The sequence below is a fragment of the Pseudomonas sp. McL0111 genome, assembly GCF_052567255.1.
In genome coordinates, this window is sequence record NZ_CP199585.1 from 4,921,426 (window position 1) to 5,036,768 (window position 115,343).

Sequence of the window (115,343 nt, forward strand, 5' to 3'; positions counted from 1 at the left end):
AGGACTTGCTGGGCAGGGTTGGGGCGCATGGTCGTCTCCTGACGTTTGAATCGAAACCCCGGAGACAGAAAGTAAAAACCCGCCACTAGGGCGGGTTGGGTGCTGCAGTCGTGAGCTAGCCCGCCAAATGAGGAATGGCGGTAATAATGCTTGGCTGGCAGCGCAATACTGTGGAAGTCATGCGCTGAAATTAGCGCGGGCGCCGCAGGTTAGTCAATGGCGTTTTTTGCGGCGCGGCGGTAGGCTGGTGATTCTGCTCATCACACCAAGGAAGGACTGCATGATGTCTATCGCCCTGCCCCTCACCGCTTTGATTGCCTTCACCGGGTATACGGTTTCGGTGATGCTCCAGGCCGAACAATCATTGATCGACTTTGGCATCAGCCTGATGTCGCGGCCGGATACCGCGCAGGTGGTGATTGATCTGTATCTGCTGGCGATATTGGCCGGGGTCTGGATGGTCAAGGATGCCCGGTCTCGAGGGCAGACTGGCTGGTCGGTGGTGCCTTATTTGCTGCTGACAGCGGTTTTTGTGTCGATTGGGCCGTTGTTGTATCTGGTGGTTCGTGGCGTTCAAGACAGGAAGAAGTCTGTTGATGCACCTCAGGTGAACTGATCAGGCTTTTTCAGTGTATTCAAAATAGCTTTCGCGAGCAGGCTCGCTCCCACAGTTTGAAACGCATTCCCCCTGTGGGAGCGAGCCTGCTCGCGAAGGCGGCAGAATGTTCAGAACAAATCACTTGGCCAACCGCCGCAGCCCAAACAGCATCCCGCCCGCCCCCAGCAACATCACCACCAGAAACACCGGGTACGACACCCACCACGGCGTCCCGGCGGTCATCATGCTGAACTCGGACATGCCGCCAATACTCGCGATCAGGTTGAGCGGCAGAAACACCACGTTGATCAGCGTCAGCTTGCGCAGCAGGTTGTTCATGCTGTTGTTCATCAGGTTGCCGCGTGCGTCGATCAACCCGGAGAACACGTTGGAGTAGATTTCTGCCTGCTTGTAGCACTGGTTGTTTTCGATGATCAGATCGTCGATCAGACCAATCGCCTCGCTGCCGAAATGCTGCTTGTCCGCATGATTGCGCAACCGCGTCAGCACCGCGCCGTTACTGTGCAGCGCGTTGATGTAATAGATCAGGCTTTCGCTGAGGTTGAACATCTGCACCAGATGCTGGTTTTCCATCGATGCGTTAAATTTCTGCTGCAATTCACGGGCGACCAGTTTGATCACCTTCAGGTGCCCGAGGTAGTGATGGATATTGCTGAACAGCAAGTCGAGCAGCACATCCAAGGGTGAATTCAACGGTTGCCGAGTGCCGAGACCGTGCAGCGGCGTGTCATCGGTCGCAATCACTAACAGTTGCCCCGGTGAAAACAGCAAACCGCAGGACGACACTTCGAACGCGAGGCTACCGCCACCGGAATAGTTTTCCGGACGTTTCCAGATCAGGAACAAATGGTCGGGATGAAACTCGATCCGCGACACTTCGTCCGGGTCCAGCGCCGATGCCAGCGCATGCTCATCGACCTTGTAGTGACTGTGGAGCAAATCGCGCTCGGCGGCATCGGGATTGCTGAACAGCATCACCTCGGCGTCCAGTCGTTCAACCCGCTGCAAGGCGCCGTGACTCAACGCAAAACTGCTGATCATCGGCTGATCACCATGCCTGTCCGCGACGCTTGAGTTCCAGCCGTCGCACGAACTCTTCCAGCACCAGTGAATACAGATCGTCCTGCAAATACGCGTCTTCAATGCCGGCGTCGAGGTTCGGGTTGTCGTTGACCTCGATTACCACCACTTTGTCGCCGGCCTGTTTCAAATCGACGCCGTAGAGACCATCACCGATCAGGTTGGCGGTTTTAACTGCGAGCTCCACCACCGCTCGCGGCGCTTCATGGATCGCCATGGTCCGGCACTCGCCGTTGACGTCCTGGCCCTTGGCCTTGTGGTTGTAGATCTGCCAGTGGCCCTTGGACATGAAGTATTGGCAGGCAAAAATCGGTTTGCGGTTCAGCACGCCGATGCGCCAGTCGTACTCGGTGTAGAAAAACTCCTGCGCCAGCAACAGCACCGAATGTTCGAACAGTTCGGCGGTGGCTTCGAGCAACGCCTGCTGGCTTTCGACCTTGATCACCCCGCGCGAGAAGCAACCGTCGGGGATTTTCAGCACCAGAGGAAAACCGAGACGTTCGCCAACCCGTTCGAAGTCTTCGGGTCGTTCCTTGTAGAGGATTTCAGTGGCCGGCATGCCCAACTGGTGGCTGTTGAGCAGGTCGGTCAGATAGACCTTGTTGGTGCAGCGCAGGATCGACGTCGGGTCATCCATCACCACCAGGCCTTCACTTTCGGCCTTCTTGGCAAATCTATAAGTGTGATTGTCGACACTGGTGGTTTCGCGGATCAGCAGGCCGTCGTACTCGGCCAGACGTGCGTAGTCCTTGCGTTCAATCAACTCGACGTCGATGCCCATGTTTTTGCCAACCCGGACAAAATTATCCAGAGCGCGAGCATTCGATGGCGGCAGCGCTTCCTGTGGATCGTGCAGGATGGCCAGGTCGTAACGGGCCACTTGGCGGGAACGCGGCATGCGCCAGATTTTTCGGCTGAAACCGTCCAGCGCGTTGGCAAACTGATCCTCCTGATCATCTCGCAACTTATGTAACGCCCCGGACTTTATACCCTCGATATGCCAGCCGTTAGTCCGGCGAAACTCAACTAGCAGAATCGGACATGGAAACACTTCAAACAACTGACGTGCCAGATCCTGCAGCGGCTCAATATGTGTTCTGCCGAAATAAAGTGTCAGGGTGAAGCCTTCAGTATCGCTGTAGAGATGATGACTGAGGGCTTTTTCCAGGGTTTTATCCAGATCATCAAGCGCTAGGCCGTAGAGTGATTTGCGGGTCAGTTCGCTGATGGTGCGCACCGACGGAATCACCTTGTGCCCACGGGCTTCGGCCAGCAACGAGCAGTAATAGCCGTGCCCAAGATACTTGTAGCTGCGGCACAGGTTGATCACCTGCACCCGCTTGCCGGGCTCGCTATCCGGCGGTTGCTCCAGATATTCCTGCGCGGTGATGATGTCCTCACTGGGAAAGTACGAAGCCCAGTCTTCCTTGCGTTCGACAATGATCAGCACTTGACTTGAAGTTCTCGCCGCTGAGTTTAAATAAGTTGCCGCTGGCAAACTTTGCCCGGATACTTCGCGCCAATGACCCTGTACCGCTGACATAGAGATTGATCCGTTGGAGAACAAGACCTTTTCTATTAAGCACGAAGTTTTTCGAAAGTCTCGTTTCGTTACGCAACTTTTACGGTGGTCATATGAGTGCTGTTTTTCGTTTGGCAGTAGTTGAAGATTTGCCGGCGCTGCTGGCATTGGAAATGCAATGTTTCACCACCGACCGGCTGACCAGTCGCAGCTTTCAATGGATGATCACCCGCGCCCATGCGCAACTGCTGGTAGCCGAGCGCCATGACCAGTTGCTGGGTTACGCGTTGGTGCTTTTTCACCGAGGCACCTCACTGGCACGCCTGTATTCCATTGCGACTGCCAGTGACGCCCGTGGTACGGGACTTGGCAAACAATTGCTGCAGCGCATCGAGTCGTGTGCACTTGAGCATGACTGTGCTTACTTACGACTCGAAGTGCGCACAGATAATCCCGCCGCCATTGCCTTGTACGAACGCAACGGCTATCGGCGCTTCGCCTTGATCCACGACTACTACGAAGATCATGCAGACGCATTGCGCCTGGAGAAACGCATCCTTCAACACCGTGATTCACGCAGCATCCGGGTGCCGTTCTATTCGCAAACCACTGACTTCACTTGTGGCCCTGCCTGCTTGTTGATGGCCATTGGCGCGTTGCAATCCGAGCGTTTGCTGGAGCGGCGCGAAGAGTTGCAAATCTGGCGTGAGGCAACCACGGTGTTCATGACTTCGGGCCACGGTGGTTGCAGCCCGCAAGGTTTGGCGTTGGCGGCGTGGCGTCGAGGTTTTGCTGTGACGTTACAGTTAAGTCTGGCCGGGCCGTTGTTCCTCGACGGTGTGCGTGATGAGCATAAAAAAGACGTCATGCGCCTGGTGCATGACGAGTTCATCGCGCAGTTGCACGAGACCGATGTCGAGAAGTTGATCGGCGCGCAACTGGACTTGCCGGCGGTGCTGGCCGCCGGTGGCCAGCCATTGGTGTTGATCAGCAGCTATCGACTGACCCGCTCCAAGTCGCCGCATTGGGTGATGGTGACCGATTGCGACGAGGACTTCGTGTATCTGCACGACCCGGATGTAGATCACAGCCAGCATCGACAACCGATGGACTGCCAGCATGTACCGGTCAGTCATGACGAATTCGAGAAGATGTGCCGGTTTGGTCGAGGCAAGTTGAGGGCTGCGGTGGTGATCCATGCCCGAAAATGAATCCAGTATTCGCAATCTTTTGTGGCGAGGGAGCTTGCTCCCGTTGGGTTGCGAAGCAGCCCCAAAATCTGTGAGCGCTGCGCACTCAAGCGGGAGCAAGCTCCCTCGCCACAAAAACATATGAATGCCGGAGATCGGTTATTTCAGGCCGATCTTGTAAAGCGAACCATCGGCCTCATCTGTCAGCACATACAAATACCCATCAGGCCCCTGTCGAACATCACGGATGCGCTGCTTGAGTTCACCCAGCAATCGCTCCTCGTGCACAACCTTGTCGCCGTCAAACTGCAACCGGATCAACTCTTGAGTGACCAGCGCACCGATAAACACATTGTGCTGCCACGGTTTGAAGCGATCCGCATCATAGAAAGCCATGCCAGTGACGCCGGGCGATTTCTCCCAGACATGATGCGGCGGGACAGTGCCTTCGGCGGTTTTGCCCTGCGCTTCCGGAATCGGTTGCATGGAATAGTTGATGCCATGGGTCGCCAGCGGCCAGCCGTAGTTCTTCCCGCGCTCGATGATGTTCACTTCATCACCGCCGCGCGGCCCATGTTCGTTTTCCCACAGAGTGCCGGTCCAAGGGTTGAGCGCTGCGCCTTGTGGATTGCGATGGCCGTAAGACCAGATTTCCGGACGCACACCGGACTGGCCGACAAACGGATTGTCGTCCGGCACCTTGCCATCAGGGTAGATGCGCACGACTTTGCCTTGCAGCTTGTCGAGGTCCTGCGCAGTCGGCCGGTCGTTGTTTTCACCCAAGGTGATGAACAGATAGCCGTCGCGATCAAACACCAGGCGTGAGCCGAAATGATTGCCGACCGACAGCTTCGGCTCCTGGCGGAAGATCACCTTGAAATCCTTCAGCGTCGTCAAATCATCCGACAGCCGTCCACGCCCCACCGCCGTCCCGGCCTTGTCGCCTGCACCGCCACCCTCGGCGTAGGACAGATACACCAGCCGATCCTCTTTGAAATCCGGAGAAAGCACCACGTCGAGCAGACCGCCCTGCCCCTTGGCCCACACCTTCGGCACGCCGTTGATTGGAGCCGATAACTTGCCATCAGTCCCCACCACCCGCAGGTTGCCCGGTCGTTCGGTCACCAGCATGCCTTGGCGATCCGGCAGGAATGCCAGCGCCCAGGGATGTTCCAGACCTTGGCTGATCGTGGTGACTTCGAGTGTGCCCTGCTCGCTTTTCAACTCTTTGGGCGCTATTGCAGCAAAGACAGGGAGACTGACAAGTGCGCCCGCGCACAGACTGGCTAGAAGGGTTTTACGCAACATGCACGATTCCTTTTGTTCAATTGAAAGGCTGACAGAACCCGGTTCTGCCATTCAACGGTTGTCGTCTCCATCTCGCGGCGGTGGATTGGGGATGAATTTTGGTGGAGTGCTCGGCACCGAACGCTGTGACTGACCATTGCCGATGCCACGATTTTCAACGGTTGGCTGTCTTGGTACGGGCACCGTGTTCGGCCCGCGAATGATCGGGGCGCTGGGCTGGGTGCCCTGCATGCTGTTTGGATTGGCCCGGCGAATCGGGCTGTTGTAAGGGTTGTTGCTGGTACCCGTCGGACTTTGCGCGAGCAACAGCGACGATGTCGGCGACGTGACGTCGGCATGCGCCAGACCTGCGCTGAGCAGCAGCACAAAGACGCCAGACAAAACTCGGTTCATGGGACGGCCTCTCGATTCGCTGGTGATAGAGCCTTCGAGTCCACGCTACGCCGAGCGTTCGGATTTATTAACCCATCACCGCTAAACAAGATGTAACACGGCTTGACCGCGATAAACGCCGGAAACTTTCGCGCCGGGTCACTGGTCACCTGATCATCACTTGGAGGACGGCACCATGGCTCGGGCAATCTGGAAAGGCGCGATCAGCTTCGGACTGGTGCACATCCCTGTGGCGCTGGTTTCCGCGACCTCATCAAAAGGGGTCGACTTCGACTGGCTCGACAGCCGCAACATGGACCCGGTGGGCTATAAACGGGTAAACAAGGTCACGGGCAAAGAAGTCACCAAGGAACACATCGTCAAAGGCGTGCAATACGAAAAGGGTCGCTATGTAGTGCTTAGCGAGGAAGAAATTCGCTCGGCACACCCGGTTTCAACCCAGACAATAGATATCTTTTCCTTCGTCGATGCCGAGCAGATCCCTTTGCAGAACATCGAGACCCCTTATTACCTGGCACCGGACAAACGCGGCGGCAAGGTCTACGCATTACTGCGCGAAACCCTGACCAAGACCAACAAGGTCGCCCTTGCCCGCGTGGTTCTGCATACGCGCCAGTATCTGGCGGCGTTGATGCCGCTGGAATCAGCGCTGGTGCTGGTAAAGCTGCGTTGGCCGCAAGAGGTACGCGGTCTCGACGAACTGGAACTTGGCAGCGAGGTGACCAAACCGCAATTGGCCAAGGGTGAACTGGATATGGCTAAACGGCTGGTGGAGGACATGAGCGGCGACTGGAGTCCAGACGACTACAAAGATGAGTTTGAAGACAAGATCATGGCGCTGGTGGAGAAAAAAGCCCATGAAGGCAAGATTGAGGATGTCGAGACGGTGGGTGGCGAGGAAGAGCGCAAGACTGCCGATGTTATCGATTTGACCGAGCTGCTTAAACGCAGTTTGGGAGGCAAAGCGGCAGCCAGGCCCAAGGCTAAAGCAGAGAAAGCATCTAAGGCTGCGCCAGCGAAGAAGGCTAAAAAGGCTTCTTGAAATGTTCGCTTGAATCAGGTGTTGATGGGATGAATGTCAGCGCCTTATCGCTGGCAGGCCAGCTCCCACAGGGTCCGGGGTGTGCAACGATCATTGCTACACCGCGACCAATGTGGGAGAGGACTAAAAAGGCTTCTTGAGATATTTGACTGGGTCAGATGTTGGTGGGGGGAATGTCAGGGCCTCTTCGCTGGTAAGCCAGCTCCCACAGGGTCCGGGGTGTGCAACGATCATTGCTACACCGTGACCAATGTGGGAGAGGACTAAAAAGGCTTCTTGAGATATTTGACTGGGTCAGATGTTGGTGGGGGGGAATGTCAGGGCCTCTTCGCTGGCAAGCCAGCTCCCACAGGGTCCGGGGTGTGCAACGATCATTGCTACACCGCGACCAATGTGGGAGAGGACTAAAAAGGCTTCTTGAGATATTTGACTGGGTCAGATGTTGGTGGGGGGAATGTCAGGGCCTCTTCGCTGGCAAGCCAGCTCCCACAGGGTCCGGGGTGTGCAACGATCATTGCTACACCGCGACCAATGTGGGAGCTGGCTTGCCAGCGATGGCGTCAGCCCGGACACCGGGCCAATCAGATCAGAATGAATATCGCGAGCAAACCACCGAAGATCGCCCACTTTTCCATGTAGTAGCGCTTTCGATTACGCTTTTTCAGTTCTTTGCCGCGCAAACGAATCTTGTAGATTCGGGTAAACAAACGGTTGATACCACCCGTCCGGTCGCCGACATCGTTTGGCGCGCCGGCAGCAGACATCACCGTCCGGCTGAACCAGCGATTGAACGCTGCCGCCCAGCGATACTTAAGCGGCCGCTCGACGTCGCAAAACAGAATGATGCGGTTCTTGTCGGTGCTGTTTTCCGCGTAATGAATGAACGTTTCGTCAAACATCACCGCCTCGCCGTCGCGCCAGTGATAACTCTCGCCGTCGACATTGATGTAGCAGCCAGCATCGTTCGGCGTTTCCAGACCGAGGTGGTAACGGTACGAACCGGCATACGGGTCGCGGTGGCGTACCAGTTTCGAGCCCGGCGGCAGTTCGGCGAACATGGCAGCCTTGATCGAACCGATACTCTGCACCAGTTCAGTGGTGCGCGGGCACAACTTCATCGCTGACGGATGGCTCTCGCCGTACCACTTCAGATAGAAACGCTTCCAGCCGGATTTGAAGAACGAGTTGAAACCGACATCGTCGTATTGATTCGAGCGCTTGATCTCGCCTGCACGCAGCAGGTTCTGCCCTTCTTCGCGGATTTCTTCCCAATGCGCCTGTAACGGGCTCAAATCAGGAAACTCGGCCGGATCAAGATAGGGCTGGCTCGGTTTCTTCGAGAACAGATAAAGGAAGCAATTGATCGGCGCCAGAAACGTCGAGTGGTCGCTCAGTTGGCGACCCAGCTTGTGCCGCACACGCCCACGCAAGTGAACGTATGCAATGGAAATGACATAAATAGCAGCAATGATGAGTTTCAAGGAAATCGTCACACGTCAAAAGTGAACACACTGCGCGCTTGGCCGGCCTGCGGCGAAGGGGCTGTTGCAGTGGCATAAATACCGGTGAGCCCATGCCGTTAGCGGTCATTGGACGAATGGATGGCATTTTAGCCGCAGTTTGTAACCAATGGTGAACCTCATCTGTGAAAATCTGTCCCGCGTTTGTGCCAAACGTCCTCTGCGGCGTATTCGCCCTATCGTTTAGGCAGCCAGACCAGTACAATCGCCGCCAAACTTTACGTGCCTCCCCTGGTTGATGACGGGAATGTCCCCCGCCTCGGCGCACTTCGACTCGGGCCCAGCGCCCCGGCCGCACCCTCGCTACTCTGAATGCTTCGCAGGAAAAACCTTTGATTTCTACAGCTAACATTACGATGCAGTTCGGCGCCAAGCCGCTGTTCGAGAACGTTTCGGTCAAATTCGGCGCGGGCAACCGCTACGGCCTGATCGGCGCCAACGGTTGCGGCAAGTCGACCTTCATGAAAATCCTCGGTGGTGATCTTGATCCGTCCGGTGGACAAGTGATGCTCGAGCCGAACGTGCGCCTGGGTAAATTGCGCCAGGATCAGTTCGCCTACGAAGAATTCACCGTGATCGATACCGTGATCATGGGTCACGAAGAGCTGTGGAAGGTCAAGGCCGAGCGCGATCGCATCTACTCGCTGCCGGAAATGTCCGAAGAAGACGGCATGGCCGTGGCCGAACTGGAAACCGAATTCGCCGAGATGGACGGCTACACCGCCGAATCTCGCGCCGGTGAGCTGTTGCTGGGTCTGGGTATCGGCATCGAGCAACACTTCGGCCCGATGAGCGAAGTGTCGCCGGGCTGGAAACTGCGCGTGTTGCTGGCGCAGGCACTGTTCTCCGATCCTGAAGTGCTGTTGCTCGACGAACCGACCAACCACTTGGACATCAACACTATTCGCTGGCTGGAAAACATCCTGACCCAGCGTAACAGCCTGATGATCATCATCTCTCACGACCGTCACTTCCTGAACAGCGTGTGCACCCACATGGCTGACCTGGACTACGGCGAGCTGCGCCTGTTCCCGGGCAACTACGACGAGTACATGACCGTGGCGACCCAGTCCCGCGAGCAACTGCTGTCGGACAACGCCAAGAAGAAAGCGCAGATTACCGAGCTGCAATCGTTCGTCAGCCGCTTCTCGGCCAACGCCTCGAAAGCCAAGCAGGCCACTTCCCGCGCCAAGGCGATCGACAAGATCCAGCTGGCCGAGGTCAAGCCTTCGAGCCGTGTGAGCCCGTTCATCCGCTTCGATCAGAACAAGAAGCTGCACCGCCAGGCTGTCATGGTCGAAAAAATGGCCAAAGGTTTCGACGGCAAGCCGTTGTTCAAGGACTTCAGCTTCCAGGTTGAAGCCGGCGAGCGCGTGGCGATCATTGGCCCGAACGGTATCGGTAAAACCACTCTGCTGCGCACCCTGGTCAACGAACTGACCCCGGACGCCGGCACCATCAAGTGGACCGATGCGGCCGAGCTGGGCTACTACGCTCAGGACCACGCGCACGACTTCGAAGATGACGTCACCCTGTTCGACTGGATGGGTCAGTGGACTCAGGGCGAGCAGATGATTCGCGGCACTCTGGGCCGGATGCTGTTCTCCAACGACGACATCCTCAAGTCGGTCAAGGTCATTTCCGGTGGTGAGCAAGGTCGCATGCTGTTCGGCAAGCTGATCCTGCAAAAGCCGAACGTGCTGATCATGGACGAACCGACCAACCACTTGGACATGGAATCCATCGAAGCGCTGAACCTGGCGCTGGAAAACTACCCGGGCACGCTGATCTTCGTCAGCCATGACCGTGAGTTCGTATCGTCCCTGGCTACTCGTATCATCGAGCTGACTCCGGATGGCGTGACTGACTTCAGCGGCACCTACGATGATTACCTGCGTAGTCAGGGCGTGGTGTTCTAAGTAGCAGTTTGCGGTAATTGAAAGCCCCGTCCTTTGTGACGGGGCTTTTTTTTTCAAAGTCAAAAGATCGCAGCCTTCGGCAGCTCCTTGTATGTTGCTCCCACACCAGTCGAGTGAGTCTAAGCTCGCTGGTGCGGACATACGAAGATGTGTTTCTGGGGGAGACCGATCGCTCCTGAAGGCAGGACTTGCTCCTGACCTTGTCTGTAGAGAGGTCCCCCCGCCTCATTGCCCACCACGAAGAGTATCGAGAAGCCGACAAGTCGGACTTCGCATTACAAGGTTGCAGTGGCATGAAGTTCGAGGTCAGGGGAACCAGGAAGCATTTTTAACCCAGTTCACTCGGAGTTGAAAGCATGAGCATGCATGTCGGTTTGGATGTGGGATCTCGCACAACGGCCATGGGCTGGCGCAACGACGGTCGTTTTGCAGGTGCATGCAACATCGACCAAACGCCCGCCGGGCGCAAGGCAGCGGTCAACAAGTTGCTCCAGCTCAAGCCTTTATCCGTGGTGATGGAAGCCACCGGCATCTATTACCTGGATTTGGCCATGGAGCTCGCTGCTGCGGGTTTGCCCGTTTCGGTGATCAACCCCAAGAGCTTTCATAACTTTGCCAAACTGATGCTTAAAAACAGTAAAACCGATGCAATCGATGCCCAGTTACTGGCCGAATACGGCGAACGCATGAGCCCAAGATTGTGGACGCCACCCACTGCCATACAGTTGGAGTTGCGGGCTATCGGAAGGCATATCAATCGTTTGACGTGTCACCGCACCCGCGCCAAGAACGAGTTGCATGCGCTGAAGGCTACTCAAACAACGCTCACAATGTTGATTGAAGACGAAGAAGAAGCGATCGCCGCGTTTGACAAACGAATTGAGCGTTTCAGGCTCGCAGGTCGGGCGCTGATCGACAACTGCCCGACACTAAGCGCTCAGTTCGGACACATGATCGCCGCGCCGGGCATGGGCGAAATTTCAGTATTTTCGGCACTGGCGGAATTGACGACCTTGCCTGTGACGCTTAAGTCCGCACAAGTCAGCCGACATGCGGGACTCGATGTTCGACTGACGCAATCAGGTACCAGCATCGATAAACCTGGACGGATAAGTAAGGGAGGAAACGCCTACCTACGCTCGGCGATGTACATGCCTGCACTGAGCGCCATACGTTGCGACAGTAACGTGAAGGCGTTTTACGAGGCGCTGATCGGGCGAGGAAAAAGAAAGATGCAGGCCATCGTCGCGGTCATGCGCAAGTACCTGACCGGACTGTGGGCCTGCATGCAAGCGGGTGAAGATTTTGATACGGCCAAGCTTTTTAGCGACAAACACCTCGCAAAAGCTTGACCGTGAACAGAGTATCTACAAGGGCAGCGCGAGATACCTGTAGGAGCTCACGAGTGAAACGAGGCAGCGATCTTTTGATCTTCAGGTTTTAATCGTTAGCCTGCTTCCTTTTATTTCTCGCCCAAGCCATGATGCCGACTCTCCTACCGCCGCCCGCGAACGAGTCCTCATGTCTGCGCAGCAACTGCCCCCGCAAAGCTCCATGGCGATCACCCTGCAGATCGTCTCCATCGTTTTCTATACGTTTATCGCCTTCCTCTGCATCGGTTTGCCGATTGCGGTGTTGCCGGGCTATGTCCATGAACAACTGGGCTTCAGTGCGGTGATTGCCGGGCTGACCATCGGCTCGCAATACCTCGCTACCCTGCTCAGTCGGCCAATGGCCGGGCGCATGTCGGACAACGTCGGCACCAAGCGGGCGATTGTCTATGGCTTGTCGGGGATTGTGCTCAGTGGGTTGCTGACGCTGATTTCGACGTTGCTGCAAGAATATCCGTTGCTGAGTCTGTCGATCCTGATTGCTGGCCGGTTGTTGTTGGGCATTGCGCAGGGGCTGATCGGGGTCGGCACCATCAGTTGGTGCATGGGCCAGGTCGGCGCCGAGCATACCGCGCGCTCCATCGGCTGGAATGGCATCGCCTCCTATGGCGCCATCGCGATTGGCGCGCCGCTGGGCGTGGTGATGGTCGCGGACTACGGCTTCGCCAGTCTCGGCATTGCCTTGTCGGTGCTGGCTGCCGCTGCGCTGTTGTTGATCCGCAATAAGCCTTCGGTACCGGTTGTGCGCGGCGAGCGGCTGCCATTCTGGGCGGTGTTTGGGCGGATTGCGCCGTTCGGTGCGAGCCTGAGCCTGGCGTCTATCGGCTACGGCACGCTGACCACGTTCATCACTCTTTATTACCTGAATCGTGGCTGGACCGGTGCGGCGTATTGCCTGACGGTGTTTGGCGTGTGTTTCATTCTGTCGCGCCTGCTGTTTATCTCCGCCATTGCGCGGTTTGGCGGGTTCACCTCGGCGATCGCTTGCATGACCATCGAAACCGCGGGGTTGGCGCTGCTGTGGCTGGCGCCTACTACCGCGTTTGCGCTGATCGGCGCGGGACTGGCCGGATTCGGGCTGTCGCTGGTGTATCCGGCGCTGGGCGTTGAAGCGATCAAGCAGGTGCCAAGTTCCAGCCGAGGCGCCGGATTGAGTGCTTATGCGGTGTTCTTCGATCTGGCGCTGGCGATTGCCGGGCCATTGATGGGCGCGGTGGCGTTGAATCTGGGGTATTCGTGGATATTCTTCTGTGCCGCGTTGCTGTCGGTTACGGGGCTGGGATTAACCCTGCTGCTCAAACGCCGGGCGATGGCTTAAAAGATTGACACAAAACCTGTGGGAGCGGGCCTGCTCGCGATAGCGGTCTGTCATTCAACAAAGATTGTGAATGTGGAACCGTCATCGCGAGCAGGCTCGCTCCCACAGGGTTTTGTAGCGACTTGAAGATTATTGATCGGCGGTCTGCATGCCTGCACGCGTCGGCTTGCCCAGCGCATGGGAGAAGAACCGTCCCGCTTCGGAGATCAAGTTGCGATGGATGTCTTCCCGATCCACACCATCAGCATCGGTACACAGCGCCGGCATCGCGCGGATCTGTTCCTCGTTGCACGGTGCCATGAACACAAAGTGCCCTGCCCCAGCCAATAATTTGAAGTCCGGTGCGGTCGGCAGCTTGCGCGCCAGTGCCGCAGCGTTTTTGTCGAAGGCCACCAACTTGTCGCCATCACCGCTATACAGCAGCACTGGCACATGTACATCGGCCAAAGTGTGGCGGCCGAACTTCAAGCTCAGCGGCGCCATCAGTAACAAGGCATGCACACGCGGGTCGGCAACGGGTTGCAAGTCGTCGCGGTCGACGATCAACTCGCCCTGAGTGTTACAGGCGTCGCGGTCGTCGGGACGTTCCTGGCAATAGCGGCGCAGGCGATCCAGATCCGGTTGCGCACCCGAGAGGATCAACGCCGTCTCACCGCCCGCCGAATAGCCGATCACGCCGACCTGATCGGCATTCACAAAAGGTGAAAGCATGCGGTCGCCGAGCGTCGCGGTGATCGCTTCGGAAATCTGGATTGGCCGTCCATAAAGATTGCTCAGCGTACCGAGGCGGCTGTGGTCTTTGGAGTTGTCGCCGGGATGGATCACCGCGACCACCACAAAGCCCTTGCGAGCCAGTGAAGTGGCGAGATCGTGCAGCGCCAAAGGCGTGCCGGTGTTGCCGTGGGAGAGCATCAGCATCGGAAAGCGGCCGATGGCGACTTTGGTGTCTTCGCCAGCGGCAACCGTGTAGCCCTCAAGCAGGCTGGAGTGCTCGCGGTCGCTGGAGGGATAGAACGCAATGGCACGCATCGGTTGCAGATCCAGCGGATCGAGGAACGTCATCTCGTGATAGCCGACGCTCCAGACAGGGTGCTGCCCTGGAGCGGCGTGCACTGAATTCAGGCTGCCGAGCAGGCAAATCAGTAACGTTGCACAAAGACGCATCATGGGATGCTCCACCCTGGTGTTACTCAATCGAATGATCCTTTGTGTTCCGACGCCCGAAACCCCGTGGTTCGGTGATCCGGCGCGGCGGTGCACTCAGACGTTGATCGTTTGACTGCATAACCCGGGCCAGATTATGCAACAGTCAGAAACAAAAAACTCCGCATCTGGCCCTTGCGGAACCAGAATACAGAGTTTTTTGAGGTGTTACCTGAACGAGAGCTGGTCTTTACGCAAGTCTTACGCTGCGGCGAACAGTTCTTCGCTGATGCGGGTGTGCGCGGCGCCCATGGCGTTGTTGCGCACTTCGTCACCGTAAGCCAGACCTTCGGCGCGAACGATTTCGATATCGGTGATGCCGAGGAAGCCCAATACCAGCTTCAGATACTCTTCATGGGCGATACCGCTCGCTTGACCGGCGTGGATGCCACCGGAAGTGGACACGATCACCACTTTTTTGCCACCGCACAGTCCTTCTGGACCGGCTTCGGTGTAACGGAAAGTCTGGCCGGCAACGGCAACGCGGTCGATCCACGCCTTGAGTTGGGTCGGTACGGTGAAGTTGTACATCGGTGCGGCGATCACCACGGCGTCGGCGGCGATGAACTCGGCCAGGGTCGAAGCGCTCAGCTCGGCTTCGTGCTGTTGCGCGGCGTTGCGCAGCTCAGCGGTGGTGCCGGCGGCAACCAGAGTGGTAGACGAGAAGTGGCTGATGGCGTCAGCGGCCAGGTCGCGGTAAGTCACGACGGCGGTTGGTTCGGCCACTTGCCAGGCTTTGACGACTTCGCTGCTCAACTGACGGGAAGCCGAGTTGTCGCCCAGAATGCTCGAATCGATGTGCAGTAGTTTCATTTGGAATCTCCTGGAAAGAATCGCCGGTGGCGACGGAATGGAGACAATCCTACCTACGAAACCAATAGCTGATTAGTCGCCGACAATGCGATAGTTCGTCCCACTGATAGAACAACGGTTGATTCCATGCAAGATCTCAACGATCTCTACTATTTCGCCAAAGTGGTCGAGGCCGGCGGATTCGCCGCTGCCGGCCGCTTGCTGGGCATTCCCAAGTCACGCTTGTCTCGGCGTATCGCCGAACTGGAAGAGCGCCTCGGCGCACGCCTGCTGCAACGCACCACTCGCCAATTGAAACTGACGGCGGTCGGCGAACGTTATCTACGTCACTGCCAAGCCATGCTGCTCGAAGCGGAAATGGCCGACGAAGCAGTCGCCAGTATGTCGAGCGAGCCGCGAGGCCGCCTGCGGGTGTCATGCCCGACCGGGCTGGCCCATGAAATGCTGCCGTGGGTCATCAGCGAGTTTCTCGGCAAATTTCCGCAGGTGCAGCTAGAGATGGTGCTGGTCAATCGGCGGGTGGATCTGGTCGCTGAAGGTTTCGACGTCGCCCTGCGTGTGCGTGAACTGGGAGATGAAGATCCATTACTGGTGACTCGGCGCCTGCGTCAGGCGCAAATGGTCGTGGTGGCGAGCCCGGCGTTCATGCAGGGCCAATCCATAAGCCATCCGCAGGATCTGAAAAATTTCCCGGTATTGGGTGCGCTGGAACCTGATCGTCTGGTGCATCTGCGCTTGCTGGATCAACAGGGCGAAAGCTTCGAACTGAGCATGGAAGCGCGGCTGGGCATCGACGACTTTATCGTGCGCAAGGCCTGCGTGCTGGCCGGTCAGGGCTTCACCCTGCTACCGATGATGTATTGCGAAGCGGAACTGGCGAACGGCACGCTGGTGCAATTGCTCCCGGAGTGGTCGCTGCCCGGTGGCTGGCTGCAAGCGGTGTATCCGCATCGACGCGGTGTGATGCCGGCGGTGCGCGCCTGGATCGATCATCTGGTCGAATCGTTCAATGCCTGTGGGGAGCGGCTGTTATGAAAAAGGGAAAAATCAACGAAGCGGAAGTCGCCGAATTTTGCCTGGGATTGCCCGGGGCCCGGGAAGATTACAAATGGGGTGGCGTTCGGGTGTTTTCGATTGCCGGCAACAAGATGTTTGCCTTGCAGGGACTGCGCGGGGACTCGCTGGCGTTCAAGGTCGACAAGGACCTGTTTCTCGGGCATTGCGACCGTCCCGGCATTCATCCGGCGCCGTATCTGGCCCGGGCGCAATGGATCATCATGCACCCGCCCTACCCGCTGGGCGCCGAGGAGTTGCAGGGTTTGCTACAGCGCTCGCATCAACTGGTGGTCAGCAAACTCCCCAAGAAAACCCAGATCGGCCTGCTGCTCTAAATCCCCGCAGGAGCTGCGGCACGCTGCGATTTTTTGAATTTGGCTTTTAAAAAACAAGATCAAAAGATCGCAGCGTTCCGCAGCTCCTACAAGGGGTGTTTTAGAACAGGGTCAGCAGGTTCGAGCCGAGGAATAGCTGGTCGATCCAGAACACTTGATGCAAACCCAGAACAGGATCTGATACGAAACCTTGCGCGTCTTGTGCCGGAATACCTGCTGGGCAATCAGCGCACCGGGCCAGCCGCCGGCCAGTTCCACCGCGTGCAGGACGTTCTCCGGCGTACGCCAGGCATCGGCGCGGGCCTTGCGCTTGTCGGCCCAATATAGAAAGAACGCCAGCACGCTGACGATGCCGTAAGCCGACAGCGGCACCAGCGAGATCCCGCGCAGCCACATCGACAGCGAACCGGACAAGGGCAACGCACAGACCAGTACCAACACCAGCAACTTGAGTTTCAGATGCTGAATGTTGCCGCCAGACGGGCGTCCATCAGGGCGACGTGCGCGGGAGTCACTCATGGTTTGGCCGCCGACCAGTCAACCCAGCCGAACTGCCACGTCGCCAGGATCACCAGACCAAAGACAATCCGGTACCAGGCAAACGCTGCGTAACTGTGGCTGGCGATGAACTTGAGCAAGCCACGCACGGCGATCATCGCGAAGATAAATGCCGTGACGAAGCCGATGGCGAACACCGGGAAGTCCGCAGGGACGAAAATGTGCCGGTATTTATAGCCCGAGTACACCGCTGCACCGACCATGGTAGGCATGGCCAGGAAGAACGAGAACTCGGTCGCGGTCTTGCGCGACAGGCCGAACAGCAGCCCGCCAATGATCGTCGAGCCGGAACGCGAAGTACCGGGGATCATTGCCAGGCACTGAGCGAAGCCGACTTTCAGCGCATCCTTCCAGGTGATCTCGTCAACTGTTTCGGCATGCACTTCATGCTGCCGACGCTCGGCCCACAACATGATCACGCCACCCACCACCAGTGCCGTGGCCACGACAATCGGGTTGAACAGGTATTGGTGAATCAGATCGGCAAAAATCACTCCCAATACCACCGCTGGCAAAAACGCGATCAGCAGATTGGCGGTGAAGCGCCGCGCACTTGGCTGGGTCGGCAGGCCAATGACCACGTCAAGAATCTTGCGACGAAACTCCCAGACCACCGCGAGAATCGCGCCGAGCTGGATGATGATGTTGAACGCCATGGCCCGCTCGCCACCAAACCCGAGCAAGTCGGCAACAATGATCTGGTGTCCGGTACTGGAAATGGGCAAAAACTCCGTAAGCCCTTCTACAACTCCTAGAATCACTGCCTGCAAGGCGGTCCAAAGATCCATCAATCCCCCAAAGAGCGATGCGCACCGGCATGCCCCGATAGTATTTTTTAGCGTTCACGGCGATCAATGTAGCTGACATTCCGCGCGCACAGGATCTACACGAAACAGTCAAAATTCCGTGAAATATCAACTTGGATTCAGGTTTTCACGCGCGGGGCCGAAATCCTATCAGACAAGCCGTAATAGCGCTGCCGCGTTCTACGACTTGCGTCGCGTATGCCCGACCAGCGAAACGTGGTTGGATGCTGGCGATGATTTATTACAAGAAAAAGAATCCGGAGTGACAGCGTTATGAACAGCTTGCGCAGTGTGTCGATTAGCCGACGCTTGTGGCTCATCTTGATTGTGGCGGTGGTCATGTTGTTGACCTTGGGCGTGTTGATGCTCAAGCAGATCCACGACGATCTCTACCACGCCAAGGCCCAGAAAACCCAGCATGTGGTGCAGACTGCCAGCGGCCTGCTGACCTATTACCATGACCTGGAAACTGCGGGAACATTGAGCAAAGAGGCAGCGCAGAAACAGGCCCTGACCGCCATTCGCGGCTTGCGCTATGACCAGAGCGATTACTTCTGGATCAACGACCTCACGCCCGTGATGGTCATGCACCCGACCAATCCCAAGCTTGAGGGCCAGAACCTCTCGGCGATTCGTGACCCGGACGGTTTCGCGGTGTTCAACGAGATGGTTGCCATCGCCAAGGCCACGGGCGCCGGCATGGTCGATTACCGCTGGCCGAAACCCGGCGCAAGCGAGCCGGTGGCGAAGACTTCCTACGTCAAACTGTTCGAGCCATGGGGCTGGGTGCTCGGTTCGGGCGTCTATATAGACGACGTGCAGAACGAGTTTCAGGGCCAAGTGATCAAGGCTTCGGTGATCGGCCTGGTGATTGCCGTGATCATGGCGTTGCTGGTGATTCTGATTGCCCGCAGCATCGTGCGCCCGTTGCAGGAAAGCGTGAACGCCATGGCCAATATCGCCAGCGGCGAAAGCGATCTGACCCGCAGCCTCGACACCCATGGTCAGGATGAAGTTACGCAACTGGCTCATCACTTCAACGCCTTCACTGCAAAATTGCGCCGGGTCATCGGCGAGTTGCAGGTATCGGCCAGCGCGCTCGGTCAGTCGTCCAGCGAACTGGGTAACGATGCCGCCCAGGCGCAACTGCGCAGCCAGCAGCAATCGCAGCAAATGGAACTGGTGGCCACCGCAATCAACGAGGTGACCTACGGCGTGCAGGACGTGGCGAAAAACGCTGAACACGCTGCCAACGAAATGCGTGATGCCGAAGCGCAGGCACAACAGGGCCAGATCAATATCGACGGCAGCCTGCAACAGATCGACAAACTCTCCGGCACCATCGATCAGGCTGTGGAAGTGATTCGCACCCTGGCCTCTGAAAGCACGCAGATCGGCAGCGTGCTGGAAGTGATCCGCTCAATTGCCGAGCAGACCAACCTGCTTGCGCTCAATGCCGCCATCGAGGCGGCGCGTGCCGGTGAACAGGGTCGTGGTTTTGCTGTGGTGGCTGATGAAGTGCGCTTGCTTGCGCAACGCACACAGAAGTCGACAGCAGAGATCCAGTCGATGATCGAGCGCCTGCAAAATCATTCCGAGGCCGCAGTGAAGGTCATCGGCGACAGCAGCAAGGCTTCGCAACTGACCATCGAACAGGCCGGGCTGGCCGGTGCCAGCCTGAATGCCATTGGCCAGGCGTTGCGTAATCTCAACGGGCTAAATGCCTCGATTGCCAGCGCCACGTTGCAACAGGCGCATGTGGTCGAGGACATCAACCAGAACGTCACCCAGGCAGCGGGCCTGTCGCACAGCACCGCGATTGCTGCCGAACAGTCGAGCGCGGCGAGCGTGCGCCTTGGCCAACTGAGCGAACAACTGAACGGCCTGCTTCGCCAGTTCCGCGTTTAACCGTAAATTCCCGGAAGCGGGCTTGCCCGCGATCCGATTGCTCAGCAAGCGGCTATTAAAGCGCTTGCTTTGGAATCAGCGCGCCCGGCACCTGAATCACTTGACTCGCCAACCGATGCCCCGCCTCTGCCGCCTGCTCCGGGCTGCCACCGAGCAATCGACTCGCCAGATACGCCGCGCTGAACGAATCCCCCGCCGCCGTGGTATCCACGACTTTCTCGACCTTCTGCGCCGGCACTTCGAATGTCTCGCCGTCACACCGAATCAAACAAGCCTCGGCCCCGCGCTTGAGCACCACTTCCGGCGTGCCGATCTGCGCATAGGCGTCGAACACCGCCGCATCATCGGCAAACTGAAACAGCGCCTGCTCGTCATCGACGGTCAACAGTGCCAGATCAACATGCGGCAACACGCTGCGATAGGCCGCCCGCGCCTCTTCCACTGAAGCCCACAGGCGAGGCCGATAATTGTTGTCGAAGACGATTCGCGCATCGCGCTGACGGGCTTCGATCAGGGTCTGGATGAGTCTTTCACGTCCTTTTGCACCCAGTACCGCCAGGGTAATTCCGCTGAAATACAAAACGTCGTAGTCCGGAAGTGCCGCCAGAATCGGCTCGGCCGCAGGCGTGGTAAAGCAGTCGCGCACTGCGGCTTCGTTGCGCCAATACAGAAAGCGTCGTTCGCCGGCGGCATCGGTTTGAATGCAGTACAAGCCTGGCAAGCGGCCCGGCAGGCGCTGCACCAGATCCAGGCCAATGCCTTCGTCGGCCCAGATGCGGCACATGGCGTCGCTGAAGCTGTCGTCGCCCAGCGCGGTGACGTAATCGACCTGCGCCTGCTCGCCCATGGCGCGGGACAGATAGACCGCCGTGTTGAGCGTGTCGCCGCCGAAGCTTTGTTGCAGGCTGCCGTCGGAGCGCTGCTGGAGTTCGATCATGCACTCGCCGATCAGGGCGATACGCGGGGTGTTGGGGCCCAGCGGGCTTAGGGTGTTCATGAGTACAGGGTCTCTGTTGAAAGCTGTGGCGTCTGGGCAGGCCTCATCGCTGGCAAGCCAGCTCCCACAGGGGCGGTGTTGAAATAGAACATTTGTACACAACACAAACCTTGTAGGGCTGGCTTGCCAACTTCCTCAAATCCAGTGTTGAAATACTAAATCTGTAAACAACACAAACCTTGTGGGAGCTGGCTTGCCAGCGATGGCCGCAACGCGGTCTGAACCTTAGAAACAGGTTTCCATGTTCTCGATCACCATCAGTTGCTCATCCACCAACAACCCCACTCGCCATTTATCAAACGTCAGGCACGGGTGCGAAGTGCCGAAGGACACGATGTCGCCCACCCGCAAATCAACACCCGGCGCCACGGTCATGAACGCATGCTGGTCCATCACCGCCGTTACCTTGCACGCGCCGACATCTTCGCCAACCGCCGGCAGCACACCGGCCTTGTAACGCAGCAACGGCACCGGTAGACCCGCGTCAAACGCCACGTCACGCTTACCGAGGGCGATCACTGCAAAACCCGGCTCCGGCATCGACTGCATGTGCGCCCAGACTTCCAGCGCCGGACGTAAACCTTCGTGCAAATCGCTGCGACGATCCAGCACGCAGCATTGCGCTTCTTTATAGATGCCATGGTCGTGCGCCACATAGCTGCCCGGGCGCAACACGCTGAGGAAACGTCCGGCGGCATTCTGCGTTTCGAACGATTCGGCGATCAGGTCATACCAGGCCGAACCCGATGCCGTAACGATTGGTTTGGCAATAGCGAACGCGCCGCTGTCCTGTAACTGCACCGCCAGCCGCACCAGCGAAGCAGCGAACTCGCGAATGCCGCTGACCGCGTGATCGCCGTGAATCACGCCTTCATAACCTTCGATCCCGGTCAGCGCCAGCGCCGGTTGGGCGTTGATGGCTTTGGCCAGTACGATGACTTCCTGCTCGCTGCGGCAACCGCAGCGGCCGCCAACCACGCCGTACTCGATCATCACATTGAGCCGCACACCACGCGAGGCGAAGTAGGCGCCCAGATCGGCGATGTTGTCCGGGTGATCGACCATGCAATAGAAGTCGAAGGTCGGATCAGCCAGCAAATCGGCGATCAACGACATGTTCGGCGTGCCGACCAGTTGGTTGGCCATCAGCACCCGACGCACACCGTGGGTGTAAGCGGCGCGGGTCTGGGTTGCGCTGGCGAGGGTGATGCCCCAGGCACCGGCATCGAGCTGACGCTGAAACAGCGCAGGCGTCATGCTGGTCTTGCCGTGTGGCGCCAGTTCGGCACCACTGTCGCTGACGAACTTCTGCATCCAGCGGATGTTGTGTTCCAGCGCCTCGCGGTGCAGCACCAGCGCCGGCAGGCTGACGTCACGCGCCAGATGCGCGCCGATGGCGGCGGCGCCTTTTTCCACAGCAGTATTGATGGCAGTCGTCATGGTCGAACTCCTCACAGTCGCGGTTGCAGGCAGCCGCGTTTATTCGTTGATTCGCCGGGCGAGGCTGTTGGCGCTCTCGATCAGAACCCGGCGATAGTCGTCGTAATTGGTTTTGGCGTCGGCGCGCGGGGCGACGATGCACAGCGTACAAATAGCCACACCGCTGGGGTCTTTGACCGGGGCGGCGAAGCAATGGGTAAAGGTGTCGGCAACGCTGTCGAACGAGAAGAAACCGTCGATCCCGGCCTGACGGATTTCCGCGAGAAAACGCTCCATCGGCAGGCGTTCGCCGCCCGGCAGAATGTAATCATCGGCGTCGATCAGGTCGCTGATCTGTTGATCGCTCAAGTGCGCGAGCAGCAAACGACCGGAAGCAGTCCATGGAATCGGCGCGTTTTCGCCAATGTCTGAGGAAATACGGAAATGCCGCTCCCCCTCTTTCATCAGCGCCACCGTGTATTTGCGACCGTTGAGCAGGCACATTTGCGCGGTTTCGCGGGTCTGGCTGACGATCTCCTGCAAAGCATGATCGGCTTCACGGCTAAGGTCGAAATGACGCAGATGCGCCCGACCGAGAAAGTACAGCTGGCGACCAAGATAGACGTGACCGTCCTTGCCCACCGGCTCCAGAATCCGTCGTTCCAGCAGGGACGCGACCAGTTCATAGACCGTGGATTTCGGGCTGCCGATGCCATTGGCAATGTCGTTCGGACGCAGCGGCTGGCCGATCTCCTTGAGGAAATCGAGAATATCGAACGCCCGGTCCAGACCGCGGGCCCGGCGTTTGATGGTGTCTTCGGTCATTTCAGTGGTTCCCATAAAAGTACCGGGAGTTTACCGAGAGTGCTGCGTCGACCGTTAGGCCGCCATCGCGGGCAAGCCACGCTCCCACAGGATCTGTGCACAGCCAAAGAATGCATGTACACCAACAATCCTGTGGGAGCGTGGCTTGCCCGCGATGGGCGCAACTCGGTTCAGGCCTTTTTCTTGTAAGCGATGCAGTCGATCTCAACCTTGCAATCGACCATCATGCTCGCCTGCACGCAGGCCCGGGCCGGTGCATGCTCAGGTTTGAAGTACTCGCCAAAGACCTTGTTGAAACTGGAGAAGTCCCGCGGATCATCCAGCCAAACCCCGGCACGCACCACGTCTTCCAGGCCATAACCCGCCTCTTCGAGAATCGCGATCAGGTTCTTCATGGTCTGGTGGGTCTGCTCGACGATGCCGCCAACAATGATCTCGCCATCCACCGCCGGCACCTGACCGGAAACGTGCAACCAGCCATCGGCTTCAACGGCGCGCGCGAATGGACGCGGCTGGCCGCCAGCGGCGGTGCTGCCGGTACCGTAACGAGTAATGCTCATGGGTGTTTCTCCTGATTACAAAAGTGAAAAGTCAGAACCGCGTGCTTTTGAGAAACTCTGCCAGCCGCGGTGATTGCGGGCGTTCGAACAGCTCCTTGGGAGGGCCCTGCTCTTCGATCCGCCCCTGATTCATGAAAACGATTTTGTCCGAGACCTCGAAGGCGAAACGCATTTCGTGGGTCACCAGCAGCATGGTCATGCCTTCGTCGGCCAGACCCTTGATCACGTTGAGCACTTCGCCAACCAATTCCGGATCGAGGGCTGAAGTGACTTCGTCGAACAGCATCAGGCTCGGGTTCATCGCAATCGCCCGGGCAATCGCCACGCGCTGTTGCTGACCGCCGGACAACTGACCGGGAAAGTGATTGCGCCGTTCCAGCAGGCCGACGCGCTCCAGCCATTTCTCCGCCAGCACCACGGCTTCGTCCTTGTGCATTTTCTTCACCTTGAGCAAGCCCAGGGTGACGTTCTGCAAAGCGCTCAGATGCGGGAACAGGTTGAATTGCTGGAACGCCATGCCAGTCATCGCGCGATGGCGGGCGATGGTTTTTTCCGCATGACGTACGCGCTTGCCGTTGACCTCGTCATAGCCAATAGACTCGCCGTCGAGCAGGATCTGCCCGCCCTGGAATTCTTCGAGCATGTTCACACAGCGCAGCAGCGTGGTTTTACCCGATCCGCTGGAGCCGATCAGCGTCACGACATTGCCGCGCTGCATGCTCAGATCCACGCCCTTGAGGACTTCGACCGCGCCGTATTGCTTGTGCAGGCCACGAATATCCAGCAGCGGCTGGCCGTTGTTAACGTTCGAAACTGGTGCTTGAGTCATGGCAGGGCCACCCGCTTTTCAATGTGCCGGCCGAGTAACTCGATGCCGTAGTTGATGACGAAGAACAGAAAACCGGCGAACAGATAAAACTCCAGCGTCATGAAGGTCCGGGCGATGATCTGTTGAGTGCTGAGGAGCAGTTCGGCCACGCCGATCACCGAGAGCAAGGTCGAAGCCTTGACGATTTCGGTGGACGAGTTGACCCACGTCGGCAGGATCTGCCGCAACGCCTGCGGCAGCAGCACATAGCCGAGGGACTGATAGAACGTCAGACCAATCGCCTTGCCCGCTTCCATCTGTCCGCGAGGCAAGGCTTGTAATGCTCCGCGCACGATCTCGGCGACATGCGAGCCGCAGAACAGCGTCAGGCCCAATGCACCGGCCTGAAACGCGCTGATCTGCCAACCCAGCGCCGGCGCCATATAAAAGCAGGCCAGCACCAGCACAAACACCGGCGTACCGCGAATCAGGTCAACGTATAAACGGAACGGTGCGCGCATCCAGAACTTGCCGTAAGTCAGCACCAGCCCGGTTACCACACCCAACATCGTGCCGAACAGAATCGCCAGCGCCGAGACCTGAACACTGGTCAGGAATCCTTGCCACAACACGTCCCGCGCTATCCACAATTCATGTAACCAACTGGGAGATTCGTACATCGCAGCCTCCTATCGGCGGATCGCCAGACGCTGCTCGAGGTAACGCAGCAGCATGGCAATGAGGTAACAGGCCGCAACATAGAGCGCCGTGGTGACCATCCAGGTTTCAATCACCCGGTAGCTCTCCACGTTGATCTTGCGCGCGTAATAGGTCAGCTCCGGCACCGCAATTGCGGCGGCCAGCGAGGTGTCCTTGAACAGCGAAATAAAGTTGTTCGACAGCGCTGGCAGAACGTTGCGCAGCATCACCGGCACCGTGACATAGGCTTTCACCTGCCACTCGCCGAGACCGATGGCCAGCCCGGCTTCGCGCTGCCCTTTGGGGATGCTCAACAAGCCACCGCGAAACACTTCGGTCAGGTACGCCCCGGCATACAGCGACAGCGTGATGATGAACGAGGGAATCTTGTCCAGACGGATTCCCAGGCTCGGCAACGCAAAGTAGATCAAAAGAATCAACACCAGAATCGGCGTGTTACGGATCACCGTCACATACACCGATGCCAGCACCCGCAAGACGCGATGCTTGGACAACAAGGCAAACGCCATCAGCAGGCCGATCACGCAGCCGATGGCGATCGACACCAGAGCCAGCTCAAGACCCAGACCGAGCCCCGCCAGCAAGGTGTCGAAATCGCGCCACACGGCGGCAAAGTTCAACTGATAGTTCATGGTCAGCAGTACCTTGAGCGGGGCGACTTGTATCGCCCCACTCTCACGGGATCATTTGAATTCGACTGGGAAACCGATCGCGGGCGATGGCAGGTCAACACCGAACCACTGCTTGAACGAGGCTTGATACGTCGGGAATTCAACACCGGTCATGGCTTCATGCAGTGCGGTGTTGACGAAGTTCAGCCAGTCCTGATCGCCGCGTTTGACGGCGCACGCGTAGGTCTGCGGGCTCCACGCATAGCTCGGGCTGCGATAGCGGCCAGGGTTTTGCACCATCAGGTATTTGACCGAGGACTGGTCAGTAGCAGCGGCATCGGCGCGACCGGAGTTCACCGCCTGATACATCAGATCAACGCTGTCGTACTGATCGACCTTGGCCTTGGGCAGCGCCTGATGCACCAGTTCTTCGGCGTACACGTTTTGCAGCACGGCCACCGTCACACTGTCGCCGGCCGCTTGCAGGTCTTCGATTTCCTTGTACTTGCTGTTGATCGGCAACAACAGGCCAACACCTTCACGGTAGTACGGCAGGGTAAACGCCACTTGCTGCGCACGGCTGGCGGTGACAGTGATGAACTGACAGCTCATGTCGACCTTGTCGGTCAGCAGATTGGGAATCCGCGCATCGGACGACTGCACGACAAACTCAACCTTGCTCGGATCGTTGAACAACCCTTTGGCCACCATCCTGGCGATGTCGATATCAAACCCCTGCAACTTGCCGTCCGCGCCCTGGAAATGCCAAGGAGCGTTGGTGCTGCCAGTGCCCACGATCAATTTGCCGCGAGCCAGAACACTGTCGAGCTTGCTGTCGGCGGCCTGCGCCATACCCATGACAGCGGACGAAGCCGCAAGAACAAAAACACACGCTTTGAACAAGGAAGGTCGGCGATGCATGGCAAGCACTCCAGGATGGTGTTTATTCCGCTATACCGGAACTCGGTTTGTTACTACGGAATAGACAGCAGAAAGTGTGCCACAGGTCTCAGTGACCGTCTCATATAAAAAAACGTGTTTTGAATCAGCGAGTTACAGTTTAGAGGTAACGGTGGTACGCAGACGCAGGAAAATCCAGCGCTACGATTAGCTACAAAGTTGGGCATTGGTGACACGTTTGGTGAGCACTCAGCACCCTTTCAGGGTTGTCGGGATCGGATTGGATTGAATCCGATTCCCGACAAGATCTTTTCTGTGAGAATCAGCTTCTTACTCTGCGCTTCAGTCGTTAAGGGTCAAGAAATCTGAACGAGCTTGATCTTGCGAAACTTCCCGCCGGCCTGGTGCCCATTCAGCCCCAATGAAAACCAATCCTTTTCATCATCTGCAACTTTAGTAACCTCGAACTCGATTGCGTTGTGTGAGTAATCACTCCCAGGCCAAATTTTTAGTTCTTGCCGGTAACCCGTCATCTCCAGAGCCAGATTTACATAGCTCTCGGAAGCCTCGCGAAAAAGAGATTCAAAGCTCAGACGGTACTTGCCGATTTCCAGTTTCACTGTTTGGCTCACCATGACACCCCACTCGACATGACAATAACCGTCACGGAACTCGGCCTTCGCTCTTGGATTGTGAATTGGCTTATAAATTTCCCAGTGCTTTTCGCCTTGAGAAAAATCACCATTGAGAATCAGATTTTCTGCACTCATGTTTGAAGGTCCTGTCTTTGAGTCGAACACCTCCATGCGTCATTGGGAATCAATGTGCTCAGGAAGCAGCCCATTCATTCAGCGCTCAAAAAAGTATTCGCACACCTGTCAGGTCTGACAGTAGACACGCTTTGGTTTCTGCTCTTAACTTTCGAATCGTTCTCGGATGGTCACTGAAAAGGAGATAACAGTGAGCACGATGACCTCTTCTTCCCTCTTGGCCCCGGTTTACCGCAAAGCCCTGAAAACCTGGCGCCCGGTGATCCTGTATTTCGCCAATGAGCACTGCCCTGCCTGCGAGTTCGCCGGGCCGGTATTTCGTCAGGTCGCCGAACCGTACCGGCATCGCGCCAATATCTACATGCTTAACACCCGTGAGTCGCCGCGCCATCCATTGGTCACCGGCACGCCGACCGTGCTGTTCTACAAGAACGGCAAACTGTTGAAAAAACTCAAAGGCATTGGCACCGAAGAGACACTGGCCAAAAACTTCGCCAACCACATCGGCAAGACCAAAGCACCGACCGACAAGCGTAAACCGCAGCATGATCTGGCCTGGCTCCGCCGCGCCTTGCGCACCCTCTGCACGATCCAGCGTGCACGCCGATGGAACTTTTCCTGAAAGTGCCGGCTAAGAGCCATCAACCGATGGCACTTTTGTTCCACATGATCGGTATCAATCAAGCGTCTTGCCGGATTGGACAAGCTCCCATCCGGCTGCTTTCATTTATTTCTCAGTAAGAGAACACACGCTGATGGCCACCTGGCCACCGCGCTGCCATGTCTCAGGAGGGGTCAATGTCTTTTAAAGTCATGATGGTTTTCGGTACTCGCCCGGAGGCCATAAAAATGGCCCCTTTGGCTCGGGTTCTGCGTCACTGGCCTGACATCCAACTGAACATCTGCTCTACCGGCCAGCATCGAGAGATGCTCACTCAGGTGCTCGACGCCTTTGAGCTGACAGTCGACGAAGACCTGCAAGTGATGACCCAGGGCCAGACCCTCAACGGTCTCTCGCAGAATTTGCTCGCCCAACTTGATCAAGCCTACGAACGGGTCAAGCCGGACATCGTGCTGGTCCACGGCGACACCACAACCAGCTTCATCGCCGCCCTCGCCGCGTTCAATCGGCAACTGCCCATCGGCCACGTCGAAGCGGGCTTACGTACCGGTAACCTGCGTGCGCCATGGCCGGAAGAAGCCAACCGGCGTTTGACCGGGGTGATTGCCGACCTGCATTTCCCGCCGACCTCGAAATCCGCCGCCAATCTGCTGCGCGAAGGTGTGCCCCAGGACAACATCGAAATCACCGGTAACACAGTGATCGATGCGCTGCTGTGGATGCGCGCGCACCAGGAGCAAATTAATTGGCACCCGGCCGCCGACTCGCCGCTGGCGGTACTCGACGACCAGCGCCGGATGGTCCTGGTCACCAGCCATCGACGGGAGAATCTCGGCGGCGGGTTCGACAATATATGTCAGGCGCTGGCTGAACTGGCCGAGCGCTACCCGGATGTGCAATTCGTTTATCCGGTGCATCTCAATCCACTGGTGCAGCAAGTGGTGTACGGCACGCTAGCCAACAAACCCAACATCTATCTGGTCGCCCCGCAGGACTACCCGAACTTCGTCTGGCTGATGGGCCGTGCGCATTTCATCCTGACCGACTCCGGCGGCGTGCAGGAAGAAGCCCCGGCCATCGGCAAACCGTTGTTGGTGCTGCGTGACGTAACGGAGCGGCCGTCAGTGCTGGAAAGCGGCACCATGCTGCTGGTCGGTACCGACAAGGCACGCATCGTCAAGGAAGCCAGCCAGTTACTGGATGACGCAGACACCTATAGCCGCATGAGTCGCATCCATTTCCCTTATGGCGACGGCCACGCCAGCGAGTTGATCGCCACCCGCCTCCACGCCTGGCTGAGCGCGCGCTCGGCGGGGAACGGGGTATGAGTCTGGGTTGGGTCGACTTTTTTACGTATGTGCTGTTTGGTCTTAAATATCTGGCAATCACCCTTGCCCTGTTGATGTTCATCCTCGGCCTGGATGACCTGTTCATCGATCTTGTTTATTGGGGCCGAAAACTGATCCGGCGCTGGCGGATCTACGAAAAATTCGAGCGCGCCGATGAAGAGCGCCTGTATGCGATCCCGGAAAAACCTCTGGCGATCATGGTGCCGGCCTGGAATGAAGTCGGCGTGGTCGGCGAAATGGCGCGCCTGGCCGCCTCGACCATCGATTACGAGAATTATCAGATTTTCGTCGGTACTTATCCCAACGACGCCGAGACTCAGTCGGACGTCGATGCGGTCTGCCAGCACTATCCCAACGTGCATAAAGTGGTGTGCGCCCGCCCCGGCCCGACCAGCAAGGCTGACTGCCTGAACAACATCATCGACGCGATCCTGCGTTTTGAAAGCGAAGCGAAAATCCAGTTTTCCGGGTTCATCCTGCATGACGCCGAAGACGTGATTTCGCCGATGGAACTGCGCCTCTACAACTACCTTTTGCCGAACAAGGACCTGATCCAGATCCCGGTTTACCCGTATGCACCTGAATGGAAAGGCTTTACCGCCGGCCACTATGTCGATGAGTTCGCCGAGAATCACGGCAAGGACGTCATCGTTCGCGAGGCCTTGACCGGTCAGGTGCCAAGCGCGGGTGTCGGCACCTGTTTCAGCCGCAAGGCCATCAGCGCCCTGCTCGAAGACGGTGACGGCATCGCTTTCGATGTGCAAAGTCTCACCGAAGACTACGACATCGGTTTCCGCCTCAAGCAAAAAGGCATGAAGTGTATTTTCGCCCGTTACTCGGTCACCGATCCGAAGCTGGCGCTGGAGCAACCCTGGGCGTTCGGCATGAACCGCGAGTTCTCCCAGGTGATCTGCGTTCGCGAGCATTTCCCTCGAGACCTGCAACACGCGATCCGGCAGAAATCGCGCTGGATCGTCGGCATCGTATTCCAGGGCACCAAAAACCTCGGCTGGAGCAGCAAAGGCCTGCTCAATTACTTCCTGTGGCGCGACCGTCGCGGCCTGATCGCTTACATGCTGAGTTTCCTGGTCAATCTGCTGTTCGTGGTGTTGATCGTGATGTGGCTGGTGACGGTGATTTCACCTGACTCATGGCGTTTTCAATCGATTCTGTCGGACAGCGCGCTGCTTTCGGTGCTGCTGTGGCTCAACGGTTTCATGTTACTTAACCGGCTATTCCAGCGCTGCTGGTTCGTCACCCGTTACTACGGACTGATCGAAGGCCTGCTGTCAGCGCCACGGATGATGTGGAGCAACTTCGTCAATTTCTTCGCCAACCTGCGCGCACTCAAACAGGTCATGGAAATGGGCGACTCGCGGCGCGTGGCGTGGGACAAGACCACTCACGAATTCCCGGCACTGACCAAGGCGCAACGCACTCCACTCGGCCATCGTCTGGTGGAAAAAGGCCTGCTCACCGAAGAACAACTGGAAGCCGCGATTACCAGCCCGGTACGTCGCCGCCTCGGTCGCGAATTGTTGCTGCGTGAGTACATCGACAGCACCCAGCTTGTGCAGACGTTGGCCGAACAGCTTGATCTGGAATGGGCCCCGCTCAACCCATTCAAACTCGATAAACGTCTGATCGAGGCGGTTCCGCGCCGCGTCGCCTCGCACTACGGCGTGCTGCCGGTCGCCGAAGAAGGCGACACGCTGGTGCTGGCCGCCGAAGGTCCGGTCAGTCAGGTCTCGCTGGGCGCCATCAGCCGTCAATTGAAGCGCCCGGTGCGATGCCGTCTGGCGCCGCAGGGCCGTGTGACATTGGGGATTCGTTACTGGTACGCCAGCCCCCGCCAAAGTGAGGAAGTGCGTTATATGCTGCAAGTGCTTGAGCGACATCAGGACGATGAAGCCCTGATGGAGCGCGTTGGTCGCCATCAAGTGCTGCTCGGCAATCTGCTGCAAGTACGCGGCATGGTGCCGCCGACCTTGTTCAATCAGGCATTGATCGACTTCGATGCCGAGCAGATGTCTCTCGGCGAGCACCTGATATCCCGGGGCATGATCACTCAAGAAGTGCTCGAACAAGCGCTCGCCGATCAGGCCAGCGAGCAACAAGCCGCCTACCGCATCGTTCGGGAGGTTGCCGCATGAAAATCGCCCACCGTAAAACCCTGTTGACCAGCAGCCTGCTGCTCGCGATGAGTGTGGCGCACCCGATACAGGCCGCACCGTTGAGCGACTTCGAACAGTTCCGTAGCTATCCATATATGGATCGCAGCTACCGTGAGGCCAAGAAAGGCAACTGGAAAGAAGTCGAACGCCTGGTGCGTCACTTGCTGGAAAAAGTCCCGAAAAACGATGAGGCCCGCGCATTGCTGGTGCAATCGCTGGCCAAGCAACGCCGCTACAAGGACGCTGTGCAAGCACTGCCCGACGACAGCGAAGCACTGCTCGATCTGCGCCTGACCTGGATCGAGCAAGACCCGCCAAGCAGCACGCAAGTCGAACAGTGGATGGCCACCAGCAACCTGAATGATCGCATCCAACTGTGGCAGGCCTACAGCCTGAGCCTGGCCAAATTCGGTGGTGCAGCCAAGGCCCACGACTGGCTCGCACAGTTGTCGCCCAAGGGCGACGACAACATCCTGCGTCTGGCCCGTGCCAACTGGTCGGAACAACTGCGCGACTGGAGCGGCACCATCGATCAACTGGCGCCACTTGCCGCACGCAAACAACTGGATGCCGAAGGCTGGCAACGGTTGGCCAATGCCTACGTGCAGCGTCTCGACGAGAAACCGTTGCAGCAATTGTTGCTACAGGCACCAAGCCCCGAAGCAGCGCGCAAAACCCGATTGGCTATGGTCGACCGCGCCATCGCCATGGGTCACGATCAACAGGCGCAACGCTGGCTGCAATCGTTGCCGGCCGCCGATCTGGCCGATCCCGCGCAACGTCAGCGTCTGTGGGAACTGGCGCGGCAGACGGAAGATGCAGCAACCGTGCAGCGTCTTAGCAGCGACTTGCAGCGGCCGTGCCTGGAGACCGTCGAATGGCTGTCGCGACATGATCCGGAAGCCGCCGCTGCGCAGTTCCGCAGTTGCCAGCCGAATGACGATCCGCAAACCTGGCTGGTGCTCGCCCAGCGCCTGCAAGCCACAGAGCTACTGCAATCGACTCGCCTGCCTGAGCCGTGGGACAGTCGCCGCCGTCAGCAACTGCTCGATGTCTGGCAGGAACAGGGTCAAAGCGACAAAGTCATGGCCTGGCTCGCCAGTCAGCCGCAAACCGCCGATGTGATCAAGCGCCGCGCCGAACTGGTGCAAAGCCTCGGTCGCAACAACGAAGCTGCTGAACTGTGGGAGCGTCATTATCGGCAGACCGGTAACCTCGCTTCACTGAATCAGGCGAGCTATCTGGCACTCAATGCTGGCCGTCGTGACCACGCGCAACAATTGCTGGAAGACGCCTACGATCGTCACGGTTCACGTTTGCCGGCCACTGCGCTGCAACGTCTGGCCGGGCTGTACGCTTCGTCAAACAGCACAACCCCCGCGCAACAGCAGCGCATGGCCGCCCTGCTCGGCCATGTCGACGGCGCTACCCGAGGGCAATTGCTCGCCCAACTGGCCGAAACCGGTCAGTGCGATGCAGTACAGCAAGCCATCGGCAACCATCCGCAAGCTGCCGGGGATTATCGAGCCCTCGGACGCTGTGCAATGCCTGATCGGCCCGGTGAAGCCGTGGTCTATTACCAGCAAGCGGAAAAACTCGGTGACCGTGGCAGCCGTTTACCACTGGCCTACGCCCTTGAGGCGGCGGGTGATTCCGCTGGCGCACTGGCGATCTGGCGCAGCATCCCCGCCGCTGACCTCAGCGAAAATGCTCGACTGACCGCCAGTCGCAGCGCACTTAACGCCGGTGACAGTCAGAGCGCAGAACGTTACTGGCAGCAAAGCACGACGCGCAGTGCCAACGAATGGGCGCTCGGCGCGGCGATTGCCGACGCCCGTGGCGATCATGTTAAGGCTCTTGAACGGCAACGTCAGGCGCTGCAAAAAGCTCCGGATGCCGGGCACTTCTATGCGGCATCGGTCACGGCGCAAAAGGCTGGGGATCTGCCGCAAAGCACCGCATGGCTGGCCGAAGCCGTACGCCGCGACCCGAACAATCCGCGTTATCGGGCCGATTACGGCATGCGCCTGTCCGGTGCCAAGGATCGTAAGGAGCGCGCCACCGCCATCCCGTATCTGCAACAGGCCACCCGTGATTTCCCTGAGGATTATCGCCTCGGTGAGACCCTCGCCTGGCGTTATGACGAAGTTGAAGACAGTGCCTCGGCGCGCAAGGAACTGCGCCGCGTGATCGATCTGGAACAGAATCCGGTGGCTGCCGATGATGAAGACGGCAGCATGGAAGCCCGGCGTTACCGTCAGCGGCGCGCCCATGAAGCGCTTTCGCGGCGTGACAACTTCACGATTGCCAGCACCTGGTCGCCGGCCGGGGTGTCGACCAACGACTTCTTGCGCCCGGATGAATCCAACGGATCTCGCCGCAGTGCAAATTCGCAGAACGTGCAAATGGCCATGTGGGATCACGCCCTGGGTGAAGAACCCAGCCGCGCCGGCAGTACGCTCTCGGTTTATGGCCGGGTGCTGCTCGGTGGTCAGGGCCGCTCCACCTATGCGGAGTCACTCGCCACTGGCGTGGGCCTGCGCTACAAACCGTGGGGCACGACCAATATCAATTTCTATGCGGAGATCTACAAACAAAGCCAGTTCGATGATCAGGACAATCATGGTTTGAGCCTCGGTGAACTGATCAATCCAAGCAAGTTGTGGGATCAACTCGACGACCATCGCAAGGACGGCCACACCACCACCGATTACTTGCTGCGCTCTACTGCCTCGTTCCTCGACCAAGGCAAATACCGCAACGACTGGCGAGTTGATGAAAGCGACTGGGACGAACGTTTCCTCTACCTCGATGCCGCATGGTGGACCAAGGCAGGCGATCACCAGTGGCTGTCACGCTTCCAGCAAGGTCACACCTGGAAACTGCCGTTCAATGGCGCACAGACCCTGATGCCTTATGGATTCCTTGAGTTTGCCAGTCAGGACCCGAGCAACGACTGGCGCCAGGATCTACGCACCGGTGTCGGTCTGCGCTGGCAGTGGTGGTACGACGATGACCGCTACAACGCCTACCGCTCGAAGCTGACGGTGCGCACCGAATATCAACAGTCGCTGGGCGGCAATCTGTATGAAGGCGGCAATGGTGTGCTGCTGGGCGTGGAGTGGAATTTCTGATGGCTCGATGGATGTTGTTCTTCTGCCTGATGCTCGACGCGGTGGTTGCGCGAGCCGATGAGCGAGTGTTCTATCAGCCGCTGAATGTCGATGCCGGCCTGAGTCAGGCGCAATGGCAAAAGATCTGGCAGGACACGGCGAAACAAGGCACGCGAACCGTGATCGTGCAATGGACCGCGTACGGTGATTCGGACTTCGGCGGCGCCACTGGCTGGCTCGCCAACAGCCTGAAACTCGCTCAACAGCAGAGATTGCAGCTGGTACTGGGTTTGGCGATGGACCCGGCCTACTACCAACGCATCGACGAACTGGACAGCGCGGGGCTCGCCGGTTATTGGCAGGCTCAGCTTGGTCAGTCACTGGCACAACAACAGAAATTGCGCAAAGGCTGGAAGCTGCCGGTCACTGGCTGGTATCTGCCACTGGAGCTGGATGACTACCACTTTCTGGCGGTGGATCGCCGGGTCACCCTGCAACGACAGTTGAAGGATTTCGCCGGAAAACTTGATGCGCCGCTGCACATCAGTGCATTCAGCGCCGGTAAGCTCGCGCCGACAGTCAACGCCAAGTGGCTTGCAGATATGAGTCAGGTCGGTATGCAAGTCTGGTGGCAGGACGGTGCCGGTACTGGTCGCTTGGCGCCGCTGGTGCGTAACGGTTATGCCAGTGCTCTGCCCTGTTCCGTGGGCATCGTGCGTGAGGCGTTCCGTCAGGTCAGCCGCGATGGCCAGGCGTTTCGCGCTGAACCGGCAGCTCCCGACGCAGCCTCGACCGGCTGTCATCAGAGCGCGGTATTTTCCTTGCGCTACCGGCCATGGGGCCGTGTGATTCTCGACAACCAACTCAAGCATCAGAGCAGCGATGTTCAAACCCATTGAAGACAAAGTCCTGAAAAAGCCGCTCCCGCCGAATTGAGGAAAGAGTTCATCCAGCATGAATTCGAGCGGCTGCACCCGTTTTGCCTGTTGATCTACATTACAAGCATCAGCGTCTGGGTGGTGTTCGACCTGATTGTCAGTTTCGTTGCCGGCCAGGGCTACACCTGGCTGTCGATGCTGTTTTGCGATTTATCTGGCCAGCGTGCGCCGCGAGGATCTCGAGGTGCTGGCTGGGGAGTTGAGCCGGTAGTCCGTGAACAGCAGACCCTGTATCCGGTGACCATCAGTATCGGTCTGGCCCGGGTTGAGGACGCGGACATCCTGAATCAGGCACTGATCAAGGCCGATGAAGCGTTATATGAGTCAAAGCATAGCGGGAAAGACAGACTTACCTTTCACTGATGACTCCTGGGAAGTCCAACTAGACGCCATCGCCAGCAGGCTGGCTCCCACAGGAGTTGCGTATCACACAAATCAAATGTGGGAGCTAGCCTGCTAGCGATGCGGCCGCCAAAGTCGATGAAAATCCCGGGGATTTACCCAGGCTCACGCACCAGCAACACCCGCGTCACCCGCCGCTCCTCTACCGTCACCACCGTCATCTGCCAGCCCTCGTACTCCAGACGATCACCCACCACAGGCAATCGATCCAGCAGGCTCATCACCAGCCCGGCCAGGGTTTGGTAGTCCTCGGTCGGCTGCGCACCAAACCCGGTGCGCTCACGAACGCGCATCAGATTCAGTGCACCGTTGACGATAAAACCACCCTGCTCCTCAACCACATCAGGGCCTTCGATTTCACTGGCGTCCGGTAGCTCGCCGGCAATCGACTCAAGAATGTCGGTCATGGTCAGCACGCCGACAAAGTCGCCGAATTCGTTGACCACAAACGCAATGTGGGTCGACGCCTGACGCATCTGCTCCAGCGCGTTGAGGATCGAATAGCTGTCGAGCAGATTGATCGTCTTGCGCGCCAGATGCTCCAGGTTCGGTTCTTCGCCAGCCAGGTAAACCTTGAGCAACTCCTTCTTGTGGACGAAGCCCAGCGGTTCATCCACCACACCGTGACGAATCAACGGCAAGCGCGAGTAGGACGAATGCATCAGGCGTGTGCGAATGGTTTCGGCGTCGTCGGCCAGATCAATCGTGTCGACATCGGCACGCACGGTCATCAGGGCACGGATCGGCCGCTCGGCCAGTTGCAGCACGCCACTGATCATCACTCGTTCACGACGGTCGAACAGCTCTGTGCTCGGTGCTTCGCCATTATCGAGCAGGTCGGAAATCTCCTCGCCAACCTCCTCCTCCTGCAGTTTGCGGCCACCCAGCAAACGCAACACCGCATGCGCCGTACGCTCACGCATCGGTTTCAAACCCTGCATCGAACGCTTGCGACGGGCCCGGGCGATCTGGTTGAACACCTCGATCAGGATCGAGAAACCGATGGCCGCGTACAGATAGCCTTTCGGAATGTGGAAACCCAGGCCTTCAGCGGTCAGCGCGAAGCCAATCATCATCAGGAAGCCCAGACACAGCATGATCACTGTCGGGTGCGCATTGACGAAACGGGTCAACGGCTTGCTCGCAACGATCATCAGGCCAATGGAAATGATCACGGCGATCATCATCACCGCCAGTTCATCAACCATACCCACAGCGGTAATTACTGCGTCGAGCGAGAACACCGCGTCCAGTACCACGATTTGCGCGACGATTGGCCAGAACAGCGCATAAGCGGTGTTGGTCGAGCGTTCACCGACATGGCCTTCGAGCCTTTCGTGCAGTTCCATGGTTGCCTTGAACAACAGGAACACACCACCGAACAACATGATCAGGTCGCGACCGGAGAAGCTCTTGTCGAACACTTCAAACAGCGGCTGCGTGAGAGTAACCAGCCAGGAAATACTCGCCAGCAGGCCCAGACGCATGATCAGCGCCAGCGACAGGCCGATGATTCGTGCCCGGTCACGCTGATGCGGCGGCAGTTTGTCCGCGAGAATCGCGATGAACACCAGGTTGTCGATACCCAGCACCAGCTCAAGCACGATCAGGGTCAACAGGCCAAGCCAGGCCGTGGGGTCAGCTATCCATTCCATAAAATGTCTTGATCTCTAATCAGTGAATTCAGGCTGCCAGACACGGCAAAACACAACGCGAAAGCTCTGGGGCTGCGTTGAGTACGATAGTCGGAAGTCGAAAGACTGGATGTTGCGAGTGCGTCAAGACCGCGCCGTGGCGCGAGGGAGTCAGATAACCGGGAGGCTCCGAGAGGGTGTTCATGCAAATCCTGAATCAAAATTGGCCTTGGAGAGTACAGGCTGTAGTGCCTGAATCCCCAGCGCGAAATCATTTCAAAATCTGTATGAACTACACCTCGCTCGTCCTTATCGTTGGCAAGCCAGCCCTCAAAGATCGCGTTTCCCCATCACTCGCTCCGCATTCGCGCCACAACCCATACCCTCCGGCCGGGTGCGAATGTCGTCGATCACGCCGAGAAGTCGCGCCTTGTTTTGCGCAAGTTGCAACTGCATCGCTTCGATCTGCTCGACTTTGCGCGTCAGACCGGCAATCAGTTCGTCTTCCTTGAACTCACCGGTCGCCGCGTCAGGCAGTAATACCTTGAGTTCCTCAAGGCTGAACCCGGCCTGCTGCGCCAGCCGAATGATATTCAACGATTGCAGGACTTGCGGCGGATAACGCCGATAACCGTTGCCACCACGCTCGACCTTGGGGATCAGCCCTTGCGCCTCATAGAAACGAATGCGCGAAGCACTCAAGCCGCTCATTTGCGCCAATTCACCGATCTTCATTGCGGCCTCGTTCTCTACGCTTGACATTAAAGTTAACTTTAAGCTTAGCCTCACTGCATTACCGACGAGGAGTCAAGCATGTCACCCTTCCAAACCCTGCAACTGCCCAACGGCCAGACCATCGGCAATCGCATCGCCAAAGCCGCCATGGAAGAAAACCTCGCCGACATAGCACAGGCACCCGGCGCCGCGCTGTATCGCTTGTATCAAGCCTGGGCCGAGGGTGGCGCGGGATTGTTGCTGACCGGCAACGTGATGATTGACCGCCGGGCCATGACCGGCCCGGGTGGCGTAGTGCTGGAGGACGAACGTCATCTGCAACGCTTTCGGCAATGGGCAACCATTGGCCGCGCCGGCGGTGCGCAATTCTGGATGCAACTCAATCATCCCGGACGCCAGACCCAGGCCAATCTGGGCCAACAAGCCTGGGCACCTTCCGCGGTGGCAATGGATTTGGGATCGTTCTCGAAGATGTTCGCCGAACCCAAACCCATGACCGAAAACGACATCGAAGAAGTCATTCAGCGCTTTGCCACCAGCGCCGTACTCGCGGAAAAGGCCGGTTTCACTGGCGTGCAGATTCATGCGGCGCACGGCTATCTGCTCAGCCAGTTTCTCTCGCCACTGACCAATCGCCGCACAGACCAATGGGGCGGCTCGCTGGAAAATCGCGCACGCCTGTTGCTGTCTGTCATCGAGGCCGTTCGCCAGGCTGTTTCGCCAGACTTCTGCGTGGCGGTCAAACTCAACTCGGCGGATTTTCAGCGTGGTGGCTTCGACACCGATGATGCGCGGCAGGTGATCGAATGGCTCAATGAGCAAGCCATCGACTTGCTCGAACTCTCGGGTGGCAGCTACGAAGCGCCGGCCATGCAAGGTGAAGCCCGCGACGGCCGGACACTCGCGCGTGAGGCATACTTTCTGGACATGGCCAGCGAACTGGCAGGCGTGGCGCGCATGCCGGTCATGGTGACTGGCGGCATCAGGCGCCGCGCGGTCGTCGAGCAAGTGCTGGATAGCGGCGTCGCCATGGCCGGTATCGCTACAGCACTGGCCGTTGAACCGGGGCTGGTTAAACAGTGGCGTGAAGGCACTGACAGCCACCCGCAGTTGCCGCCGATTCGCTGGAAACGCAAACCGCTGGCGGCACTGGCGAGCATGGCCGTGGTGCGCTTTCAGATCCAGCGGCTCAGTCGCGGCCGCAAACCGCATCCCAAGGTCTCGGCAGTCTGGGCGTTGATTCTCGATCAGTTGTACATAGGTCGACGGACTCGGCAGTATCGGCGGGCGATGGACGCATAACGAATCGCGCGCTTAACGTCCGGCGAAGCGCAATCGCGCCACCTGTCGCAGATCACCTTCCACGTAATAGTCGTTGGTCCACGTATCATCCACCGCCAACGGCTGCACCTGTTTCAATGCCAGCTTCTTCGCGAAATAGCGAAACCGGTAATGCTCGTAGAACCGCAGTAATTCCAGGCCATAACGATCCGCCAGATCAGTATCACCACGGATAATCAGGTAGTTTTCGTCATTGCCGTTACTGGCCGAGGCGCTGAGATTATGGCTGCCGCTGATGATGGTTGGCGCATCGCTGGTGAAGTCGGTGACCACCGCTTTGGTGTGTACCAGCAGGTTGCCCTTCTGGCCCTTCATGTTTTCCTTGAGCCAGCCTTCCAGCCCGGTGTTGAGCAATGCCGTGGCGGCAAATTCGGCAGTACGGTCGGCGTGGAATCCGGTGATGCGGCTGGCGGTATTTTGCAGGCCGAAACGCAAAATGTCGTCGTGAGGTTCGCCGAGCAAAGCGTTGAGGATCGCGTCGGGCAAGGTGAACGCGGTGACGAACAGCACATCCTTTTTCGCTGCCTGGATGATCTTGACGAACTCGCGCAGATCAGCACCGCCAGTGCGTGGCGAGAATCCGGCGAACAGTGGCTGCGTCGGGTCCATCGGATTGTGTTCGGTGATCCAGGTACGGGTTGCGCCGACATCAGCCGGAGTCGCCCAGACTTCTTCGAACGCTTGCAGATAACGTGCGCCAATCGCCGCGTCGTCGAGTACATGCACCACGTTGGCCTGGCGATAGACGCCATTGGCGGTGAAATTGGTGCTGCCACACAACACCGCTTGCGGTTGGCGCTGACCATCGGCGGCGAGGCGGCTGAGGACGATGTATTTGTTGTGGAAGATGTTGTGCGTGACGCGCGCGCATTTGTTCGCCGCCGGAATTTTCGCCAGATTCGTTTCGTTGAGCGTGGTGTCCTCGTCATCCGGGCGCGCGTGATAAATCACGCGCACCTGCACGCCACGGGCGAATGCCGCGTTGACCGCGTCGACAATCGCTTGCAACTGGTACTCGTAGATCGCGATATCGAGCGACCATTGACTGTCCGTTGCGCGCGCGATGAAACCCAACAAACGCTCCAGCAAACCGTTTTCCAGCCATAAGCGTGCCGCATCCGGCCACGCTTCTATAGGCATGTTTTTGTTGGCGCTGATCTGCGCATCGAGATCGGGAAACTTGCGCTGGAACGCCTGACTGGCAGCCACCGCGCGGTTGAATATCACGCTCTGATTGGCCGGGTGTCCATCGTCGGAAGTGATGCTCAGCGCCAGCGATTCGCCTAAAACCGGCGCATCGGCAGTGCCATACGCCAGATGCACGCGATAGTGCATGGTCGTCCCGGGATTGACCGCGTAATCGGCCCAGCGAAATTTTTGCAACGGTGCTTTGTCGCTCGGTGTGGCGTGGTATTGGGGGAACGTATGGGTTTTGCCGGGAAAAGTCAGGCTGTTGAACAGGAACAACCAGGGTTTGTCGCCCTGCTGCTTTTCAATCGCAAACCCGAGCAAGCCTTTGCGCCGGGGCTCGGCCAGGTCCATGGCCAGCAGCACACCGTTGGTGCCGGCGTAGGCCTTGACCCGAAAATCGTCCTGAGGGTTCGCGACCAGTACGCGCATGGGTTCACTCCTTGTGAATGGCTGCGCTGGAGCATAGAGCGTCGATGCTGAATTACCAGATCATTCCGAAACAGAGTCGACGCCATCGCGAGCAGGCTCACTCCTACAGGGGAACGCATTTCAAATGTGGGAGCGAGCTTGCTCGCGAAGAGGCCCTTTCAGGCGCCGAAGATATCAGAGGTCATCGATATGCCGATAATCCGCTTCCAGCGCCTTCGCCAACTGCTTCGCCCGCCCCAACCGAATCGGCCCGCGCTCGATGTCGATCAACAGCCCCGGACACTCCAGCGCCGTCAGGCCCGACCATTCCTTCAAGCGCCCGTCCGTGATCACCAGCAAACGCTGCTGCTCCGCCGCAAACCGCTTGCGCCGTAGCGTCAACCATTGCTGCGCCTGATCCAGCGCCGACAGCAACGGCGTGCCGCCACCCGCGCCCAGATTCTCCAGCCAGACACACAATCCGCTGGACGCCTTCAAACCTTGCACCTGCCATTTCGGCGTGGCACCGCTGGCGGTCAATAACGCCAACCGCGCACGCTGCCGATAGGCATCATCGAACAATTGCGCGAGCAACCCCTTGGCATCGCTCAGCGCTTGATGACGGCGAGTGGATGCCGACGCATCGACAATCACCAGCCACAATTGATGAGCCGAACGGGTGCGCAACTGAAAGCGCAGATCGGCTCGTGTCTGCGGACGTCCGTTGAGCAGCGTTTCCGGCCAGTTCACCGCCCCGCTGCGTGCAGCATGACGCTTGCCCTGGCGGCCGTCATCGAGTTTTCCGGCACGGGGTCTGGCATTCGCCCCCACGTCGGATCGGGGGCGAATGCCTAAGGCTTTTTTGGCCAGCTCGGCACTTCGCGGCGGGCGCCGGTGGCCAACGCAGGCGCGGGCATTTCACCCCACTGGCCCTGGCCGTCGCTTGGATTGCTTTGACTGTTTGGCGAGGATTGCGCAGGTGATTGCGGTGCGGACGGTGATTGCTCGCGACGACGATGACGCAGAGCGAATTCGGCAACCGCGTCGATATCCTGCTCGGCAATTGCCTGAGCCCCACGCCAGGCCGCATGCGCGCGGGCCGCTCGCAGCCACACCAGATCGGCACGCAAGCCATCGACGCCGGCAGCGAAACAACGCTCGGTGATTTGCGCCAGCGCGGCATCGTCGAGAGGAATATTGTTCAGGGTTTTTCGCGCATTCTCGCAACGTTCACGCAAGGCTTGTTGCTCGGTTTCCCACTGCGCGCAGAAAGCCTGCTGGTCGCTGTCGAAATCCAGACGACGGCGAATGATCTGCCCACGCTCGCTCGGTACGGTATGGCCACCGAGGGCGACGTTGAGGCCGAAACGGTCGAGCAATTGCGGGCGCAACTCGCCCTCTTCCGGGTTCATGGTGCCGATCAGGACAAACTTCGCCGAATGCCGATGGGAAATACCGTCGCGCTCGATCAGGTTGGTACCGCTGGCCGCGACATCGAGCAGCAGATCCACCAGATGATCGGGCAGCAGATTCACTTCATCAACGTACAACACGCCGCCGTCAGCCTTGGCCAGAACCCCGGGGGAAAACTGCGCGCGTCCCTCGCTCAGGGCGGCGTCGAGATCGAGGGTGCCGACCAGACGTTCCTCGGTGGCGCCCAGTGGCAAGGTGACGAATTGGCCGCTGGCAAGCAGATCCGCGAGGCCGCGAGCCAGCGTGGACTTGGCCATGCCGCGTGGGCCTTCGATCAGCACGCCGCCGATTTTTGGATCGATGGCGGTGAGGTACAGCGCGAGTTTCAGATCATCGGCGCCGACCACGGCGGACAGCGGAAAGTGCGGGGTGTCGTTCATTTTCGGTACTCGGTCATGGTCGGTGAAAGGCGTTCAACTGTAGGAGTGAGCCTGCTCGCGATAGCGTTTCATCAGTCACATTTCTATTAACTGAACCGACGTTATCGCGAGCAGGCTCGCTCCCACAGGGGCTGCGGTGTGTCAGCCATCTTCTTCTATATCCAGCAGCAGGTTTTCCAGTGCCTCTTTATACAGCCCCGGTTCCTGCCACATCCCGCGTTGCTGAGCTTCAAGCATCCGTTCGGTCATATCGCGCAGCGCATGCGGATTATGCTCACGGACAAAATCCCGGGTCGCCGGATCGAGCAAATATGCATCCGCCAGCAAGGCGTACTGGTGATCGTCGATCAACTGCGTGGTGGCGTCGAAGGCAAACAGGTTATCGACTGTCGCCGCCAGTTCAAACGCCCCTTTGTAGCCGTGACGTTTGACCCCGTCGATCCACTTGGGATTGGCTGCTCGCGAGCGAATCACCCGGTTCAGCTCTTCCTTCAGGGTACGGATTTTCGGCAGATCCGGTTGGCTGTGATCGCCGTGATAACTGGCCGCTGCTTCGCCGCGCAAGGTTTCCACCGCCGCCAGCATGCCGCCCTGAAACTGGTAATAGTCGTTGGAGTCGAGCAAGTCATGCTCGCGGTTGTCCTGATTCTGCAGTACGGCTTGTACCTGGCTCAGACGCTGGACGAATTGTTCCCGGGCGGCAGTGCCTTCATCCGAGCCGCCGTAAGCGTAGGCGCCCCAGTTCAGATACACCTCGGCCAGATCCTCGCGGCTTTGCCACAAACGACCGTCGATGGCGCCCTGTACGCCTGCGCCATAGGCACCAGGCTTGGCGCCGAAGATCCGCCAACCGGCCTGACGCCGTGCAGTCTCTTCGTCCAGACCCGATACCAGCAATGCTTCCCGCTCGGCGCGCACCTTGGCGGCCAGTGGGTTGAGATCGTCAGGTTCATCCAGCGCCGCCACCGCTTGCACCGCTGCGTCGAACAGGCGGATCAGATTGGCGAAGGCGTCGCGGAAGAATCCCGAGACCCGCAACGTGACATCGACCCGTGGCCGATCGAGCAAGCTCAGCGGCAGGATTTCGAAGTCATCGACGCGCTGACTGCCGGTGGCCCACACCGGGCGCACGCCCATCAACGCCATGGCCTGTGCGATGTCATCGCCGCCGGTGCGCATGGTCGCCGTGCCCCAGACCGACAGGCCGAGCTGGCGCAAGTGGTCGCCGTGATCCTGCAAATGCCGTTCGAGAATCAGCGTGGCGGACTGGAAACCGATGCGCCACGCGGTGGTGGTCGGCAGGTTGCGCACGTCCACCGAGTAGAAATTACGTCCGGTCGGCAGCACGTCGAGACGACCGCGACTCGGCGCGCCGCTTGGCCCGGCGGGGACGAAACGACCGCTGAGGGCGTCGAGCAGGCCGCGCATTTCTGCCGGGCCGCAAGCGTCGAGGCGTGGGGCGACGACTTCACGCAGATGGGTAATGATGGCGTCCACCTCCGGCGAACACATTTCCTGTGGGAGCGAGCTTGCTCGCGAAGGCAGAGTGTCAGACGAAGAAGTACTGGCTGACACTCCGCTTTCGCGAGCAAGCTCGCTCCCACAGGGATCGCAGTGATCGGTGTTATGGAGTGTTTGGGAGATCAACTCTGCGGCGAACAGTTCGAGGCGTTCGCGGGTATCACCGGCTGTGCGCCAGACTTCATCGCTGACCCGTTGCAGTTCTTCAGGGCGCGGTCCGATCCACGGCTCGGCCAACGCACAATCCAGCGGATCGAAACCCAGCTCAAACGCCTTGGCCAGCGCCCGCAGCAGACTCGATTGCGCGCCCTTGCCGTCGCCCCGCGGAATCCGCAGCAAGGCCAGCAAGGTATCGATGCGCAAACGCCCGGTCGGCGACTCGCCAAAAATATGCAGACCATCGCGAATCTGCGATTCCTTCAGATCACACAGATAAGTGTCGAGACGCGGTAGCCAGATCGCTGCATCGGCGTCGCTGTCGAGCGCTGCGTCGAGTTGCAGTTCGCGGTCAATCTGCGTGTCGCGCACCAACTGCAGAATGTCGCGCTGCAACTCGCGAGCACGACGTGGATCGAGCAATTGCGCTTCGTAATATTCGTCAGCCAACAGCTCCAGATTACGCAGCGGGCCGTAGGTTTCAGCGCGGGTCAGCGGCGGCATCAAGTGATCGATGATCACCGCCTGGGTGCGGCGCTTGGCCTGGGCGCCCTCGCCCGGGTCGTTGACGATAAACGGATAGATGTTCGGCAGAGGCCCGAGCAGTGCATCCGGCCAGCAGTTTTCCGAAAGTCCGACGCCCTTGCCCGGCAGCCATTCAAGGTTGCCGTGCTTGCCGACGTGAATCACGCCATGAGCGCCGTAGGTCTGGCGCAACCAGAAGTAAAACGCCAGATAAGCGTGCGGCGGCACCAGATCCGGATCGTGGTAAACCGCACTCGGATCAACCTGATAACCACGGGCCGGCTGGATACCAACGAAGGTCAGGCCGAAACGCAAGCCGGCGATCATCATTCGCCCGTCGCGACACATCGGATCGTTTTGCGGTGTGCCCCAGCGCTCCAGCACGGCGGCGCGGTTGGCTTCGGGCAAGGCCTCGAACATTTTCAGGTAGTCATCCATGCCAAGACTTTGCTGGCAGGGACGCTGATCAAGGGTGTCGAGGTCATTGCTGACCCCGCCGAGCAGTTGCTGAATCAGTTCGGTGCCGCTGGCAGGCAGCTCAGCCGCCAGCGGATAACCTTCCGCCTGCATCGCCCGCAGGATATTCAGTGCTGCCGCAGGGGTATCGAGGCCGACGCCGTTACCGATTCGACCATCGCGGGTCGGGTAGTTGGCAAGAATCAGCGCGATGCGCTTTTCGCCATTCGGCACCCGCGCCAGATCGATCCAGCGTCGCGCCAAATCAGCGACAAAGTCCATGCGTTCAGGTGCGGCGCGGTAACAGACGACATCGGACTGGCTGCGCTCACTGCGCCAGGCCAGATCCTTGAAGCTGATCGGACGGCTGATGATGCGCCCGTCGAGTTCCGGCAGCGCAATGTGCATCGCCAGATCCCGTGGACCGAGCCCTTGCTCACTTGCGCGCCAGCCGGGCTCGTTGTCCTGGGCGCAGATCGCCTGAATCACTGGAATGTTGCGGCGAAACGGCCGCAGATGCGGCGCTTCAGGGCTGGACTGGGCGAAACCGGTGGTATTCAGAATCACCCCGACTTCGACCTCATCCAGCCAATCCTCGACCACCGTCAGGCAGCCGGGCTCTTTCAGACTGGCCACGGCAATCGGCAAGGGGTTAAGCCCCGCCGCTTGCAGACGCTGGCAGAAAACATCGATGAACGCGGTGTTCGCCGCTTGCAAATGCGAGCGGTAAAACAACACCGCCGCCACCGGTTGACCGGGCAGCCATTCGGCTTGCCAGTCACTCAGTGCGGCGGTGTTTTTCTGTGGATGGTAAATCGCCGTGCGTGGCAAGGTTTGCGGCTCGGCCCAGACGTAATCCCGGGCCAGCCAGCGATTGGCCAGACAACGGAAAAAATCCAGCGCGTTGCCCATGCCGCCCTGACGCAAAAACTGCCAGAGCCGGTCACGATCCTCGGCACCGACGGTACTCAAGTCACTGAGCTCCGGGTCGGGACGGTCGTCGCCCGGCACCAGAATCACCTGCACACCGCGCTCGGACAGTTCGATCAGTCGCTCGACGCCGTAACGCCAATAAGCGATGCCGCCGTGCAGCGAGATCAGAATAACCTTGGCGTGACGCAGCACCTCATCGACGTAGAGGTCGACCGAGGCGTGGTTCTGCACCTGCATGGGGTTCGCCAGACGCAGGCTCGGATAGTCCTCGGGCAATTGCTGCGCGGCTTCAGCGAGCAGCGCCAGGCTGGAATCGCCGCTGCACAGGATCACCAGCTCGGCGGGGGTTTGTCCAAGGTCGGCGATGTTGTCATCCGACACGAAACCGCCGGGCTGGGTCCTGAGCAGGTGCATGGGTTAAACGCTGAGCGCGGCGCGCAATTGCGCTTCGAGTTGAACGGCGTCGAGTTCCTGGCCGATCAGAACCAGACGCGTGACCCGCGCTTCATCGGCGCCCCACTGACGGTCGAAGTGCTTGTCGAAACGCGTGCCCACACCTTGAATCAGCAGGCGCATCGGCTTGTTCGGGATCGCCGCGAAACCTTTGACGCGCAGGATGCCGTGCTTGACCACGAGTTGCGTCAGGGCGTCGAGCAGCAGGCTTTCATCAGCTTGCGGCAGTTCGATGGAGATCGAATCGAAGGCGTCGTGATCGTGGTCATCGTGGTCGTCATCGCCTTCACCATGATGGTGATCGTGATGGCTGTGACGGCTGTCGATGTGTTCTTCAGAGCCGGCACCGAGGCCGATCAGCACGTCCAGCGGCACGCGACCGTTGCTCGCTTCGATGATTTTCACTGCAGGCGGCAGCTCTTCGGCGACTTCAAGACGTACGCGAGCCAGGTCTTCAGGGCTGGTCTGGTCGGCCTTGTTGAGGATGACAAGGTCAGCGCTTGCCAGTTGGTCAGCGAACAGTTCATGCAGCGGCGATTCGTGATCGAGGTTCGGGTCGAGTTTGCGCTGGGCATCGACCTGATCCGGGAATGCGGCGAACGTACCGGCGGCAACTGCCGGGCTGTCGACCACGGTGATCACCGCGTCAACGGTGCAGGCGCTGCGGATTTCCGGCCACTGGAAGGCCTGGACCAGCGGTTTTGGCAGGGCCAGACCCGAAGTTTCGATCAGGATATGGTCGAGATCACCGCGACGCGCGACCAGTTCACGCATCACCGGGAAGAACTCTTCCTGGACCGTGCAGCACAGGCAGCCGTTGGCCAGCTCGTAAACGCGGCCAACGGCCTCTTCTTCGGTGCAACCGATGGTGCATTGCTTGAGGATTTCACCGTCGATGCCGAGTTCGCCGAACTCGTTGACGATCACCGCGATGCGGCGGCCCTGAGCGTTGTCGAGCATATGCCGCAGCAACGTGGTTTTACCCGAACCGAGGAAACCGGTGACGATGGTGACGGGGAGTTTGGCCAGTGTTTTCATCGCGATGCCCTTTGGCAAGGTGGCGGGCAACGGGACGAGGACCGGCAACGCGGTCGCGCCTGCCAGAAGAGTTCGCCACCGGATCACCCCGCCCGGTTGTAGTGAGAATCTGTGACGAGGCAGGTCTCCTGGCTGACGGCGTTCAGGCATTGAGCCTGGCATTCACTGCGCCTTCCCGCCGGCTCTTTGCAGAGCCTGGCAGTGGCGTGGCAGCGAACATCGCCGTTCACAGTTGCGGGGGCAGCCGCGGCTTGAACCGCGTTCCCTTCTTAGCTTCGACAGTGTCGAAGAACCTCGAATGCGCAAGGCTACGCATCGCTTGGGAGCGGGTCAATGTCCAAGCGAGGTTCGTACCGACTGGAATGACGCCTTCGCGAGCAGGCTCGCTCCCACAGGTAGCGCTTTCCAATGTGGGAGCGAGCCTGCTCGCGAAGGTAGCGACTCGGTTTCAAGACGAACGCCCATGTCAATTTGACTCAAATCCCCCGCCCATGGTCTCCTGTGCGCCTTGTTACGGGTGCCCTTTACTGGGTGAAACGGGAAACCGGTGAATCATGTGCTTTACTCAAGCGCATGTCAGTCCGGTGCTGCCCCCGCAACGGTAAGCGAGCGAAGCGTCAGATCCACTGTGCCGAAGGCATGGGAAGGTGATGCTTGCAGGTCGGCTGAACGCCAACCCCTCGTGAGCCCGGAGACCGGCCCGCAACACACAGTGCGCGAAATCGCCACTGAACATAACAACCCGCGGTGGGCGGGCGCTGTTTGAACCTCTGCGTGCCCGGCTCGCAGGGGTTTTCATGCGCTCTACCTGTCCGCTGACACTTCAGAGGGAAGCGCCATGTCGATCATCAGCAGCACCGGCAGCAACACGGACAAAATCTCCAGCACTACCACCCTGAGCCAACGCCTGATCGCCGCCATTGGCGCGTCGATCCTCGGCGCCTGCCTAGTGTATTTCGCCGGTTTCTCGCACATCGAAGCGGTACACAACGCCGCTCACGATACCCGCCACAGCGCCGCGTTCCCGTGCCACTGAGACCTGCCGACATGATCAAGCGTATTGCGCAAACCGCAGGTTTCACCGGTCTGCTGGCCGCCCTGCTTCTCACTCTGCTGCAAAGTTTCTGGGTTTCGCCGCTGATTTTGCAGGCCGAGACTTACGAAAAATCCGAACCGGTTGCCGTTGAAGTCCACGAACACGCCGCTGGCGCCGTGGCTGCGCACACTCACGACGCCGAAGCCTGGGAGCCGGCGGATGGCTGGCAACGCGTGGTCTCGACCACCGGCGGCAATCTTGTCGTAGCGGTCGGTTTCGCCTTGATGCTCGCGGGCCTCTATACCCTGCGCGCACCGACCAAAACCTCCCAGGGCCTGCTTTGGGGTCTGGCCGGTTACGCGACTTTCGTTCTGGCTCCGACGTTGGGCCTGCCGCCTGAATTGCCGGGCACTGCCGCAGCGGATCTGGCCTCGCGACAGATGTGGTGGATCGGCACTGCAGCGTCCACGGCTGTCGGCCTGGCGTTGATCGTGTTCAGTCGTCACTGGCTGATGAAGATCCTCGGTGTGGCGATTCTGGCAGTGCCGCATGTACTCGGCGCGCCACAACCGCAAGTGCATTCGATGCTGGCGCCGGAAGCGCTGGAAGCACAGTTCAAAATCGCCTCGCAGTTGACCAACATCGCGTTCTGGCTGGCCTTGGGCCTGATCAGCGCGTGGTTGTTCCGCCGCAAAAATCCTGGTCAATACCACGCATGACCGATGCCAGCGCAGCGCCGACCTTTGTGGTCGGCCTGGGCTGCCAGCGCGGCTGCCCCGTCAGCACGTTGCGCGCATTACTCGATCAGGCCTTGCAGGCCCATCGCATCGACCTTCAGGCGATCAAGGCCTTGGCCAGTATCGATCTGAAACGCGACGAACCCGGATTGCAGGAACTCGCCGCACAGTTGGCGTTGCCGCTGTTGTATTTCAGCAGTGAAGAACTCGCCAGTTATCAGGCGCGACTAAGCCATCATTCACAAATCGCCTACGAGCGAACCGGTTGCTACGGTGTCGCCGAAAGCGCCGCTCTGGCACTGGCCGAACAGCTGATTCAGGCACCGGCAAAACTGCTGATTTCCCGGCAAAAGTACGCTCAGGCAACGCTGGCATTGGCCGGCGCCGCGTAAAACCCCGATAATCTGCGCCATTGATCATGAGCATTCTTCATCTGAGTGCCCTGTGAAGCGCCACCCTGCCCTGTTTTTCGAAGGATTCAACGATGACCGTCTACTTCATCGGCGCCGGCCCCGGCGACCCGGAATTGATCACCGTCAAAGGCCAGCGGCTGATTCGCAGTTGCCCGGTGATCATCTACGCAGGCTCGCTGGTACCCGAGGCGGTGCTGGAAGGTCATCAGGCGGAAACGGTGGTCAACAGCGCTGAATTACATCTGGAACAGATCATTGATCTGATCAAATCCGCCCACGCCAAAGGACAGGATGTGGCGCGGGTGCACTCGGGTGATCCGAGCCTGTATGGCGCGATCGGCGAGCAGATTCGCTATCTGCGCGAGTTGGACATTCCTTTTGAAATCATCCCCGGCGTGACGGCCACTGCCGCTTGCGCAGCGTTGCTGGGCGCGGAACTGACCCTGCCGGATGTGTCGCAAAGCGTGATTCTGACCCGTTATGCCGACAAGACCGCGATGCCGGCTGGCGAGGAACTTGGCAGCCTCGCGCAGCATGGCGCGACCATGGCGATTCATTTGGGGGTCAATCATCTGGAGAAGATTCTCGCCGAATTGCTGCCGCATTACGGCGCGGATTGCCCGATTGCAGTGATTCATCGGGCGACGTGGCCGGATCAGGATTGGGTGACGGGGACGCTGGAGGATATTGCCGGGAAGGTTGCCGCCAAGGGGTTTCGGCGTACGGCGCTGATACTGGTTGGGCGGGTGTTGGGCAGCGATCATTTCAGTGAGTCATCGCTGTATCGTGCGGGGCATGCGCACCTTTACAGGCCCTGAAAACAATTGTGGCGAGGGGATTTATCCCCGATGGGCTGCGAAGCGGCCCCCACCATCAATCAGAAGGGAACTGCTGCGCAGTTCATCGGGGATAAATCCCCTCGCCACAGGTTTTCGATCCCCATAAAAAAACGGCGCTCACGGGCGCCGTTTTTTATGTCTGCAGCGAACGCTTTAGTAGTAAGCGTTTTCTTTCTGCGTGTGGTCGGTCACGTCGCGAACACCCTTGAGCTCAGGAATACGCTCAAGCAAGGTGCGCTCGATGCCTTCCTTCAAGGTCACGTCGGCCTGACCGCAACCCTGGCAACCACCGCCGAACTGCAGAACGGCGATGCCGTCTTCAACAACATCGATCAGGCTGACCTGACCGCCGTGGCTGGCGAGCCCCGGGTTGATTTCGGTTTGCAGGTAATAGTTGATGCGCTCGTTGACCGGGCTTTCGGCGTTGACCATCGGCACTTTGGCGTTTGGCGCCTTGATGGTCAGTTGCCCACCCATGCGGTCGGTAGCGTAGTCGACGACGGCATCGTCAAGGAACGCTTCGCTGAACGAATCGATATAGGCGGTGAAGCTTTTCAGCCCCAGCGCGGTGTCTTCAGATTTTTCTTCGCCCGGCTTGCAGTAGGCAATGCAGGTTTCGGCGTACTGGGTGCCAGGCTGGGTGATGAAGACGCGGATGCCGATGCCCGGGGTGTTCTGCTTGGAGAGCAGATCAGCCAGGTAATCGTGGGCGGCGTCGGTAATGGTAATAGCGGTCATGGAAACTCCTCGCAGGCTTGGGCGCAGTTTACGCCAATCATCGCGCCGGACAAAGTCCTAGTATTTTTGTCGGGAAAGGTTCTCGACACGCTTTGCAACCGGTTCGCCTTCGATTCGCGCTTTAAGCCACTGATAGCTGCGTTTTTCGACCCATTCGTAGCTCAACCATGAGCCAACACCGATGGCCAGCACGCACACGACGAACATCAGATAGGGATTGATCCCGTAGCGCCGCGCCACAAAACCACCGGCCGACAGCACCAGCACATGCATCAGATACACCGAGTAGGAGCAGTCACCGAGCAACTTGAGCACCCGGCTGCGCTGGAAATAGCGCTCCAGCGCCATGCTAGCCATCACCAGCACCGCACTCGGCACGCCCCAGTTCAGCAGTCTCGGCGCTGGTGCCAGGTGATAGATCGCCAGCAACGCCGCGCCAATCCCAATCAGCGGCAACCACAAGCCAGCGCCGATCCAGCCCTTGCGATAGAGCATGCCGATAGCGATACCCAGCAGGAACTCATAAACGATGTCCGATCGGTAGAACTCGCTGATCCAGCCAAACCCGGTCCACGCCTGAGAAACCGCAAACAGCAGCGCCGCGACCACCAGCAGGCGCACCTGCAAGCGAAACAGCAACGCCCAGGCGAACAGCAGGTAAAACAGGATTTCGTAGTTAAGCGTCCAGCCGACGTTCAGGGTTGGATAAAACCCGTATCCACCGGGGTTTTGCGTAGGGATGAACAGCAGCGACAACAGCAGATGGTTCCAATCCAGCGTCTGATCCGGCAACACCGGGCGGGCGAATACCACCAACAGCGCCATCAACAGGGTGTACAGCCAGTAGGCCGGCACGATGCGGAACAGCCGATACAACAGAAATCGGCCCGGCGCCGGTGGATTCTCTTTGGTCGACAGAAAGATCACCAGACCACTGATGACGAAGAAGATATCGACGCCTACCGCGCCTTTATCGACAAACAACTGCCCTATCGGGCCGTGGGCCTCGAAATCGAAAAAGATCTGCATGAAGTGATGGCAGACCACGGTCCACGCGGCGAGCGCCCGCAGGGCCTGCACTGAAATCAACATCGACTGCCTCCATCACACCCTTTAAACATCATCGTCCCTCTCTGTGGGAGCTAGCCTGCTAGCGATTTCAATGCAACATGCAATTCATATATTGGCTGACACACCGCTATCGCTAGCAGGCTAGCTCCCACAGAAAATTTGTGTGGTGCCCGAAGAGTGGGACAGCAAGCCCATATCAAAAGATCAAAGATTCTCGTAGCGGTTCATGTCCAGCACGCCCTCTTCCACCGGGTCGGTCTCGTGCAGGTATTGGCTCAGGTCGTGGAAGTAGAACCAGAATTGCGGATGGCTGCGACGGATGCCCCAGCGCTCGACGATCTTCTCGAACTGTGCGGCATCCTTGGCGCTTTCCATGGCATCGACAAACTCAGCCACCTGATCGGCCGGGATGTTGAAGATGAAGTTCGGATAGCTACTGAGTACGCCCGGATAGATCGTCAGGGTGTCCAGGCCCGGCTGATAACGCAGCGACTCGCCCAGCAGGAACGCCACGTTGCTGTGCGCACGGTTGCGCAGCAGGCTGTAGATTTCGCGTTTGCCGCTGCGGGTTTCGATGCGCAGCATGCTCGCTTCCGGCAGTTGATCGATGACCTTCAAACCTGCTGCCGGACGCGCTGTCAGCCGACTCAAGGCTTGTTCGGCGTCTTGCAGCGCCGGATCGATGTTGGCCCGTGAACAATAAGCACTGTCACAGCGATTGATCGGATCTGGCTTTGCGTTAAGGTCACCGTAGCGCGCCAGCAACTGCTTGGCGAAATCCGATTTCGGGTCTTTTTCGTCAAGTTTCAGCGCGGTCGGTTTGTCGTCGTCAATCGCCTCGTAATCCAGCCACATCTTGAATTGGCCGCTGCTCTGATACCAATCGTCTAGGTAGTCATCACGGGAATCGGCGGGCATCAGGCGCAGGAAGTTCTGTTCCGCGCCATTGCGGATCAGGTCGAAATACAGGCGCGTTTGCGCTTGATGGGAGACGTTGCCGAACACATCGAAGTTGACCGCCAACTGGTAATACGTGCGTTCCAGCAATGGATAGTCGAACAGCCACATCGTCTGCGGCACCTGACCGATCAGGCCTTTGGTCACCGCCGCGCTGTCGAAGTGACGGAAGATGCTCAGCAACGCGTTGTCGTTGCCGGCCCACAGCGTCGACCAGCTCGGCGCCGGCTGATCGGCGTAACTGTCGCGGCGCAAGGCTTCGTACTCGTTACGCTTGTTGCGGTAGTTATGCCACAGGCTCAGTACGCTGCCGACGTCGTCGTTCTGCCCGGGCATCGCCAGCAAGGGAGTGGCCTGGCCGCGATAGTTGGGGTCGGTGATGTACAAGTCGTGTTCGGGGGCCTGGAACAGCGCCCAGAAGTTGTCGCGAATCACGTCTGTGGCGATTTGACCGCGACACACCGGCCCACGAATGAACGTACGTACAAAGTATTCGGCATTGTCGAGCATGAACTGATACCGCGCCTGCGCCGGAATCGCCTCGAAGGTCGAGAATGGATTGGCGCGGCTCTGCGGCCCGTAACCCGGCAACGCGTTGACCTGCCAGTTGCCGCTATAGAACAGGCTCTTGACCCGCGCCATCTTCGCCGCGCTCAGCGGATAGGTGATGTGGGTTTTATGGACGATCACCCCCTGCACCGGCCACAAGCGGTAATACACCTGCGTGCCCGGATCGTCATTCGGACGCCGGGTGGCGATCAGATCGATCGGCTGACCAGTCGGCGTGCGCGAACGGACCCACTGGAAGAAATGCCCCGGTTCGCCGTCCTTGAAATAGATGTGCGCGAGGTACAAATGCTCGAACAGCCAGCGCCCGACCAGACTCTCACGAGCGCCGGGAGTGTTGAGCAGGTTTTCCCACTGGACGATTTGCAACGCCTCTTGGGCGCTCGGCGCCAGGCCTTGCTCGTCAATCGGTGCGCCGGACGCCAGCCAGCGCTGTAGCGTCTGGTATTGCTGATTGGTCAGCCCGGTGACTGCCAGCGGCATGCCTTCCTTTGGATGGGCGCCGGCATAACCGTCGAATTCGGCGGGCATGGCGCACATGTTCTGGCGATTCAGCCCCAGGGCGATGTCTGCCGGCAGCTTGGCGTTAGGCGTCAGCGGGGTTTTGTGCCCCAACTCCAGCATGCGCGCCATCAATGCGGCCTGACTGCCTTGGGCGTCGAGTACCGAATAGAAGCCCTTCTGCTGCCAGGCACGCTTGCCGAAAGCGTCGTAGAACAGCCGAGTGGTCGGCGCCGCTTGCGTGCGTTCGCCATCGTAGACCGGCATTTTGCTCGCGCCCCGGCCGACGCCTTCGCCGCTACCGAGGTTGAGCTGACAGGCGGAGTCGTAGCATGCATGGCAGGCCACGCATTTTTCGGTGAAGATCGGTTGAATGTCGCGGGTGTACGAGATGACGGGATCTTGCGCAGCGGCGCCCCAGCTCAGGAACAACAATACGATGCTGATGACGCGGTACGACATGACCTGATCCCGATGCTTGAAAAAACGCCGCGATTCTACCGTTATGACGCCCGTACCAACATGAGCGATATTCATGCAAAACCAGCACATGCTCCAATAGCGCGCAGGTTTGTTATGATTCCGGCCCTTCGTAATGGTCTTTTCGAGTAGTCCCAATGTCCGATCGCAGCGTTCGCCTTCAAGCTCTCAAGCAAGCTCTCAAAGAGCGCATCCTGATACTCGATGGCGGCATGGGCACGATGATCCAGAGCTACAAGCTCGAAGAGCAGGATTATCGCGGCAAACGCTTCGCCGACTGGCCATCCGACGTCAAAGGCAACAACGACCTTCTGGTGTTGACCCGCCCTGACGTGATTGGTGGCATCGAGAAGGCTTATCTGGATGCCGGCGCCGACATTCTGGAAACCAACACCTTCAACGCCACGCAGATTTCCATGGCCGACTACGGCATGCAAAGTCTGGCCTATGAATTAAACGTAGAAGGCGCACGCCTGGCGCGCAAGGTCGCTGATGCCAAGACCCTGGAAAACCCGGCCAAGCCGCGTTTTGTCGCAGGCGTGCTCGGCCCGACCAGCCGTACCTGCTCGCTGTCGCCTGACGTCAACAATCCCGGCTACCGCAACGTCACCTTTGATGAACTGGTGGAAAACTACACCGAAGCCACCAAAGGCCTGATCGAGGGCGGCGCCGACCTGATCCTGATCGAAACCATCTTCGACACCCTCAACGCCAAAGCCGCGATCTTTGCCGTTCAAGGCGTGTTTGAAGAGCTGGGCTTCGAATTGCCGATCATGATTTCCGGCACTATCACCGACGCCTCCGGCCGCACCCTGTCCGGGCAAACCACCGAAGCGTTCTGGAACTCGGTGGCGCACGCCAAACCGATTTCGGTCGGCCTCAACTGCGCGCTCGGCGCCAGTGAATTGCGCCCGTATCTGGAAGAACTGTCGAACAAGGCCAGCACCCACGTTTCCGCACACCCGAACGCCGGCCTGCCGAACGAATTCGGCGAATACGACGAACTGCCGTCGGAAACCGCCAAAGTCATCGAAGAATTCGCCCAAAGCGGTTTCCTGAACATCGTCGGCGGCTGCTGCGGCACCACTCCGGGCCACATCGAAGCCATCGCCAACGCCGTGGCCGGTTACGCGCCGCGACAGATTCCGGACATTCCGAAAGCCTGCCGCCTGTCGGGCCTTGAGCCATTTACCATCGACCGCAGCTCGCTGTTCGTCAACGTCGGTGAGCGGACCAACATTACCGGTTCCGCCAAGTTCGCCCGACTGATTCGCGAAGACAACTACACCGAAGCACTGGAAGTCGCCCTGCAACAGGTGGAGGCCGGTGCGCAGGTGATCGACATCAACATGGACGAAGGGATGCTCGATTCGAAGAAGGCCATGGTGACCTTCCTCAATCTGATCGCCGGCGAGCCGGACATCTCTCGCGTACCGATCATGATCGACTCCTCGAAATGGGAAGTGATCGAAGCCGGCCTCAAGTGCATCCAGGGCAAGGGCATCGTCAACTCGATCAGCATGAAAGAAGGCGTCGAGCAGTTCATTCATCACGCCAAACTGTGCAAGCGCTATGGCGCGGCCGTGGTGGTGATGGCCTTCGACGAATCCGGCCAGGCCGACACCGAAGCGCGCAAGAAAGAGATCTGCAAACGCTCTTACGACATTCTGGTCAACGAAGTCGGCTTCCCGCCGGAAGACATCATCTTCGACCCGAACATCTTCGCCGTGGCCACCGGCATCGAAGAACACAACAACTACGCTGTGGACTTCATCAATGCCTGTGCCTACATCCGTGACGAGCTGCCGTATGCGCTGACTTCCGGTGGCGTGTCCAACGTGTCGTTCTCGTTCCGTGGCAACAACCCGGTGCGTGAAGCGATCCACTCGGTGTTCCTGCTGTACGCGATCCGCGCCGGCCTGACCATGGGCATCGTCAACGCCGGTCAGCTGGAAATCTACGACCAGATCCCGCAAGAACTGCGCGACGCCGTTGAAGACGTGATCCTCAACCGCACGCCGGAAGGCACCGACGCCCTCCTCGCCATCGCCGACAAATACAAGGGCGACGGCAGCGTCAAGGAAGCCGAGACCGAAGAATGGCGTAGCTGGGAGGTCAACAAGCGTCTGGAGCATGCGCTGGTCAAAGGCATCACCACCCACATCGTTGAAGACACCGAAGAATCCCGTCAGTCGTTCGCCCGCCCGATCGAAGTGATCGAAGGCCCGCTGATGTCCGGCATGAACATCGTCGGCGACCTGTTCGGCGCCGGCAAAATGTTCCTGCCGCAAGTGGTGAAATCCGCCCGCGTGATGAAACAGGCCGTAGCCCACTTGATCCCGTTCATCGAACTGGAAAAAGGCGACAAGCCGGAAGCCAAGGGCAAGATCCTTATGGCCACGGTGAAAGGCGACGTCCACGACATCGGCAAGAACATCGTCGGCGTGGTACTCGGCTGTAACGGCTACGACATCGTCGACCTCGGCGTGATGGTCCCGGCAGAGAAGATTCTGCAGGTCGCCAAAGAACAGAAGTGCGACATCATCGGTTTGTCCGGTCTGATTACCCCGTCGCTGGATGAAATGGTTCACGTAGCCCGCGAAATGCAGCGTCAGGACTTCCACCTGCCGTTGATGATCGGTGGTGCGACCACTTCCAAGGCGCACACGGCGGTGAAGATCGAGCCGAAGTACAGCAACGACGCAGTGATCTACGTCACCGACGCCTCCCGCGCCGTGGGCGTGGCGACGCAGTTGCTGTCCAAGGAACTGAAAGCCGGTTTCGTCGAGAAAACCCGCCTCGATTACATCGATGTCCGCGAGCGCACCGCCAACCGCAGCGCCCGTACCGAGCGCCTCAGCTATCCGGCCGCAATTGCCAAGAAGCCGCAGTTCGACTGGGCAAGTTACACCCCGGTCAAACCGACTTTCACCGGCTCGCGGGTGCTAGACAACATCGACCTCAACGTTCTGGCCGAGTACATCGACTGGACGCCGTTCTTCATTTCCTGGGACCTGGCCGGCAAATTCCCGCGCATCCTCGAAGACGAAGTGGTCGGTGAAGCCGCCACCTCGCTTTACAAGGATGCTCGCGAAATGCTGACCAAGCTGATCGACGAGAAGCTGATCAGTGCCCGCGCCGTATTCGGTTTCTGGCCAGCCAATCAGGTGCATGACGACGACATCGAGCTGTACGGTGAAGACGGCAAGCCAATGGCCAAGCTGCATCACCTGCGTCAGCAGATCATCAAGACCGACGGCAAACCGAACTTCTCGCTGGCCGACTTCGTTGCACCGAAGGACAGCGAAGTGACCGACTACGTCGGTGGTTTCATCACCACCGCCGGGATCGGCGCGGAAGAAGTCGCCAAGGCCTATCAGGATGCTGGCGACGACTACAACTCGATCATGGTCAAGGCGTTGGCCGACCGTCTGGCCGAAGCCTGCGCCGAATGGCTGCACCAGCAAGTGCGTAAAGAACACTGGGGTTACGCCAAGGACGAAGTGCTGGATAACGACGCGCTGATCAAAGAACAGTATTCCGGTATCCGCCCGGCACCTGGTTACCCGGCCTGCCCGGATCACACCGAGAAAGCCGCGCTGTTCGCCCTGCTCGACCCGGAAGCCGAAGAAATGCGTGCCGGCCGCAGCGGTGTGTTCCTCACCGAGCACTACGCGATGTTCCCGGCAGCTGCGGTCAGCGGCTGGTACTTCGCTCACCCGCAGGCGCAATACTTCGCCGTAGGCAAGATCGACAAGGATCAAGTGCAGAGCTACACCTCGCGCAAAGGTCAGGACCTGAGCGTAACCGAACGCTGGCTGGCGCCTAACCTCGGTTACGACAACTGATATAACGCACTCGATTCTCGGCGCCGGGCGTACCGTCGTCGAGAATCGAATTGCGATTGCGCTGTTGGTGCTGATCAGATGTTCGATGAATCGGGCACCGCGGCAACCAGACCCGCCGCCTTGATTTGCTCTCGCGTCAGTTCGATTATTTTGGCGTTGCGCTCAGCCGCACGATCAAACAGCCTGCTCAGATACACAGGATCATCAGCACTCAGTTCGTCATCCTCATCTTCCCCCAGCAATTGCGCTTCATCCAGTTTCCTGAATTCTTCAGGCTGCTGCTCCTTGAGATACTCGAGCCAATAATCGCGCTGCATCAGATCCTCCAGGAACCTGTCGGAGTGTTCGGCTGCGATTATCTCGAGCCGCGCATCCACCAGTTGCTGAGGGGAAACGCCTGACGCGAATGTCATGTTTTTCGGCTGCCCGGGGAGTTCCAGTCCGTCAGGCCACCCACTGGTCAAACCGATTCGATAACCCAGGCGCACTTCTGCTTCGTCAAAACCGTTGCCTGCCGCTGCTGATTTCGCCAACTCATCTACCTTGTCCAGCCGGAAAAGTCGACGTGACAACATCAGTAACGCCGCACCTTTGAGCCTTGGACGACCGACCGGCAAATCGAGCAGCGCGTTATAGGTAAACACTTTGCTCTCCAGGCCACTGAAAGTGAGGATGCGTCCATCCACACAAGTACCGTGAGTCGTGGAACCGGCGAAAATCACTTCCCTGAGTTCGGTATTGCTGGCGGCCGCTTCCATGACCGTCCACATCCGGCGGGTCAGATCGGCGTTGGCAACCCGAAACTCGCGAGTGTCCTGCAAACGTTCAAGCAGATGGAAGAACGCAGCGCTATCTGGTTCCGCTGCCAGTTGATCCCAGAGTTTGTTCCTGTCAGCCAACTGCTCGGGCGCAAGGTTGGCCAGCCAAGGGGTTTTGTATTGGATTTGAGACGGATCGGGTGGGAGGGTCTCGTCCGACTCGATGCTTTCCGTCGTTTCGCTGAGTCCGCCCGCAACATCGTCGGCCATCTCCTCAAGATCGGAGTGTGAGAATCCCAATACCCGCTCGCGCTGTCCTGATGCCTGATACGTGCGAAGCCGCTCGATGGACTCTTGCGCAAGGTTGTAGTTGTCGGTCAGATCAGTTCCCGCCATCAAATGATCATGACTTCCATCAAGGGCTTGCTCAGGAATTGTGCTGATGTCATTACGGCTCAGATTCAGGATTCGCAAGTGCGCAGTATCCAGGGACCCGGCGGGCCATTCGATCAGATTGTTGTTGCGCAGATCGAGCCCCTCCAGACGCTGCAAATAGCTGACATCAAATGATTCGAGATTGTTGTAGCTCAAATCCAGCCAGGTCAGATGCTCAAGACTGGACAAGGCACTGTACAACCGCTCAGGATCGTAGAAATTGTTCGCCGAGAGCTCCAGCCGCTCCAGCCCCGTCATATCTCGAACCGCTTCAGGTACTGCCTCCATTGCGTTGCCATTGAGTGCCAGTGTCCGCACCTGGGTGAAAGCATTGAGAAAGCCGTTCGAGCCCTCGGCAGTCATCCTTACCCCCGTCATGCTCAACGTACCGACATGCGCAAAGTCATCCGGTAGCGCCGGAATATCCCCCAGTTGCAGACCGTTGAGATCCAACACGACATCCGTCGCAGCGTTGGCGCCAGGCAGCCTCGCGCGCCAGCATGTGAGGATGCGCCATGCAGCCAGATTCCGGGATTGAGACGAAATCACCCAGTCGGTACCCCGGATTTCGCGGGTATACACCCAGCCGTTCAGTTGACGCACCAACGCTTCGAAGGTCTGGTTCCACCCGGCAATCCGCTCAGCGATTTCAGTATCCGTGGCTCCACCCCCACGTAACTGTTCGATTACCTGCAACGCCTGCTCATCGTCGAACGCCGGTTGCATCCGTTGAATCCCTTTGCACATCAATGCATCACCCTCACCTTCTGGCGCCAAGGCAAGTGGCAGCAAGTTTCGGGCAATCGTGAGCCCGTCCTCCGGTGGAGGGAAAACAGACGGCAGGGGCTCCCGGGCAAATGCTTCCAGCGCACCGTCGGGCAGGCCGATTTCAGATTCGATCCGCTGCTGTGCCGTTCGCAGCGCAGCAGTCGCAGCCGGAGTCAAAGGGCAGCCGGTCAGATTGGCATTGACCAACGCGTTATTTTCCAGCGCCGCTTGAGGCAGCGTCGTGATTTTACTATTGCGCAAATCCAGCCAAGTCAGTCGCGGCAGGCTTTCAGCCCCTGTAGGCCATGCTTGCACATCCGTGCCTTCAAGGCTGAGCGCCCTGAGGCGACGCAAGCCACTGACGTTCAACCCAGTCATGGGATTGTTGTGTAAATCCAGATATTCAAGGGCCGGCATCGCTTCCAACCCCTGTTGCACGGCTAACGTATCAGTCAGCAAATTATCGGAAAGGTACAGTCGGGACAGCCTGGACAGCCCGCCCGCATCAATCGGCAGCTCATGCAGGCGGTTATCTCTCAGATCGAGCGTTTGCACTTCGCTGAAGCCTCTGAGAAAACCACGCAGCTGTGCGACTCCGGACCGTTGCCCCTGCAGAAGCAACGTACGCACATGGGTGAACGCGCCATCAGGCAATGACGGAAGGTCGCTGAGCATCAAACCCGACAAGTCCAGAGTCGAGGAAGCAATCGTCGATCCGTAACGGCTGAACATCCCTCTGCGCCAATTGGTTCTGAGCGCATGTGCTGCGTTTGATCGCCCGAGAATCTCGAAGAGCGTTTCCTGCGACACCGTTACCTGCTGCAACCATCCATGGAGTTGCCTGTCCAGCGCCTCGTATTGCTCACTCAAGGCTTCGATTACGGCGAAACGCTGATCTTCGCTCGGCGACTGTTCAAAGAACCGGTTGAACACGCCTTCCGGAGACTCGTTCACGCCTTCGCCCAAACGCCTTAACTCACCTTTGCAGTAATCCCTGACCATTGCCTCTCGGTCGATCAGGTGCTCGGGGTGCGACTTGACATATTCATAGGCAGGCGTGAAGTTTTCGCGGGAGAATCTGGACCAGTCGAGCGACAGCCCCGACCAGAGCTTTTCATGTCCACTGAACAGTCCCCGGGGCAGCGTACTGATACATGTGCGCTGCAAGTTCAGGCGTTCGAGCTCTGGCAAGTCGAGTACACCAGCGGGCCACTCCAGCAGTGAATAGGCCGCAATGTCCAACTTGCGCAGGCGGCGTAAACGAGTGACATCGAAGCTGATCGGCTGATAGCTCGACGAACAGATGGTCAGCTCTTCAAGCCGGGTCAACAGACTCAAGCGGGCAGGCATGTCCGCGGCAAACGGCATCGCGCTATAAAGCGTCAGATCGGTCAGTTGAGGCATTTCCTGTAACGACTGAGGTATGTTGCCGAACGCTTCACCGGTGGCATTGATGCGCAGGTATTTCAGTTTTGGGAATGAGACCAGTAACGCATCAGCATTTGCGTCTGTGATGCAACGCCCCCGGATACTCAGATCCTGTACGTGTGAAAAGTCGGCCGACAACGCTGGCAGTGGTTCATCACAGTTCAAATCCAACTGTTTGAACCGCGGCTGGACGTCCGCCAACGGCGAGTTACGCCAGCTCTGCCTGATACTTTGTACTGCACGGGACTTTCCACCAATCATCGACTCCAGTGTGGGATTGAGCGTCGGTACACCTTCCCACTGGGCGAGGGTCGACTCAAGCTCCTCCCATTCGCGCATGCGCCTTTGCAGCAACTCGTAAATCTGTGCGTCGTTCTTGCCCATCGACAGGTGTTCAAGGATGAATCCGCCGGCCTGTGTATCGGAGAGCGCCGGATAAACGTCTTGCACCCGGTTCACCAATAAAGGGTTTACCCCCTGACCGCGTCCGCTTGCGTAATAACCCAGACCATGCGCCGGCACACGTACCGGAGGCTTGAATATTTTGTTCACGAAATAGCGACGGGAGGCCAGATGCGCCAATTCGGCACGATGCTGAATGGCATGATCGATCACCGTCCGGCGCAGGTTCGCGCTTTGCGAGACATCGTCAAACCCCAGGCCCTGACGGCTTCGATCCGGCAGCGCATGCATGACCGAGGCGAAAAAGTTGTCACCCTGACGAGGCACTCCATTAAGCGCCTCGCCGCGCTCGTCGAACGCTTGATAGGACGCCCCGCGCTTGACCAGATACTTGCGCTGCGTCGCGCTACGGCTGCCGATACTGTCGATCAGCAAACCATCGATAGTGCCCTCTCGGACTTCCAGACGAATGTCGTTCCTCCATCCCGGCAATCTTTCCAGCACACGCAAGGCCAGCCACTTACTCTGGGCGGCTGCCAGGTTCTCCATGTGCAGGCCTGCAATCGCGTGATCAAAGCGGCGCTGCTGCGCATAGTCACGCGACTCTTCCAGCAACCTGAGCGGGATTTTCGCACTGTTCCGAAATCGGCCGAGTTCTTCGGCGTTGGCGTTCAGCAATACCCTTGACGCAGCTGAACTGCCCAACCCAGGTGTCGCTCGTTGCAGCTTCGCGATCTGCGGGTCCTTGAGTTGTGGCTCTAAATAGAGCTGCTCGAACAGTGCCGGTTGCCGACTTCGCAGGAACTCTGCCATTTGCTTTCTGAGCTCCAGCGGCCTGGACTCGGCGATACGCGAGGATTCCGCACCCAGCAGCCAAAGCGTTTCAGATTCATCCAGGTCAGTCAGAATGCGCTCGGCCAGGTCACCATTCAACGCCTCCGCTCGAGTGACCTGAATCGAGGCTTTGACAGTGTTATCGGACAATTGCGACCCGGCATCATATTTGACACTCGTCCCGAACAACTCCTGCCCGTCGAAAACTTCAAGCGCTCTGCCGACGGGCCATCGCGGCATCTCGGTCAACAAAGACAACGTCCGTAGATATCGATCATCGAGCGGCAAACCTCGTTCGACATGATCGATGATCCGCGATACGCCCTGCTCGGTCTCGAACAGCCGCAACGTATCGGCCAATGCCAGCGGAGCTGGAGAATTGTCTACATGCATCTGGCGCAAGGCGTCGTCACTGACACCGCTGATATCCGCGATATTGAGGAGTTGCTCATCGGAAAATGCCTCTGTGGTGTATCCGATACGCCGCAGCAACGTCAAACGGTTCCAGGTGAGCGGACGCTCCAGCGAATGACGCCAGGCCCCCAATCGATTGTGTTCGAGAATCGGTTGATAAGCCGAGGCATTGCCAGGATGTTGTATGCGCCATTTATTCAGGCTTTCGTCGAATAACGTCTGGTAGACCTTACCGCCTTGACGCATGTAAGACTTGCCGTCAACCCAGTGCAGGCCTTGTGCGTCGGGAACAGACCCATCACCCAGAGTCGCAGTACTTTCGTAGACCGAAAGGTCAGGCCTCCACAGTCGGGTGCTGCCATCAGGCAGTCGTACTGGTTGCAGGGACTCGATCACAGGCTCGGGTTTCACGGCGATCAGCCTGCCAATGCCTTTACCCGCGGCGGCCATAACCCCGATCATTGCCAGGTTTTCCGCGACATCAACCAAGTGCGCCCTGGCTGCCTTGCGATCACCTTCCGACCATTCGATTGCCCCCTCGAACGATTCATAGAGCAATTGCCCAGCCATCACCGTCATCATGACTTCGCCCAGCACCGGTACGAACATCGACACCATGTTCAAGGCGAGCATGCCGAATTCCAGCAGATGGTTAAGCTTCTCCGCCCTCGCCTTCGCATCGACATCCGCCGTAGGTACGGCATGGGCGCGTGCATCGGCGATGACTTTGGCAAGGTTCTGCTGGTAGAGGTAATCCCACAGATCCGTATTGGCAGCCCAGATGCCAGCCGCGCCGGAGCGCGTGACGCCGAACGGGTCGAGATACGGATTGTCCAGGGGCTGGCGTTGGCCCCGAGGCTCGGGAGGAAGCTCCTTGATGCGCGCTACATTGGAAAACGGCGGAATCATTTGCGCGACTTTCACCCAGACCGAACGCAACGGGTCTGATGACGTATCCGCCGATTCAGCGGTGAACTGGCTGAAATAGTAGGGATGGTCGGAGTAGGCGACAAACTGGCTGAAGAACCGTTGATAGGGCGTCGCGTCCCCCGGGGGGGCAGAATTATCCATGGCAGTGAACTTGCCCTTGAACGCCGTGCGCATCTGCGCCGAGGTATAGCGTTTCAGCGGATGTTCAGGGTCATGCGGGATGTAGACAATGAAGTCGCTGGTATAGCGATAGCGCTCACTGACGCTAAATACGACACACCCGGTCATTCTGCGCTTCATCAAGCTGAGGTCGCGAAACCAGACTTTTTTGTCACCGAGCACGGGATGGATTTCACCGTCTACTACCGTCAGGATCATTCTGTAGTCAGCAGGCTCGATATCTTTTTTCATCAACGCCATTTCGGCTGCGGCTCGCAACGCGGCTTTGTGGCTGGCAATGAACTCCTCGCGCAGAGTGTTCGTCGACTGAAAGAACGTCTGTAGACGAGCCTGATATTGCGTACCGATATCAAGGGTTCGACAAAGCGTCAGAAACTGCCTGACAGTGATGCCGATATCAGCCACCTCGAACGTGCCAGGGGTGGATGTTTCGATAACAAACCCGGATCTGCGGTGGAAGGCACCCTCCTCGCACTCGTACGCTTCGAAGTTATGCAGCGCAGACTGCACGAGTGAAAGCTTCAACACCTCGAACGAAGAAATCTCTATTTCAAGCAGGCTGACTTCCAGCGGATGCCTGAGACACACCAGGGTTTTATTGACATCGACAACGACGTTGTATTGATCCTTGAGGGCCTTCTTCAGCAGTTTTTCCGCGAATGCCTCGACGCTTTCGAGCGCTGACATTGTCTTGTCCAGCCGGGATTGAGCAAGAAAACCATTGGAGGCCGTTGTCTTCAGCTTGTTCCGCTGGTCGATGGACAAGCCTGCATACCAATCCGGTAACTGCGTTTGCGCTACCTTTAGCGCGGCACGGCGTGCCGAAGTTGCATTGAGCAACCAGCCGGGCATCCCCTGTTCAAGCAGCTTGGCGTGGAGGTTGCCACTGGCGGAAATCGGGGCATTGACGTTGATCACGACGTGCGACGTCGGGGGGTGAGTGGACATCCTGTCTCTCCTGCAAAGTGAGCTGACAGAACATCACTTTCGAACACCCTTGCTGCGGTACATAGTTATCGTGTTGGTACCGAGTTGTTTCCAATCACGTCGAAACGACCTGACGTGCGGGGCACAAAACGGTGGATTGGCTATGCTTTCGGGACAATCATTTCAGACGGGGGATTTATGGACGATCCAGTCGACAACAAGCCACCAACCTTCTGGCAGATGCTGCACAGCGTCATGGCGGCAGCGTTTGGTGTGCAGAGCGGGAAAAACCGGGCAAGGGACTTCACTCATGGCAAACCCAGCCATTTTCTGATTCTGGGCATTCTGTTCACGGCAGTATTCGCCCTGACGCTGTTTGCCATCGTCAAACTGGTGGTGCATTTCGCGGGCGTCTGAAACGTCTCAGCGCATCAGGGTTTGCAACGTGAACGGGTAGCGATACGACGCCGGACGCCCTTTGGCTGTCAATTGACGAAAACTGATGCCGTAATCCGGTGACTCGCCCATGGCCAGCATCTTTCGGGCGCGGGCCTTGTCGATCAATTGAAGCGAAGGGATCTGCCGGTCGCGACCGCCGTACAGATCCAGGTTCACCCCCTGATTATCGTCATGTACTTCCACCAGAGCCCAGCCGCCCAAGGTGAAGTGGCCGCCGAGCAAGGCACTCAGACGGCCGTCGACCAGCGCCTGCAACGCCGCAGGCGAGGTATTGACCGCACTGAACAACGCATCTTTCCCGGGGGTTTTGCCGGTCTCCTCCAAGGCGCGCATGGCGCCAAAAGCCATTTCATCATTGGCCGACCACACCAGCGATACTTTCGGATATCGCGCAAATAACAGCCTGGCTTGTTCATAGGCGCGTTCTTGCGTCCAGCCGCTGTAGACCAACTGGCGCAAGCGCACCTGCGGATGTTCAGCCAATGCGCGTTGCATGCCGTGCTCACGCAACTGCGCCGAAGGGGTGATTTTCAACCCGGAGAACGCCAACGCTTCAATCACCTCGCCCGGGGCCACTGGCGGATGCAAGCGAATCAGCTCTTTCATCATCAGATAGCCACCCTCCTCGTCATTGGGCACGAGGCTGCCGATATGTTCCTCACGCTCCCCCAACAGGCTCTGCTGATTGGCCGTGAGCGCGGCGTTGACGATAAACAGCTTCACGCCACTGCCCTGCGCCATTCGCAAAATCTGTGGGGCAACGTATTGCTCATTGGCGAAGATCAGATAATCAGGGCGGTTCGGACCTTGCAGCGCGAGTCGAGCCTGGGCCAGGGTCAACTCGGGATTACGCTGGGCGTACAGAATCTTCAGATCGATTTGCAGATCCCGGGCTGCGGCCTGCATGAACTGCGAATAACTGAGCCAGAAGGTTTCTTCGGTCGAACCCGGATTCAGAAACAGCACAGACTCTGCGCGCGCGGCAGAACCGAAAACCGCACTGAACAGTGCCAGGCTTAAGTAGAAAAACTTGTGCATGAATCATCCGGGCCCCGGAAAAATGGCTGCGCATTATAGCCATCGATCCATCGACGAACTGCGCATTTCCCGTTTTTTGTCCGACAATCGTCAGAGGCGGGCCCGGACAGGGTCGTTTACTGGTGACTAACCCAGAATATCGCCGTGCCCACGACCAGAATGATCAGGAACAAAATGGCCCAAGCATCGACGCTACTATCGCTTTTCCTTGCTTTGGTTGGGTTGCTCATTGCATCGCCTCTTGTCGGTTTTATCGGTGATTGCAGAAAGACTCGACCACAGTTAAGACGATGATTGTCCGCACGACAAATGTGGATTAGTTGACAGCCATTCTCGTTAGGCGATTTGGTTCTTTACATATACTCAAACATCACTTTTGCGCATAACTGCAAACGGGTATATTGCCCCGGCTCCGTTAGGGAGTGCGCGACCGTGCGCGCAGAATTGCAGAGGCTCAATCGGACTCCAGCAAGCGAAAAACGCAGCGTTTTCCGAGTAGCCCCAAGCCTGAGAACAGGACTTATATGTACGTATACGACGAGTACGATCAGCGGATCATCGAGGACCGCGTCAAGCAGTTCCGTGATCAGACCCGACGCTATCTGGCAGGTGAGCTGAGCGAAGAAGAATTCCGCCCTCTGCGCCTGCAAAATGGCCTGTACATCCAGCGTTTCGCGCCGATGTTGCGAGTGGCGGTGCCTTACGGCCAGCTGACTTCGCGCCAGACGCGAATGATGGCGAAGATTGCCCGTGACTTCGACAAGGGCTATGCCCACATCAGTACCCGGCAAAACGTACAGTTCAACTGGCCGGCGGTCGAAGACATCCCGGACATCCTCGCTGAACTGGCGACCGTGCAGATGCACGCGATCCAGACCAGCGGCAACTGCCTGCGCAACGTCACCACTGACCAGTTTGCCGGCGTCGCTGCCGACGAAGTGATCGATCCGCGCCCATGGTGCGAGATCGTCCGTCAATGGACTACGTTCCACCCGGAATTCGCCTACCTGCCGCGCAAGTTCAAGATTGCCGTCAATGGTTCGACTTCCGACCGCGCCGCGATCGAAGTCCACGACATTGGTCTTGAGCCAGTGCACAACGCCGCTGGCGAACTGGGTTTCCGCGTGCTGGTGGGTGGCGGTCTGGGCCGTACTCCGGTGGTTGGCGCGTTCATCAACGAGTTCCTGCCATGGCAGGACCTGTTGAGCTATCTCGATGCCATTCTGCGGGTCTACAACCGCTATGGCCGTCGCGACAACAAGTACAAGGCGCGGATCAAGATCCTCGTCAAGGCACTGACGCCTGAAGTGTTCGCCCAGAAAGTCGATGCGGAAATGGAGCACCTGCGCGGTGGCCAGACCACATTGACCGAAGCCGAACTGCATCGCGTCGCCAAGCACTTCGTCGACCCGGACTACCTGGCGCTGGATAACCAGACCGCCGAACTGGCCGCACTCGACAAAGAACATCCGGGCTTCGCTCGCTGGCGCAGTCGCAATACCCTGGCGCACAAGAAGCCGGGTTATGTCGCCGTGACCCTGTCTCTGAAGCCGACCGGTGTTGCACCGGGCGACATCACCGACAAGCAACTCGATGGCGTCGCCGATCTGGCCGAGCGCTACAGCTTTGCTCAACTGCGCACCTCGCACGAGCAGAACATCATTCTGGCCGACGTCGAACAGCGCCAGTTGTTCACCCTGTGGGGCGAACTGCGCGAGCAAGGTTTTGCCACACCGAACATTGGCCTGCTGACCGATATCATCTGCTGCCCGGGCGGTGATTTCTGCTCCCTGGCCAACGCCAAGTCGATCCCGATTGCCGAATCAATCCAGCGCCGTTTCGACGACCTGGACTACCTGTTCGATATCGGCGAACTGGACCTGAACATCTCCGGTTGCATGAACGCCTGCGGTCACCACCACGTCGGCCACATCGGCATCCTCGGGGTGGACAAGAAAGGTGAAGAGTTCTATCAGGTGTCCCTCGGTGGCAGCGCCAGCCGCGATGCCAGCCTGGGCAAGATCCTCGGCCCGTCCTTCGCACAGGACGCCATGCCTGACGTGATCTCGAAGCTGATCGACGTCTACGTTGAACAACGTACCGAAGACGAGCGCTTCATCGACACCTACCAGCGTATTGGCATCGACCTCTTCAAGGAACGCGTCTATGCAGCGAATCATTAAGAACAACGCGGTGGTCGACGAAACCTGGCACTTGCTGCCAAAGGACGCGACCCTCGACGGTATTTCCAACTGCGACGACCTGATCGTGCCGCTGGCCCTGTGGCGTGAGCATGCGCATGCACTCAAGGCTCGCGACGGCGGTCTGGGTGTGTGGCTGGACGCCGATGAAGAAGCCGAGGAAATCGGTGAAGACGTGGGCGAGTTCCAGGTTATCGCCCTGAACTTCCCGGCCTTTACCGATGGCCGCAACTACTCCAACGCGCGCCTGCTGCGCGACCGTTACGGTTTCAAGGGTGAACTGCGCGCCATCGGCGATGTGTTGCGCGATCAGTTGTTCTACCTGCACCGTTGCGGTTTCGATGCGTTTGCCCTGCGCGCCGATAAAGACCCGTACGAAGCCCTTGAAAGCCTCAAGGACTTCTCGGTGACCTATCAGGCCGCCACCGACGAGCCGCTGCCGCTGTTCCGTCGTCGATAAACCTTCGGGTTTATTCTGCATAAAAAAACGCCGGTCACTGACCGGCGTTTTTTATGACTGACTGTTTTACCAGAAGCGTTGCTGGGTCAACCGGCTCCACCAACTCAGCAGCACGCGATCCACCGAGCCGCTGGCTGCCATGCCGATGCGCTCTTGCAGGCTTTTGCGCTCGGCATAATGCAAGTGGTAGACCTCGGACTTCTTCGCCCGATCAGCGAGGTATTCGTCGCTGGTCTTGAGTTCATCCACCAGTTGTTTGTCCAGCGCCGCGACGCCGAGCCAGACTTCACCGGTAGCCACGTCGTCGATGGCCAGTTGCGGGCGATAACGCGCAACGAAGTTCTTGAACAGTTGATGGGTGATGTCCAGATCTTCCTGGAACTTCTCCCGACCCTTTTCGGTGTTTTCGCCAAACACGGTCAGGGTGCGTTTATATTCACCAGCGGTGAGCACTTCGAAATCGATGTCGTGCTTCTTCAGCAGGCGATTGACGTTGGGCAACTGCGCTACAACGCCGATGGAGCCGAGAATCGCGAACGGTGCGCTGATGATCTTCTCGCCGATGCAAGCCATCATGTAGCCGCCGCTGGCCGCAACCTTGTCGATGCACACGGTCAACGGCACGCCGGCTTCGCGGATGCGTGCCAGTTGCGACGAGGCCAGACCATAGCTGTGAACCATGCCGCCGCCGCTTTCCAGACGCAGCACGACTTCATCTTTCGGCGTGGCCAGGGTCAGCAGCGCAGTGATTTCGTGACGCAGGCTCTCGGTGGCTGACGCTTTGATGTCACCGTCGAAATCCAGCACAAACACTCGGAATTTGGCCTCGGGTTTGTTCTTCTGCTTCTTCGCGCTTTTCTCGGATTTGGCCTCGCCTTTGCGCAATGCCTTCAATTGATCCTTGTCGAGCAAGGTTTGCTCGAGGCGTTCACGCAGCCCTTTGTAGAAATCATTGAGCTTGCTGACCTGCAACTGTCCGGCCGATTTGCGCCGGCCTTTGCTGCGCAACGCGGCAAAACTGGCCAGCACCACCAGAATGGCGACCACCAGGGTTACGGTCTTGGCCAGGAAGCTGGCGTATTCGACAAAAAACTCCACAGAGACTCCTTCAAACGATGCGCGGCTTCAAGACACGCGCGGGATGGCTCCAGCATACCCATGCACCCGCTCGGCGACCAGCCATGAAACCTCTGGCAACAAGCTTGCGACGGGTCATTCAAACAAGCGTATGTTTTTTCATTGACAGCACATGCTCATGCTCATAACCTCGCCAAACCTTCAACGTACCGGGATGACGCGGACGTGGGCAGCATCTATTTGATTCGACATGGCCAAGCCTCCTTTGGTGCAGACGACTATGACGTCCTCTCGCCGACCGGTGTGCGTCAGGCAGAAATACTCGGCAAACACCTGGCCGAGCTGGGGATCAGCTTTGATCGGTGCCTGGCCGGCGACCTGCGCCGTCAGCAGCACACGGCCAATAGCGCGCTGGAGCAATTCAGCGCTGCCGGCCTTCCCGCACCCATTCTGGAAACCGATGCCGCGTTCAACGAGTTCGATGCCGAGGCAGTGATCCGCGCCCTGCTCCCGGCGATGTTGCCGGATGAACCGGAAGCCCTCGACATTCTGCGCAACGCTGCGCAAAACCGTGGCGAGTTTCAGCGGATCTTCGCGCTGATCATCGAACGCTGGCTGTCCGGCACCTACGACCCGCCGGGTCTGGAAAGCTGGCTGGGGTTCGTCGAACGGGTTCAGGGCGGTCTGCAACGCATTCTCGAACAGGCCGACGGCAACCAGAAAATTGCCGTGTTTACCTCCGGCGGCACGATCACCGCGCTGATCCACCTGATTACGCAAATGCCTGCAAGACAGGCGTTCGAACTGAACTGGCAAATCGTCAACACCTCGCTCAACCAGCTGAAATTCCGCGGTCGCGAGGTTTCTCTGGCTTCCTTCAACAGTCATGCACACCTGCAACTGATGAAGGCTCCGGAACTCATCACCTTTCGCTGAGTCCGGATTACTGTGACCCTGCTGCAATCAACCCAATAAGGATCGAACCATGACCTCCGTAGCTGATGCCGTACAAGCAATGAAAGCCAAGTTCAACCCAGCCGCTGCTGCCGGTCTGGATCTGGTCTTCGGTTTCCGCATCGACGAAGAAAAGAACTTCTCGCTGATCGTCAAGGACAGCACCTGCGAGCTGCAGGAAGGCGTGAATCCGGATGCCCAGGTCACTCTGGTGATGGACGGTGAAACCCTGGAAGGCATCGTCGACGGTTCGACCGACGGCATGCAAGCGTTCATGGGCGGCAAACTGCGCGCTGAAGGCGACATGATGCTGGCAATGAAACTGTCCGAACTGTTCCCGTCGTAAGACGTCAGTCGGTAGCAAACAAATCCCGCCCTTGTGGCGGGATTTGTCGTTTCAAGCCTCAGGCATTTACAAACGCAGCCGCCAGCAACTCCCGCGTATACGGATGCTGTGCCGAGCGAAACAGCTCTGTGGTCTCGCCACGCTCCAGCACTTCACCGTCCTTCATCACAATCAGGTCATGGGCCAGCGCTCGCACCACTGCCAGATCATGGCTGATGAACAGATACGTCAGACCGTGTTCCTCCTGCAGTCGCCGCAACAGCGCAACGATCTGTTTCTGCACCGTGCGATCCAGCGCCGAAGTGGGCTCGTCCAGCAGGATCAGATCAGGCTTGAGCACCAGAGCCCGGGCAATCGCGATGCGTTGGCGCTGACCACCGGAGAACTCGTGGGGGTAGCGGTGGCGAGTCGAGGGATCGAGACCGACTTCATGCAGCACATCGATTACTGCCCTTTCGCGCTCAACAACATTCAGATCGGTATGCACGCGCAATCCTTCGGCGATGATCTGCTCCACGCACAGGCGCGGGCTGAGGCTGCCAAACGGGTCCTGAAATACTACTTGCAGCCGTTTGCGTAACGGCCGCAGTTGTTTGCCGCTCATTTGCTCCAGCGCTTCGCCCTGAAAACGAATCGAGCCTTGGGCATCAATAAGCCGCAGGATCGCCTGGCCCAGTGTCGACTTGCCTGAGCCCGACTCACCGACAATCCCCAGGGTCTTGCCGCGCTGCAGGTTCAAATCGATGCCATCGACAGCCTTGAGGTACGACTTGGGCTGCCACCAGCCTCCGCCCAATCGGAAATGAACCTTGAGATCGCGCACCTCAAGCAAGTCCTCCGCGACATCCCGGGACAACGCCTCACCGCCCGGTTCGGCATTCAGTAATTCGATGCTGTAAGGATGTTGGGGTGTTCTGAACAATTGCTCGCAAGGCGCCTGCTCGACAATTACGCCACCCCGCATTACGGCTACTCGCTGGGCAATATTGCGCACCAGATTGAGGTCATGACTGATGATCAGCAGCGCCATGCCCAACCGCTGTTGCAGCTCCTTGAGCAGCATCAGAATCTTGCGCTGCACCGTGACATCCAGTGCCGTGGTCGGCTCATCGGCGATCAGCAATTGCGGCTCGCAGGCCAGCGCCATGGCGATCATCACTCGCTGTCGCTGACCGCCCGAGAGCTGATGCGGATAAGCCTTGAGCCGTTCGCCGGGTTTCTGGATGCCGACCAGTTCCAGCAATTCCAGAATACGTTTGCGTGCCGCTGCACCCGCCAGGCCTTTATGCAGCGCAAGGCTTTCACCAAGTTGCCGTTCGATGGTGTGCAAGGGATTCAACGAACTCATAGGCTCCTGGAAAATCATCGCAATCCGATTACCGCGCAATTGCCGCAGATAACGCTCATGTACGCCTAGCAACTCTTCGCCGGCATAACGAATACTGCCGTCAATCCGCGTGATCGCCGGGTCGAGCAATTGCAGAATGCTGTGCGCGGTCACCGATTTGCCGGAGCCGGACTCACCGACCAATGCCAGGCACTCACCGGGGCGGATATCGAGGTCGATACCGCGCACCACTTCCTGGCCATTGAATGCGACTCGCAAGTCGCGCAGTTCGATCAGGTTCTCGCTCATATCAAGTCCTTGGGTCATACGCATCACGGCAGGCTTCGCCGATGAAAACCAGCAACGAGAGAATCAACGCCAAGGCAAAAAAAGCGGTCAGCCCCAGCCAGGGTGCTTGCAGATTGTTCTTGCCCTGTCCGATCAACTCGCCCAATGAGGCGCTGCCGGCCGGCATGCCAAAACCGAGAAAATCCAGCGCCGACAAGGTCGCAATCGCCCCGGTCAGAATGAACGGCAGATAGGTCAGGGTCGCACTCATGGCGTTGGGCAAAATATGCCGGCTGATCACCTGAGCATCACCCACGCCCAGCGCCCGCGCCGCTTTCACATATTCCAGCCCTCGGCTACGCAGGAACTCGGCGCGAACCACATCCACCAGACTCAGCCAGGAAAACAGCGCCATGATTCCCAGCAACCACCAGAAATCCGGTTCGACAAACCCCGACAGAATGATCAGCAGATACAGCACCGGCAGGCCCGACCAAACCTCCAGCAAGCGCTGACCGAACAGATCGATCCAGCCACCGTAGTAACCCTGCAATGCGCCAGCGGCGATGCCGATCAGTGCACTCGCGGCCGTCAGCGCCAACGCGAACAACAGCGAGACCCGGGTGCCGAAAATCACCCGCGCCAGCACATCCCGCGCCTGATCATCGGTGCCCAGCCAATTGGCACTGCTCGGCGGACTCGGCGCCGGTTCGGTCAGGTCGTAATTCACCGTATCGAAGCCGAACGGGATCGGCGCGAACCACATCCGTCCGCCCTGCCCCTCGATCAATTGCCGCACCTGAGCGCTGCGATAGTCCGGTTGAAACGGCAGTTCGCCGCCGAAATCCTGCTCGGTATAACGCTTGAACGCCGGGAAATATGATTCGTCCTTAAAGGTCACCAGCAGCGGCTTGTCGTTGGCGATCAATTCGCCGCCGAGGCTCAACCCAAACAACCCGAGAAACAGCCACAACGACCACCAACCCCGGCGATGTGCCTTGAAACGTGCCCAGCGACGCTGAGCAATGGGAGAAAGCGTCAGCATCAGGCAGCCCTCGCGGTGAAGTCGATACGCGGGTCGACCAGCGTGTAACAGAGGTCGCCGAGCAGTTTTATCAAGAGGCCGAACAAGGTGAAGATGAACAGCGAACCGAACACCACCGGATAGTCACGGGACACCGCCGCCTCGTAGCTGAGCCGGCCGAGGCCATCCAGCGAGAAGATCACTTCGATCAGCAGCGAACCACCGAAGAACACCGTTACCAACGCCTGAGGCAATCCGGCAACCACCAACAGCATCGCGTTGCGAAACACATGGCCGTACAACACTTGCCGCTCGCTCAAACCCTTGGCTCGCGCCGTGACCACGTAGAGCCGCGAAATCTCGTTGAGAAAGCTGTTCTTGGTGAGAATCGTCAGCGTGGCGAAACCGCCGATCACCAATGCACTGACCGGCAGCACCAAGTGCCAGAAATAATCGGCAACCTTGGCCCACAAGGACAACTCGGCAAAGTTGTCCGAAACCAGACCGCGCACCGGAAACCAGTCCAGCGCGGTGCCGCCGGCGAATACGATGATCAGCAGCAAGGCGAACAGAAAACCCGGCATCGCGTAGCCGATAATGATCGCCGCGCTACTCCATACATCGAAGGCCGAGCCGTTGTGCACAGCCTTGCGAATGCCCAGTGGAATCGACACCAGATAAGTGATCAGCGTCGCCCATAAACCCAGCGACAAAGTCACCGGCAGCTTTTGCCAGATCAGTTCAGTGACGCTGGCGCCTCGGAAGAAACTCTTGCCGAAGTCCAGTTGCGCGTAGCTTTTGAGCATCAACCACAGTCGTTCGCTGGCCGGTTTATCGAAGCCGTACTGACGTTCGATATCCGCTACCAGTTTGGGATCGAGGCCACGAGTGGCGCGGGATTCACCGCCGATGGTTTCGACATGCGCAGCACCTACCGCAGCGCCAACGCCAATACCTTGCAAACGGGCAATTGCTTGTTCCACCGGCCCACCGGGCGCGGCCTGCACGATCACGAAATTCACCAGCAGAATCGCCAACAGCGTCGGCACAATCAGCAACAAGCGTCTCAGGCTATAACCCCACATGGACGTATTCCTTTTGTTGTTGCTGCATCTGCGACTGGGTCAATGCGCTGGGGCTGATTTCCCACCATGTGTCGAGGCCGGCGTCGTACAGCGGCGCAATCGCCGGGCGGCCGAAACGGTTCCACCACACCGTGGAAATACCCGGCGGGTAATAGTTGGGAACCCAGTAGTATCCCCACTGCAACACCCGATCCAGCGCACGCGCGTGGCGCAGCAAACTGTCGCGATCAGCGGCCTGCACCAGACCTTCGAGCAGCGCATCCACTGCTGGATCGCGCAACACCATGTAGTTGTTGGAGCCCGGATCATCGGCACCATCGGAACCGAAATAATTGAACATCTCGCGCCCCGGCGCCTGACTGACCGGGTACCCGGCGACGATCATGTCGTAGTCTCGATTGCGCACACGGTTGGTGTATTGCGCAGTGTCGACCTGACGAATATCGAAGCCGATGCCGATCTGCGCCAGGTTGCGCTTGAACGGCAACAGCAGCCGTTCGAAACCCTTCTGGCCGTTAAGAAAGGTAAAGTGCAGCGGCTCACCGGCAGCATTCACCAGTTGATCGCCCCGAGGTTTCCAGCCTGCGGCTTCCAGTAGTTTCAACGCCTGTAATTGTTCAGCGCGGATGTTGCCGCTGCCGTCGCTTTTCGGTGCCTGGAACACCTGACTGAAGACTTCGTCGGGGATCTTTCCGCGCAATGGCTCAAGGATTTTCAGCTCTTCAGCGTCGGGCAGCTCGGTGGCCGAAAGCGCACTGTGCGAGAAGTAACTGCGCTGGCGCAGGTACATGCTGCGCATCATCTGCCGGTTGCTCCATTCGAAATCCCAGAGCATGGCGATGGCCTGTCGTACCCGACGATCCTGAAACAGCGGTTTCTGCAGGTTGAACACGAAACCCTGCGCGCCTTGCGCCGCACCGGGCGCCAGATGTTCTCGGAGCAATTTGCCTTGGTCCAGTGCCGCGCCGGCATAACCGATGGTGTAACTGGTGGCGGAAAATTCGCGGTTGTAATCGAAGCCGCCCGACTTGAGCACCTGACGCGAAACGTCGGTGTCGGCGAAAAATTCAACGCTCAACTGATCGAAGTTGTAGAGGCCGCGATTGATGGGCAGATCCTTGGCCCACCAATCCGTGACGCGCTTAAATTTCACGCTGCGCCCGGCATCCACTGCGCTGATCCTATACGGGCCGCTGCCCGGAGGAATCTCGAAACCCGCGCCATCGGCGAAATTGCGCGTGCGCCACCAATGTTCGGGGAGTACCGGCAGCGTCGCCAGATCCAGCGGTAAGGTGCGGCTGTCGTTGTTGCTGAACACGAAGCGCACCTGGGTTGAAGACTCGACCAGCACTTCGGCGACATCACGAAACTGCTGGCGGTATTTGAGGCTGCCTTGAGTGGTGAGCAGTTCGAAGGTATAGCGCACGTCTTCGGCGGTAATCGGCGTTCCATCGTCGAAGCGCGCGGCGGGATTCAGGTAAAACCGCAGCCAGCGGCGATCTGTATCCAGCTCCATTTTTTGCGCGACCAGTCCGTAGACGCTGTAAGGCTCGTCTTTGCTGCGATAAGCCAACGGAGCGTAGAGCCATCCGTCGATATCGGCCACGCCAGTGCCTTTGTCGATGTAAGGAATCAGGTGATCGAACGGGCCGCTTTCCAGCGAGGAACGGCGCAGGCTGCCACCCTTGGGCGCATTGGGGTTGGCATAGGCCAGGTGCTGGAAGTCCGGGGTGTACTTGGGGGCTTCGCCGTAGACGGTGAGCGCGGTTTGCGGGGCGGCGAATGTGGCTGGGCTGAGTAGCAGGCAGAAGCCCAGCAAGTTTGCTCTGTTGAACATGCGACAGTTCCTTGTTTCTCGGTGCTGCCACTGGCCTCTTCGCGAGCAAGCTCGCTCCCACAGAGGATTTGTGTTTCCACAGAACCAATGTGGGAGCGAGCCTGCTCGCGAAGGGGGCCGAACAGTCAAAACACCTTCTGCCTACCTGTGATGTGCAACAGGCCAGCAATTTTTATAGGGCAGGCTTTAGACCAAAAAGTGACTATCCATCGCCCCGACTGATCATTTTCAAAACTTGTAAGTCACCCGCGAGAACAGCGTTCGCCCAAACGGATCGCCGTATTTCGGGTCGTAACCGCTCTGGAACGTGTAGGTCTGATTGCTGAATGGCGGCTCGCGGTCGAACAGATTTTTCGCACCCAGCGTCACACTCAGCGTCTTGCGCCAGGTGTAAGTGCCGGACAAATCCCAGACGTTGTAGGAGCCGACGTAGTCGTGCGTCTCACGATCCGAATCGTGATAACCGCTGGTGTAGCGGTTGGTCAGCGCCGCGCCGAACGGACCGTAGTTCCAGCTGCCGGTCAGGCTGTGACGCCAGCGGGCCACGGCGCCGGCCGAGGCAAAGTCGCCGCCACGGAAATCACCGAGCTTGTCGATGTAGTCGCCCTTGAGCTGTTGCTGGTAGTCATAACGGGTGACGTAAGTGCCTTGCAGGCCAATGCCGAAGTTGCCGTACGGCGTGCTGGGCAAACGGTAATCGAAGCTGACATCGACGCCATTGGTCTTGATCTTGCCGAGGTTGGCCAGACCGGTAACAACGTGATCGATGGAGCCGTCAGGCTTGCGAATCAGGCGATCCGGGTACAGCTCCGGGTTCTCGAACACTGCCGATTCAGGGAACTCGGCGATCTGGTTGGCGATGTCGATCCACCAGAAATCCAGCCCGGTGGTCAGGCGCTCGAACGGCTGGTAAACGAAGCCGAGAGTGACGTTACGAGCGGTTTCCGGACTCAGATCGGTGTTGCCGCCAGTGCTGCGATTGAACTGCTGCGCGCAGTCACGGTTGGCGATCCCGCCATTGCTCGGATTGCCGCCGGCGCACAGTCGCGGATCGTTGTAATTGGCATTGGTGAATGTGGTGTAGTTCGGGTTGTACAGTTCATACAGCGACGGCGCACGGAAACCCTCGCTGTAGGCGCCGCGTACTACCAACTCCTTGAACGGCTGGAAGCGAAACGAGTATTTCGGGTTGGTGGTGCTGCCGAAGTCGCTGTACTTGTCATGGCGTACGGCGGCGGACAGTTCCAGGCTGTCGAGCACCGGCACATTGACCTCGGCGTATTGGGCCGAGACGCTGCGATCCCCGGCAACGCTGCCGTTTGGATCGACACCGAGGCTTTGCACGTCACCGGCAAACTGTGCGAAGTCCTGATGGAAGTCTTCCTTGCGGTACTCGCCACCCAAGGCCAGCCCCGATGGGCCGGCACCGAACCAGTCACCGATTTCGCGGCTGATACGCCCGTCAATCGCTTTCACCCGCCCTACGGCTGTGGCGTAGTCGCCGTCCACCGCGTTGGCCGCCAACAGTGCTTGTCCGGCGGCAGTTTGCGCGCCGAACGGGTTGATCACGCCGTTGGCGATCCCTGCGCTGATCGCATGATCGTTTACGTATCCGCTGTCGATGCTGTTGGTGACTTTGTTCTGGTTGTACGACGCGCCGACGTTGTAATCCCAACCGACCACACTGCCATCAAAATTCAGCAGCAGACGCTGACCAACGTTGTCATCTTCATGTTGACGAGCACCGACTGCTGTTTCGCGCCAGTTCACATCGACCGGTTGCGTCGGATCAAGGGCAAAGCCGCTCGGCCCGGGCGTAATGCCGTTACCCGGATAGAACGTGGTGCCGGGATTGACCTGATTACCCATCAAAGTACCGGGGCCGATCTGCGTGCGGTTTTCATTGCGTGCCCAGAAGTATTCGAGGCTGACGTTGTGATCGTCCGAAAGTTTGCCGGTGGCTTTGGCAAAGGCCGAGGTCTTTTCGGTTTCCGGCACCAGATCAAGATAATTCCACAGGCTTTGTCGGCAGATTCCGTTGCGCGCCAGCAGCCCCGGCGAGTTGCAACCGGAACCCGCCAGCGGGTTGGTGGCGTTGCTGCCCTGGCTCCAGTTGGCCGGTGACGCCGTGCCGGAGGTGTAATCGAGGCCGCGAGCGGGCTGATAGTTGTAGGTGTAGCCGCGATCATCGGCCGCCAGCCTTTGCTGTTTGTCGTAGCTGACCACGCCGAACACGTTGAAGCGGTCATCCTGCAAATCACCAAAACCCCAACTGCCGCTGAAGTTATGGCTTTCTCCGCCACCCGAATGTGTCGGCGTGTCGTAGTTGGTGCTGATCTGGCCTTCGGTGAGGCTGGTTTTGGTGATGAAGTTGATCACCCCGCCGATGGCGTCGGTGCCGTACAACGCCGAGGCGCCATCTCGCAGCACTTCAACGCGGTCAATGGCGGCGAACGGAATGGTGTTCAAATCGACGCCCGAGCCATTGATGGCGTTGGTCGCGTTGTTGCTCAGACGTCGACCGTTCAGCAGTACCAATGTCTTGTTCGGGCCGATGCCACGTAAGTCTGCATACGACGCCCCGCCACTGCTCGATCCCACCGAACGACCGGAGCCGACCGAGGACTGGTTGGCGGAAATCCGGCTGACCAGTTCCTCGGTCGTTGTTACTCCCTGCTCGCGCAGTTCTTCAACCCGCAGGATGGTGACCGGCACCGCAGTCTCGGCATCGACCCGGCGAATCGCCGTACCGGTGACTTCCACCCTTTGCAGCTGAGTAGTGGGCTCGTCGGCAGCGACTGCCGGCAAGGTGTTGATTGCCATCAGCAAGGCCAGGCTCAACGGGGTTCTAACGGGTGAAAATCGAATCATGAACAGCCATCCCTGCGTTTTGGTTTATGCAGGGATGTGCGACGGCGAATGAGGATTTATAGAGGTCCGGTTAGACCGTTGGGTGATGAGGTTATGCACAATTGGCAAATGCGTTTCACGCTAGCACCATTTCCCTCAGCAGCCGGGTATCCAGTCCAAACCGTTCCTGGGAAACCATCCTGAACTGCCCCTCTGCCAGTTCGCAGCTCACCAACAAATTCCAGGAATGTCGGGTTGCCGCAGAAGGGATCAGCACAAACGGATGTTCAGCCAGTAAAGCATCGGCAAATAGCCGTTGATTGGGTGACGGCTTTGCCGGGCTCAGCCAGTAAGGATTCGGCACATCCTCTGGTTGCACTATTTTGACCTTCGCGTCGCTGATGACCTCAAAGCACGTCAAGACATAAGCCTCCTTGTCCAACTTGTCAAAACTGCTATTGGCTGCCACCTCCAGAATGGCCGAGGACGGATCGACTGACGCGTAAATGACTCGCCGGCCGGGGATGTTCCATCGACCACCATTCAGATTTGAACCAATCCCGCGGTCCCACGTACATCCGTAGATCTCGGGATCCAGCCGCCAGGCATACCAATGCTCATCCCAAGGCAAGGGATTCATGTGTAAACCCCGTAGATGACCTGACCCAGGTACTGTTCCACCATCTGGAAACCCAGAAAATGCCGAATCAATTCCAGCGGCACGCGACCGTTCATGTAAGGAGTGGGCTTCTGCAACCACTCCTCTGCCCGCGATTGACGTCCGAAGGCCCGAGTGGCCATTTCAAGCACCAGCGCATGTTGGTAGGCGATGACGCTCTGCAGCGGGTCAAGCCGCACCGATTTGCCTTCCTTCAAAAGCCGCCGCACGGTTCTGACAGACTTGCCGGTTATACGTTTGACCATGTCGCCTTGCAGGTAAAGATCTGAAGTTGAAAGCATGCTGACTACGTCGTTCAACTCAAAACCTTCATCGGTGAGGTCAACGATCCGCATGGCGTCGTCTCCGATGTTCTGACCATGCACGAGCAAATCGACAGGTTTGCCCTCGGCCCTTTTCAGTCCCGTAAGCCTCGCTACTTTTGCATTAGGCACCGCGACATCCTCCATAGGGCATCTGGCACGATCGTCGCGCCAGTGATAGCGAGAGGGATAAACAGGCGTTTCGTATTCCAAGTGTGGTGTTCGCATGATCCATCCGTTTTCAGAGGCCTGAGCGTCCAAGCCGTGAGCGACTTCAATGTCATGCCCAATGCTATAGATCACGCGTCCGACGACCAACCTGAAAAAGTCGTCGGAAATATCCGCTGTTTTGCCAAAAGACTGCCCGTTTCCGTAGGACGCTTCGCACTCAACTGCCGAAGTGATAACTCACATCCAGCCACCACTGCCGCCCGTACGGGTCATAGTTGCCCGTCGGGTAATACGGCCAGCCTGCCGAGTCATCATGTTTGATCTGATTCAGCACGTTGTTCACAGTCAGACCGACGCTGGCACGGTCGTTGAGCTTGTAGCGTGCGCTGGCATTGAATACGGTCCATGGCGACAGTCGACCATCCCCGGCGCCATTGGTGACCGAACCATAACGAATGCCCATCAACGTCGCCGTGGCTTGCTGATAATCCCAGGTCAGGCTGGCGTTGACCTTGCTGCGCCAGTCGTAGTTGCTGCGCGAGGTTCGCAAGTCCTGCGTCGGTGCTTCTTCGGATTCCTTGTAGTAATGCGAAAGCACCAGGGTGTAACCCAACGCTGAACTGAACGCGCCATACTGCCCGGCGCCCCAGCGGATGTTGCTCTTGAAGTCGAGGCCGCTGACCCGCTCACTGGCCGCGTTGATCGCATTGACCCGCACCCGCTGCAACTGATTCGGATCGACAGCGGCATTCGCCGCGTTGCGGTCGATGCGTGCCAGGGTCGATTGGCACGCCGCCGAGTTGATGTCCTGGGCGCCGTTGCGGCAATCGTTTTCGTCCTGCAACAGACGGTTTTCATCAACGGTGGTCAGCAGGTCGTCGATCTCGACTCGCCAGAAATCCGTGGAGAAATCGAAGTTGCGCGATGGCGACCAGACGAAGCCGTAAGTCCAGGATTTGCCGCGCTCGGATTCCAGATCAGGCGTGCCGCTCTGGGTGTAGTCGACCCGCCCACGATCACACGCGCCATCCACGCCTTTGCTGCAGCCGTAGTAGTCGATCTGCGCCGGGTAATAACCGTTGCTGTCGGACTGATAGATGTAGTTCAAGTCCGGCGCACGGAAACTGGTGCCGTAGCTGCCGCGTAGCAACAGGCTGGTCAGCGGACGCCATTCCAGACCGAGGTTGTAGGTCTTTTGCTGCTCGGTGCGACCACTGAATTTGTACTGATCCCAACGCCCCGCGGCGGTAGCCAGAACCGTGTCGGTCACCGGAATGCTGAACTCGCCACCGGCCGCATAACGCTTGCGCGAACCGCCGGAGCTTTGCGCCGGGCTTGTGCCGTAGAAGGTGCCGTCATTAAGGCCACCGTCCGGATCGATGCGATATTCCTGCTTGCCCGCTTCCAGCACTCCGGCGAATCCGACCGGGCCGGCCGGCAAATCAAACAGGTCGCCGTTGACCGAGGCGTTGTAACTGGTCGAGACCGACTTGCTGGTCTGGGTCAGGTTGCTGCGAAACTGATCCCATTCCTGCGGCGTCAGCGGCCGGTCGAGGCGCGAAGCATCCGGAGCGAACACCGGGTAGCCGCCGCGAGTGCCTAGTTGTTGTCCAAGATAGAAATCCTGAATCGACGCCAATGGCGTGTAGCGCGTGGTTCTGACGCTGCGATATTCCGAGCGATTGGCCGCCAGATCGTAGTTCCAGCCAGTGTCGGCGATCTTGTCCGAGAGACCGAGAGTGCCGGTCCACGAGGTGTCGCGCCACTTGCTGTTGTTGCTGGTGCGCCCGCCGATCTCTTCTTCGCCGTAACGCCGATACCAACGTTCCAGATTGCCGGTGTTCTGATTGATGAAATCCGGCGAGGTGAATGTCGGGCCACGGGTGTTGTTCTGAATATGGTCGAGGCCGTACATCAGATCAGCAAACACCTGGCCGCTGTCGCTGAAGTGCCAGGTGCCACGGCTATAGCCGTCGTAGTTTTCCTTCTGCGTCTGGATCGTCCAGTAATCGTTGTACATCTGATCGGTGCGGCAACGGCCACCGCTGTTGAACAACTTGTTGTCGAACGTGCCCTGATACGCGCCACAACCGGGCCCGAGATAACGGTTGTTGGTGAGGTCGCGACGGTAGCCGACATCGGCCAATGGGCCGCTTTGCATGAAGCCACGGTCATCGGCCCAGATCGGATCGCGGTTGGTCAGTTCGACGCCAAACAAACCATCGAAATCACCCCAACTACCGCCGCCGCTGATCTGCAAGCGCTGATTGTCACCACCGCCGCGCTCGGTTGTGCCGCCCTTGAGGTTGACATCGATGCCGTTGATTTGCTTCTTGAGGATGATGTTGACCACGCCGGCAATCGCATCCGAGCCGTAGATCGCCGAGGCGCCGCTGCTGAGGATTTCGATGCGGTCGATAACGGCTGACGGGATGTTAGCCAGATTGGTGAAGTTGACCTTGCCGTCGTACGCCGACGGGTAATCGGCGACGCGCCGGCCGTTGATCAGCACCAGCGTGTGATTGGGCCCAAGCCCGCGCAAATTGATCGCGCTGGCGGCAGGCTGCCAGGTATTGCCGTAGTCCTCGCCCTGGGTCATGCCGGTGTTTTGCGTCTGGGTCGCCAAGGCGTCGTAGACGTTTTTGTAGCCGCGCGCTTCCATCTCTTCGTGGGTGATGACGTTGACCGGGGTCGCTCCATCGCTCTGGGCACGGGCGATGCGCGAGCCGGTGACCGTGACTTTTTCCATGCGGTAATCGGCACTGCTGGCCGGCGCGGTAACCGCAGTGACTTTGGCCGGCGCTTCGCCTTCACGGACGCTCAAGCCTTGGGTGCTTTGATCGACCTGCAAGCCGCTGCCGAGCAATGCTTTCTCCACTGCTTGCCGTCCGCCCAACGCACCGCGCACAGCGCTACTGCGCTTGCCTTGCACCAGATTCTGACTGAAGGAAATCGGCACACCGGTCTGCCGCGAGATGTCGAGCAACACTTCGTCGAGTGGGCCGCTGGCGATATCGAACGTGAATAGTTGGGCGGCAGGCTCTGCGGCGAAACCCGTCGTTGGCACCAGGCCCATGGCCAACGCAGCGGCGAGGGTCAATCGAGGTAATTGTTGTTTGAATGAAAACATCGAGGGGCTTCCCTGTTGAAGGCATCTGCAGGGAATGAGCAGCGGGCCGAGGCTTTTTATAGGGCGCCGATTAGGCCGAGAAGTTATGGCGTTATAACCGGCGCCAAAATCAAAAGATCGCTGCCTCGTTGCACTCGTGAGCTCCTACAGGTGTCAGCGCAGTTTCTGAAGTTTATGAGCGCGGCTCGATGCTCACCCAGTACGGGTTATGCCAGGTCACGCGGATCGGCAGCGAACGCTCCAGCAACTGCAACGTGCGGTCGCTGTCATCCAGTGGATAGAGACCGCTCAAGCGCAAACCGGCAACCTCCGGGCTCAGATGCAGAATGCCGCGCCGATAACGACGCAAGCCGTCGATGACTTCGCTCAGCGGGCGGTCGCGCACTTCCAGGCGACCTTGCACCCAGGCGCTTTCGTGACCGTTGCTGCGTTCCAGCGCGAGAATATTCTGAGCGTCGAACAACAGACTCTCGCCCGCCTCCACCACTTGCCGGGCACCGCCGCGAGTCACCACTTCGACCTGCGAATGGAGCATCACCAAACGCGTAGCGTCGTCTTCCTGCTGCACCAGAAATTTAGTCCCCAAGGCGCGCATCCGACCGTGTTCGGTCTCGACCACAAACGGACGCGCAGAATCCTTGGCCACATCCACCAGCAACTCGCCGGCGCGCAATGTCAGCAACCGTTGCATGGCATCGAATCGGGTGATCACCCGGGTGCGCGCATTCAGAGTCAAGGTGCTGCCGTCCTCCAGCGTGAAGTCACGGCGCTCGCCGGTACCGGTCGCCAACTCCCCTGCCTCGGGCAGCCAGCCATAACGCCGGCCGAGCAGCCCGGCCAACAGTGCAATCCCGAGCACACTCAAACTACCGCTGATAAATCGACGACGGCTCGAAGGCGCATTGAGACTGTGCAGCAGACTGTTGCGCGGCACGCCACGCAAAGTCGGATTGCGCAGCAGATTCAGCCCGCCGCCCATTTGCTCGATGATCTGCTGATGGCGCGGATCGGCAGCACGCCAGGCCTCGAACGCGGCCCGCTCGCCTGCATTGACCTCTCCCGACTGCAAAAGCGCCATCCATTGCGCGGCCTCATCGACTACCGTTTCGTCAGGCCTCATACCTGCATCGCCTGATAGCAACGCTTGAATGCCTCGACCATGTATTGCTGCACGCGACTGGTCGATACGCCGAGGCGTTCGCCGATCTGGCTATAGGTCAGGCCATCGAGTTGATGGTAGAGAAACGCCGCTCTGGCCTTGGCCGACAAACCGTTGAGTAACCGATCAACCGCCAGCAGCGCTTCGATCACCAACGCCCGCTCTTCCGGCGACGGATGCACCGGCTCCGGTGCCAGCGCCAGACTGTCCAGATAGGCGCGCTCCAGATCCTGACGCCGCCAGCCTTCGTACACCAACCGCCGCGCAATGGTGGTCAGCAACGCGCGCGGTTCGCGGATTGCCGCCGGGTCCGGCAATGCCAGCACCCGTAAAAAAGTTTCCGAGGCAATGTCTTGCGCACTGTGTGGGCAGCCGAGCGTGCGGCTGACGGCCGCGCACAGCCAGCGATAGTCCTTTTGGAACATCTGCCCAATGATCTGGTAATGCGGGTTATGAACTCCACCCATGTCTTGCTCCCTGAAACGGGGTCTACCCGCTGCGAAAACCGTCGTTCTACCGGGATCGTCCGGCACTGATCAGGGGGCGACTTTGCTATAGCACTGGATACATTTGAAGGAATAAAAAATCAGCACAACAAAACTTTTAGCCATAAGACATTCCGTCGCCGCGTAAACACTGGTTAACAGAACGTTGACCTCTATCAGTTATGCCGATCCCGCCTCTGTCTAATCTTCCCGCTCCATCGAAAGCCAAGGACGGCTCACCGAGAGCCCGCGGCTGATCCCCTTCAAGGAAGAACTCACATGCGATCACTCAACATCATTCTGCTGGCTTCGGCGTTCAACGGTCTGACCCAACGTGCCTGGCTGGAGCTGCGTCAGGCCGGGCACTCGCCCAGTGTCGTGCTGTTTACCGACGAAAACGCCGTGTGCGAGCAGATCGAAAACAGCGGAGCGGATCTGGTGATCTGCCCGTTTCTCAAGGATCGGGTGCCGCAAGCGCTTTGGAGTAATCCGGTGCGTCCGGTGGTGATCATCCATCCCGGCATCGTCGGTGATCGCGGCGCCAGTGCGCTGGACTGGGCGATCAGCAACGAACTGTCGAGTTGGGGCGTCACCGCCCTGCAAGCCGTGGAAGAAATGGACGCCGGACCGGTCTGGGCCACTTGTGAATTCAATCTGCCCGCGGGACTGCGCAAATCCGAGCTGTACAACGGGCGGGTCAGCGACGCGGCGATGCGCTGCATTCGCGAAGTGGTCGAAAAGTTTATCGATGGCTTTCAACCGGTGGCACTGGACTACACCGATCCCAAGGTGCGCGGGCGGCTGCAACCGAACATGAAGCAGGATGATCGCAGCTTCAGTTGGCATGACTGTTCGCGGTTCATCAAACGCAGCATCGATGCGGCGGACGGTCAGCCGGGTGTGCTCGCGAGTCTGGAAGGTAACCAGTATTACGTTTATGACGCGCACCTTGATGTGCGCACCGGTACGCCCGGGGAAATTCTCGCAGTGCATGACGATGCGGTGTTGGTCGCGACTGGCGATCACAGCCTGTGGATCGGCTCGCTGCGATGCAAACCGCAACCCGGCGAGGAAACCTTCAAGCAACCGGCGCGGCACGTACTGGCCGGTCTGCTTGCGGGCGTGCCGACGCTGCACTGGACGATTGCCAGTCAGCCGTTCAGTGGCGAGGCGTATCAGCCGATTCGTTATCGCGAGTCCGGGAATGTCGGCGAGTTGACCTTCGAGTTCTACAACGGCGCGATGAGCACTGAGCAGTGCCAGCGTATGGTTGAGGCATTGCGCTGGGCCAAATCCCGCGACACTCAGGTGCTGTTGATCAAGGGTGGGCGCGGCAGTTTTTCCAATGGCGTGCATCTGAATGTGATTCAGGCTGCGCAGGACCCGGGCGCCGAGGCCTGGGCGAATATTCAGGCGATTGACGATGTCTGCGAAGAGTTGCTCAGTGCGCGGCAACTGGTGGTCAGCGGTGTGACCGGTAATGCCGGAGCCGGCGGTGTGATGCTGGCACTGGCCGCCGATATCGTGTTTGCCCGGGCCGATATCGTGCTCAATCCGCATTACAAAAGCATGGGTCTGTATGGCTCGGAATACTGGACCTACAGCCTGCCACGTGCGGTCGGTCCGGCGATGGCCGAGCAATTGACTCAGGCGTGTCTGCCGGTGAGTGCCAGTCAGGCTTTGCAGTTGGGCATGGTTCAGGAAATCGGCCCGCGTTGCCCGGATGAGTTTGCCTTGTGGCTGCTGCAACGAGCCAATGGTGCGCTGACCGATCCGACTTATGCGGCGGTGCGTGAACGCAAGCTGCGCCTTGATCATCAGTTGATGCAGGAATGCCGCGAAAGCGAGTTGCAAGAGATGCAGGAAGACATGCTCTACAACCGCAATCAGTTTGCCGAGAAGTGCCGCCATTTCGTCTACAAACGCAAAGTATGCGGGACACCGCAGCGATTGGTGGCGGATTGGGCGCGGGTGCGTGAGGCAGAGTTGGCCGGGTAATCTTCGCCGACCGTTCGGGCCTCTTCGCGGGCAAGCCCGCTCCCACAGGTTCTGCGGGTGTCGTTAAATCCGGGTACATCCTCAATCCCTGTGGGAGCTGGCCTGCCAGCGATGGGGCCGGCACTTTCAACATCGTTGTCGACTGACATTGCGCTACCGCGAGCAGGCTCACTCCTACAAGTTTTGCGGGTCTCCTGAAAATCCGGGTACACCCTCAATCCCTGTGGGAGCTGGCCTGCCAGCGATGGCGCCGGTACTTTCAACATCGTGGCGACCGACATTGCGCTATCGCGAGCAGGCTCACTCCTACAAGTTCTGCGGGTGTCGTTAAAATCCGGGTACACCCTCAACCCCTGTGGGAGCTGGCTTGCCAGCGAAGAGGCCGGTACTTTCAACATCGTGGCGACTGACATTGCGCAATCGCGAGCAGGCTCACTCCCACAGGTTCTGCGGGTGTCCTTAAAATCCGGGTACACCTCAACCCCTGTGGGAGCTGGCCTGCCAGCGATAGGGTCAGCATTTTCGACATCGTTGTCGACCGACATTGCGCAATCGCGAGCAGGCTCACTCCTACAATGATCGGGGAGTTGCCGAGTACTGTGTGAACAGCACAAAACCTGTGGGAGTGAGCCTGCTCGCAATGAACGATGACGCGGTGTCGAGCGGGCACTTACAATGCCCGCACTCTCAAACACCGGCCCGCCCATGGACATCGACCTCGCTCGCACCTTTCTGGAAATCGTCCGCCACGGCAGTCTCGCGGCGGCTGCCGAGAAGTTGTTCGTCACGCAAACCGCGATCACCGCCCGGGTGCAGAAACTCGAAAGTCAGTTGGGTAGCACGCTGTTCGTGCGCAATCGGGCCGGCGCACGCTTGACGCCCAATGGCGAAGCGTTCGTGGTCTACGCCAACCAACTGGTGCAAACCTGGGAGGCTGCGCGCCGCGACTTGCCGCTGCCCGAGGGTTATCACAACGTGCTGCACATCGGTGGCGAAGTCAGCCTGTGCAATCCGTTGATGCTCAGTTGGGCCGCCGAACTGCGCGAGAAAATCCCGGGCCACGCCCTGCGCATGGAAATCCGCGACGGCGAAAACCTCCTGCGGCAACTGGAACTCGGCGTGCTCGACGCCGCGCTGGTCTATCAACCGGAATACTGGCCGGGTCTGCAAGTCGAGCAAGTGCTGGAAGAAAAGCTGATTCTGGTGCGCACGCCCGGTCGCCCCGATCCGTACGTTTACATCGACTGGGGCCCGGACTTCCGTCGTCAGCACGACGCCGCCCTGCCGGAAAAAGCCAAGGCTGCGCTGAGCTTCAATCTCGGCCCGCTGGCGCTGCAATACATTCTCGAAAACGGCGGCAGCGGCTACTTCCGCACTCGCGTCGTACGCAGTTTTCTCGAGACTGGAGCATTGGAGGCGGTGACCAAAGCCCCGGAATTCGGCTATCCGACTTATCTGGTGTACTCCCGCGATCGCGACTCGGCGACGCTGCAACAAGCCTTCGATCTGCTGCGCCAGGTGATCGAGACCGATGATGACTGGTCACAACGCTGGAACCCGTTGAGCTGAATCAATCTGAAGCGGCCAATTTGCAGCGAATCATGGCGCTTGTGACCTCTAGGTTCGACCTGCACAAATCGCCGGATCGGCTACTCTGCCGGGTATAACAACAATACCCGCAGGTGAGCGCATTGAGGCAGACCACCGAGGCATTCCGCAGCCGTTATCGTGCGGCGATCCATCCCTTTTACAACCCGTGGCTGCATGGCGCGTTCGTGCTGCTGTTCGGCGTGCTGGCCATCGGCGCGTTCTGGAGCAGCGTGCAGCAAGTACGGCTGCTGGAATGGCTGACCGTGCCCCTGACCCTGTTGTTTTTCAACTTTGGCGTTTACGTGGTGCACCGTCATCTCGGGCATCACAAGAAAAGCTACGCCAAGCTGTTTTACGCCCGCCATGCCGGCGACCATCACAGCTTCTTCACCCCCGGCCACATGACCTACGACGGCGCTCGCGACTGGCGGGTGATTCTGTTCCCGGCGTGGCTGATCGTCCTGCACACGCTGGTGATCACCCTGCCGCTGTGGTGGTTGTTTGCGCAGGTCAACGCCAACGTTGCCGGGCTGTTCGGCGGTTGCATGGTCCTGGGTTATCTGAGCTACGAAGTGTTCCATGCCTTTGAACATCTGCCGCCGCAAAACCCGCTGACGCGCCTGCCATGGGTTCGCCAGATGCGCCGTCTGCACGAATTGCATCACCGTCGCGAGCGCATGCAGGAGCGCAATTTCAATATCGTCTTTCCGCTGATGGACTACCTGTTCGGCACCCTTTACTGGGAGCCGGAACCCGCCCCTTTGACCCCGTCGAGTACCACCATGACCCGCATGCAGCACCAGATCGATATCGCCGGCGAACCGATTGCCGTGCTCGCCTATGCCGCCAGCGTCAACTACTGGCCCGAATGGCATCCGTCGTCGCTGAAAATTATCGGCCCGCAAGGCCCGCTGCACGCTGGATCGCGTTTCGAGGAGGACATTCATGCCGGCGGCCGCGCGGGCCACTTGAGCTGGGAAGTGACCGAATACCTGCCCGGTCGGCGCTGGTGCGCACAGGCTCAGGGCGATCATGGTCTGTCGTTGCTGCTGACCTATCAATGCTCGGCCGAAGGTAATGGCACGCGGTTTGTGCGAACCCTGGATTATCAATTCGCCGGGCTGGGCATGCGCATCGCCAACAAGCTGCTGTTGAAACGCCGTATCGACCGCGAATCCGCCGCCTCGATGCTGGCCCTGCGCGACATGGCGGTCAGGCATCTGACACCGTCGAGCGTCAACGCATGAGGATGCGTCATTGGCTGTTACTGCTGCTGATCGTGATTGTCGCGTTTCTGTTGTTGATGCCGACCAAAGTCGAGCCCGTCGCGTGGACGCCCTCACCCGCGCCATCCCTCAGCGAAGGTGTCTACGCCGAGAACCAACGACTCAAAGGCACGACTCAGGTTGGCCCCGGCGACATCGAAGGCCCGGAAGCGCTGTTGCTGGAAAATGAGTTTCTGCTGACCGGACTGCATGACGGCCGACTGTTGCGCACCAGCCTTGATGGCAAGGAACGCCAAGTTCTCGCCGACACGGGCGGCAGACCACTGGGGCTGGCGCGTCATCCCAATGGCTTGCTGGTGATTGCCGACGGTGTCAAAGGCTTGCTGTCGCTGGATGCGCAAGGCCGGTTGATCGCATTGGCGACCGAGGCCAATGGCACGCCGTTCGGTTTTACCGACGACGTGGCTATCGATAAGTCCGGGCATTACGCCTATTTCAGCGACGCCACCAGCCGTTGGGGCTACGGCCATGACGGAGAGGCGATCATCGAGCATGGCGGCGACGGACGCCTGCTGCGCTACGACTTCCAGACCGGTAAAACCAGTGTGCTGCTGGACAAGCTGGAGTTCGCCAACGGCGTGACCCTCGGCCCGGATGATGCTTACGTGCTGGTCAACGAAACCGGCGCCTATCGCATCAGCCGCTACTGGCTGAGCGGGCCCAAGGCTGGCACCCATGACCTGTTTATCGACAATCTGCCGGGGCTGCCGGACAACCTTGCGTTCAATGGCCATGACCGCTTTTGGGTGGCGCTGTATACGCCGCGCAATTCGCTGCTGGATCGCACCGCCGGGCATCCCTTCATTCGCAAGATGATTGTGCGGGCGATGATGGTGCTGCCGAAACCGGTGGAGAAGCGCGGGTTTGTGTTGGGGCTGGATCTGGATGGCAAGGTCATTGCGAATTTACAGGACAGCAGTGAGGGCAATTATTCGCCGATTACCACGGTGCGTGAGTATGGCGACTGGTTGTATTTCGGGTCGCTGAAAGCCTCGCATATGGCGCGGCTGCCGTTGGCTGAGGCGCTGAAGTGAGCCAGTTGGATTTTCACTGAGTTGACTGACCTCTTCGCTAGCAGGCTAGCTCCCACAGTTGGAATGCATTATCCCCAGAGAGCCTGCTCCACATTTGGAATGCATTATCCCCAGAGAGCCGGCTCCATATTTGGAATGCAATTCCCCCAGAGAGCCGGCTCCATATTTGGAATGCAATTCCCCCAGAGAGCCGGCTCCATATTTGGAATGCAATTCCCCCAGAGAGCCGGCTCCATACTTGGAATGCAATCCCCAGAGAGCCGGCTCCATATTTGGAATGCAATCCCCAGAGAGCTTGCTCCATATTTGGAATGCAATCCCCAGAGAGCCTGCTCCATACTTGGAATGCAATCCCCAGAGAGCCTGCTCCATACTTGGAATGAATCCCCAGAGAGCCTGCTCCATACTTGGAATGCAATCCCCAGAGAGCCGGCTCCATATTTGGAATGCAATTCCCCCAGAGAGCCGGCTCCATATTTGGAATGCAATTCCCCCAGAGAGCCTGCTCCATATTTGGAATGCAATCCACTGTGGGAGCTAGCCTGCTAGCGATGACATTGGTTCAGTTGCCAGATATATCGAACTTGTCCGGATCTTCGTCTTTCGGCAAATCATCCAGCTCGGGATCTTCTTCGGGATGCTCGGCGGTATGCGCCGGGCTATTGGGCTCAGGATGGGTCGGCACCGGGTCGAATGCGCCCTGCTGTTCACTGGGGAATTTGGGTTTGTCTGTGTTCATGAGGCACCTCGCAAGGAGTCGATGAATTCGGACTCTGAACATTCGAGGTGCCGGTCGTGCGCGTCGTTCCAGTCAATCCGCCACCGATGGTCGGCGGATCAGTCGTCGGTCAGGCTGGAGACTCCAACTGCCTGACGATCTTGTCCTTGACCAGCAAGCGTTTCTCCTTGAGTTTTCGCACGAGGTCATCGTCTGATTTCGCGTTTTCCGCATCGACCACTTCAGCGTCAGCCTGGGAATACTTGGTAAGCAGTGAATCCAGTAGTGGGTCCTTGGAGCGTTTTTGCTGGATCTCTTCCTTCGTGCAGCTCAAGTCCTGATACAGGTCATGGGAAACCGGCATGGAACACCTCCGTCAGTTGATCGGCAGCCAACGCGACTGATTGCGTCAGCCAGTTATCAGAATGGCCTTGGTCGGACGGTTCTGTCGACCACCTGTCAGACCAGCGGTGGCCGTTCGTCGCCCTGTCGCAAATGCGATAAAACCTTTTTTCGCCGCGCTGCCTCCATTGCATAACGATCACAAAAACCTGTGTGGAGATACGCTAATGGACGGATTCAAACTGCGTCACCTCGCTCTGGCTGTCGTTTTGAGTAGCGGTATGGGCAGCGCTTTTGCCGCGACTTCGAACAACTTTGTCGATAACGCTGCCGCCGGTGGCATTGCCGAAATCGAAACCAGTCGCCTCGCGCTGGAGAAGAGCTCCTCGGCCGACATCAAAGAGTTCGCCAACATGATGATCACCGACCACGGCAAGGCCAACGATGAACTGGCCACGATTGCCAAGGCCAATGACATCAAGGTTCCGGACACCACCACCCTGGTCAAACAGGCCAAGGAAAAGATCCTCGACATGCGCGATGAATCCTTCGATGCGGCCTATGCCAACAATCAGGTGAAGGCGCACGAAGAGACCATTGAACTGTTCAAGAAAGAAGCCAATACCGTGACCGATGACAAAACCAAAGGCGCGACGGAGCTGAAAGCCTTCGCCCAGAAAATGCTCCCGGCGCTGGAAAAACACCTTGCCGGTGCAAAAGAACTGCAAGCCAAACATCCGAGCAAATAAACCCTCGTTGCAAACAAAGAGGCCGCATTCAATGAATGCGGCCTCTTGTCGTTTCAGCGCGCTTTAACCGCCATCGGTATCAATATCGGCATCGGTCTCTTCACCCGGTTTCGCTCGGTCCGGATCAGGTTCGAAGCCTGGGCTGAACTCATTGTCGTTATCCGTATTCTTGTTCTTCTGATCCACCGCCGGGTCGGCGCTTTGGGCCTGGTCGGTATCACCCTGCTTTTGTGCGGGCTGCGTGGGCGCAGGCTGTCCCGGGATTTGCGGATCAATCGCAGGATCGTTGCGGTTGATCGGTTCTCCAGCCTGGTTCTGCTGTTGCGGCGATTGCTCGTTCATAGCCACCTCGTTGGTCTAAGCCAGCACGACCTGAATCCGTCGAGCCTTGTAGTTTCGAAGCCTGCTACCGGGCAAACGTTCAAAACTTCGCAGCTTGCAGCCACGCCGACTAGAGTTAGCGAGACGTTTCTTGCGTCAGATCAAAAATATCCTCGCCGGTACGAACAACTATTTTGAACGGCAAATGTCACTGACATTGCGCCGGTCATTTTTTACAAAATCGGCCCCCCATTCGTTAAGGAGCAACAGGCACATGGCAGCACTGCAGAACAGCACACTCGATGCGATGAAAAAACAACAAGCACAGCTGCTGGGCGACTGGATCAAAGGACTTGAAGCCAGTGGTGCCACCCGCAATCTCAAGGAACAGGACATCCACAAGGAAACTACCGAGTTTCTGCAACTGGTGGTCACTGGCCTGGAAAACGACAACGGCACCAATGTAGCCGCGTCGGGTTGGGATGCAACTCGTCAGTTCCTCGAAAAACTCTCACACAGCCGCGCCCTGCTCGGTCAGGACTCGCAACAGACCGCCAGCTTCATTTTTGCCCTGAAAGGCCCGCTCTTTACCCTGCTGCAAAGTCATTACAAAGAACAACCGGCGCAGCTCGCCGAACAACTCTGGGAAATCTCCGAACTGCTCGACGCGTTCGGCCTGCACACCATCCGTACGTTTCAGAAATCCCGTGAAGCGGTGATCAAACGCCAGCAAGAAGAACTGCTCGAACTCTCGACCCCGGTGGTCAAGCTGTGGGACGGCGTACTGGCGCTGCCGATGATCGGCACCCTCGATTCGCAACGCACGCAAGTGGTGATGGAATCGCTGCTGCAACGCATCGTCGATACCGGTTCGGAAATCGCCATCATCGACATTACCGGCGTGCCGACCGTCGACACCCTGGTGGCTCAGCATTTGCTGAAAACCGTGACCGCAATCCGCCTGATGGGCGCCGACTGCATCATCAGCGGCGTACGTCCGCAGATCGCCCAGACAATCGTGCATCTGGGCCTCGATCTGCAAGGCGTGGTGACCAAGGCCAATCTGGCCGATGCGCTGAAACTCGCCCTGACGCGCCTGGGCATCAGCCTCGGCAAACCGGTTTAAGCCGATGGAACGCATTCCTATATTGCAAATGGGCGACTTCCTGCTCGTCACCATTCAGGTCGACATGCATGACCAACTCGCCCTGACCCTGCAGGATGATTTGTCCGAACGCATCAGCAAAACCTCGGCGCGCGGGGTGTTGATCGACATCTCGGCGCTGGACATGGTCGATTCGTTCATCGGGCGGATGATCGGCACCATTTCCGGCCTGTCGAAAATCATGGACGCCGAAACCATGCTGGTCGGCATGCAGCCGGCGGTGGCGATCACGCTGGTCGAACTCGGCCTGACCCTGCCCGGCGTCAGCACCGCGCTCAACGTCGAGCGCGGGATGAAACTGCTGCAGGAACGAGTACGCCAGCAATGACCGTGCGCAGCAGTGGTACTCAAGTGATTCACATTGAGCAGGACGTGGTGCTGGCGCGCCAGACCGCGCGCAAACTGTCCACCGAGTGCGGCATGCGCCTGATTGACCTGACCAAGCTGGTGACGGCCGTCAGCGAGCTGGCGCGCAACACCATGGTCTATGGCGGTGGCGGCGACATGGACTGGCAGATCCTCGATGAAAGCGGCAAGGTCGGTCTGCGCCTGACCTTCCGCGACGAGGGGCCGGGCATTCCCGATATCAAACTGGCGATGACCGATGGCTGGACCTCGGGCAGCGGTTTGGGCCTCGGCCTGACCGGCGCCAAACGGCTGGTCGATGAATTCGAACTGGACACCGAGCCCGGTAAGGGCACCCGTATCACGATCACCCGATGGACATGAATATCGGTGGGTCGATGACCCAGGTGCTGCTGGTTGAAGACAGCAGCCAGATCGGTTATGCCCGGCGTACGGCCCAGAAGCTCGCCGAGCAGCACGGTTTTGATGAAACCGACGCCGGGCGCGTAGCTCTGGTGGCCACCGAACTGGCAAGCAATGTGCTCAAGCATGCCAGTCGCGGTGAGTTGCACCTGCGCGCCCTGCCCCGTGCCAACGGCTTCGGCATTGAAATGCTCGCGGTTGATCGCGCTCAGGGTTTTGATCTGGATGCCTGTCTGGCGGACGGTTTCTCCACGGGCGGCACCCAGGGCATCGGCCTCGGCGCAGTGGCGCGGCAGACAGATCTGTTCGACGTGTATGCCGATGCCCGTGGCGCGGTGTTGCTGGCGCGGGTGTATCCGCGCACCGACCGCCAGCCGGATCTGCGTTACGGTGTCAGTCAGCACTCGCTGCACGACGACCCGGCGTGCGGCGATGTCTGGCATCTGGCGTTCAACGACAACAATGTCAGCGCGCTGGTGATCGACGGACTCGGCCATGGCGAGGAAGCTGAACGCGCGGCCAGGGCTGGAGAACGTCCGTTCGCCCTGGCACCGTTCACCACCCCGGTGATGCTGATGGATGACATGCACCGGGATATGATCGGCACCCGTGGTGGCGCGGCAGCGATTGCCCAGTTCGACGCCGGGCGCGGCAGCCTGACGTTTACTGGCGTCGGCAACATCGGGGCGAGCCTGATCGCAGCGGACAAGTCCCGTGGTCTGGCCTCGCACCCGGGCATCGTCGGCGTGCAGTACCGGAAAGCCCAGCCCTTTGACTATGCTCACGTAAACGGACATTTATTGATCATGTACAGCGACGGCCTGCAATCCCGTTGGAATCTTCAAGACTATCCCGGCCTGGTGCACCGTCATCCGGCCGTGATAGCCACCGTCCTGCACCGCGACTTCTGTCGCGGGCGCGACGATGTAACGGTGCTGGTCGTTGCCCTGGAGGCCGCCCATGGCTGAGTCGCCAACCTTGAGCAATGCCGAGCAGGCCGCGCTCATTGCGCAGTTGCAGAGCGAGACCGCCGCCCTGCGCGAAGAACTTGATGAAACCAATCAGGGCGTGCTCGCGCTGTACGCCGAACTCGACACCCAGGCCGACCAGTTGCGTCAGGCCTCGGATCTGAAAAGCCGCTTTCTGTCGTACATGAGTCACGAGTTCCGCACGCCGCTGGGCTCGATCCTCAGCATCAACAGCCTGCTGGCCGATGAGCTCGACGGCCCCCTCAGCCCCGAGCAACACAAACAAGTGGCGTTCGTCAGCAGCGCCGCCCGCGAACTCAGCGACATGGTCGATGACCTGCTTGATCTGGCGAAGATCGAGGCCGGGCGTATCACTATTTCCCCGGCCTGGTTCGACATGTTCGACCTGTTTTCCGCCTTGCGCGGGATGTTCCGGCCAATCGTCGATGCGACCGCCGTGGATCTGATTTTCGAGGAACCGGCCGGTCTGCCGCGCCTGTTCACCGACGACAAGAAACTCGGGCAGATCCTGCGCAATTTCATTTCCAACTCGCTGAAGTTCACCACCCGTGGCGAAGTGCGGGTTTCGGCCCAGCTCGAAGGTCTGGACAGAGTGCGCTTCGCGGTCAGTGACACCGGCATCGGTATCGCCCCGGAGTTGCACGGAGCCTTGTTCGAGGACTTTTCCCAGGTCGATTCGCCGCTGCAAAAACGTCTGCGCGGCACCGGCCTCGGTCTGTCACTGTGTAAACGTTTCGCGGCCCTGCTGGGTGGTGAGGTGGGTGTACAGAGCACCCCGGGAACCGGGTCTACCTTCTTCGTGATCATTCCGCTGGCGATTGCTCTGGAGAACGTCGATGAAACGTGACATGCGCCTGCTGATCGTCGACGACAACGTCGCCACCCGCTACGCCTTGCGCCGGCGGCTGGAACGTCACGGCTACGAAGTGCTGGAGGCCGGCACCGGCACTGAAGGCCTGGCATTGATCGACAGCGAAGCGCTCGATGCGCTGATCCTCGATGTCAATCTGCCGGACATGAGCGGTTTCGATATCGTGCGCATTCTGCGCGCCGATCTGCACACCGCGTTGTTGCCGATAATCCATGTCTCGGCGGCCTCGATCCAGACCGGCGACATCATCACCGGCCTGGATGCCGGGGCCGATGCCTACCTGATTCATCCGGTCGATCCGGACGTGTTGCTGGCGACCCTGCGTACTCTGTTGCGGGTACGCGACACCGAGAACGCACTGCGTGAAAGTGAGGCACGCTTTCGCGAGATTTTCATCAATGTCTCGGCGCCGATTGCGGTGCTTGACGCGAACCTCAAGGTCCATGAGTGCAACCATGCTTTTGCGCAACTGATCGAAGACAATCTCGATCCCGAGACGCTTGACCAGTGCTTCGAAGCGGGCCAGGGCGCAATCCTCAATGAGCTGCGCCTGCGGCTGGTCGATGGCGAGCGCTGGAAAGGCACGCTGAATATGCGTGTGCAGGGGCAAACTCGCGAAACCGAGTGGCAGATTTCACCCTATCGCACGCCGCAACTGAGCCTGGTGTTTGTCGAAGACGTCACTGAACACCGCCACCGCGAGCGCTCCCACCTGGCACGGCTGGATGACACCACCACACAACTGGCCAAGGAAGTCGCCGAACGCGTGCGCGCTGAATCACAGCTGCTGCAAGTGCAGAAAATGGATGCACTGGGCAAGCTCACTGGCGGCATCGCTCACGACTTCAATAATTTACTGACCGGTATTATCACCAGCCTCGAGCTGATCCAGAAACGCGTGGCCGACGCACGTCTCGACAAGGTGCAGTTCTACGCCGAAGCTGCATTGAACTCGGCGATGAGCGCCGCCTCCCTCACTCATCGCCTGCTCGCCTTCGCCCGGCAGCAACCATTGGATACGCGACCGGTGGACATCAACGAGCATGTGCGCTCGCTGGAGGAACTGCTGGTGCGGACCATTGGTGAACGCATCGCCCTCAAGCTGGAGCTGACGAATAAACCGGCGATTGCGCTGGTCGATCCGATTCAGCTGGAAAGCGCGATGCTGAATCTGGTGATCAATGCCCGTGATGCACTGCCGCTGGGGGGCAATATCTGGGTCAACACGTACGCGGCGTACTCCCATGGCGATCCGAATCTGGCTGATGGTGCTTATGTGGCGTTATCGGTACGCGATGACGGCACTGGTATCGAGCACAACGTGATAGACAAGGTGTTTGATCCGTTCTTCACTACCAAGCCGTTGGGCCAGGGCACCGGGCTGGGGCTGTCGACCATCTATGGTTTCGCCCGCCAGTCCGGCGGCGATGCGCACATCCGCAGCGTGGCCCGGCGCGGTACTGAAGTGACGATCATGCTGCCGGCCACCAGCGACCCGACCGGTGCCGATGTCGCCCCGTCGGCTGTCGATTCCCAGGGGGCTGGCGAGCATGTGCTGATTGTCGAGGACACGCCTTCAGTGCGGATGTTTGTCACCGAAGTATTGGAAGATGCCGGTTATCGCTGCACCCAGGCGGGCGACATCGAAACGGCGCTGGAGCGTTTGCAGAATGATCCGTCGATCAATCTGCTGCTGACCGATGTCGGTCTGCCGCGCATGAGCGGTCGGGAGTTGGCGGATGTCGCACGGGGCTGGCGTGAAAGCCTGCCGATCCTGTTCATGACCGGCTACGCCGAAACCGCGATCAATCGGCAGGTGTTTCTCGGCACCGGCATGGACATGCTGATCAAACCGTTCCAGATCAACGAACTGCTCGACAAAGTCCGCCGCACCCTCGACGGCGCCTGAGATCCCCTGTAGGAGTGAGCCTGCTCGCGATGGCAGTTGATCAGACAGCAATGGTCTATGGCTGATGGCCCCATCGCTGGCAGGCCAGCTCCCACAGGTTCATGGGTGTACACATCATCTGTGAACGACGCAAAACACTGTGGGAGCTGGCTTGCCAGCGAAGAGGCCCGTTTAGACGCCGCCGTTATCGGCTCAAGGCCCGGGCCAGAAACGGCGCCGTCCGGCTCTTCTTGCTCGCGGCGACTTTCTGCGGTGTGCCCGCTGCGACAATCTTGCCCCCCTGATCACCCGCCCCCGGGCCGAGATCAATCACCCAGTCACTCTGCGCCACCACGCGCATTTCATGCTCGACGACGATCACCGTATGCCCCGCCGTGACCAGCATATCCAGTTGCTCCAGCAACCGATCGACATCCCGTGGATGCAGCCCGGTAGTCGGTTCATCCAGCACATACAAAGTGGCGCCACGCTGATTGCGCTGCAACTCGGTCGCCAGTTTGATCCGCTGCGCCTCACCACCCGACAGCTCGGTGGCCGGTTGGCCAAGGCGCAGATAACCCAGACCGATATCGCGCAGCACCTCCAGCGAACGACGGATCCCCGGCTGCCCGGCAAACACCTCCACCGCTTGATCAACCGTCAGTTGCAGCACCTCGGCAATGCTCAAACCCTCCCAGCGAATCGCCAGCGTCTGCGGGTTATACCGTGCGCCATGACAGGTCGGGCACGGCGCGTACACGCTGGGCATGAACAGCAATTCAACGCTGACAAAACCTTCGCCTTCGCATGTCGGGCAACGGCCCTTGGCAACGTTGAAGGAAAACTGCCCGGCGTCGTACCCCGCCGCTCGCGCCTCGGGTGTGGCAGCGAACAACTTGCGCACGTCGTCGAACAACCCGGTGTAGGTCGCCAAATTCGAGCGTGGCGTTCGGCCAATCGGTTTCTGATCGACCTGCACCAGACGCTTGATCGATTCCAGCCCAGCGACAACCTGACCGGTACTGGCCTGCGGCGCGTCATCCTCCAGACTGAGTTCCTCCCGCTCGGGCTCAACCGTCGGCCGCCCCAATTGTGCACCCACCAGTTCCAGCAACGCCTGACTGACCAGACTTGATTTGCCCGAACCGGAAACTCCGGTGACCGAGGTAAAACAGCCCAAGGGAAACTCGGCGCTGAGGTTGTGCAGATTATTGCGACTGATCCCCGCCAGTTTCAGCCAGCCCGAAGGTTTGCGCGCAACGCGGGTTTGGCGCAGAGATTCGCCGAACAGATAGGCTCGGGTCTGCGATTGCTCAATACCGGCCAGCCCCGCAGGCGGGCCGCTGTACAAAACTTGCCCACCCTGCTCGCCCGCCGCCGGGCCGACGTCGATCAACCAGTCGGCGCGGCGCATGGTTTCCAGATCATGTTCGACCACAAACAGCGTGTTGCCGTCGGTTTTCAGCCGCTGCAAGGCTTCAAACAGCGCCTCGCCATCGGCGGGATGCAAGCCTGCGGAAGGCTCATCAAGTACATAGATCACTCCGAACAGTTGCGAGCCCAGTTGCGTCGCCAGCCGCAGGCGTTGCAGCTCACCGGAAGACAAGGTCGGCGTGCTGCGTTCCAGCGCCAGGTAACCCAGGCCCAGATCAGTCAGGGTACTGACCCTCTCCAGCAAGTCCTCGGCAATGCGTTGCGCCGCCAGGCGTTTTTCCAGCGACAGGTTCGGCGTGTGCCGCACGTCCGGCGCGCTGCTGTGGCCACTGGCACCGTGAGCCACTCGCTGCTCACGGGCCTCGCGGGTTTGCGCATGGCTGAGGGTTTCGCCGCTCTCTTCGATCTGCTGCAGATAACTGGCAGCCGCCACCGGTTTCAACACCTCGGCCACTTGCAACAGCGGCATCTGCGACAGTTCACCAATGTCGTAACCGGCGAAGGTCACCGACAACGCTTCGCGCTTCAGCCGTTTGCCGTCACACAACGGGCAAGGGCTGCCGAGCATGAACTGCGAAACACGCTTTTTCATCAGCGCACTTTGCGAGTGAGTGAAGGTGTGCAGGATGTAACGTCGGGCCCCGGTAAACGTGCCTTGATAGCTCGGTTCCATTTTGCGTTCGAGGGCGACACGGGTTTCTTCCGGGGTCAGCCCGGCGTAGACCGGCACGGTTGGCGACTCTTCGGTGAACAGAATCCAGTCACGCTGCTTTTTCGGCAGCTTGCGCCACGGAATATCGACGTCGATGCCCATGGTCACGAGGATGTCGCGCAGGTTCTGCCCCTGCCACGCCAGCGGCCAGGAGGCCACGGCACGCTGGCGGATGGTCAGGTTCGGGTCCGGCACCATCAGCGCTTCGGTCACTTCGTAAACCCGGCCAAGGCCATGACATTCAGGGCAAGCACCCTGCGGGGTGTTCGGCGAAAAGTCCTCGGCATACAGCATCGGTTGTCCCGGTGGATAACTGCCGGCGCGGGAATAAAGCATGCGGATCAGGCTCGACAAGGTCGTCACACTGCCGACCGATGACCGAGTGCTCGGCGTGCCGCGCTGCTGTTGCAGGGCGACGGCGGGTGGTAGACCTTCGATGGAATCGACATCCGGCACACCGACCTGATCGATCAGCCGCCGCGCATAGGGCGCCACCGATTCGAAATAACGGCGTTGCGCCTCGGCGTACAGGGTCGAAAATGCCAGCGATGACTTACCTGAGCCGGACACGCCGGTAAACACCACCAGCGCATCGCGAGGGATATCGACGTCGACGTTCTTCAGATTGTGCTCACGGGCGCCACGCACCCGGACCATGCCGGTGGGTGCCTGGGAGGTACGTTTTGCAGTCATCGGGATGCCTTGTCTGAAGGATGGATACTCTCTGTGGCGAAGGGATTTATCCCCGTTCGGCTGCGCAGCAGTCGCAAGACCTGAGGATGCGGTCTAGCTGAAAAATGCAGGGAGTGCTGCGCCCTCCAACGGGGATAAATCCCCTCGCCACAAGTAATTTATCTGGCCACAAAAACTGTGCTCACCTTTAGAGGTCAAGCACTCAGCACCGACCGAATCATCTGCAACAACGCCTCAGGGCCATAAGGCTTGCCCAGCAGATGCGTATCCGGGCTGAGCTGATGATTGCGCGAGATGATGTCGCGGGTGTGGCCCGAGGTGAACAGCACCGGCACTGGCGGTGTCTGCACCTTGGCCCAGGCCGCCAGATCGGAACTCTTGATCAGCCCCGGCATGACCACATCGGTAAAGATCAGGTCCACTTCACTACCTTCCAGCAGCATCTTCATGGCGATGTCGCCGTTGCTGGCCGTCAGCACGCGGTAACCCTCTTCACTGAGCAACTCGACCGCCGAGGCGCGCACCGCGTCGTTGTCCTCGACCACCAGAACCCGTTCATGACCGCCGCCCTGCTGCCTGTCGAGGCTCGGAGCCTCTTCGCTAACCGGTCGCAGACTGCGCGGGAAATACAGCTTCACTTGCGTCCCGACGCCGACCTGACTGTCGATCTCGACATGGCCGCCACTTTGTTTGACGAAACCGAAGACCATGCTCAAACCGAGCCCGGTGCCCTGCCCGTCAGCCTTGGTGGTGAAAAACGGCTCGAACACTTGCTCCAGCACTTGCGGCGGGATACCCGCACCACTGTCGCTCACCGCCACCCGCACGAACTCGCCGGGGACAATGCCTTTACCGGCACAAAATTCGCGGTCGAGACGGGTATTCGCCGCACTGAGCACAATAGTGCCCTCGCCCTGCATGGCATCCCGCGCATTGATCGCGAGGTTGAGGATGGCGTTTTCCAGTTGATTGCGATCGACGTAGATGTGCCACGGATCATGCGGCAGCTGGACGTCGATCAAAATGGTTTCACCCAGCGCCCGCTGCAACAACTCACCGACACCGTCGAAGATTTGCTGCGGATCGCAGACTGCCGGCGACAGCGGTTGGCGGCGGGCAAACGCAAGCAATTGCGAAGATAACTTGGCACCGCGCTCGACCGCTGCCAGCGAGGCGCTGACCCGGCGCTGCACGTTGGCGTTATCGCGTTCGTGGCGGGCCAGCAAATGCAGGTTGCCGGCGATCACCTGCAACAGGTTATTGAAGTCATGAGCCACGCCACCCGTGAGTCCGCCGATGGCTTCGAGCTTCTGTGACTGACGCAATTGTTCTTCGGCCGCCAGCCGCGCTTCTACCTCATCGGCCACCCGTTGTTCGAGGTTGCGGGTGAATTTGAGCAGTGATTCTTCGGCGTTCTTGCGTTCGTGAATGTCGATCAACACCCCGGGGAAACGAAACGCTTCGCCCTGCTCATTGAACTCGCAACCGCCGCTGGCCAGCACCCACAGATAACTGCCGTCGGGGCGCAGCACGCGGTATTCCGCGTTATACGGCTCGCCGCTTTGCACCGCATGGTTGACCCGCTCCTGCACCCAAGCCAGGTCATCCGCATGGATCTTTGCCTCCGTGACGTCCTGCGGCAGATTGCTCAGGTCCTGGCCCGGCGGATAGGAGAACGTGCGGGCGAAGCGCTCATCGGCCGACAACACGTTGTTCTTCACATCCCAGACAAACGAGCCGAGCAACGCGCCGGCATTCAACGCCAGACGTACCCGTTCATTGTCGGCGCGAAAGGCGGTTTCGGCGTTCTGGCGCAGCCGTTCGGAGGTCACCAGCTCGGTGGTTTCCACCACCATCGCCAACACGCCGGACGGCACTCCGGCGTCATTGGCCACCGGACTGTAATAAAGATCCATCCAGACATCTTCGGGAACGCCGTCGCGCAGCAGCACCAGTTCTTTGTTGCGGAAGGACAAGGTGCCGCCAGCCAGACAGGTATCAACTACGTGCCGGTTGAATTCGGCGACTTCCGGCCAGCCCAGTTCGACCGGCGCACCCAGCAGATACGGATGACGGCCACCGGCAAATATCGAATAGGCGTCGTTATAGATCATGTACCCGGAGCGGCCCCAGAGCATGACCATCGGCAACGGCGATGCGAGCATCAGTTGCACGGTGCCGCACAGACTGGCCTGCCAGTTCTGCAACGGCCCCAGCTCGGTGTCGCTCCAGTCGAACGCACAAATGCGTCCGGCCATCTCGCCTTGCCAGCCGTTACAGCCATGGCTATCGGATAAGAACTGCATCGACTGACCCGGTTTCCTGTGTTGTGTGACCGATCAACCGCTTCGCCCATTGACGCTGCGCCCGTCTGTTTCGAGCATCTTCAGCGTCAATGGTTTCATAAGAGGTATAGCCGATTTCACCCTCGTTCGAGGGTCAGAGCGAGATCAGGTGTTTGAGCGGATGGTAGCCGGTCTTCATCTTCGCGGCGACATCGAGAATCGCCTTCTCGATGCCGTTGAGGTGCATGCAGGTCAACTCGATGGCGGCGCTCTGATTGCCGGCTTCGATGTACTCGATCAGCCGCAGGTGTTCGTCATCACGGCAAACTTCGTGGCTGTCGTCATCCAGCGCTGCAGCGTACAGCGAGGCGCGGGAGATCAGCTTCTGGAACCAGTCGAGCAACACCGGGTTATTCAGGCTGCGCGCCAGTTTGAGATGGAACTCGCCCAGCAGATAAATCAGCCGTTCGTGATCGCCCGACTTGTGCGCCTCATCTTCCAGCAACAGATGATCGCGCAGATCCTGCATCGCCAGCCTGTCCTTGCGCCGACACAGTTCGGTGACGATGCCAATCTCGATCAGACGACGGGTTTCGAACAGCGAGCGAATCTCTTCGTCGCTCGGCAGCGACACCGACGCGCCTTTATTCGGCTCGGTGGTGACCAGTCCATCGGCCTCCAGTTGCTTGAGCGCGGCACGCACCGAGGTGCGGCTGACATTGAATAACTCTGCCAGCGATGCCTCGCCCAGCTTCATTCCGGGACGCAACGAACGCTTGCTGATCGCCGCGTAAACCCCTTGGTAGACGCGGTCGACCGTGGTTTCCAGTTTCTTCTCGGTCATTCGAAAGCTCCTTTGGCGTCGGGCAGAATATCTGCTTTTTGCTTAAAGATGCAGGCTGACTGACATAGAACTTGTGGCGAGGGAGCAAGCTCCCTTGCCACAAGTCAGATCACTGACTGAACGATCAATCGGTACCATACTTCGGCGACCGTGGCCCGTACAGCAAACCCGCCGGGTGCCCGGCCGACAACAGACGATTGCTCGCCACTCCGGCAATCGGGTGACCGGCATCGGTGGAGCTGTTGATGATCTGCTTCACCGCCGCAGTGATCAGCATGCCAATCAGGCCGCCGCCATTGCCGTTGTTGCCCTCTTCACTCGACGCCCGCGCCGAACCGGTCCACAGCGTGGCGCCGGTTTTCAGGTCGACCAGTTTGGCGGTGGCAGTCACTGCTGTTTCGCTGCTGATCACTATGTAGCGGGTGCCGTACTCAGTCACAGTGATGTACAGCGCGGCGTCGGCGCCGAAGATTTCATGCAGTTTGTTGGCCGGTGCCTGATGGATATCATCAGGGGTGGTCAGGCCGTTCTGACGAAACGTCTCGTCAGCCAGCGCAATCGGCAGCACGTAGTAACCGGCCTCGGCCAGCGGGAACGTCACTTGCGACAACAGGCTGTACGATGCCTTGACGTCCGGTGAAGTGTTCAGCGGCGGCAGCACCAGAATGGTCTTCGGGCGAGCCTGTTTGTAAGCCGAATAGTCCACGGTCTTGGGGCTGACGCAGCCACCGAGCAGGGTCAGCGCCAGGGCGCCGGCCAGCAGTTTCAAAGAACGCGGAATCATTTCGCGTCTCCGGTCTTGGCGTTTTTAAGCAGGAAATCCATGTACGTGCCGGACTCGGGGAACAGGGTTTTCTCGGTGCGGAACTGCTGCACCATCTGGTCATCCTTGCCCATGCTCAGGTACAGCAGACCGAGGTGTGCGTGGTAACCCGGCGGCACGCTTTTACCCGTGGAGCGGATCTTTTGCAGATCGGCTTCCAGTGCTTCAGCCTGGGCTTCCTTCGGTGTCTCACCTTTGAAGTATTCGTAGACCTGCGGCTCGTAGCCTTCCCACTGGTACAGGGTTTTCGGGCTGCTGCAACCGGCCAGCAAGGCGCTGGCGGCCAGCGTCAGGGCCAGTAACGACCGCGATAGGGACAAATTCATGAGTGTTGCTCCTTGCAATGGGCGTTGATCAGTTGCCCGGTTTCCAGGCACCGGCGTTCATGCCATCAACCAGACGATTGATCGCCTCGCGCATGGCCAGATCCAGTACTTTGCCGTTGAGGGTGGAGTCGTAGGCAGCGGTGCCGCCGAAGCCGATGATTTCGCGGTTGGACAAGGCATATTCGCCTGCGCCCTGGGTCGAATACACCACTTCCGAAGTGCTGATGTTGACGATGTTCAGGTTGACCTTGGCGTAGGCGACCTGGGTCTTGCCACGGCCGAGAATGCCGAACAACTGATGGTCGCCAGTCTCTTTGCGGCCAAATTCGGTGACGTCACCGGTAACCACGTAATCGGCACCTTTGAGGCGCTGGGCCTGGCCCTTGATCGCGGCTTCCTGCTGGATTTCGCCCATGTTGTCGCGATCCAGCACGGAGAACCGGTTGGTCTGCTGCAAGTGAGTGATCAGGATGGTCTTCGCCTGTCCGCCGAGGCGATCAACGCCATCGGAGAAGATCCCGCGCATGTAGCTGGAGCGGTTGTCGAACTTGCCCACGGCCATTGGCACGCGAACGCCGGTCCAGACTTGATTGGCGCTTTCAACCTTGGCTACCGGCAGTGCCCGGGAGCTTTCGGTTGCGCATCCGGAGAGAGTGCCGGCCAGCGTGCCGAGTACGGCAATCGCAACGCCTGAGACCAACATCCGAGAGATCATTCTCACAGTGCATTCCTTATTGAAAAACAGGGTGTCCCGACGCGGTAATCTGCGGCGGGCGGGGAAAGGGGGCGGGATTATGCCAAAGTGCCATCATTGATGACAGGATTTTTTTGACGTCAGTGATTTGGCTTGCATTTCCCATGCGCCACATGGCAATCACTAGCTCGCACCGCCCTTGTAGGAGCTGCCGCAGACTGCGATCTTTAAGAGCAAGATCAAAAGATCGCAGCCTGCGGCAGCTCCTACAGGGGATTTGTGGCGTCAGTGGAAATCGCGGCTCTGTACGCGCACGCCATCGAGCAGCGGGCTCAAGTCGCTCAGGCGTCCGGCGATCAGATGCCGCACTTCGCCTACGCGCTCCCAGCGGCCATCGACCTTGAGCAATTGCGAGCCGACCAGCACCTTCCGTTGGCGCTCGGCGAGATCGCGCCAGACCACCACGTTGACGTTGCCGAACTCGTCTTCCAGGGTCACGAATGTCACGCCACTGGCAGTGCCCGGACGCTGCCGACCGGTCACCAGCCCGGCGATACTGACTGGCCTGCCATGTTCGACATCCTGCAATTCCTGAGAGCTGCGGCAACGCCGGGCCTTGAGTTCACTGCGCAACAGAGCCAATGGATGCGGCCCCAGCGTGGTGCCAACCGTGGCGTAGTCGGCGTACAGATCTTCACCGACACTCGGTTTGGGCAGAATCACGTCAGGTTCTTCCTGACTCGGCAATCCGGCAAACAACCCAAGCTGTTTCTGCACCCCGGCCACCTCCCAGCGTGCACGATGTCGATGCCCGGCCAAGCCGCGCAATGCTCCGGAGTCGGCCAACAACGCCTGCGCCCGGCTATCCAGCATCGTCCGCTCACCCAGGTCGGCGACATCGGCAAACGCCCCACGAGCACGTGCCGCTTCAATGCGCCGCGCATCGTCTTCACGAAAGCCCTTGATCATCCGCAAGCCCATACGGATCGCCGGTTGTGCGCCGCTGATCGGCTCAAGGCTGCAATCCCAGTCACTGGCGCGCACATCCACCGCGCGGATCTGCAATTGATGCCGACGAGCGTCCTGCAAAATCTGATCCGGGCTGTAAAAACCCATCGGCCAACTGTTGATCAGCGCACAAGCGAACGCCGCCGGTTCGTGGCACTTGAGCCAGCAACTGGCGTAGGTCAGCAAGGCAAAACTGGCGGCGTGGGATTCGGGGAAACCGTAACTGCCGAAGCCCTTGATCTGCTCGAAGATCTGCGCGGCGAATTCCGCGGTGTAGCCGTTTTTCTTCATGCCGGCGGCGAGTCGTTCCTTGTGCGGTTCCAGTCCGCCATGGCGTTTCCACGCGGCCATCGAGCGGCGCAACTGATCGGCCTCGCCGGGGCTGTAATCGGCGGCGACGATAGCGATCTGCATCACCTGCTCTTGAAACAGCGGCACGCCGAGGGTGCGCTCCAGCACTGCTTTGAGTTTTTCCGAGGGATAGGTTGCCTCTTCTTCCTTGTTTCTACGGCGCAGGTACGGATGCACCATGCCGCCCTGAATCGGCCCGGGGCGGACAATCGCCACTTCGATGACCAGATCGTAAAAATTTGCCGGGCGCAGGCGCGGCAACATCGACATCTGTGCCCGCGACTCGATCTGGAACACGCCGATGGTGTCGGCGCGGCTGATCATCTCGTAGGTCGGTTTGTCATCGGCAGGAATCGTCGCCAGGGTCAGGTTCTGATTGCGATGGCGGCTGAGCAGATCGAAGCAGCGGCGGATCGCGCTGAGCATGCCGAGCGCGAGAATATCGACCTTGAGCAACCCGACGGCATCGAGATCGTCCTTGTCCCACTGAATGATCGTGCGCTCGGCCATCGCCGCGTTTTCCACCGGCACCAGACTGTCCAGTGGTTCTTCGGAAATCACGAAACCACCGGGGTGCTGCGACAGATGCCGGGGGAAGCCGATCAGTTGCCCGGTCAGGCTCAGCACCCGGCGCAAAATTGCGCTGTCCGGGTCGAATCCGCCTTCGAGCAGGCGCGCATGCGGTGGCGTTTCATCGCTCCAGTGACCGCAGCAATCAGCCAGTGCATTGATCTGATCCGGCGGCAGGCCCAAGGCTTTGGCCACGTCGCGCACCGCGCCTGCGGCGTGATACGTGCTGACCACCGCCGTTAATGCGGCGCGGCCCCGACCATAACGGCGAAACACGTATTGCAGGACTTCTTCACGGCGTTCGTGCTCGAAATCCACATCGATGTCCGGCGGCTCGTTGCGCTCTTTGGACATGAAACGCTCGAACAGCAGCGTGGTGCGATCCGGGTCGATTTCGGTGATACCCAAGGCAAAACACACCGCCGAGTTGGCGGCTGAACCACGGCCCTGACAGAGGATGTTTTGCTTGCGGGCGAAATCCACCACGTCGTGCACCGTCAGGAAGTAGCTTTCGTAGCCGAGTTCGGCAATCAGCTTCAGTTCCTTGTTGATCTGCCGCAGCACCGTGAACGTCGCCCCTTTCTCCCAGCGCCAGGCGATTCCCTGTTTCGTCAGCTGCCGTAGCCAGGAGCTTGCCGTGTGGCCATCAGGCACCAGTTCTTTCGGATATTGATAACGTAATTGGCCGAGATCGAAGGTACAGCGCCGCGCCAGATCGACTGACGCTTGCAGCAAACTCGGCGGATACAGTTCGCGCAATGCCTCAAGACTGCGCAAGTGCCGTTCGCCATTCGGATGCAAACGCAACCCGGCCCCAGCCACCGGGACGTGATGGCGGATCGCGGTCATGGTGTCCTGCAAGGCACGTCGGCCACGAGCGTGCATGTGCACGTCACCGCTGGCGACGGCGGGAATCTGCAGCTCAGCCGCCAGACTTAACAACGCCGCCAGCCGCCGAGTGTCGTCCTGCCCGCGATGCAGTTGCACCGCCAGCCACAGGCGTTCACCGAAGGTCTGTTGCAGCCAGCGGCCCTCCTCCTGATCATCGACAGAGTCCGGCACCCACAACACCAGCAAACCGGGCAGCGGTTCACTGAAGTCTTCGCGCAGCACTTGATACTGACCTTTCTGCGTACGGCGTCGGGCGCGGGTGATCAGACGGCACAGCGCCTGATAGCCCTCAAGATTCTCCACCAGCAGCACCAGTTTCGGGCCGTTGTCGATGCGGATTTCGCTGCCGATAATCAGCGGCAGCTCCACCGACCTGGCCGCTTGCCAGGCACGGACGATCCCGGCCAGGGTGCATTCGTCGGTGATCGCCAAGGCCTGATAACCGTGCTTTTTTGCCCGTTGGAACAGCTCAAGCGCACTGGAGGCTCCGCGCTGGAAACTGAAGTTCGACAGGCAGTGCAATTCGGCATAGCCGTCGCTCATGCAAACCAGCCCTGCAACCACAACGGGCCGCCCTCACCCACCGCCCGATAAGCCCAGCCCTGCTGGCCGGAGCGGTTTTGAATCAGGTAATAGTCGCGGCGCACATCGTCACCGTCCCACCAGCCGGATTCGATGCGCTCCGGGCCCATGAGGATACGCGCCGAACCTTCGGCCACGGCATGTGGCTCACCGAGCAACCAGCCCGGGCGATGGACACTCGGTAGCCCGGCGCAACGCTGTTTGTCGACGCCGTTCTGCCACGCGTTTTCCGGCCGGTGATCCGCCTGAAACCGCAGCCCCTGCACCGCGTCATCGCCCAAGCGTGCACGCAGGCGTTCGCGTAACTGCTCCCACGGCAAAGTCTGCTGCGGGCGGTCATCGAACAGCTCCTGATACTGCGGAACGAAGCTCGGCAGATCCTCGGCGCGCAAACGGAAACCGCGTACCGGCGCCTCGACCTGCACCTGCTCCAGCCGCCCACGGGCCAGTTCGAAGAGCATCGCCGGATCGCGCTCGGCGCTGAGCAAACCGACCTTGATCAGTGTGTCCGGCAGGCCGGCGTGCTCCAGATGCAGATCGAAACGCTGCACGCCGCTGTCACGTCCGCAAAGGAACGCCGAGAGATCGCCGGTCAACCGTCGTAACGGAAACAGCAACGCCTGATGCGATTGCACGTCGAAATTCAGTTCGATGCGCACATCGAAGCGATCCGGCGGCAGATAGAACGCCAGCGCCAGCGGACGGGTGCCGCACAGGGTATCCAGATGTTTGAGCATCTGCGCCTCGAAGCGCCGGGCCAAGGCCTGACGCGGCAGGTTCTGCACCTGACTCAGATTGCGCAGGCCCATGCGCGACAGCGCCGTGGCCACGGGTGGTTCCAGGCCGATGCGGTCGATGGGCAGTTGGCCGAGATGATGCTGCAACGCCTCGACGTCGGGCACCACCAAGCCGTCATAGGCGTTGGCCAGCACCCGCGCCGCCACCGGATTCGGTGCGGCGACGATGCGATGACGAAAACCCAGTTCCGTCAGTTCGCTGCGCAGGCGTGCCTCGAATTGCGTCCAGGAACCGAACAACCCGAGGCTGGACTCGATTTCAAACACCACGGTGCGCGGATAATGCACGCTGACCTGCGCGCTGAAACGGTAGGCCCATGCCGCGAGAAACTGCTGCCAGTGCTCGACTTCCGCCACATCGTAATCAGCGGTGGCAAAGCCTTTGCTCAAGGCTTGCGCGGCGGTCATCGACTGGCCGGGGCGCAAACCGAGTTCGCGGGCGGCCGGATTGACCGCTTGCAGCACCCGACGCTGGGCCGGGCCACTGAGCAACACCAAGGGTTGATCGGGATCAGGACGCTGACGCAGTACCGCGTCGAGCGCCAATTGCGGGAACAGAATACACACCCAACGCATGATGACCTCAGTGCCCCACAGTGAAGGCAATCGGCGCCGTACGTGCCAGACCGCCACGACACTTGAGCACTCGCAGTTGCGCGGGCCGTGCGTCGATGGCGATGCGCAACGCGGCCGGCGACGGGTTGACCGCTTCGCTCAACGGGCGCCACGCGAACGCCAGGGTCTGGCCGGTTTCCGCCGCCACCTGCAAGCGCCGCAACGCACGGTCATCGGCTTTATGCGGCCAGCACAGGACTGCGCCGCAACTGCCTGAGCGCAGGCATTGTTCCGCCGCCCATAACGCATCGCGCTCGCTGGCCTGAATCACCGACAACTGGCGCAGATCGACCCCGGCGTTCTCCCACGCCTGCGGATACGGCACGAACGGCGGCGCCACCAGCACGATGCGCTCGCCCGCCGCCGACAGCCGCGCCAGCGTCGGCCACACCAGTTGCAGTTCGCCGACACCGGGCCCGGCCAGCAGAATTTCACTCAGTGCCGCTTCCGGCCAGCCACCGCTGGGCAACGCCGCATCCAGCGCGGCGTGCCCGGTGGGTTGCGGGCTGGCAGCCGGTGGCGCAGGTCGGCCCTTCCAGACCTGGCCGCCATTGAACAGCGTATCCAACGCAACGACGGCGCCCATCAACCTTGCCTCACCAGACCGCAGAACACCCCTTCGATGGCCAGATCCTGATCGTCACGCACGACAATCGGCTGATACGCCGGGTTGCGCGGCAACAGCCGCACCACGTCGCCGACGCGCTCGAAGCGCTTGATCGTCACTTCACCGTCCAGCCGCGCGACGACGATCTGCCCGTTGACGGCCTCGGGATTGCGCCGCACACCGACCAGATCACCATCGAGAATGCCGTCCTCGATCATCGAGTCGCCCTGCACCCGCAGCATGTAATCCGGGGTTCGGGAGAACAGTGCCGGGTCGAGCATCAGGCGGTTATGGATGTCGGCATCGGCGCTGATTGGCGCACCGGCAGCCACCCGGCCAAGCACTGGAATATCCAGCAGTTCCGGACGTGCAGGTTGCCCCAGCAAACGAATGCCCCGGGCCTGATGGGGATTGACCTCGATAAACCCGGCTTCGGTGAGCGCCAGCACGTGCTTGCGCGCCACGCTGCGTGAGGCAAAACCAAAAGCCTCGCTGATTTCAGCGAGGCTTGGGGGCTGACCGTGTTCGGCGATTCGATCGCGGATAAAAGTCAGGATGGCGGTACGGCGGGGAGTGAGAGTCGTCATGGAGTACATTTGTACTCTTTTGCGATTTTTCTGGCAACGACCGCCAGTCAGGCTGGCTAAACAAGATCAAAAGATCGCAGCGTGCCGCAGCGCCTACAGGGAAAATCAGCTCAAATCACGCTCAGCCAAAAACTGGGTGATGAAGTCGATAAACGCCAGCACTTTGGCCGTGGCCCGCCGATGGCTCGGATACACCGCGAGAATGTGCGGGCCAAAACTGTCCGGGTCGATATCGTA

At 59.1% G+C, this 115,343-nt stretch carries 90 protein-coding genes, 3 pseudogenes and 2 riboswitches (2 of these 95 only partly in view); of the genes and pseudogenes, 37 read left to right on the forward strand and 56 right to left on the reverse strand.

Features of this window, described 5'->3' with window-relative positions:
• Positions 1-29 (reverse strand): annotated as a pseudogene (gene ilvA / locus ACTWLJ_RS22335) (threonine ammonia-lyase, biosynthetic); its annotated part reaches 961 nt to the left of the window's first position; the annotation flags it as partial.
• Between the two features lie 251 nt (positions 30-280).
• Here ilvA and ACTWLJ_RS22340 point away from each other — a divergent pair.
• Positions 281-616 (forward strand): DUF2834 domain-containing protein, encoded by a 336-nt coding sequence (locus ACTWLJ_RS22340; RefSeq protein ID WP_445178478.1) that lies wholly within the window; start codon positions 281-283, stop codon positions 614-616.
• A 120-nt stretch (positions 617-736) separates the two neighbouring features.
• Here ACTWLJ_RS22340 and ACTWLJ_RS22345 read toward each other — a convergent pair whose 3' ends face one another.
• Both ACTWLJ_RS22345 and ACTWLJ_RS22350 read right to left on the reverse strand, forming a co-directional pair.
• Positions 737-1,660, reverse strand: a complete 924-nt coding sequence (locus ACTWLJ_RS22345; protein ID WP_445178479.1) for a magnesium transporter CorA family protein — start codon at positions 1,658-1,660, stop codon at positions 737-739.
• 7 nt (positions 1,661-1,667) lie between these two features.
• Positions 1,668-3,242, reverse strand: coding sequence for a RimK family protein (locus tag ACTWLJ_RS22350; RefSeq protein WP_445178480.1), 1,575 nt, complete (start codon positions 3,240-3,242; stop codon positions 1,668-1,670).
• A gap of 92 nt (positions 3,243-3,334) precedes the next feature.
• On the opposite strand from ACTWLJ_RS22350, the gene ACTWLJ_RS22355 reads away from it, so the two are divergent.
• Positions 3,335-4,432: a GNAT family N-acetyltransferase/peptidase C39 family protein gene (locus ACTWLJ_RS22355; RefSeq protein WP_445178481.1), complete on the forward strand. Its 1,098-nt coding sequence runs from the start codon at positions 3,335-3,337 to the stop codon at positions 4,430-4,432.
• Positions 4,433-4,570: 138 nt separating this feature from the next.
• On the opposite strand, the gene ACTWLJ_RS22360 is transcribed toward ACTWLJ_RS22355, so the two are convergent.
• Positions 4,571-5,719, reverse strand: a complete 1,149-nt coding sequence (locus ACTWLJ_RS22360) for a PQQ-dependent sugar dehydrogenase (protein WP_445178482.1) — start codon at positions 5,717-5,719, stop codon at positions 4,571-4,573.
• A gap of 51 nt (positions 5,720-5,770) precedes the next feature.
• Positions 5,771-6,112 (reverse strand): hypothetical protein, encoded by a 342-nt coding sequence (locus ACTWLJ_RS22365; protein ID WP_445178483.1) that lies wholly within the window; start codon positions 6,110-6,112, stop codon positions 5,771-5,773.
• Positions 6,113-6,287: 175 nt separating this feature from the next.
• Here ACTWLJ_RS22365 and ku point away from each other — a divergent pair, with 175 nt between their 5' ends.
• Positions 6,288-7,154, forward strand: coding sequence for a non-homologous end joining protein Ku (gene ku / locus ACTWLJ_RS22370; protein WP_445178484.1), 867 nt, complete (start codon positions 6,288-6,290; stop codon positions 7,152-7,154).
• A gap of 581 nt (positions 7,155-7,735) precedes the next feature.
• Here ku and lpxO read toward each other — a convergent pair.
• Complete coding sequence (gene lpxO, locus ACTWLJ_RS22375) at positions 7,736-8,635, reverse strand: lipid A hydroxylase LpxO (protein WP_445178485.1); 900 nt, start codon at positions 8,633-8,635, stop codon at positions 7,736-7,738.
• 371 nt (positions 8,636-9,006) lie between these two features.
• Here lpxO and ACTWLJ_RS22380 point away from each other — a divergent pair, with 371 nt between their 5' ends.
• The 3 genes from ACTWLJ_RS22380 (at position 9,007) to ACTWLJ_RS22390 (ending at position 13,302) form a co-directional block, all read left to right on the forward strand.
• Positions 9,007-10,593, forward strand: coding sequence for an ABC-F family ATPase (locus ACTWLJ_RS22380; protein WP_445178486.1), 1,587 nt, complete (start codon positions 9,007-9,009; stop codon positions 10,591-10,593).
• Positions 10,594-10,949: 356 nt separating this feature from the next.
• Complete coding sequence (locus ACTWLJ_RS22385; RefSeq protein ID WP_445178422.1) at positions 10,950-11,945, forward strand: IS110 family transposase; 996 nt, start codon at positions 10,950-10,952, stop codon at positions 11,943-11,945.
• A 169-nt stretch (positions 11,946-12,114) separates the two neighbouring features.
• Entirely contained in the window at positions 12,115-13,302 is a 1,188-nt protein-coding gene (locus ACTWLJ_RS22390; RefSeq protein ID WP_445178487.1) for an MFS transporter, read from the forward strand.
• 129 nt (positions 13,303-13,431) lie between these two features.
• On the opposite strand, the gene ACTWLJ_RS22395 is transcribed toward ACTWLJ_RS22390, so the two are convergent.
• Positions 13,432-14,469 carry an alpha/beta hydrolase family protein gene (locus ACTWLJ_RS22395; RefSeq protein WP_445178488.1) on the reverse strand — a complete coding sequence of 346 codons (1,038 nt, stop codon included), beginning with the start codon at positions 14,467-14,469 and terminating at the stop codon, positions 13,432-13,434.
• Between the two features lie 237 nt (positions 14,470-14,706).
• On the reverse strand, positions 14,707-15,318 hold the full coding sequence (locus tag ACTWLJ_RS22400; protein WP_401211399.1) for an FMN-dependent NADH-azoreductase: 612 nt from the start codon (positions 15,316-15,318) through the stop codon (positions 14,707-14,709).
• Positions 15,319-15,444: 126 nt separating this feature from the next.
• On the opposite strand from ACTWLJ_RS22400, the gene ACTWLJ_RS22405 reads away from it, so the two are divergent.
• Both ACTWLJ_RS22405 and ACTWLJ_RS22410 read left to right on the forward strand, forming a co-directional pair.
• Positions 15,445-16,353 (forward strand): LysR substrate-binding domain-containing protein, encoded by a 909-nt coding sequence (locus tag ACTWLJ_RS22405; protein WP_445178489.1) that lies wholly within the window; start codon positions 15,445-15,447, stop codon positions 16,351-16,353.
• Positions 16,350-16,709 carry an MmcQ/YjbR family DNA-binding protein gene (locus tag ACTWLJ_RS22410; RefSeq protein ID WP_445178490.1) on the forward strand — a complete coding sequence of 120 codons (360 nt, stop codon included), beginning with the start codon at positions 16,350-16,352 and terminating at the stop codon, positions 16,707-16,709. Before ACTWLJ_RS22405 ends, ACTWLJ_RS22410 begins: the two co-directional genes overlap by 4 nt.
• A 100-nt stretch (positions 16,710-16,809) precedes the next feature.
• Here the strand turns inward: ACTWLJ_RS22410 and ACTWLJ_RS22415 are convergent.
• Positions 16,810-17,228 (reverse strand): annotated as a pseudogene (locus tag ACTWLJ_RS22415) (DUF1294 domain-containing protein).
• A complete protein-coding gene (locus tag ACTWLJ_RS22420; RefSeq protein WP_445178491.1) occupies positions 17,225-18,055 on the reverse strand; it encodes an undecaprenyl-diphosphate phosphatase in 831 nt (276 codons plus the stop codon). The pseudogene ACTWLJ_RS22415 and the gene ACTWLJ_RS22420 overlap by 4 nt, the downstream one beginning before the upstream one ends.
• Positions 18,056-18,346: 291 nt before the next feature.
• Between ACTWLJ_RS22420 and ACTWLJ_RS22425 the strand changes: the two genes are divergently transcribed.
• Positions 18,347-19,981 carry a methyl-accepting chemotaxis protein gene (locus ACTWLJ_RS22425; RefSeq protein ID WP_445178492.1) on the forward strand — a complete coding sequence of 545 codons (1,635 nt, stop codon included), beginning with the start codon at positions 18,347-18,349 and terminating at the stop codon, positions 19,979-19,981.
• 55 nt (positions 19,982-20,036) lie between these two features.
• Here ACTWLJ_RS22425 and ACTWLJ_RS22430 read toward each other — a convergent pair whose 3' ends face one another.
• The 9 genes from ACTWLJ_RS22430 to ACTWLJ_RS22470 all read right to left on the reverse strand — a co-directional run bounded on the left by ACTWLJ_RS22430 (position 20,037) and on the right by ACTWLJ_RS22470 (position 27,591).
• On the reverse strand, positions 20,037-20,978 hold the full coding sequence (locus ACTWLJ_RS22430) for a sugar kinase (RefSeq protein WP_445178493.1): 942 nt from the start codon (positions 20,976-20,978) through the stop codon (positions 20,037-20,039).
• Between the two features lie 225 nt (positions 20,979-21,203).
• Positions 21,204-22,418, reverse strand: coding sequence for an amino acid deaminase (locus tag ACTWLJ_RS22435; RefSeq protein ID WP_445178494.1), 1,215 nt, complete (start codon positions 22,416-22,418; stop codon positions 21,204-21,206).
• A 39-nt stretch (positions 22,419-22,457) separates the two neighbouring features.
• A complete protein-coding gene (locus ACTWLJ_RS22440; protein ID WP_445178495.1) occupies positions 22,458-23,222 on the reverse strand; it encodes an IclR family transcriptional regulator in 765 nt (254 codons plus the stop codon).
• Between the two features lie 170 nt (positions 23,223-23,392).
• A complete protein-coding gene (locus ACTWLJ_RS22445) occupies positions 23,393-23,782 on the reverse strand; it encodes a RidA family protein (protein ID WP_007912330.1) in 390 nt (129 codons plus the stop codon).
• Between the two features lie 31 nt (positions 23,783-23,813).
• Positions 23,814-24,611: an amino acid ABC transporter ATP-binding protein gene (locus tag ACTWLJ_RS22450; RefSeq protein WP_445178496.1), complete on the reverse strand. Its 798-nt coding sequence runs from the start codon at positions 24,609-24,611 to the stop codon at positions 23,814-23,816.
• A complete protein-coding gene (locus ACTWLJ_RS22455) occupies positions 24,608-25,270 on the reverse strand; it encodes an amino acid ABC transporter permease (RefSeq protein WP_401209461.1) in 663 nt (220 codons plus the stop codon). The genes ACTWLJ_RS22450 and ACTWLJ_RS22455 overlap by 4 nt, the downstream gene beginning before the upstream one ends.
• Before the next feature lie 9 nt (positions 25,271-25,279).
• A complete protein-coding gene (locus ACTWLJ_RS22460) occupies positions 25,280-25,942 on the reverse strand; it encodes an amino acid ABC transporter permease (RefSeq protein ID WP_445178497.1) in 663 nt (220 codons plus the stop codon).
• A 51-nt stretch (positions 25,943-25,993) separates the two neighbouring features.
• The gene (locus ACTWLJ_RS22465) at positions 25,994-26,842 is read right to left on the reverse strand and encodes a transporter substrate-binding domain-containing protein (RefSeq protein ID WP_445178498.1); all 849 of its coding nucleotides are present in this window, start codon (positions 26,840-26,842) and stop codon (positions 25,994-25,996) included.
• A 335-nt stretch (positions 26,843-27,177) separates the two neighbouring features.
• Positions 27,178-27,591, reverse strand: a complete 414-nt coding sequence (locus ACTWLJ_RS22470) for a hypothetical protein (RefSeq protein ID WP_445178499.1) — start codon at positions 27,589-27,591, stop codon at positions 27,178-27,180.
• A 199-nt stretch (positions 27,592-27,790) separates the two neighbouring features.
• Between ACTWLJ_RS22470 and ACTWLJ_RS22475 the strand changes: the two genes are divergently transcribed.
• From ACTWLJ_RS22475 to ACTWLJ_RS22500, 6 genes and pseudogenes are all read left to right on the forward strand, one after another.
• Entirely contained in the window at positions 27,791-28,213 is a 423-nt protein-coding gene (locus tag ACTWLJ_RS22475; protein ID WP_445181401.1) for a thioredoxin family protein, read from the forward strand.
• Positions 28,214-28,389: 176 nt separating this feature from the next.
• Complete coding sequence (wecB, locus tag ACTWLJ_RS22480; RefSeq protein WP_445178500.1) at positions 28,390-29,541, forward strand: non-hydrolyzing UDP-N-acetylglucosamine 2-epimerase; 1,152 nt, start codon at positions 28,390-28,392, stop codon at positions 29,539-29,541.
• Positions 29,538-31,715 carry a cyclic di-3',5'-guanylate-activated glycosyltransferase NfrB gene (gene nfrB / locus ACTWLJ_RS22485; RefSeq protein ID WP_445178501.1) on the forward strand — a complete coding sequence of 726 codons (2,178 nt, stop codon included), beginning with the start codon at positions 29,538-29,540 and terminating at the stop codon, positions 31,713-31,715. The genes wecB and nfrB overlap by 4 nt, the downstream gene beginning before the upstream one ends.
• Complete coding sequence (locus tag ACTWLJ_RS22490) at positions 31,712-34,870, forward strand: NfrA family protein (protein ID WP_445178502.1); 3,159 nt, start codon at positions 31,712-31,714, stop codon at positions 34,868-34,870. Before nfrB ends, ACTWLJ_RS22490 begins: the two co-directional genes overlap by 4 nt.
• On the forward strand, positions 34,870-35,748 hold the full coding sequence (locus ACTWLJ_RS22495) for a DUF4434 family protein (protein ID WP_445178503.1): 879 nt from the start codon (positions 34,870-34,872) through the stop codon (positions 35,746-35,748). The genes ACTWLJ_RS22490 and ACTWLJ_RS22495 overlap by 1 nt, the downstream gene beginning before the upstream one ends.
• A 181-nt stretch (positions 35,749-35,929) precedes the next feature.
• A pseudogene (locus ACTWLJ_RS22500) lies at positions 35,930-36,150 on the forward strand (diguanylate cyclase domain-containing protein); the annotation flags it as partial.
• Between the two features lie 134 nt (positions 36,151-36,284).
• Here the strand turns inward: ACTWLJ_RS22500 and ACTWLJ_RS22505 are convergent.
• Together ACTWLJ_RS22505 and ACTWLJ_RS22510 are read right to left on the reverse strand one after the other, a co-directional pair.
• Positions 36,285-37,844 carry a TerC family protein gene (locus ACTWLJ_RS22505; protein ID WP_445178504.1) on the reverse strand — a complete coding sequence of 520 codons (1,560 nt, stop codon included), beginning with the start codon at positions 37,842-37,844 and terminating at the stop codon, positions 36,285-36,287.
• A gap of 309 nt (positions 37,845-38,153) precedes the next feature.
• Entirely contained in the window at positions 38,154-38,558 is a 405-nt protein-coding gene (locus tag ACTWLJ_RS22510; RefSeq protein ID WP_445178505.1) for a MerR family transcriptional regulator, read from the reverse strand.
• Positions 38,559-38,636: 78 nt separating this feature from the next.
• On the opposite strand from ACTWLJ_RS22510, the gene ACTWLJ_RS22515 reads away from it, so the two are divergent.
• On the forward strand, positions 38,637-39,860 hold the full coding sequence (locus ACTWLJ_RS22515) for an NADH:flavin oxidoreductase/NADH oxidase family protein (RefSeq protein ID WP_445178506.1): 1,224 nt from the start codon (positions 38,637-38,639) through the stop codon (positions 39,858-39,860).
• A 12-nt stretch (positions 39,861-39,872) separates the two neighbouring features.
• On the opposite strand, the gene ACTWLJ_RS22520 is transcribed toward ACTWLJ_RS22515, so the two are convergent.
• The 5 genes from ACTWLJ_RS22520 to cobW all read right to left on the reverse strand — a co-directional run bounded on the left by ACTWLJ_RS22520 (position 39,873) and on the right by cobW (position 48,433).
• A complete protein-coding gene (locus tag ACTWLJ_RS22520; RefSeq protein WP_445178507.1) occupies positions 39,873-41,519 on the reverse strand; it encodes a phospholipase D-like domain-containing protein in 1,647 nt (548 codons plus the stop codon).
• A 174-nt stretch (positions 41,520-41,693) separates the two neighbouring features.
• Entirely contained in the window at positions 41,694-42,329 is a 636-nt protein-coding gene (locus ACTWLJ_RS22525) for a vWA domain-containing protein (protein WP_445178508.1), read from the reverse strand.
• A 20-nt stretch (positions 42,330-42,349) separates the two neighbouring features.
• Positions 42,350-43,351, reverse strand: coding sequence for an ATP-binding protein (locus ACTWLJ_RS22530; RefSeq protein ID WP_445178509.1), 1,002 nt, complete (start codon positions 43,349-43,351; stop codon positions 42,350-42,352).
• Between the two features lie 141 nt (positions 43,352-43,492).
• On the reverse strand, positions 43,493-47,356 hold the full coding sequence (gene cobN / locus ACTWLJ_RS22535; protein ID WP_445178510.1) for a cobaltochelatase subunit CobN: 3,864 nt from the start codon (positions 47,354-47,356) through the stop codon (positions 43,493-43,495).
• A gap of 3 nt (positions 47,357-47,359) precedes the next feature.
• Entirely contained in the window at positions 47,360-48,433 is a 1,074-nt protein-coding gene (gene cobW / locus ACTWLJ_RS22540) for a cobalamin biosynthesis protein CobW (RefSeq protein WP_445181402.1), read from the reverse strand.
• 101 nt (positions 48,434-48,534) lie between these two features.
• Positions 48,535-48,745, reverse strand: a riboswitch (cobalamin riboswitch).
• A gap of 186 nt (positions 48,746-48,931) precedes the next feature.
• Positions 48,932-49,151, forward strand: a riboswitch (cobalamin riboswitch).
• 120 nt (positions 49,152-49,271) lie between these two features.
• Here cobW and ACTWLJ_RS22545 point away from each other — a divergent pair.
• The 4 genes from ACTWLJ_RS22545 to cobM all read left to right on the forward strand — a co-directional run bounded on the left by ACTWLJ_RS22545 (position 49,272) and on the right by cobM (position 51,437).
• Positions 49,272-49,469: a CbtB domain-containing protein gene (locus tag ACTWLJ_RS22545; RefSeq protein ID WP_401209431.1), complete on the forward strand. Its 198-nt coding sequence runs from the start codon at positions 49,272-49,274 to the stop codon at positions 49,467-49,469.
• Positions 49,470-49,480: 11 nt separating this feature from the next.
• Complete coding sequence (locus ACTWLJ_RS22550) at positions 49,481-50,188, forward strand: CbtA family protein (protein ID WP_445178511.1); 708 nt, start codon at positions 49,481-49,483, stop codon at positions 50,186-50,188.
• Positions 50,185-50,598 carry a cobalamin biosynthesis protein gene (locus ACTWLJ_RS22555; protein ID WP_401209425.1) on the forward strand — a complete coding sequence of 138 codons (414 nt, stop codon included), beginning with the start codon at positions 50,185-50,187 and terminating at the stop codon, positions 50,596-50,598. The genes ACTWLJ_RS22550 and ACTWLJ_RS22555 overlap by 4 nt, the downstream gene beginning before the upstream one ends.
• A gap of 92 nt (positions 50,599-50,690) precedes the next feature.
• Complete coding sequence (cobM, locus tag ACTWLJ_RS22560) at positions 50,691-51,437, forward strand: precorrin-4 C(11)-methyltransferase (protein WP_445178512.1); 747 nt, start codon at positions 50,691-50,693, stop codon at positions 51,435-51,437.
• Positions 51,438-51,611: 174 nt separating this feature from the next.
• Here cobM and nfuA read toward each other — a convergent pair whose 3' ends face one another.
• The 3 genes from nfuA to ACTWLJ_RS22575 all read right to left on the reverse strand — a co-directional run bounded on the left by nfuA (position 51,612) and on the right by ACTWLJ_RS22575 (position 55,754).
• Entirely contained in the window at positions 51,612-52,196 is a 585-nt protein-coding gene (gene nfuA / locus ACTWLJ_RS22565) for a Fe-S biogenesis protein NfuA (RefSeq protein WP_445178513.1), read from the reverse strand.
• Positions 52,197-52,253: 57 nt separating this feature from the next.
• Complete coding sequence (locus ACTWLJ_RS22570; RefSeq protein WP_445178514.1) at positions 52,254-53,288, reverse strand: acyltransferase family protein; 1,035 nt, start codon at positions 53,286-53,288, stop codon at positions 52,254-52,256.
• Between the two features lie 183 nt (positions 53,289-53,471).
• Positions 53,472-55,754 carry a fatty acid cis/trans isomerase gene (locus ACTWLJ_RS22575; protein WP_445178515.1) on the reverse strand — a complete coding sequence of 761 codons (2,283 nt, stop codon included), beginning with the start codon at positions 55,752-55,754 and terminating at the stop codon, positions 53,472-53,474.
• Between the two features lie 155 nt (positions 55,755-55,909).
• On the opposite strand from ACTWLJ_RS22575, the gene metH reads away from it, so the two are divergent.
• Positions 55,910-59,620: a methionine synthase gene (gene metH / locus ACTWLJ_RS22580; RefSeq protein ID WP_445178516.1), complete on the forward strand. Its 3,711-nt coding sequence runs from the start codon at positions 55,910-55,912 to the stop codon at positions 59,618-59,620.
• A gap of 74 nt (positions 59,621-59,694) precedes the next feature.
• On the opposite strand, the gene ACTWLJ_RS22585 is transcribed toward metH, so the two are convergent.
• Positions 59,695-66,717, reverse strand: a complete 7,023-nt coding sequence (locus ACTWLJ_RS22585) for an NEL-type E3 ubiquitin ligase domain-containing protein (protein WP_445178517.1) — start codon at positions 66,715-66,717, stop codon at positions 59,695-59,697.
• Positions 66,718-66,894: 177 nt separating this feature from the next.
• On the opposite strand from ACTWLJ_RS22585, the gene ACTWLJ_RS22590 reads away from it, so the two are divergent.
• A complete protein-coding gene (locus ACTWLJ_RS22590) occupies positions 66,895-67,113 on the forward strand; it encodes a DUF2970 domain-containing protein (protein WP_401209410.1) in 219 nt (72 codons plus the stop codon).
• A gap of 6 nt (positions 67,114-67,119) precedes the next feature.
• Here ACTWLJ_RS22590 and ACTWLJ_RS22595 read toward each other — a convergent pair whose 3' ends face one another.
• Positions 67,120-68,193: an ABC transporter substrate-binding protein gene (locus ACTWLJ_RS22595; RefSeq protein ID WP_445178518.1), complete on the reverse strand. Its 1,074-nt coding sequence runs from the start codon at positions 68,191-68,193 to the stop codon at positions 67,120-67,122.
• A 524-nt stretch (positions 68,194-68,717) separates the two neighbouring features.
• Here ACTWLJ_RS22595 and ACTWLJ_RS22600 point away from each other — a divergent pair.
• Together ACTWLJ_RS22600 and ACTWLJ_RS22605 are read left to right on the forward strand one after the other, a co-directional pair.
• A complete protein-coding gene (locus ACTWLJ_RS22600; RefSeq protein WP_401209404.1) occupies positions 68,718-70,376 on the forward strand; it encodes a nitrite/sulfite reductase in 1,659 nt (552 codons plus the stop codon).
• Entirely contained in the window at positions 70,360-70,854 is a 495-nt protein-coding gene (locus ACTWLJ_RS22605; protein WP_401209401.1) for a DUF934 domain-containing protein, read from the forward strand. Before ACTWLJ_RS22600 ends, ACTWLJ_RS22605 begins: the two co-directional genes overlap by 17 nt.
• 66 nt (positions 70,855-70,920) lie before the next feature.
• Here ACTWLJ_RS22605 and sohB read toward each other — a convergent pair whose 3' ends face one another.
• The gene (gene sohB, locus ACTWLJ_RS22610; protein WP_445178519.1) at positions 70,921-71,952 is read right to left on the reverse strand and encodes a protease SohB; all 1,032 of its coding nucleotides are present in this window, start codon (positions 71,950-71,952) and stop codon (positions 70,921-70,923) included.
• 204 nt (positions 71,953-72,156) lie between these two features.
• On the opposite strand from sohB, the gene ACTWLJ_RS22615 reads away from it, so the two are divergent.
• Positions 72,157-72,867, forward strand: coding sequence for a histidine phosphatase family protein (locus ACTWLJ_RS22615; RefSeq protein WP_445178520.1), 711 nt, complete (start codon positions 72,157-72,159; stop codon positions 72,865-72,867).
• 49 nt (positions 72,868-72,916) lie between these two features.
• On the forward strand, positions 72,917-73,231 hold the full coding sequence (locus ACTWLJ_RS22620; protein WP_123431867.1) for an SCP2 sterol-binding domain-containing protein: 315 nt from the start codon (positions 72,917-72,919) through the stop codon (positions 73,229-73,231).
• A gap of 58 nt (positions 73,232-73,289) precedes the next feature.
• Here the strand turns inward: ACTWLJ_RS22620 and ACTWLJ_RS22625 are convergent, their stop codons facing one another.
• The 10 genes from ACTWLJ_RS22625 to ACTWLJ_RS22670 form a co-directional block, all read right to left on the reverse strand.
• A complete protein-coding gene (locus tag ACTWLJ_RS22625) occupies positions 73,290-74,867 on the reverse strand; it encodes an ABC transporter ATP-binding protein (protein WP_445178521.1) in 1,578 nt (525 codons plus the stop codon).
• Between the two features lies 1 nt (position 74,868).
• Positions 74,869-75,891, reverse strand: coding sequence for an ABC transporter permease (locus ACTWLJ_RS22630; protein WP_445178522.1), 1,023 nt, complete (start codon positions 75,889-75,891; stop codon positions 74,869-74,871).
• Positions 75,891-76,955: a microcin C ABC transporter permease YejB gene (locus ACTWLJ_RS22635; RefSeq protein ID WP_445178523.1), complete on the reverse strand. Its 1,065-nt coding sequence runs from the start codon at positions 76,953-76,955 to the stop codon at positions 75,891-75,893. The genes ACTWLJ_RS22630 and ACTWLJ_RS22635 overlap by 1 nt, the downstream gene beginning before the upstream one ends.
• The gene (locus tag ACTWLJ_RS22640) at positions 76,942-78,792 is read right to left on the reverse strand and encodes an extracellular solute-binding protein (protein WP_445178524.1); all 1,851 of its coding nucleotides are present in this window, start codon (positions 78,790-78,792) and stop codon (positions 76,942-76,944) included. The genes ACTWLJ_RS22635 and ACTWLJ_RS22640 overlap by 14 nt, the downstream gene beginning before the upstream one ends.
• A gap of 228 nt (positions 78,793-79,020) precedes the next feature.
• Positions 79,021-81,663 carry a TonB-dependent receptor gene (locus ACTWLJ_RS22645; protein ID WP_445178525.1) on the reverse strand — a complete coding sequence of 881 codons (2,643 nt, stop codon included), beginning with the start codon at positions 81,661-81,663 and terminating at the stop codon, positions 79,021-79,023.
• A gap of 115 nt (positions 81,664-81,778) precedes the next feature.
• Entirely contained in the window at positions 81,779-82,282 is a 504-nt protein-coding gene (locus tag ACTWLJ_RS22650) for an RES family NAD+ phosphorylase (protein WP_445178526.1), read from the reverse strand.
• Positions 82,279-82,770, reverse strand: coding sequence for an antitoxin Xre/MbcA/ParS toxin-binding domain-containing protein (locus ACTWLJ_RS22655; protein ID WP_401209697.1), 492 nt, complete (start codon positions 82,768-82,770; stop codon positions 82,279-82,281). Before ACTWLJ_RS22655 ends, ACTWLJ_RS22650 begins: the two co-directional genes overlap by 4 nt.
• A gap of 241 nt (positions 82,771-83,011) precedes the next feature.
• The gene (locus ACTWLJ_RS22660) at positions 83,012-85,924 is read right to left on the reverse strand and encodes a TonB-dependent receptor domain-containing protein (RefSeq protein WP_445178527.1); all 2,913 of its coding nucleotides are present in this window, start codon (positions 85,922-85,924) and stop codon (positions 83,012-83,014) included.
• A 172-nt stretch (positions 85,925-86,096) separates the two neighbouring features.
• Entirely contained in the window at positions 86,097-87,044 is a 948-nt protein-coding gene (locus tag ACTWLJ_RS22665) for a FecR domain-containing protein (protein WP_445178528.1), read from the reverse strand.
• Entirely contained in the window at positions 87,041-87,550 is a 510-nt protein-coding gene (locus ACTWLJ_RS22670; protein WP_445178529.1) for a sigma-70 family RNA polymerase sigma factor, read from the reverse strand. Before ACTWLJ_RS22670 ends, ACTWLJ_RS22665 begins: the two co-directional genes overlap by 4 nt.
• Before the next feature lie 297 nt (positions 87,551-87,847).
• On the opposite strand from ACTWLJ_RS22670, the gene ACTWLJ_RS22675 reads away from it, so the two are divergent.
• The 4 genes from ACTWLJ_RS22675 to ACTWLJ_RS22690 all read left to right on the forward strand — a co-directional run bounded on the left by ACTWLJ_RS22675 (position 87,848) and on the right by ACTWLJ_RS22690 (position 93,476).
• Complete coding sequence (locus ACTWLJ_RS22675; RefSeq protein WP_445178530.1) at positions 87,848-89,566, forward strand: hydrogenase maturation protein; 1,719 nt, start codon at positions 87,848-87,850, stop codon at positions 89,564-89,566.
• Positions 89,567-90,271: 705 nt separating this feature from the next.
• Positions 90,272-91,135, forward strand: coding sequence for a LysR family transcriptional regulator (locus tag ACTWLJ_RS22680; protein ID WP_445181403.1), 864 nt, complete (start codon positions 90,272-90,274; stop codon positions 91,133-91,135).
• A gap of 122 nt (positions 91,136-91,257) precedes the next feature.
• Entirely contained in the window at positions 91,258-92,403 is a 1,146-nt protein-coding gene (locus tag ACTWLJ_RS22685) for an SRPBCC family protein (protein WP_445178531.1), read from the forward strand.
• The gene (locus ACTWLJ_RS22690; RefSeq protein ID WP_445178532.1) at positions 92,400-93,476 is read left to right on the forward strand and encodes an SMP-30/gluconolactonase/LRE family protein; all 1,077 of its coding nucleotides are present in this window, start codon (positions 92,400-92,402) and stop codon (positions 93,474-93,476) included. Before ACTWLJ_RS22685 ends, ACTWLJ_RS22690 begins: the two co-directional genes overlap by 4 nt.
• Positions 93,477-94,038: 562 nt before the next feature.
• Here the strand turns inward: ACTWLJ_RS22690 and ACTWLJ_RS22695 are convergent.
• Positions 94,039-94,215, reverse strand: coding sequence for a hypothetical protein (locus ACTWLJ_RS22695; RefSeq protein WP_445178533.1), 177 nt, complete (start codon positions 94,213-94,215; stop codon positions 94,039-94,041).
• Between the two features lie 109 nt (positions 94,216-94,324).
• Positions 94,325-94,558 carry a DUF465 domain-containing protein gene (locus ACTWLJ_RS22700; protein ID WP_445178534.1) on the reverse strand — a complete coding sequence of 78 codons (234 nt, stop codon included), beginning with the start codon at positions 94,556-94,558 and terminating at the stop codon, positions 94,325-94,327.
• A gap of 205 nt (positions 94,559-94,763) precedes the next feature.
• On the opposite strand from ACTWLJ_RS22700, the gene ACTWLJ_RS22705 reads away from it, so the two are divergent.
• Positions 94,764-95,285 carry a DUF4142 domain-containing protein gene (locus tag ACTWLJ_RS22705; protein WP_445178535.1) on the forward strand — a complete coding sequence of 174 codons (522 nt, stop codon included), beginning with the start codon at positions 94,764-94,766 and terminating at the stop codon, positions 95,283-95,285.
• A gap of 63 nt (positions 95,286-95,348) precedes the next feature.
• Here ACTWLJ_RS22705 and ACTWLJ_RS22710 read toward each other — a convergent pair whose 3' ends face one another.
• Positions 95,349-95,627, reverse strand: coding sequence for a hypothetical protein (locus tag ACTWLJ_RS22710; RefSeq protein WP_445178536.1), 279 nt, complete (start codon positions 95,625-95,627; stop codon positions 95,349-95,351).
• Between the two features lie 253 nt (positions 95,628-95,880).
• Between ACTWLJ_RS22710 and ACTWLJ_RS22715 the strand changes: the two genes are divergently transcribed.
• From ACTWLJ_RS22715 to ACTWLJ_RS22740, 6 genes are read left to right on the forward strand one after another with little or no spacing between them, the layout of a single operon-like run.
• Positions 95,881-96,732, forward strand: coding sequence for an STAS domain-containing protein (locus ACTWLJ_RS22715; protein ID WP_445178537.1), 852 nt, complete (start codon positions 95,881-95,883; stop codon positions 96,730-96,732).
• Between the two features lie 4 nt (positions 96,733-96,736).
• Positions 96,737-97,099 carry an STAS domain-containing protein gene (locus ACTWLJ_RS22720; RefSeq protein WP_025112567.1) on the forward strand — a complete coding sequence of 121 codons (363 nt, stop codon included), beginning with the start codon at positions 96,737-96,739 and terminating at the stop codon, positions 97,097-97,099.
• On the forward strand, positions 97,096-97,500 hold the full coding sequence (locus tag ACTWLJ_RS22725; RefSeq protein ID WP_445178538.1) for an anti-sigma regulatory factor: 405 nt from the start codon (positions 97,096-97,098) through the stop codon (positions 97,498-97,500). Before ACTWLJ_RS22720 ends, ACTWLJ_RS22725 begins: the two co-directional genes overlap by 4 nt.
• Positions 97,497-98,507, forward strand: a complete 1,011-nt coding sequence (locus tag ACTWLJ_RS22730) for an ATP-binding protein (RefSeq protein ID WP_445181404.1) — start codon at positions 97,497-97,499, stop codon at positions 98,505-98,507. Before ACTWLJ_RS22725 ends, ACTWLJ_RS22730 begins: the two co-directional genes overlap by 4 nt.
• Positions 98,500-99,375, forward strand: coding sequence for a sensor histidine kinase (locus ACTWLJ_RS22735; protein ID WP_445178539.1), 876 nt, complete (start codon positions 98,500-98,502; stop codon positions 99,373-99,375). The genes ACTWLJ_RS22730 and ACTWLJ_RS22735 overlap by 8 nt, the downstream gene beginning before the upstream one ends.
• Positions 99,365-101,308, forward strand: coding sequence for a response regulator (locus ACTWLJ_RS22740; protein WP_445178540.1), 1,944 nt, complete (start codon positions 99,365-99,367; stop codon positions 101,306-101,308). Before ACTWLJ_RS22735 ends, ACTWLJ_RS22740 begins: the two co-directional genes overlap by 11 nt.
• 184 nt (positions 101,309-101,492) lie before the next feature.
• On the opposite strand, the gene ACTWLJ_RS22745 is transcribed toward ACTWLJ_RS22740, so the two are convergent.
• The 11 genes from ACTWLJ_RS22745 to ACTWLJ_RS22795 all read right to left on the reverse strand — a co-directional run.
• On the reverse strand, positions 101,493-104,126 hold the full coding sequence (locus ACTWLJ_RS22745) for an excinuclease ABC subunit A (protein ID WP_445178541.1): 2,634 nt from the start codon (positions 104,124-104,126) through the stop codon (positions 101,493-101,495).
• Positions 104,127-104,320: 194 nt separating this feature from the next.
• Positions 104,321-106,432: an ATP-binding protein gene (locus ACTWLJ_RS22750; protein ID WP_445178542.1), complete on the reverse strand. Its 2,112-nt coding sequence runs from the start codon at positions 106,430-106,432 to the stop codon at positions 104,321-104,323.
• Between the two features lie 133 nt (positions 106,433-106,565).
• Positions 106,566-107,255: a GntR family transcriptional regulator gene (locus tag ACTWLJ_RS22755; RefSeq protein ID WP_445178543.1), complete on the reverse strand. Its 690-nt coding sequence runs from the start codon at positions 107,253-107,255 to the stop codon at positions 106,566-106,568.
• A gap of 124 nt (positions 107,256-107,379) precedes the next feature.
• On the reverse strand, positions 107,380-108,039 hold the full coding sequence (locus ACTWLJ_RS22760; RefSeq protein ID WP_445178544.1) for a DUF799 domain-containing protein: 660 nt from the start codon (positions 108,037-108,039) through the stop codon (positions 107,380-107,382).
• On the reverse strand, positions 108,036-108,404 hold the full coding sequence (locus ACTWLJ_RS22765) for a DUF4810 domain-containing protein (RefSeq protein WP_401209331.1): 369 nt from the start codon (positions 108,402-108,404) through the stop codon (positions 108,036-108,038). Before ACTWLJ_RS22765 ends, ACTWLJ_RS22760 begins: the two co-directional genes overlap by 4 nt.
• A gap of 28 nt (positions 108,405-108,432) precedes the next feature.
• The gene (locus tag ACTWLJ_RS22770) at positions 108,433-109,119 is read right to left on the reverse strand and encodes a CsgG/HfaB family protein (RefSeq protein ID WP_401209690.1); all 687 of its coding nucleotides are present in this window, start codon (positions 109,117-109,119) and stop codon (positions 108,433-108,435) included.
• Between the two features lie 264 nt (positions 109,120-109,383).
• Positions 109,384-112,461: an error-prone DNA polymerase gene (locus ACTWLJ_RS22775; RefSeq protein WP_445178545.1), complete on the reverse strand. Its 3,078-nt coding sequence runs from the start codon at positions 112,459-112,461 to the stop codon at positions 109,384-109,386.
• Positions 112,458-113,873, reverse strand: coding sequence for a Y-family DNA polymerase (locus tag ACTWLJ_RS22780; RefSeq protein WP_445178546.1), 1,416 nt, complete (start codon positions 113,871-113,873; stop codon positions 112,458-112,460). Before ACTWLJ_RS22780 ends, ACTWLJ_RS22775 begins: the two co-directional genes overlap by 4 nt.
• 7 nt (positions 113,874-113,880) lie before the next feature.
• On the reverse strand, positions 113,881-114,498 hold the full coding sequence (gene imuA, locus ACTWLJ_RS22785) for a translesion DNA synthesis-associated protein ImuA (protein WP_445178547.1): 618 nt from the start codon (positions 114,496-114,498) through the stop codon (positions 113,881-113,883).
• Positions 114,498-115,115, reverse strand: coding sequence for a transcriptional repressor LexA (lexA, locus tag ACTWLJ_RS22790; RefSeq protein WP_445178548.1), 618 nt, complete (start codon positions 115,113-115,115; stop codon positions 114,498-114,500). The genes imuA and lexA overlap by 1 nt, the downstream gene beginning before the upstream one ends.
• Positions 115,116-115,211: 96 nt before the next feature.
• Positions 115,212-115,343, reverse strand: the final stretch of a protein-coding gene (locus ACTWLJ_RS22795) for a LysR substrate-binding domain-containing protein (protein ID WP_445178549.1). 786 nt of this gene lie beyond the right edge of the window; only the last 132 of its 918 coding nucleotides appear in the window; its start codon lies off the right edge, out of view — the gene reads right to left on this strand; its stop codon occupies positions 115,212-115,214.

What these genes read in the sequence shown, in the direction of transcription:
- ACTWLJ_RS22340 (WP_445178478.1), top strand. Translation starts at nt 281, where the DNA reads ATGATGTCTATCGCCCTGCCCCTCACCGCTTTGATTGCCTTCACCGGG.
- ACTWLJ_RS22345 (WP_445178479.1), bottom strand. Translation starts at nt 1,660, where the DNA reads ATGATCAGCAGTTTTGCGTTGAGTCACGGCGCCTTGCAGCGGGTTGAA.
- ACTWLJ_RS22350 (WP_445178480.1), bottom strand. Translation starts at nt 3,242, where the DNA reads ATGTCAGCGGTACAGGGTCATTGGCGCGAAGTATCCGGGCAAAGTTTG.
- ACTWLJ_RS22355 (WP_445178481.1), top strand. Translation starts at nt 3,335, where the DNA reads ATGAGTGCTGTTTTTCGTTTGGCAGTAGTTGAAGATTTGCCGGCGCTG.
- ACTWLJ_RS22360 (WP_445178482.1), bottom strand. Translation starts at nt 5,719, where the DNA reads ATGTTGCGTAAAACCCTTCTAGCCAGTCTGTGCGCGGGCGCACTTGTC.
- ACTWLJ_RS22365 (WP_445178483.1), bottom strand. Translation starts at nt 6,112, where the DNA reads ATGAACCGAGTTTTGTCTGGCGTCTTTGTGCTGCTGCTCAGCGCAGGT.
- ku (WP_445178484.1), top strand. Translation starts at nt 6,288, where the DNA reads ATGGCTCGGGCAATCTGGAAAGGCGCGATCAGCTTCGGACTGGTGCAC.
- ACTWLJ_RS22385 (WP_445178422.1), top strand. Translation starts at nt 10,950, where the DNA reads ATGAGCATGCATGTCGGTTTGGATGTGGGATCTCGCACAACGGCCATG.
- ACTWLJ_RS22390 (WP_445178487.1), top strand. Translation starts at nt 12,115, where the DNA reads ATGTCTGCGCAGCAACTGCCCCCGCAAAGCTCCATGGCGATCACCCTG.
- ACTWLJ_RS22395 (WP_445178488.1), bottom strand. Translation starts at nt 14,469, where the DNA reads ATGATGCGTCTTTGTGCAACGTTACTGATTTGCCTGCTCGGCAGCCTG.
- ACTWLJ_RS22400 (WP_401211399.1), bottom strand. Translation starts at nt 15,318, where the DNA reads ATGAAACTACTGCACATCGATTCGAGCATTCTGGGCGACAACTCGGCT.
- ACTWLJ_RS22405 (WP_445178489.1), top strand. Translation starts at nt 15,445, where the DNA reads ATGCAAGATCTCAACGATCTCTACTATTTCGCCAAAGTGGTCGAGGCC.
- ACTWLJ_RS22410 (WP_445178490.1), top strand. Translation starts at nt 16,350, where the DNA reads ATGAAAAAGGGAAAAATCAACGAAGCGGAAGTCGCCGAATTTTGCCTG.
- ACTWLJ_RS22420 (WP_445178491.1), bottom strand. Translation starts at nt 18,055, where the DNA reads ATGGATCTTTGGACCGCCTTGCAGGCAGTGATTCTAGGAGTTGTAGAA.
- ACTWLJ_RS22425 (WP_445178492.1), top strand. Translation starts at nt 18,347, where the DNA reads ATGAACAGCTTGCGCAGTGTGTCGATTAGCCGACGCTTGTGGCTCATC.
- ACTWLJ_RS22430 (WP_445178493.1), bottom strand. Translation starts at nt 20,978, where the DNA reads ATGAACACCCTAAGCCCGCTGGGCCCCAACACCCCGCGTATCGCCCTG.
- ACTWLJ_RS22435 (WP_445178494.1), bottom strand. Translation starts at nt 22,418, where the DNA reads ATGACGACTGCCATCAATACTGCTGTGGAAAAAGGCGCCGCCGCCATC.
- ACTWLJ_RS22440 (WP_445178495.1), bottom strand. Translation starts at nt 23,222, where the DNA reads ATGACCGAAGACACCATCAAACGCCGGGCCCGCGGTCTGGACCGGGCG.
- ACTWLJ_RS22445 (WP_007912330.1), bottom strand. Translation starts at nt 23,782, where the DNA reads ATGAGCATTACTCGTTACGGTACCGGCAGCACCGCCGCTGGCGGCCAG.
- ACTWLJ_RS22450 (WP_445178496.1), bottom strand. Translation starts at nt 24,611, where the DNA reads ATGACTCAAGCACCAGTTTCGAACGTTAACAACGGCCAGCCGCTGCTG.
- ACTWLJ_RS22455 (WP_401209461.1), bottom strand. Translation starts at nt 25,270, where the DNA reads ATGTACGAATCTCCCAGTTGGTTACATGAATTGTGGATAGCGCGGGAC.
- ACTWLJ_RS22460 (WP_445178497.1), bottom strand. Translation starts at nt 25,942, where the DNA reads ATGAACTATCAGTTGAACTTTGCCGCCGTGTGGCGCGATTTCGACACC.
- ACTWLJ_RS22465 (WP_445178498.1), bottom strand. Translation starts at nt 26,842, where the DNA reads ATGCATCGCCGACCTTCCTTGTTCAAAGCGTGTGTTTTTGTTCTTGCG.
- ACTWLJ_RS22470 (WP_445178499.1), bottom strand. Translation starts at nt 27,591, where the DNA reads ATGAGTGCAGAAAATCTGATTCTCAATGGTGATTTTTCTCAAGGCGAA.
- ACTWLJ_RS22475 (WP_445181401.1), top strand. Translation starts at nt 27,791, where the DNA reads ATGACCTCTTCTTCCCTCTTGGCCCCGGTTTACCGCAAAGCCCTGAAA.
- wecB (WP_445178500.1), top strand. Translation starts at nt 28,390, where the DNA reads ATGTCTTTTAAAGTCATGATGGTTTTCGGTACTCGCCCGGAGGCCATA.
- nfrB (WP_445178501.1), top strand. Translation starts at nt 29,538, where the DNA reads ATGAGTCTGGGTTGGGTCGACTTTTTTACGTATGTGCTGTTTGGTCTT.
- ACTWLJ_RS22490 (WP_445178502.1), top strand. Translation starts at nt 31,712, where the DNA reads ATGAAAATCGCCCACCGTAAAACCCTGTTGACCAGCAGCCTGCTGCTC.
- ACTWLJ_RS22495 (WP_445178503.1), top strand. Translation starts at nt 34,870, where the DNA reads ATGGCTCGATGGATGTTGTTCTTCTGCCTGATGCTCGACGCGGTGGTT.
- ACTWLJ_RS22505 (WP_445178504.1), bottom strand. Translation starts at nt 37,844, where the DNA reads ATGGAATGGATAGCTGACCCCACGGCCTGGCTTGGCCTGTTGACCCTG.
- ACTWLJ_RS22510 (WP_445178505.1), bottom strand. Translation starts at nt 38,558, where the DNA reads ATGAAGATCGGTGAATTGGCGCAAATGAGCGGCTTGAGTGCTTCGCGC.
- ACTWLJ_RS22515 (WP_445178506.1), top strand. Translation starts at nt 38,637, where the DNA reads ATGTCACCCTTCCAAACCCTGCAACTGCCCAACGGCCAGACCATCGGC.
- ACTWLJ_RS22520 (WP_445178507.1), bottom strand. Translation starts at nt 41,519, where the DNA reads ATGCGCGTACTGGTCGCGAACCCTCAGGACGATTTTCGGGTCAAGGCC.
- ACTWLJ_RS22530 (WP_445178509.1), bottom strand. Translation starts at nt 43,351, where the DNA reads ATGAACGACACCCCGCACTTTCCGCTGTCCGCCGTGGTCGGCGCCGAT.
- cobN (WP_445178510.1), bottom strand. Translation starts at nt 47,356, where the DNA reads ATGCACCTGCTCAGGACCCAGCCCGGCGGTTTCGTGTCGGATGACAAC.
- cobW (WP_445181402.1), bottom strand. Translation starts at nt 48,433, where the DNA reads ATGAAAACACTGGCCAAACTCCCCGTCACCATCGTCACCGGTTTCCTC.
- ACTWLJ_RS22545 (WP_401209431.1), top strand. Translation starts at nt 49,272, where the DNA reads ATGTCGATCATCAGCAGCACCGGCAGCAACACGGACAAAATCTCCAGC.
- ACTWLJ_RS22550 (WP_445178511.1), top strand. Translation starts at nt 49,481, where the DNA reads ATGATCAAGCGTATTGCGCAAACCGCAGGTTTCACCGGTCTGCTGGCC.
- ACTWLJ_RS22555 (WP_401209425.1), top strand. Translation starts at nt 50,185, where the DNA reads ATGACCGATGCCAGCGCAGCGCCGACCTTTGTGGTCGGCCTGGGCTGC.
- cobM (WP_445178512.1), top strand. Translation starts at nt 50,691, where the DNA reads ATGACCGTCTACTTCATCGGCGCCGGCCCCGGCGACCCGGAATTGATC.
- nfuA (WP_445178513.1), bottom strand. Translation starts at nt 52,196, where the DNA reads ATGACCGCTATTACCATTACCGACGCCGCCCACGATTACCTGGCTGAT.
- ACTWLJ_RS22570 (WP_445178514.1), bottom strand. Translation starts at nt 53,288, where the DNA reads ATGTTGATTTCAGTGCAGGCCCTGCGGGCGCTCGCCGCGTGGACCGTG.
- ACTWLJ_RS22575 (WP_445178515.1), bottom strand. Translation starts at nt 55,754, where the DNA reads ATGTCGTACCGCGTCATCAGCATCGTATTGTTGTTCCTGAGCTGGGGC.
- metH (WP_445178516.1), top strand. Translation starts at nt 55,910, where the DNA reads ATGTCCGATCGCAGCGTTCGCCTTCAAGCTCTCAAGCAAGCTCTCAAA.
- ACTWLJ_RS22585 (WP_445178517.1), bottom strand. Translation starts at nt 66,717, where the DNA reads ATGTCCACTCACCCCCCGACGTCGCACGTCGTGATCAACGTCAATGCC.
- ACTWLJ_RS22590 (WP_401209410.1), top strand. Translation starts at nt 66,895, where the DNA reads ATGGACGATCCAGTCGACAACAAGCCACCAACCTTCTGGCAGATGCTG.
- ACTWLJ_RS22595 (WP_445178518.1), bottom strand. Translation starts at nt 68,193, where the DNA reads ATGCACAAGTTTTTCTACTTAAGCCTGGCACTGTTCAGTGCGGTTTTC.
- ACTWLJ_RS22600 (WP_401209404.1), top strand. Translation starts at nt 68,718, where the DNA reads ATGTACGTATACGACGAGTACGATCAGCGGATCATCGAGGACCGCGTC.
- ACTWLJ_RS22605 (WP_401209401.1), top strand. Translation starts at nt 70,360, where the DNA reads ATGCAGCGAATCATTAAGAACAACGCGGTGGTCGACGAAACCTGGCAC.
- ACTWLJ_RS22620 (WP_123431867.1), top strand. Translation starts at nt 72,917, where the DNA reads ATGACCTCCGTAGCTGATGCCGTACAAGCAATGAAAGCCAAGTTCAAC.
- ACTWLJ_RS22625 (WP_445178521.1), bottom strand. Translation starts at nt 74,867, where the DNA reads ATGAGCGAGAACCTGATCGAACTGCGCGACTTGCGAGTCGCATTCAAT.
- ACTWLJ_RS22630 (WP_445178522.1), bottom strand. Translation starts at nt 75,891, where the DNA reads ATGCTGACGCTTTCTCCCATTGCTCAGCGTCGCTGGGCACGTTTCAAG.
- ACTWLJ_RS22635 (WP_445178523.1), bottom strand. Translation starts at nt 76,955, where the DNA reads ATGTGGGGTTATAGCCTGAGACGCTTGTTGCTGATTGTGCCGACGCTG.
- ACTWLJ_RS22640 (WP_445178524.1), bottom strand. Translation starts at nt 78,792, where the DNA reads ATGTTCAACAGAGCAAACTTGCTGGGCTTCTGCCTGCTACTCAGCCCA.
- ACTWLJ_RS22645 (WP_445178525.1), bottom strand. Translation starts at nt 81,663, where the DNA reads ATGATTCGATTTTCACCCGTTAGAACCCCGTTGAGCCTGGCCTTGCTG.
- ACTWLJ_RS22650 (WP_445178526.1), bottom strand. Translation starts at nt 82,282, where the DNA reads ATGAATCCCTTGCCTTGGGATGAGCATTGGTATGCCTGGCGGCTGGAT.
- ACTWLJ_RS22655 (WP_401209697.1), bottom strand. Translation starts at nt 82,770, where the DNA reads ATGGAGGATGTCGCGGTGCCTAATGCAAAAGTAGCGAGGCTTACGGGA.
- ACTWLJ_RS22660 (WP_445178527.1), bottom strand. Translation starts at nt 85,924, where the DNA reads ATGTTTTCATTCAAACAACAATTACCTCGATTGACCCTCGCCGCTGCG.
- ACTWLJ_RS22665 (WP_445178528.1), bottom strand. Translation starts at nt 87,044, where the DNA reads ATGAGGCCTGACGAAACGGTAGTCGATGAGGCCGCGCAATGGATGGCG.
- ACTWLJ_RS22670 (WP_445178529.1), bottom strand. Translation starts at nt 87,550, where the DNA reads ATGGGTGGAGTTCATAACCCGCATTACCAGATCATTGGGCAGATGTTC.
- ACTWLJ_RS22675 (WP_445178530.1), top strand. Translation starts at nt 87,848, where the DNA reads ATGCGATCACTCAACATCATTCTGCTGGCTTCGGCGTTCAACGGTCTG.
- ACTWLJ_RS22680 (WP_445181403.1), top strand. Translation starts at nt 90,272, where the DNA reads ATGGACATCGACCTCGCTCGCACCTTTCTGGAAATCGTCCGCCACGGC.
- ACTWLJ_RS22690 (WP_445178532.1), top strand. Translation starts at nt 92,400, where the DNA reads ATGAGGATGCGTCATTGGCTGTTACTGCTGCTGATCGTGATTGTCGCG.
- ACTWLJ_RS22695 (WP_445178533.1), bottom strand. Translation starts at nt 94,215, where the DNA reads ATGAACACAGACAAACCCAAATTCCCCAGTGAACAGCAGGGCGCATTC.
- ACTWLJ_RS22700 (WP_445178534.1), bottom strand. Translation starts at nt 94,558, where the DNA reads ATGCCGGTTTCCCATGACCTGTATCAGGACTTGAGCTGCACGAAGGAA.
- ACTWLJ_RS22705 (WP_445178535.1), top strand. Translation starts at nt 94,764, where the DNA reads ATGGACGGATTCAAACTGCGTCACCTCGCTCTGGCTGTCGTTTTGAGT.
- ACTWLJ_RS22710 (WP_445178536.1), bottom strand. Translation starts at nt 95,627, where the DNA reads ATGAACGAGCAATCGCCGCAACAGCAGAACCAGGCTGGAGAACCGATC.
- ACTWLJ_RS22715 (WP_445178537.1), top strand. Translation starts at nt 95,881, where the DNA reads ATGGCAGCACTGCAGAACAGCACACTCGATGCGATGAAAAAACAACAA.
- ACTWLJ_RS22720 (WP_025112567.1), top strand. Translation starts at nt 96,737, where the DNA reads ATGGAACGCATTCCTATATTGCAAATGGGCGACTTCCTGCTCGTCACC.
- ACTWLJ_RS22725 (WP_445178538.1), top strand. Translation starts at nt 97,096, where the DNA reads ATGACCGTGCGCAGCAGTGGTACTCAAGTGATTCACATTGAGCAGGAC.
- ACTWLJ_RS22730 (WP_445181404.1), top strand. Translation starts at nt 97,497, where the DNA reads ATGAATATCGGTGGGTCGATGACCCAGGTGCTGCTGGTTGAAGACAGC.
- ACTWLJ_RS22735 (WP_445178539.1), top strand. Translation starts at nt 98,500, where the DNA reads ATGGCTGAGTCGCCAACCTTGAGCAATGCCGAGCAGGCCGCGCTCATT.
- ACTWLJ_RS22740 (WP_445178540.1), top strand. Translation starts at nt 99,365, where the DNA reads ATGAAACGTGACATGCGCCTGCTGATCGTCGACGACAACGTCGCCACC.
- ACTWLJ_RS22745 (WP_445178541.1), bottom strand. Translation starts at nt 104,126, where the DNA reads ATGACTGCAAAACGTACCTCCCAGGCACCCACCGGCATGGTCCGGGTG.
- ACTWLJ_RS22750 (WP_445178542.1), bottom strand. Translation starts at nt 106,432, where the DNA reads ATGCAGTTCTTATCCGATAGCCATGGCTGTAACGGCTGGCAAGGCGAG.
- ACTWLJ_RS22755 (WP_445178543.1), bottom strand. Translation starts at nt 107,255, where the DNA reads ATGACCGAGAAGAAACTGGAAACCACGGTCGACCGCGTCTACCAAGGG.
- ACTWLJ_RS22760 (WP_445178544.1), bottom strand. Translation starts at nt 108,039, where the DNA reads ATGATTCCGCGTTCTTTGAAACTGCTGGCCGGCGCCCTGGCGCTGACC.
- ACTWLJ_RS22765 (WP_401209331.1), bottom strand. Translation starts at nt 108,404, where the DNA reads ATGAATTTGTCCCTATCGCGGTCGTTACTGGCCCTGACGCTGGCCGCC.
- ACTWLJ_RS22770 (WP_401209690.1), bottom strand. Translation starts at nt 109,119, where the DNA reads ATGATCTCTCGGATGTTGGTCTCAGGCGTTGCGATTGCCGTACTCGGC.
- ACTWLJ_RS22775 (WP_445178545.1), bottom strand. Translation starts at nt 112,461, where the DNA reads ATGAGCGACGGCTATGCCGAATTGCACTGCCTGTCGAACTTCAGTTTC.
- ACTWLJ_RS22780 (WP_445178546.1), bottom strand. Translation starts at nt 113,873, where the DNA reads ATGCGTTGGGTGTGTATTCTGTTCCCGCAATTGGCGCTCGACGCGGTA.
- imuA (WP_445178547.1), bottom strand. Translation starts at nt 114,498, where the DNA reads ATGGGCGCCGTCGTTGCGTTGGATACGCTGTTCAATGGCGGCCAGGTC.
- lexA (WP_445178548.1), bottom strand. Translation starts at nt 115,115, where the DNA reads ATGTACTCCATGACGACTCTCACTCCCCGCCGTACCGCCATCCTGACT.